This window comes from Roseburia hominis A2-183 (assembly GCF_000225345.1).
GTDB classification, from domain to species: Bacteria; Bacillota; Clostridia; order Lachnospirales; family Lachnospiraceae; genus Roseburia; species Roseburia hominis.
In genome coordinates, this window is record NC_015977.1 from 803,014 (window position 1) to 918,356 (window position 115,343).

At 50.1% G+C, this 115,343-nt stretch carries 106 protein-coding genes (2 of these 106 only partly in view); 92 read left to right on the forward strand and 14 right to left on the reverse strand.

Features of this window, described 5'->3' with window-relative positions:
• Positions 1 to 244 carry the final stretch of an MATE family efflux transporter gene (locus RHOM_RS03635; protein ID WP_014078906.1) on the forward strand. It extends 1,055 nt beyond the left edge of the window, so 244 of the gene's 1,299 nt are visible here — the last part of the coding sequence; the start codon falls outside the window, past its left edge; it ends in the stop codon at positions 242 to 244.
• On the opposite strand, the gene RHOM_RS03640 is transcribed toward RHOM_RS03635, so the two are convergent.
• Positions 241 to 1,035: an HAD-IIB family hydrolase gene (locus RHOM_RS03640; protein WP_014078907.1), complete on the reverse strand. Its 795-nt coding sequence runs from the start codon at positions 1,033 to 1,035 to the stop codon at positions 241 to 243. The genes RHOM_RS03635 and RHOM_RS03640 overlap by 4 nt on opposite strands.
• Positions 1,036 to 1,255: 220 nt before the next feature.
• Between RHOM_RS03640 and RHOM_RS17315 the strand changes: the two genes are divergently transcribed.
• From RHOM_RS17315 to RHOM_RS03690, 10 genes are all read left to right on the forward strand, one after another.
• Entirely contained in the window at positions 1,256 to 2,914 is a 1,659-nt protein-coding gene (locus RHOM_RS17315; RefSeq protein ID WP_158307316.1) for an HlyD family efflux transporter periplasmic adaptor subunit, read from the forward strand.
• Positions 2,911 to 4,365, forward strand: coding sequence for an efflux RND transporter periplasmic adaptor subunit (locus RHOM_RS03650; protein WP_014078909.1), 1,455 nt, complete (start codon positions 2,911 to 2,913; stop codon positions 4,363 to 4,365). Before RHOM_RS17315 ends, RHOM_RS03650 begins: the two co-directional genes overlap by 4 nt.
• Positions 4,362 to 5,795, forward strand: coding sequence for an ABC transporter permease (locus RHOM_RS03655; protein ID WP_014078910.1), 1,434 nt, complete (start codon positions 4,362 to 4,364; stop codon positions 5,793 to 5,795). The genes RHOM_RS03650 and RHOM_RS03655 overlap by 4 nt, the downstream gene beginning before the upstream one ends.
• Before the next feature lie 21 nt (positions 5,796 to 5,816).
• On the forward strand, positions 5,817 to 6,497 hold the full coding sequence (locus tag RHOM_RS03660) for a hypothetical protein (RefSeq protein WP_014078911.1): 681 nt from the start codon (positions 5,817 to 5,819) through the stop codon (positions 6,495 to 6,497).
• Positions 6,485 to 7,222, forward strand: coding sequence for an ABC transporter ATP-binding protein (locus RHOM_RS03665; RefSeq protein ID WP_014078912.1), 738 nt, complete (start codon positions 6,485 to 6,487; stop codon positions 7,220 to 7,222). The genes RHOM_RS03660 and RHOM_RS03665 overlap by 13 nt, the downstream gene beginning before the upstream one ends.
• Positions 7,223 to 8,134: 912 nt before the next feature.
• Positions 8,135 to 8,857: a DNA alkylation repair protein gene (locus tag RHOM_RS03670; RefSeq protein WP_014078913.1), complete on the forward strand. Its 723-nt coding sequence runs from the start codon at positions 8,135 to 8,137 to the stop codon at positions 8,855 to 8,857.
• A gap of 302 nt (positions 8,858 to 9,159) precedes the next feature.
• Positions 9,160 to 10,377 carry an iron-containing alcohol dehydrogenase gene (locus RHOM_RS03675; RefSeq protein WP_014078914.1) on the forward strand — a complete coding sequence of 406 codons (1,218 nt, stop codon included), beginning with the start codon at positions 9,160 to 9,162 and terminating at the stop codon, positions 10,375 to 10,377.
• Positions 10,378 to 10,862: 485 nt separating this feature from the next.
• Positions 10,863 to 11,876, forward strand: a complete 1,014-nt coding sequence (spoVAD, locus tag RHOM_RS03680; protein WP_014078915.1) for a stage V sporulation protein AD — start codon at positions 10,863 to 10,865, stop codon at positions 11,874 to 11,876.
• Positions 11,877 to 11,892: 16 nt separating this feature from the next.
• The gene (spoVAE, locus tag RHOM_RS03685; protein ID WP_014078916.1) at positions 11,893 to 12,249 is read left to right on the forward strand and encodes a stage V sporulation protein AE; all 357 of its coding nucleotides are present in this window, start codon (positions 11,893 to 11,895) and stop codon (positions 12,247 to 12,249) included.
• 68 nt (positions 12,250 to 12,317) lie between these two features.
• Positions 12,318 to 12,662: an Hpt domain-containing protein gene (locus RHOM_RS03690; RefSeq protein WP_014078917.1), complete on the forward strand. Its 345-nt coding sequence runs from the start codon at positions 12,318 to 12,320 to the stop codon at positions 12,660 to 12,662.
• A gap of 31 nt (positions 12,663 to 12,693) precedes the next feature.
• Here RHOM_RS03690 and RHOM_RS16465 read toward each other — a convergent pair whose 3' ends face one another.
• Positions 12,694 to 13,389 carry a GntR family transcriptional regulator gene (locus RHOM_RS16465; protein WP_014078918.1) on the reverse strand — a complete coding sequence of 232 codons (696 nt, stop codon included), beginning with the start codon at positions 13,387 to 13,389 and terminating at the stop codon, positions 12,694 to 12,696.
• A 550-nt stretch (positions 13,390 to 13,939) separates the two neighbouring features.
• On the opposite strand from RHOM_RS16465, the gene uxuA reads away from it, so the two are divergent.
• The 7 genes from uxuA to RHOM_RS03730 all read left to right on the forward strand — a co-directional run bounded on the left by uxuA (position 13,940) and on the right by RHOM_RS03730 (position 19,461).
• Positions 13,940 to 14,989 (forward strand): mannonate dehydratase, encoded by a 1,050-nt coding sequence (gene uxuA / locus RHOM_RS03700; protein ID WP_014078920.1) that lies wholly within the window; start codon positions 13,940 to 13,942, stop codon positions 14,987 to 14,989.
• A gap of 56 nt (positions 14,990 to 15,045) precedes the next feature.
• Complete coding sequence (locus tag RHOM_RS03705) at positions 15,046 to 15,891, forward strand: SDR family oxidoreductase (RefSeq protein WP_014078921.1); 846 nt, start codon at positions 15,046 to 15,048, stop codon at positions 15,889 to 15,891.
• Between the two features lie 47 nt (positions 15,892 to 15,938).
• Complete coding sequence (locus RHOM_RS03710; protein WP_014078922.1) at positions 15,939 to 16,793, forward strand: HAD family hydrolase; 855 nt, start codon at positions 15,939 to 15,941, stop codon at positions 16,791 to 16,793.
• Between the two features lie 21 nt (positions 16,794 to 16,814).
• The gene (locus RHOM_RS03715; protein WP_014078923.1) at positions 16,815 to 18,602 is read left to right on the forward strand and encodes a glycoside hydrolase family 3 protein; all 1,788 of its coding nucleotides are present in this window, start codon (positions 16,815 to 16,817) and stop codon (positions 18,600 to 18,602) included.
• A 162-nt stretch (positions 18,603 to 18,764) separates the two neighbouring features.
• On the forward strand, positions 18,765 to 19,004 hold the full coding sequence (locus RHOM_RS03720) for a DUF3791 domain-containing protein (RefSeq protein ID WP_014078924.1): 240 nt from the start codon (positions 18,765 to 18,767) through the stop codon (positions 19,002 to 19,004).
• Positions 19,001 to 19,231 carry a DUF3990 domain-containing protein gene (locus tag RHOM_RS03725; RefSeq protein WP_014078925.1) on the forward strand — a complete coding sequence of 77 codons (231 nt, stop codon included), beginning with the start codon at positions 19,001 to 19,003 and terminating at the stop codon, positions 19,229 to 19,231. Before RHOM_RS03720 ends, RHOM_RS03725 begins: the two co-directional genes overlap by 4 nt.
• Positions 19,228 to 19,461, forward strand: coding sequence for a DUF3791 domain-containing protein (locus RHOM_RS03730; protein WP_014078926.1), 234 nt, complete (start codon positions 19,228 to 19,230; stop codon positions 19,459 to 19,461). The genes RHOM_RS03725 and RHOM_RS03730 overlap by 4 nt, the downstream gene beginning before the upstream one ends.
• A gap of 114 nt (positions 19,462 to 19,575) precedes the next feature.
• Here the strand turns inward: RHOM_RS03730 and RHOM_RS03735 are convergent, their stop codons facing one another.
• Both RHOM_RS03735 and RHOM_RS03740 read right to left on the reverse strand, forming a co-directional pair.
• A complete protein-coding gene (locus RHOM_RS03735) occupies positions 19,576 to 19,995 on the reverse strand; it encodes an HIT family protein (protein WP_014078927.1) in 420 nt (139 codons plus the stop codon).
• A 10-nt stretch (positions 19,996 to 20,005) separates the two neighbouring features.
• Entirely contained in the window at positions 20,006 to 20,968 is a 963-nt protein-coding gene (locus RHOM_RS03740; protein WP_014078928.1) for a bifunctional 4-hydroxy-2-oxoglutarate aldolase/2-dehydro-3-deoxy-phosphogluconate aldolase, read from the reverse strand.
• Positions 20,969 to 21,237: 269 nt separating this feature from the next.
• Here RHOM_RS03740 and RHOM_RS03750 point away from each other — a divergent pair, with 269 nt between their 5' ends.
• The 9 genes from RHOM_RS03750 (at position 21,238) to RHOM_RS03790 (ending at position 31,114) form a co-directional block, all read left to right on the forward strand.
• Positions 21,238 to 22,020: an IclR family transcriptional regulator gene (locus tag RHOM_RS03750; protein WP_014078930.1), complete on the forward strand. Its 783-nt coding sequence runs from the start codon at positions 21,238 to 21,240 to the stop codon at positions 22,018 to 22,020.
• A gap of 121 nt (positions 22,021 to 22,141) precedes the next feature.
• Positions 22,142 to 22,579: a hypothetical protein gene (locus tag RHOM_RS03755; protein WP_242823159.1), complete on the forward strand. Its 438-nt coding sequence runs from the start codon at positions 22,142 to 22,144 to the stop codon at positions 22,577 to 22,579.
• 472 nt (positions 22,580 to 23,051) lie between these two features.
• Positions 23,052 to 24,476, forward strand: coding sequence for an ATP-dependent Clp protease ATP-binding subunit ClpX (gene clpX, locus RHOM_RS03760; protein ID WP_044024820.1), 1,425 nt, complete (start codon positions 23,052 to 23,054; stop codon positions 24,474 to 24,476).
• A 70-nt stretch (positions 24,477 to 24,546) separates the two neighbouring features.
• Positions 24,547 to 26,232 carry a S8 family peptidase gene (locus RHOM_RS03765; protein WP_143761666.1) on the forward strand — a complete coding sequence of 562 codons (1,686 nt, stop codon included), beginning with the start codon at positions 24,547 to 24,549 and terminating at the stop codon, positions 26,230 to 26,232.
• Positions 26,233 to 26,359: 127 nt separating this feature from the next.
• The gene (locus RHOM_RS03770; protein ID WP_081467950.1) at positions 26,360 to 27,727 is read left to right on the forward strand and encodes a serpin family protein; all 1,368 of its coding nucleotides are present in this window, start codon (positions 26,360 to 26,362) and stop codon (positions 27,725 to 27,727) included.
• A gap of 16 nt (positions 27,728 to 27,743) precedes the next feature.
• Positions 27,744 to 28,301 (forward strand): RNA polymerase sigma factor, encoded by a 558-nt coding sequence (locus RHOM_RS03775; protein ID WP_014078935.1) that lies wholly within the window; start codon positions 27,744 to 27,746, stop codon positions 28,299 to 28,301.
• A gap of 21 nt (positions 28,302 to 28,322) precedes the next feature.
• Positions 28,323 to 29,207: a hypothetical protein gene (locus RHOM_RS03780; RefSeq protein ID WP_014078936.1), complete on the forward strand. Its 885-nt coding sequence runs from the start codon at positions 28,323 to 28,325 to the stop codon at positions 29,205 to 29,207.
• 101 nt (positions 29,208 to 29,308) lie between these two features.
• A complete protein-coding gene (locus tag RHOM_RS03785) occupies positions 29,309 to 29,839 on the forward strand; it encodes an ECF transporter S component (RefSeq protein WP_044024822.1) in 531 nt (176 codons plus the stop codon).
• 210 nt (positions 29,840 to 30,049) lie between these two features.
• Complete coding sequence (locus RHOM_RS03790; RefSeq protein ID WP_014078938.1) at positions 30,050 to 31,114, forward strand: branched-chain amino acid aminotransferase; 1,065 nt, start codon at positions 30,050 to 30,052, stop codon at positions 31,112 to 31,114.
• Positions 31,115 to 31,117: 3 nt separating this feature from the next.
• Here RHOM_RS03790 and RHOM_RS03795 read toward each other — a convergent pair whose 3' ends face one another.
• Genes RHOM_RS03795 through RHOM_RS03805 form a run of 3 tightly spaced genes read right to left on the reverse strand, consistent with a single transcriptional unit; the run spans position 31,118 to position 34,112 of the window.
• Positions 31,118 to 32,515, reverse strand: coding sequence for a sensor histidine kinase (locus RHOM_RS03795; RefSeq protein WP_014078939.1), 1,398 nt, complete (start codon positions 32,513 to 32,515; stop codon positions 31,118 to 31,120).
• Between the two features lie 39 nt (positions 32,516 to 32,554).
• The gene (locus tag RHOM_RS03800; protein WP_014078940.1) at positions 32,555 to 33,217 is read right to left on the reverse strand and encodes a response regulator transcription factor; all 663 of its coding nucleotides are present in this window, start codon (positions 33,215 to 33,217) and stop codon (positions 32,555 to 32,557) included.
• 16 nt (positions 33,218 to 33,233) lie between these two features.
• The gene (locus tag RHOM_RS03805) at positions 33,234 to 34,112 is read right to left on the reverse strand and encodes a TraX family protein (RefSeq protein WP_014078941.1); all 879 of its coding nucleotides are present in this window, start codon (positions 34,110 to 34,112) and stop codon (positions 33,234 to 33,236) included.
• A gap of 115 nt (positions 34,113 to 34,227) precedes the next feature.
• On the opposite strand from RHOM_RS03805, the gene RHOM_RS03810 reads away from it, so the two are divergent.
• The 9 genes from RHOM_RS03810 (at position 34,228) to RHOM_RS03850 (ending at position 44,806) form a co-directional block, all read left to right on the forward strand.
• Positions 34,228 to 34,629 carry a C-GCAxxG-C-C family protein gene (locus RHOM_RS03810; RefSeq protein ID WP_014078942.1) on the forward strand — a complete coding sequence of 134 codons (402 nt, stop codon included), beginning with the start codon at positions 34,228 to 34,230 and terminating at the stop codon, positions 34,627 to 34,629.
• A 362-nt stretch (positions 34,630 to 34,991) separates the two neighbouring features.
• Entirely contained in the window at positions 34,992 to 36,110 is a 1,119-nt protein-coding gene (locus RHOM_RS03815) for a galactose ABC transporter substrate-binding protein (RefSeq protein ID WP_014078943.1), read from the forward strand.
• Between the two features lie 187 nt (positions 36,111 to 36,297).
• The gene (locus RHOM_RS03820; protein ID WP_014078944.1) at positions 36,298 to 37,806 is read left to right on the forward strand and encodes a sugar ABC transporter ATP-binding protein; all 1,509 of its coding nucleotides are present in this window, start codon (positions 36,298 to 36,300) and stop codon (positions 37,804 to 37,806) included.
• A gap of 20 nt (positions 37,807 to 37,826) precedes the next feature.
• Positions 37,827 to 38,816, forward strand: a complete 990-nt coding sequence (locus RHOM_RS03825) for a galactose/methyl galactoside ABC transporter permease MglC (protein ID WP_014078945.1) — start codon at positions 37,827 to 37,829, stop codon at positions 38,814 to 38,816.
• Between the two features lie 81 nt (positions 38,817 to 38,897).
• Positions 38,898 to 39,209, forward strand: a complete 312-nt coding sequence (locus tag RHOM_RS03830) for a hypothetical protein (protein ID WP_014078946.1) — start codon at positions 38,898 to 38,900, stop codon at positions 39,207 to 39,209.
• A 34-nt stretch (positions 39,210 to 39,243) separates the two neighbouring features.
• Positions 39,244 to 40,872 (forward strand): response regulator, encoded by a 1,629-nt coding sequence (locus RHOM_RS03835; protein ID WP_044024823.1) that lies wholly within the window; start codon positions 39,244 to 39,246, stop codon positions 40,870 to 40,872.
• A 21-nt stretch (positions 40,873 to 40,893) separates the two neighbouring features.
• A complete protein-coding gene (locus tag RHOM_RS03840) occupies positions 40,894 to 42,762 on the forward strand; it encodes a sensor histidine kinase (RefSeq protein WP_014078948.1) in 1,869 nt (622 codons plus the stop codon).
• Positions 42,749 to 43,729 (forward strand): substrate-binding domain-containing protein, encoded by a 981-nt coding sequence (locus tag RHOM_RS03845; protein WP_014078949.1) that lies wholly within the window; start codon positions 42,749 to 42,751, stop codon positions 43,727 to 43,729. The genes RHOM_RS03840 and RHOM_RS03845 overlap by 14 nt, the downstream gene beginning before the upstream one ends.
• 33 nt (positions 43,730 to 43,762) lie before the next feature.
• The gene (locus tag RHOM_RS03850; RefSeq protein ID WP_044024603.1) at positions 43,763 to 44,806 is read left to right on the forward strand and encodes a galactose ABC transporter substrate-binding protein; all 1,044 of its coding nucleotides are present in this window, start codon (positions 43,763 to 43,765) and stop codon (positions 44,804 to 44,806) included.
• A gap of 66 nt (positions 44,807 to 44,872) precedes the next feature.
• Here the strand turns inward: RHOM_RS03850 and RHOM_RS03855 are convergent, their stop codons facing one another.
• On the reverse strand, positions 44,873 to 45,490 hold the full coding sequence (locus RHOM_RS03855) for a DUF6553 family protein (RefSeq protein ID WP_014078951.1): 618 nt from the start codon (positions 45,488 to 45,490) through the stop codon (positions 44,873 to 44,875).
• A 413-nt stretch (positions 45,491 to 45,903) separates the two neighbouring features.
• Here RHOM_RS03855 and glmS point away from each other — a divergent pair, with 413 nt between their 5' ends.
• From glmS to RHOM_RS03915, 12 genes are all read left to right on the forward strand, one after another.
• Positions 45,904 to 47,724, forward strand: coding sequence for a glutamine--fructose-6-phosphate transaminase (isomerizing) (gene glmS, locus RHOM_RS03860; RefSeq protein ID WP_044024604.1), 1,821 nt, complete (start codon positions 45,904 to 45,906; stop codon positions 47,722 to 47,724).
• Between the two features lie 748 nt (positions 47,725 to 48,472).
• Entirely contained in the window at positions 48,473 to 49,735 is a 1,263-nt protein-coding gene (locus RHOM_RS03865) for a peptidoglycan-binding protein (RefSeq protein ID WP_044024824.1), read from the forward strand.
• 66 nt (positions 49,736 to 49,801) lie between these two features.
• Entirely contained in the window at positions 49,802 to 50,572 is a 771-nt protein-coding gene (gene truA / locus RHOM_RS03870) for a tRNA pseudouridine(38-40) synthase TruA (protein ID WP_014078955.1), read from the forward strand.
• A 6-nt stretch (positions 50,573 to 50,578) separates the two neighbouring features.
• On the forward strand, positions 50,579 to 52,333 hold the full coding sequence (recJ, locus tag RHOM_RS03875) for a single-stranded-DNA-specific exonuclease RecJ (RefSeq protein ID WP_044024825.1): 1,755 nt from the start codon (positions 50,579 to 50,581) through the stop codon (positions 52,331 to 52,333).
• 29 nt (positions 52,334 to 52,362) lie between these two features.
• On the forward strand, positions 52,363 to 53,319 hold the full coding sequence (locus tag RHOM_RS03880) for a hypothetical protein (protein WP_014078957.1): 957 nt from the start codon (positions 52,363 to 52,365) through the stop codon (positions 53,317 to 53,319).
• 80 nt (positions 53,320 to 53,399) lie between these two features.
• The gene (locus RHOM_RS03885; protein ID WP_014078958.1) at positions 53,400 to 54,344 is read left to right on the forward strand and encodes an alpha/beta fold hydrolase; all 945 of its coding nucleotides are present in this window, start codon (positions 53,400 to 53,402) and stop codon (positions 54,342 to 54,344) included.
• 117 nt (positions 54,345 to 54,461) lie between these two features.
• Positions 54,462 to 55,544 (forward strand): DUF1002 domain-containing protein, encoded by a 1,083-nt coding sequence (locus RHOM_RS03890; RefSeq protein WP_014078959.1) that lies wholly within the window; start codon positions 54,462 to 54,464, stop codon positions 55,542 to 55,544.
• A 21-nt stretch (positions 55,545 to 55,565) separates the two neighbouring features.
• Positions 55,566 to 57,245: an adenine deaminase gene (gene ade, locus RHOM_RS03895; protein WP_014078960.1), complete on the forward strand. Its 1,680-nt coding sequence runs from the start codon at positions 55,566 to 55,568 to the stop codon at positions 57,243 to 57,245.
• A gap of 23 nt (positions 57,246 to 57,268) precedes the next feature.
• Positions 57,269 to 58,174 carry a DegV family protein gene (locus RHOM_RS03900; RefSeq protein ID WP_014078961.1) on the forward strand — a complete coding sequence of 302 codons (906 nt, stop codon included), beginning with the start codon at positions 57,269 to 57,271 and terminating at the stop codon, positions 58,172 to 58,174.
• A 267-nt stretch (positions 58,175 to 58,441) separates the two neighbouring features.
• Positions 58,442 to 58,762, forward strand: a complete 321-nt coding sequence (locus tag RHOM_RS03905) for a PadR family transcriptional regulator (RefSeq protein ID WP_014078962.1) — start codon at positions 58,442 to 58,444, stop codon at positions 58,760 to 58,762.
• A gap of 2 nt (positions 58,763 to 58,764) precedes the next feature.
• Positions 58,765 to 59,535 (forward strand): DUF1700 domain-containing protein, encoded by a 771-nt coding sequence (locus RHOM_RS03910; RefSeq protein WP_014078963.1) that lies wholly within the window; start codon positions 58,765 to 58,767, stop codon positions 59,533 to 59,535.
• A complete protein-coding gene (locus RHOM_RS03915) occupies positions 59,532 to 60,467 on the forward strand; it encodes a DUF4097 family beta strand repeat-containing protein (protein WP_014078964.1) in 936 nt (311 codons plus the stop codon). The genes RHOM_RS03910 and RHOM_RS03915 overlap by 4 nt, the downstream gene beginning before the upstream one ends.
• Before the next feature lie 247 nt (positions 60,468 to 60,714).
• Here the strand turns inward: RHOM_RS03915 and RHOM_RS03920 are convergent, their stop codons facing one another.
• Positions 60,715 to 61,602, reverse strand: a complete 888-nt coding sequence (locus RHOM_RS03920; protein WP_014078965.1) for an AraC family transcriptional regulator — start codon at positions 61,600 to 61,602, stop codon at positions 60,715 to 60,717.
• 176 nt (positions 61,603 to 61,778) lie between these two features.
• Between RHOM_RS03920 and RHOM_RS03925 the strand changes: the two genes are divergently transcribed.
• From RHOM_RS03925 to RHOM_RS03990, 14 genes are all read left to right on the forward strand, one after another.
• Positions 61,779 to 64,031 (forward strand): glycogen/starch/alpha-glucan phosphorylase, encoded by a 2,253-nt coding sequence (locus RHOM_RS03925; protein WP_014078966.1) that lies wholly within the window; start codon positions 61,779 to 61,781, stop codon positions 64,029 to 64,031.
• 225 nt (positions 64,032 to 64,256) lie between these two features.
• Positions 64,257 to 65,258 carry a dipeptidase gene (locus RHOM_RS03930; protein ID WP_242823160.1) on the forward strand — a complete coding sequence of 334 codons (1,002 nt, stop codon included), beginning with the start codon at positions 64,257 to 64,259 and terminating at the stop codon, positions 65,256 to 65,258.
• A gap of 114 nt (positions 65,259 to 65,372) precedes the next feature.
• Positions 65,373 to 66,518: a tetratricopeptide repeat protein gene (locus RHOM_RS03935; RefSeq protein WP_143761668.1), complete on the forward strand. Its 1,146-nt coding sequence runs from the start codon at positions 65,373 to 65,375 to the stop codon at positions 66,516 to 66,518.
• Positions 66,519 to 66,530: 12 nt separating this feature from the next.
• Positions 66,531 to 67,775 (forward strand): GTPase HflX, encoded by a 1,245-nt coding sequence (gene hflX / locus RHOM_RS03940; RefSeq protein ID WP_014078970.1) that lies wholly within the window; start codon positions 66,531 to 66,533, stop codon positions 67,773 to 67,775.
• A gap of 42 nt (positions 67,776 to 67,817) precedes the next feature.
• Complete coding sequence (locus tag RHOM_RS03945; RefSeq protein ID WP_044024831.1) at positions 67,818 to 69,149, forward strand: dihydroorotase; 1,332 nt, start codon at positions 67,818 to 67,820, stop codon at positions 69,147 to 69,149.
• A gap of 6 nt (positions 69,150 to 69,155) precedes the next feature.
• Positions 69,156 to 69,932 carry a dihydroorotate dehydrogenase electron transfer subunit gene (locus RHOM_RS03950; RefSeq protein ID WP_014078972.1) on the forward strand — a complete coding sequence of 259 codons (777 nt, stop codon included), beginning with the start codon at positions 69,156 to 69,158 and terminating at the stop codon, positions 69,930 to 69,932.
• On the forward strand, positions 69,932 to 70,840 hold the full coding sequence (locus RHOM_RS03955) for a dihydroorotate dehydrogenase (protein ID WP_014078973.1): 909 nt from the start codon (positions 69,932 to 69,934) through the stop codon (positions 70,838 to 70,840). Before RHOM_RS03950 ends, RHOM_RS03955 begins: the two co-directional genes overlap by 1 nt.
• Positions 70,841 to 70,893: 53 nt before the next feature.
• A complete protein-coding gene (locus RHOM_RS03960; protein ID WP_014078974.1) occupies positions 70,894 to 71,838 on the forward strand; it encodes an ion transporter in 945 nt (314 codons plus the stop codon).
• Positions 71,839 to 71,851: 13 nt separating this feature from the next.
• Positions 71,852 to 72,715: an EamA family transporter gene (locus RHOM_RS03965; protein WP_014078975.1), complete on the forward strand. Its 864-nt coding sequence runs from the start codon at positions 71,852 to 71,854 to the stop codon at positions 72,713 to 72,715.
• Between the two features lie 153 nt (positions 72,716 to 72,868).
• On the forward strand, positions 72,869 to 74,176 hold the full coding sequence (locus tag RHOM_RS03970; RefSeq protein WP_014078976.1) for an ATP-binding protein: 1,308 nt from the start codon (positions 72,869 to 72,871) through the stop codon (positions 74,174 to 74,176).
• A gap of 58 nt (positions 74,177 to 74,234) precedes the next feature.
• Complete coding sequence (locus RHOM_RS03975) at positions 74,235 to 74,579, forward strand: SbcC/MukB-like Walker B domain-containing protein (RefSeq protein WP_242823161.1); 345 nt, start codon at positions 74,235 to 74,237, stop codon at positions 74,577 to 74,579.
• A gap of 256 nt (positions 74,580 to 74,835) precedes the next feature.
• A complete protein-coding gene (locus tag RHOM_RS03980) occupies positions 74,836 to 75,096 on the forward strand; it encodes a TetR/AcrR family transcriptional regulator (protein WP_014078978.1) in 261 nt (86 codons plus the stop codon).
• Positions 75,074 to 75,382 (forward strand): hypothetical protein, encoded by a 309-nt coding sequence (locus tag RHOM_RS03985; RefSeq protein WP_143761670.1) that lies wholly within the window; start codon positions 75,074 to 75,076, stop codon positions 75,380 to 75,382. The genes RHOM_RS03980 and RHOM_RS03985 overlap by 23 nt, the downstream gene beginning before the upstream one ends.
• On the forward strand, positions 75,363 to 76,193 hold the full coding sequence (locus RHOM_RS03990; RefSeq protein WP_014078980.1) for an alpha/beta fold hydrolase: 831 nt from the start codon (positions 75,363 to 75,365) through the stop codon (positions 76,191 to 76,193). Before RHOM_RS03985 ends, RHOM_RS03990 begins: the two co-directional genes overlap by 20 nt.
• Positions 76,194 to 76,197: 4 nt before the next feature.
• Here the strand turns inward: RHOM_RS03990 and RHOM_RS03995 are convergent, their stop codons facing one another.
• Positions 76,198 to 77,064 carry a helix-turn-helix transcriptional regulator gene (locus RHOM_RS03995; protein WP_044024606.1) on the reverse strand — a complete coding sequence of 289 codons (867 nt, stop codon included), beginning with the start codon at positions 77,062 to 77,064 and terminating at the stop codon, positions 76,198 to 76,200.
• Positions 77,065 to 77,391: 327 nt separating this feature from the next.
• Between RHOM_RS03995 and RHOM_RS04000 the strand changes: the two genes are divergently transcribed.
• From RHOM_RS04000 to uidA, 3 genes are all read left to right on the forward strand, one after another.
• Positions 77,392 to 78,186: a gluconate 5-dehydrogenase gene (locus tag RHOM_RS04000; protein ID WP_014078982.1), complete on the forward strand. Its 795-nt coding sequence runs from the start codon at positions 77,392 to 77,394 to the stop codon at positions 78,184 to 78,186.
• A 161-nt stretch (positions 78,187 to 78,347) separates the two neighbouring features.
• Complete coding sequence (locus RHOM_RS04005; RefSeq protein WP_014078983.1) at positions 78,348 to 80,582, forward strand: family 78 glycoside hydrolase catalytic domain; 2,235 nt, start codon at positions 78,348 to 78,350, stop codon at positions 80,580 to 80,582.
• 65 nt (positions 80,583 to 80,647) lie between these two features.
• Positions 80,648 to 82,450, forward strand: a complete 1,803-nt coding sequence (uidA, locus tag RHOM_RS04010) for a beta-glucuronidase (protein ID WP_044024833.1) — start codon at positions 80,648 to 80,650, stop codon at positions 82,448 to 82,450.
• A gap of 19 nt (positions 82,451 to 82,469) precedes the next feature.
• On the opposite strand, the gene RHOM_RS04015 is transcribed toward uidA, so the two are convergent.
• Positions 82,470 to 83,336, reverse strand: coding sequence for an AraC family transcriptional regulator (locus RHOM_RS04015; RefSeq protein WP_014078985.1), 867 nt, complete (start codon positions 83,334 to 83,336; stop codon positions 82,470 to 82,472).
• Positions 83,337 to 83,765: 429 nt separating this feature from the next.
• Here RHOM_RS04015 and RHOM_RS04020 point away from each other — a divergent pair, with 429 nt between their 5' ends.
• The 6 genes from RHOM_RS04020 (at position 83,766) to gnpA (ending at position 90,869) form a co-directional block, all read left to right on the forward strand.
• Entirely contained in the window at positions 83,766 to 85,130 is a 1,365-nt protein-coding gene (locus RHOM_RS04020) for an ABC transporter substrate-binding protein (RefSeq protein ID WP_014078986.1), read from the forward strand.
• A gap of 164 nt (positions 85,131 to 85,294) precedes the next feature.
• Positions 85,295 to 86,173, forward strand: a complete 879-nt coding sequence (locus RHOM_RS04025) for a carbohydrate ABC transporter permease (RefSeq protein ID WP_014078987.1) — start codon at positions 85,295 to 85,297, stop codon at positions 86,171 to 86,173.
• A complete protein-coding gene (locus tag RHOM_RS04030; RefSeq protein ID WP_014078988.1) occupies positions 86,166 to 86,972 on the forward strand; it encodes a carbohydrate ABC transporter permease in 807 nt (268 codons plus the stop codon). Before RHOM_RS04025 ends, RHOM_RS04030 begins: the two co-directional genes overlap by 8 nt.
• Positions 86,972 to 87,409 (forward strand): hypothetical protein, encoded by a 438-nt coding sequence (locus RHOM_RS04035; RefSeq protein ID WP_014078989.1) that lies wholly within the window; start codon positions 86,972 to 86,974, stop codon positions 87,407 to 87,409. Before RHOM_RS04030 ends, RHOM_RS04035 begins: the two co-directional genes overlap by 1 nt.
• Entirely contained in the window at positions 87,360 to 88,661 is a 1,302-nt protein-coding gene (locus tag RHOM_RS04040) for a right-handed parallel beta-helix repeat-containing protein (RefSeq protein ID WP_014078990.1), read from the forward strand. Before RHOM_RS04035 ends, RHOM_RS04040 begins: the two co-directional genes overlap by 50 nt.
• Positions 88,662 to 88,706: 45 nt before the next feature.
• On the forward strand, positions 88,707 to 90,869 hold the full coding sequence (gene gnpA, locus RHOM_RS04045; protein WP_014078991.1) for a 1,3-beta-galactosyl-N-acetylhexosamine phosphorylase: 2,163 nt from the start codon (positions 88,707 to 88,709) through the stop codon (positions 90,867 to 90,869).
• A gap of 23 nt (positions 90,870 to 90,892) precedes the next feature.
• On the opposite strand, the gene RHOM_RS04050 is transcribed toward gnpA, so the two are convergent.
• The gene (locus RHOM_RS04050) at positions 90,893 to 92,491 is read right to left on the reverse strand and encodes a response regulator transcription factor (RefSeq protein ID WP_014078992.1); all 1,599 of its coding nucleotides are present in this window, start codon (positions 92,489 to 92,491) and stop codon (positions 90,893 to 90,895) included.
• A 43-nt stretch (positions 92,492 to 92,534) separates the two neighbouring features.
• A complete protein-coding gene (locus RHOM_RS04055) occupies positions 92,535 to 94,310 on the reverse strand; it encodes a sensor histidine kinase (protein ID WP_044024607.1) in 1,776 nt (591 codons plus the stop codon).
• 255 nt (positions 94,311 to 94,565) lie between these two features.
• Between RHOM_RS04055 and RHOM_RS04060 the strand changes: the two genes are divergently transcribed.
• The 19 genes from RHOM_RS04060 (at position 94,566) to purD (ending at position 112,430) form a co-directional block, all read left to right on the forward strand.
• Positions 94,566 to 95,939, forward strand: coding sequence for an ABC transporter substrate-binding protein (locus tag RHOM_RS04060; RefSeq protein ID WP_014078994.1), 1,374 nt, complete (start codon positions 94,566 to 94,568; stop codon positions 95,937 to 95,939).
• Positions 95,940 to 96,059: 120 nt separating this feature from the next.
• Positions 96,060 to 97,109 (forward strand): carbohydrate ABC transporter permease, encoded by a 1,050-nt coding sequence (locus RHOM_RS04065; RefSeq protein ID WP_081468032.1) that lies wholly within the window; start codon positions 96,060 to 96,062, stop codon positions 97,107 to 97,109.
• Positions 97,110 to 97,126: 17 nt separating this feature from the next.
• Entirely contained in the window at positions 97,127 to 97,996 is an 870-nt protein-coding gene (locus RHOM_RS04070) for a carbohydrate ABC transporter permease (RefSeq protein WP_014078996.1), read from the forward strand.
• Between the two features lie 129 nt (positions 97,997 to 98,125).
• A complete protein-coding gene (locus tag RHOM_RS04075) occupies positions 98,126 to 99,289 on the forward strand; it encodes a glycoside hydrolase family 88 protein (RefSeq protein WP_014078997.1) in 1,164 nt (387 codons plus the stop codon).
• Between the two features lie 26 nt (positions 99,290 to 99,315).
• Positions 99,316 to 101,340: a heparinase II/III family protein gene (locus RHOM_RS04080; protein ID WP_014078998.1), complete on the forward strand. Its 2,025-nt coding sequence runs from the start codon at positions 99,316 to 99,318 to the stop codon at positions 101,338 to 101,340.
• Positions 101,341 to 101,366: 26 nt separating this feature from the next.
• Entirely contained in the window at positions 101,367 to 102,077 is a 711-nt protein-coding gene (locus RHOM_RS04085) for a hypothetical protein (protein ID WP_014078999.1), read from the forward strand.
• A complete protein-coding gene (locus tag RHOM_RS04090) occupies positions 102,061 to 102,696 on the forward strand; it encodes a YesL family protein (protein WP_014079000.1) in 636 nt (211 codons plus the stop codon). Before RHOM_RS04085 ends, RHOM_RS04090 begins: the two co-directional genes overlap by 17 nt.
• Positions 102,677 to 103,474 carry a DUF7402 domain-containing protein gene (locus RHOM_RS04095; protein ID WP_014079001.1) on the forward strand — a complete coding sequence of 266 codons (798 nt, stop codon included), beginning with the start codon at positions 102,677 to 102,679 and terminating at the stop codon, positions 103,472 to 103,474. Before RHOM_RS04090 ends, RHOM_RS04095 begins: the two co-directional genes overlap by 20 nt.
• Positions 103,475 to 103,811: 337 nt before the next feature.
• Complete coding sequence (locus RHOM_RS04100) at positions 103,812 to 104,060, forward strand: type II toxin-antitoxin system Phd/YefM family antitoxin (RefSeq protein WP_014079002.1); 249 nt, start codon at positions 103,812 to 103,814, stop codon at positions 104,058 to 104,060.
• A 4-nt stretch (positions 104,061 to 104,064) separates the two neighbouring features.
• Positions 104,065 to 104,361 (forward strand): Txe/YoeB family addiction module toxin, encoded by a 297-nt coding sequence (locus tag RHOM_RS04105; protein WP_014079003.1) that lies wholly within the window; start codon positions 104,065 to 104,067, stop codon positions 104,359 to 104,361.
• Positions 104,362 to 104,485: 124 nt separating this feature from the next.
• The gene (gene pyrE / locus RHOM_RS04110; RefSeq protein ID WP_014079004.1) at positions 104,486 to 105,166 is read left to right on the forward strand and encodes an orotate phosphoribosyltransferase; all 681 of its coding nucleotides are present in this window, start codon (positions 104,486 to 104,488) and stop codon (positions 105,164 to 105,166) included.
• The gene (locus RHOM_RS04115; protein ID WP_014079005.1) at positions 105,153 to 105,638 is read left to right on the forward strand and encodes a VanZ family protein; all 486 of its coding nucleotides are present in this window, start codon (positions 105,153 to 105,155) and stop codon (positions 105,636 to 105,638) included. Before pyrE ends, RHOM_RS04115 begins: the two co-directional genes overlap by 14 nt.
• Positions 105,622 to 105,948, forward strand: coding sequence for a DUF6142 family protein (locus RHOM_RS04120; RefSeq protein WP_278244829.1), 327 nt, complete (start codon positions 105,622 to 105,624; stop codon positions 105,946 to 105,948). The genes RHOM_RS04115 and RHOM_RS04120 overlap by 17 nt, the downstream gene beginning before the upstream one ends.
• Before the next feature lie 9 nt (positions 105,949 to 105,957).
• On the forward strand, positions 105,958 to 106,542 hold the full coding sequence (locus RHOM_RS04125) for an HD domain-containing protein (protein ID WP_014079007.1): 585 nt from the start codon (positions 105,958 to 105,960) through the stop codon (positions 106,540 to 106,542).
• A 97-nt stretch (positions 106,543 to 106,639) separates the two neighbouring features.
• A complete protein-coding gene (locus RHOM_RS04130; RefSeq protein ID WP_014079008.1) occupies positions 106,640 to 108,676 on the forward strand; it encodes an aminopeptidase in 2,037 nt (678 codons plus the stop codon).
• A 214-nt stretch (positions 108,677 to 108,890) separates the two neighbouring features.
• Positions 108,891 to 109,391, forward strand: a complete 501-nt coding sequence (purE, locus tag RHOM_RS04135) for a 5-(carboxyamino)imidazole ribonucleotide mutase (RefSeq protein ID WP_014079009.1) — start codon at positions 108,891 to 108,893, stop codon at positions 109,389 to 109,391.
• Between the two features lie 81 nt (positions 109,392 to 109,472).
• On the forward strand, positions 109,473 to 110,498 hold the full coding sequence (gene purM, locus RHOM_RS04140; RefSeq protein ID WP_014079010.1) for a phosphoribosylformylglycinamidine cyclo-ligase: 1,026 nt from the start codon (positions 109,473 to 109,475) through the stop codon (positions 110,496 to 110,498).
• Positions 110,492 to 111,118 carry a phosphoribosylglycinamide formyltransferase gene (gene purN / locus RHOM_RS04145; RefSeq protein WP_014079011.1) on the forward strand — a complete coding sequence of 209 codons (627 nt, stop codon included), beginning with the start codon at positions 110,492 to 110,494 and terminating at the stop codon, positions 111,116 to 111,118. The genes purM and purN overlap by 7 nt, the downstream gene beginning before the upstream one ends.
• A gap of 34 nt (positions 111,119 to 111,152) precedes the next feature.
• Entirely contained in the window at positions 111,153 to 112,430 is a 1,278-nt protein-coding gene (purD, locus tag RHOM_RS04150) for a phosphoribosylamine--glycine ligase (RefSeq protein ID WP_014079012.1), read from the forward strand.
• Between the two features lie 282 nt (positions 112,431 to 112,712).
• On the opposite strand, the gene RHOM_RS04155 is transcribed toward purD, so the two are convergent.
• On the reverse strand, positions 112,713 to 113,543 hold the full coding sequence (locus RHOM_RS04155) for an ornithine carbamoyltransferase (RefSeq protein ID WP_014079013.1): 831 nt from the start codon (positions 113,541 to 113,543) through the stop codon (positions 112,713 to 112,715).
• A gap of 812 nt (positions 113,544 to 114,355) precedes the next feature.
• Between RHOM_RS04155 and RHOM_RS18115 the strand changes: the two genes are divergently transcribed.
• Both RHOM_RS18115 and RHOM_RS04165 read left to right on the forward strand, forming a co-directional pair.
• The gene (locus tag RHOM_RS18115) at positions 114,356 to 114,484 is read left to right on the forward strand and encodes a hypothetical protein (protein ID WP_274270836.1); all 129 of its coding nucleotides are present in this window, start codon (positions 114,356 to 114,358) and stop codon (positions 114,482 to 114,484) included.
• Between the two features lie 91 nt (positions 114,485 to 114,575).
• On the forward strand, positions 114,576 to 115,343 hold the 5' portion of the coding sequence (locus tag RHOM_RS04165) for a gluzincin family metallopeptidase (RefSeq protein ID WP_014079015.1). The gene runs 744 nt beyond the window's last position; only the first 768 of its 1,512 coding nucleotides appear in the window; its start codon is at positions 114,576 to 114,578; the stop codon falls past the right edge of the window.

The window sequence follows — 115,343 nt, forward strand, 5'->3', positions numbered from 1 at the left end:
CTTTATCGGCTTTCTGTTTGCCGGAATCAATATTGTGGGAGCGGGATTTTTAAGCGCGACAGAACGTGCGAGGGAATCGTTTGTGACATCGATCATGAGGGGATTTGTCTGCATTATTGGCTGCTCAATGCTTTTTGCCGCAGCATTTGGCATCAATGGCGTGTGGCTGTCGTTCCCGGCATCCGAGCTTCTCACAGCCATTGTGATGGCTGTGGTGCTCGTGCGGGATAACCGCAGACTTTAGATAAAACCGAAATGTTCCAGCGCAAGGCGGATACCGTCTTCGCTGGCTTTTTCCGTTACATAGGACACCTTGTCAAAAAGCGTGGCAGGAGAGGCGTTGCCCATGGCGACACTGTTTGTCAAAGCAGTGAGCATGGGAAGGTCATTGTTGCTGTCGCCGAAGGCATAGGCGTCCTTTTTGTCTATCCGGTAATAATCAAGCACATAGTTAAGACCGGTGGCTTTGGAGTAGCCGAGCGGAACGAATTCGCGGAAATTGCCGCCCCGGTCAATGCACTCAAAATAGCGGTCACTTGTGGTACGGAAACCGGCAAGCTGCTCGGGGTGCTCAAACCATAGGACAAACTTATCACAGAAAAAATTAGGATTCTCAAGGTGCTCCGGCATCTCATAGCCGCGTTCTTCAAACGCCTCATACTGCCGTCTGGCATCCGGGTGCCGGAGCGGTCTTGCCAGATCAAAAGCAACCTCTTTCCTGGATTCAAACAGGATATCGATATCCCACTCCCTGGCTGCGAGAAGCAGCTTCATTACGGTCTCGTGCGTCTGTGCGACATGAAGGATTTCGGCACCGTCGCAGTAGATATCTGTGCCGCAGCCGCAGACAAAGCCGTCAAAACCCACATCACGGAAACGCTGTTCCACATTCTGAAAACAGCGCCCGGTATTGATGAACATCAGATTCCCGTTTGCCCGCGCCGCCCGTATAGCATAGACGGCACTTTCCGGAATCGAACCGTCAATCTCGGAAGTCAGTGTTCCGTCGATATCAAAAAAAGCAATTTTCTTCATGAATAATCTCCAATGTAACAGATCTATAGAAACGGAAGTATTGTAATACTTTTTACCTAATCTGTCAAAGGATGTGCGCTCTGTCCACCGTGAAACACAGATATTTAACGGTTCCGTCACATAACCGTCACATTACATTCAGCTACCCTTTAGAAAGCGATGCTATCCTTACCGTGAAACATGAGAGAGGATGAAATGCCGGAAGGGAAAGGATGAAACAATGAAAATAGCGTGGGTACACAAACTCCTGGGAAAACATTCCAAAAAATTTTACGGAATACTTGCCGGGATTCTGACTGCCGCAGTTGCGGGAAGCGGAGTTGGCTATCATGTGATAGCAGCTTCGGGCACAGCGGATCAGACGGAGGAGGACACACAGATAGATGAGACAGACGGACAGGAAGACGGCAGCTTTTCCGGGACAGGAACCACACAGGTGAAAACGGAGAGCCAGCTGCCTGATTTTTCTGTGAATGCGGTGACCATGACGGTGGAAGAAGTCTACGTGGAAGCGGGAAGCACCGTGGCGGAGGGCGACGCCTTATTCAAGATCGACGATGAGAGCATGGCGGATGCAAAGGCGTACTATGAGGATGCCATTTCAGATGCGGAAACGGCACTGCAATCTGCGCAGATCAATTTTGAGAACGGCGTGCTGGAGGCGGAGAGCGAGCTTTCCTCCACAAAACTTGCAGCGGACACCGCGCAGGATACTTATGATGCGGCAGTCAGCGAGCTGTCGGTAAAGACCAGCGAGGCGCAGGAAGCGTACGATGAGGCGGTGGAGGAGATCTCCGATTATCAGGATGCCATCGACAACGGCACCTACTACACACAGGTCGGGATCAATGAAAAACAGGCGGCAGTCGATACGGCGCAGGCGACGCTCACGGAAAAGCAGACGCAGCTTTCTGATGCACAGAGCAGCAGTCAGGTGGCAAAGGACGCATATGCAGCGGATATGGCGAACATGAAAACACAGATTGAAGCCGGAGCGTCCCACACGGATCTTGCGGCGCTGGCGGATCAGCTGGCTGCGGACTATACCGCCGTGCAGGAGGCAGCCGACGCCCTGTCGCAGAGCCAGACAGAGGCGGAGAGCGCAAACAGTGCACTGCAGCTTGCCAATCAGACATTCCAGAAGGCGGTCGAGGAATATAACACGAAGGTGACAGAGGCAAATGAGAAAATTGCGGAGCTGACAGACGAGCTGGAGGAGCTGAGTGACGCCTGCGACGAGGCAGAGCGCAATGAGATGACGGCGCAGCCGGCGCTTTTACAGCAGTATGAAGAGGCGGTTCTGGAGGGAAAAAATGCAGATACCGAGTATGAAGCTTCGCTGGAAAACTTGCAGAGTGCTGTGGACGAAGCGCAGGATACGCTGGATGAGCTGAAGGAACAGCAGAGCGCACTCTTAGCGATCGAGGATGGCGTTGTATGTGCGGACCGTGACGGAACGCTTGCATCGGTGACTTACGAGGCGGGGGATACCCTGATTAAAAATACCGCATTTGCAAGCTATTACGATCTGGATACGATTCTGATTTCTGTGGAGGTATCACAGAACAATATTGCAAAACTTGCGGTCGGCGACACCGTGCAGGTACAGATCAGTGGAAGCAGAATGGGAGCAATCGACGGAACCGTCTATTCCATCGCATCGGAAAAAACATCCGGCGGAAGCATGTCCAATGTGACGTATGCGGTCATTGTTGCCGTGGACAATACAGATGGCACACTTACTACTGGCGTACAGGCAACGGTGAAGTTTGAAACACAGGCGACTGGAGCCACAGAAATGGAAGAGACTAAGACCGCAGGAAAAACCGAGACGATCGGAGCGTCTGAGACAGAGGAAGCAGGAGGAAAGACAGAATGAAGAAGAAAAAGCTTTGGCTGGTGACCGGAGTGGCTGCGGCGGCAGTGCTTGCCGCAGGAACCGTCACCTTTGCAAATCAGTCGGGAAGTGACAGTGAAGAGCAGACCGTATATAAGGAAGTAACCGTGGAGAAAGGAAATCTGACGGCGGGCGTGACGGAGAGCGGCAGTGTAACGATCGGCACGCTGGATCAGACTCTTGATTTTTCAGAGGATTCTTCCTCTGCAAGCACGCAGAACAACTCGTCCGCGCAGAACAGTGCGGGAGGAAATGCGACTTCGTCCACCAGCACGGCATCGACCCTTGAGGTGGAAACGGTCTATGTTACCGCAGGGCAGTCGGTTGCGGAGGGCGATCCCATCTTAAAGCTTACAGAGGAGAGCGTGGCATCTTATAAAAAAGATCTTGAGGAAGCGGTGACGGAGGCGAAGACAGCCGTCAGCGAGGCGGGCTTAAGTGCAGAAAAGCAAAAAGTATCGGCAAGTTACTCCTACAATCTGAGCACGGCGGAGGGATCTGTTGCACAGGAGACCTACGAAGCTGCCATCAAGCAGCTGCAGGAGGCTGTGGATGACGCGCAGGAAGCGGTGGATACGTCGGCGTCCCTGATCAATTACTATCAGGAGCAGATCGATGCGGGCGTGGACTTAAGCGCATCGCTTACCGAGGAGCAGGAAAATTATGACAAACTGTACACAAAGCTTGTGGCAGCGAAAAACAACTATACCACGAAGTCCATTGAGGCGGAGAAAACGTTGAAAGAAGCAGAACTCTCGGCAAAAAATGCATCCAGTCAGTACAGTGTGGATGTCTCCGGGGCGGACAATGACATTACCGATGCAAAAGATACGCTGTCCGACGCGGAGGAGGCACTTGAGGAATTTGAGACAGCCATCGGGGATGACGGTACGATCTATGCGGAGTATACGGGAACCATTACCGATCTGGAGTACGAGGAAGGGGATACCATCTCTTCCGGCGCAACGGTTGCCACTTTTTCCAATACGGATGCGGTGACGATCACCGTCTCCGTGTCGGAGGAGGACATCACGAATATTGCAGTCGGAGATGTCGTGGAGATCGAGCTGTCTGCCTATGAGGATCAGACGTTTGCGGGGGAGGTGGAGAGCATTGACACTTCATCTTCCAGCGGTTCCTCCACGGTGTCTTACAATGTGACTGCCGCGTTTACCGGGGACATCACTGGAATATACACGGACATGACAGGAAACGTCACATTTATCAGCAGGCAGGTGACGGATGTGCTATATGTATCCAACAAGGCGGTCCAGTCGGACGGAACGACATCCTATGTCAAGGTGAAGGATGCGGACGGAACGATCCGCATGGTGGATGTGGAGACGGGATTTTCTGACGGGGTCAACGTGGAAATCACGTCCGGGCTCACGGAAGGTGAAACTGTGCTGATAGAAAGTCAGGTGACAGAATGAAGCCAAAAGAATTATTGAGACTGGTCTGGATCAATATCACACAGAACAAATTTAAGGTGATCATGACCTCGATCGGCATTATCGTTGGTGCGGCCACCATCGTGATGGTCATTGCCATTGGTAAAGGCGGTCAGGCGGACGTGGCAGACCAGTTTAAAAACTTAAATGCCGGTGCGGTGGACATTTCCTATGACGGCGGGACAGATTTTGGCGGCGGAGGAAGCAGCGATGATTCGGATTCCGACATGGCAATGATGGCGCCGGGTGGCGGCGGAGGCTTTGGCGGAGGTTTTGGCGGAGCACCCTCCGGCGATATGGGAGGCGGTTCCTCATCGGGAGGCGAGGCGCCGGGCGGATCACCGGGGGGAGAGATGCCTTCCGGTGACGGCGGCGGTATGCCGGATATGGGAAGTTTTTTCGGCGGACAGAGCGATATGGAAGACCGCATGAATCAGGAAAATATCACGCTGAGCGAGGATGATGTGGATGACATCGAAACATTTGCGTCCGGCATCTCGGCAGCGACCATTTCCTACACCACAAAATCCAGTGTGGATGGCGGAGATCTCGATGAAGCCGATACCTATACCATCGCAGGAGTGAAAAGTAACTACGAGACGATCAGCAACCTCTCCCTCGCGGTCGGAAGCTTTATCACCGACGATGATGATGAGAACAAAGAAAAAGTCTGCGTGCTCGGCGCAAGCGTTGCCGAAGAGATTTTCGGCAGTGCCATTGAGGCATACGGAAGCGTGATCTATATCGACGACCGGCTTTATGTGGTAAACGGTGTGCTGGAAAGCATGGGAACGGTCGCGTCCGGTATCAGCCCGGATGATTCCATTTTTATCCCTTATGCGACCGGTGTGAAATATCTGGTCGGATCATCGGTCAGCCCGACGATCACGGTGCTGGCGGCAGATGTGAATAATGTAGGAGGCGTGATCGAGGAAGTGACAGAAGTGCTTGCCACCAGTTACCCGAACGCTGAGTTCACATTTGAGGATGCAGGAAGCAAGATGGAGGCGGCGGAGGCTTCCAACCAGATTCTGACGATGCTTCTCATTGCGATGGCGGCGATCGTCTTCGTGGTCGGTGGAATCGGCATTATGAACGTATTGTTTGTATCTGTAAAAGAGCGGACCAATGAGATCGGTATCTTAAAAGCGATCGGCTGTTCCAAGCGGGACATTCTGCTGGAGTTCCTCGCGGAGGCGGCGGCAATCAGTCTCATCGGTGGTATGCTGGGGAATCTGGCATCGCTGGCTGTGGCGCCGATTGTACAGTACCTCGGCGTCCGTGTGGAACTGTCGGCGTTAGCATTTTTGATTGCGCTTATGTTTGCGGTGGGAACAGGAACGATCTTCGGATTTTATCCGGCTTATAAGGCGTCCAATCTGGTTCCAGTGGAGGCACTTGGCGCGGAATAAATAATTGAAAAGAGGTTTGGCATGATAAAGAAGAAAGCGGTGGCGGGCGGCATTGTGGCGCTTGCAGCAGTGCTCGGCGGCGGAGGCATTTTCGCATGGACCCGCAGGACGGCAGACACGGAGACACTGGCGGATAATCAGAAATATGTGTATGCCTATGTGACCAGCATCGAGGGAAATGAATTGACATATATGGAAGTCGATGAATCGGTGGTGGAGGCATATCTTGCAAGCAGCACGGAAGACACCGAGAATACAGAAAAAGGCGGAGATGGCTCAGGAGCGCCAGGAGGAAGTGATGGTTCAGGGGCGCCGGGAGGAAGTGATACCGCAGGAGCGCCAGGGGATAGCACGGAGGCGTCTGGAGATGGCTCGGGGGCGCCTGGCAGGATGTCGCAGGGAACTTCCGGAACGGATGCTAACACAGAGACGTCAGACGGACAGCCGCAGGAAGAAAATGGCGACATGCCGGGCGATGCAACATCGGACGGAACAGGAAGTAACGGTGGAGGAGCACCGGGCGGAAATGGCGGCATGAGTGGTAAAAGTGTGACAACATTGATTCCGGTCAGCACGGTGGTGCACACCACGGCAGGTACCGAGACGACGTTTCAGCGGCTGGCGGCTGGCGATCTGCTGAAGCTTCTGATAGAGACCAGCGAAGACGGTGAGGAGGTTATTATAGAGATATGGATGCAGTGATGGATATGGAGCCGGCGATCTGCGCGGTCACAAAAGCAGAAAGTATAGAAAATACAGACGTAATCACAATGAGAAATATCAACAAATCATACCGCATGGGAACGCAGTCCCTCCATGTGCTCAAAGATGTGTCGCTGACCGTAAAGCAGGGAGAATATCTTGCCATTTTGGGTCCTTCCGGTTCCGGAAAAAGTACGCTCATGAATATCATCGGGTGCATGGATGTGATGGACAGCGGAAACTATCTGCTGGATGGCGTGGCAATCGAACAGGCGAAAGAAAAGGAACTGGTAAAAATCCGTAATCAGAAAATAGGCTTCATTTTTCAGAAATATCATCTGATTCCGACCTACAACGTGCTGCAGAATATTGTTATGCCGCTTCTGATGCGTGGAATGGGGCTCGCGGAGGCTCAGGAGGCGAGTATGGACACGATTGACATGCTCGGGCTTTCACAGCGTATCGGACATAAGCCCAATGAACTTTCCGGCGGACAGCAGCAGCGTGTAGCCATTGCGCGTGCACTGGTCGGAAAACCTGCCATTCTGCTTGCAGATGAACCGACAGGCGCGCTCGATGTGAACAGCGGAAAAGAGGTATTGAAGCTTTTTGAAAATCTGAATCAGATGGGAAATACCATTGTGATGATTACCCATGATCTGAATGTGGCAAAACATGCGGGTCGTGTGGTAAGAATTGTGGACGGCGAGATCTATGAAAACTGATTCCAGAGCGGTTGCAGTAGGAAAATGAGGTTATAAAAAACTGATTTTGGGAGGATGCAGCAGAAAATGAGGTTATAAAAACTGCATTTTGGGTCGTGGCGGGTCTGGGAGATACATTTTGCCATCTGAGACCCGTTCTTGACTATTTCGCGGGTCTGAGAGCTGCTTTTTTGCGTCTGAGACCCGTTCTTGACTATTTCGCGGGTCTGAGAGCTGCTTTTTTGCGTCTGAGACCCGTTCTACTCTTTTATACTGTTGTTATGTCAACTATTCTGTCATTTTGCGGGTCTGAGAGCACGTTTTTGCGTGCATAGACCAGAATCCACGGTTAGTAACATAATGTTCGCGGAGACAAAAGTGAGCATGAAGCAAAGACGGATGCGCATGCTTACGTGCAGCGGACGGATATGTTCCATGCGAACGCGCTTGCATGGAATTGCCGCAATAAGCATATTGCGCCCTGCTTTGATAAGTAATATTATTAGAAATCCCCAAGTGTGTTTGTAATAATATTACACATCACCCAGAAGAGGTCTAGGCTTATTGCGATAATTCCTTTTGCCGGGGTATCGTTGATGTATGATATAATGAATCCTATCGGATTCATATTAGAAGTTCCTGCGGAACTTCGGATGCGCAGAAAGCAGCGCAAAAAGATGATATAATGAATCTTATCGGATTCATATTAGAAGTTCCTGCGGAACTTTGGATGCGCAGAAAGCAGCGCAAAAAGATGATATAATGAATCCTATCGGATTCATATTAGAAGTTCCTGCGGAACTTCGGATGCGCAGAAAGCAGCGCAAAAAGATGATATAATGAATCTTGACAGATTCATATTGTGCGCAGAAAACAGTGCAGACACAGAATCGCATTTACAGTAATTCATTGACAGTGCAAAGAGAGGAAAGAATGACAAACGAACAGATACGTGATTTTTTAGAGAAACATGCGGAAAAGCAGTTCAAAGATTTTGCCAGCAGCCTGATTCCGGGGACAGATTCGATTCTGGGAGTGCGGCTTCCGGTGCTGCGCTCGCTGGCGAAGCAGCTCGCAAAGGAAGACTGGAGAACTTATCTCAAGGAGGCACGTGATGACACCTACGAGGAGATTATGCTGCAGGGACTTGTGATTGGCTACGTGAAAGCGGAGATGGAGGAGCTTTTGGAATATGCCGCAGCATTTATTCCGAAAATCCACGACTGGTCAGTCAATGATGGGTTTTGTTCTACATTTAAGATTGTCCGAAAGCACCGGGCAGAGGTGTGGGATTTCCTGATGCAATACCGCGCGTCTGAGAGTGAATTTGAGCAGCGGGTGGTGGCAGTGATGCTGATGGATCATTTTCTGGTGCCTGAATATATCGACCGTGTGCTTGCCGTATATAACAGCCTAAAGCATGAGGGCTATTATTGCAAAATGGGAGTCGCATGGGGAATTGCGACTGCTTATGCAAAATTTCCGCAGGAGACCCAGGCATTTCTGCTGGAAAATGAACTGGATGATTATACCTATAATAAGGCAATTCAGAAAATGCTGGAGTCATATCGTGTAAGTGCGGAAGACAAAGAAATGTTGCGTGGTATGAAGCGGAAAGTGACCGGTAGAAAGAATGCCGCCAAGCCCGGGCGGTAAGAATCCTAAAAACCCTAAAAAACCTAAAAAACTAAAAAACCGAGTCATCTGCTTTAGATGTGAAGCCCCTGGAATCCACCCCAACCTGCCACGCCGGAACATGGGAACGGCATATCAGAACACGATGCGAAAATCTCTTGCAGAAAACCTGCAGAATGGAAACGGAAAGAATTGCAACGCCGGTTGTGCATATGTTATACTTAACGTATGCAGAAACGACGCCGGATTTGGGGTATGATAGTAACGGCGGGCAAAGGCTGCAAAAAATGGTTGCCACAGGAAGTGGCGGATTGGAGGAGCATATGGCAAGGTTTACGTTACCGCGCGATCTGTATCACGGAAAGGGAGCGCTGGAGGCTTTAAAGGACTTTGAGGGAAAGCGCGCGATGATCTGTGTCGGCGGAGGTTCCATGAAGCGTTTTGGATTTCTGGATCGCGCAAAGCAGTATCTGGAAGAAGCAGGAATGGAAGTCTGTCTGTTTGAGGGAATTGAGCCTGATCCATCGGTGGAGACAGTGATGAAAGGTGCCAAGGCAATGGAAGAATTTAAGCCGGACTGGATCGTGGCGATGGGCGGCGGCTCTCCGATTGATGCGGCAAAGGCAATGTGGATCAAGTATGAATATCCGGACATTACGTTTGAAGATATGTGCAAGGTATTCGGAATTCCGAAGCTCCGCAAAAAAGCACATTTCTGCGCGATCTCTTCCACATCCGGAACGGCGACGGAAGTGACGGCATTTTCCATCATTACGGATTATGAAAAAGGAATCAAATATCCGATTGCAGATTTTGAGATTACGCCAGATGTGGCGATCGTGGATCCTGAGCTTGCAGAGACAATGCCGCAGAAGCTGGTGGCACATACCGGTATGGATGCGATGACGCATGCCATCGAGGCGTATGTTTCCACGGCGAACTGTGATTTTACCGATCCGCTTGCCCTGCATGCGATCAAGATGATCCAGAGAGATCTTGTGGGCTCTTATAACGGAGATATGGAAAAACGTGATTCCATGCACAATGCACAGTGTCTGGCCGGTATGGCATTTTCCAATGCACTGCTTGGAATCGTTCATTCGATGGCTCACAAGACGGGTGCTGCATTTGCAGATTACGGCGCACATATCATTCATGGTGCAGCAAACGCCATGTATCTGCCGAAGGTCATCGCATTCAACGCCAAGGATGAGACTGCGAAAAAGCGCTACGGCGAGATCACAGATTTTATGGGACTGGGCGGAGATACGCTGGATGAGAAAGTGGCGCTCCTCATTACATATCTGCGCGGCATGAATGATGATCTTAAGATTCCGCACTGTATCAAGAATTACGGCGCGGACAGCTATCCGACCGAGCAGGGATTCGTGCCGGAGGAAGTATTCTTGGAGAGACTGCCGGAGATTGCAGCAAATGCAATTCTGGATGCCTGCACGGGATCGAATCCGCGTCAGCCGAGCCAGGAGGAGATGGAAAAACTGTTGAAGTGTTGCTACTACGATACAGAGGTAGATTTCTAGAAGAGCATATTTTTAAGACAGCTGAAACATCATCCATAATGTGATAAAATACAGCGCGATCGATGACAATAACAGTACGGTCAACGATCACAGAGGTCAGTGATAACACAACCAATGGTCATACGATAAAACAGAGGGTGCACATGCGTGCCGGAAATCCGGCACTCGCATGCACCCTCTGTTTTGTCTGCCGGCGAAATTTCGTTTTTGACTAGCAGTCCGATCATTTCAAGATCATGCGAAACATTTCTGAACAGTCAAACCAATTTCACGCCCAGCCGCCCCAATTTCCGGACAGTTAAACTATCATCCGGGCAACGAAACATTTTTCGCAATAACAAACCATATTCACAACAGAAAAAGTCGAACCACTACTGGAAAGTTTGTGAACAGAAGAAAACAAAAATCAAAATGGTATTTTACCGGTATAATACACGTTTGTGCGCCGCATACTAAGGAAAAGTCTTGCGAAAGGAAGCAGTGATATGGAGATACAGGTCGGGAAGCAGAGCCTCGCGTTTGCGGAGGCTCCTTACATCATAAGCAGTGCGAGTATTGTGGGGAAAAAAGAGGGCGAAGGACCGCTCGGGAACCGCTTCGACGTGGTGGGCGAGGACGACAAGTTCGGACAGAACACCTGGGAGGAGGCGGAGAGTACCCTGCAGAAGGAAGCATTTACGCTGGCGGTCGGAAAGGCAGGCTTGAAAACCGAGGACATCCGTTATCTGTTTTCGGGGGATCTGCTCGGGCAGAACATTGCGACATCCTTCGGGCTCATGGACTATCAGGTGCCGCTGTTCGGACTTTATGGAGCGTGCAGTACCTGTGGCGAAGCGCTCTCATTGGGCGCGATGTGCGTGGCGGCGGGGTATGCGGATTATGTTGTGGCGATGACGTCGAGCCATTTTGCCAGCGCGGAAAAGCAGTTCCGTTTTCCACTGGAATATGCCAACCAGCGCCCGAAATCGGCGACGTGGACGGTCACTGGAAGTGGCGCCTATGTGCTCGGGAAAAAAAGAAGCAAGGCGCGCATCACGGGGATCACGACCGGCAAGATCGTCGATTACGGCATCAAGGATTCGATGAATATGGGAGCGGCCATGGCACCTGCCGCCAGTGACGTGATCTGCCGCCATCTGTCGGATTTCGGAAGAAACGTGACGGATTACGATAAGATCATTACCGGCGATCTCGGAAAAGTCGGGCAGGAGATTCTCTGGGATCTGACGAGAGCCGGAGGGTATGACATCAGCAGCATCCACACCGACTGCGGGATTGAGATCTACGATGCAGACAAACAGGGAACGGGTGCCGGCGGTTCCGGCTGCGGGTGTGCGGCAGTGACGCTCTCGGCACATTTTATGCGGCAGATCGAGGAAGGAAAATGGAAAAGAATCCTGTTTGTCCCGACGGGAGCGCTGCTCTCGACCGTTTCCTTTAATGAGGGAATGACAGTGCCGGGAATTGCGCATGCGGTCGTCATTGAGCATGCAGGATAGAAAGGGGAAAAATGCTATGGATTATGTCAATGCATTCTGGGTTGGCGGGCTGATCTGCGCGCTGGTGCAAATTTTAATGGAAAAAACAAAAATGCTTCCGGGGCGCATCATGGTGCTTCTGGTGTGTCTTGGCACACTGCTTGGAGCGATACAGATCTATGAACCGTTTGTGGAATTTGCGGGGGCAGGTGCCAGCGTGCCGTTGCTCGGATTTGGAAATGTATTGTGGAAGGGCGTGAAAGAGGCGGTGGATCAATATGGCTTTCTTGGAATTTTCATGGGAGGCTTTCAGGCAAGCGCGGTGGGCATATCGGCGGCGTTGGTGTTTGGCTATCTGGCAAGCCTGATTTTCCAGCCGAAAATGAAGAAATAAGTGTTTGCGTATTGGTACATCTGGTAGTAGAATCTTAATCATAAAAAGCGTGATAGGGGGAGACTGCCATGGATGAGAACGCACTGCGCGCGGCCGGAATCGATTATGATGCCGCATTGGCACGGTTTATGGGAAAGCAGGCGATTTATGAAAAATATCTGCGAAAGCTGCCGGAGGATGCACATATGGATGCGGCGTGGGCGGCATTGGAGCAGCAGGATGAAGCGGAGCTGTTGGAGCAGGTGCATGCCATAAAAGGACTGACCGGAACGCTGGGGATTACGGGACTTTTTGAGCAGAGCGCGGCGATTGTTGCGCTCTTACGTGCAGGAACGCGCGAAGAGCTGCAAGAGAAAATGACGTCATTAAAACAGGAGTGGGACCGCGTCTGTGAGACAATCCGACAGGCGTAATCCGCCTGCGGATTGCCGGCTCTAAAAGATTCTAGTGAAACGGACAGAAATAGTCCGGATGCCTGGAGATGATCTCGGTGCTTGCATTGAAGCCGTCGTAGATGTGATGGGAAACTACATCCGAGAGCCCCTCATAATCCCGCGAGGAGATACACGACCAGATTTTGATATGGTCGTTGTACAGCCGCAGTAGATTGTCGCGGTCGCCCAGATTCAAAAAGGTGCGGAAGCGCTCGTACTGGGAGCTCACTCCGGTCAGAAAATCCATGACGGTACGTTTCCCGGCGAGCTCGTAGAGCGTTGTGTGGAACTCGTTGTCGTTAATGATGAAGGCCCGGCCGAGTTCCTCGGCGGGCAGATCCTGTTCCAGAAGTTCGCATTGGCGCTGCAACAGCAGGCGGATGCGGAATTCCTGGGATTTGTCGTACCCTGCGGTCAGATCTCTTAACACCGCCTGCTCTAAGGTCTCCCTCAGATAGAGAATGTCGGAGATCATGTTGAGGTCGATCAGGGAGACGAATGTACCGATGTGCGGGCGGACCTCCAGAAGCCCCTCGCGCTCAAGCATTTTAAAAGCATCCCGCACCGGGGTGCGCGATACATGGAATGCGGCGGCCGTGTCGATCTCGCTGATGGCAGATCCCGGCGGAAGCTCCAGATGAAGAATCTGTTCTTTTAAATCTTTATAAACGGCAACGGATGTGCCGGTATGTCTGGTTCCGTTCATAACATGCTCCTCTGTGGACAATTTGGTGTCCATTCTTACCATTCAAAATGTGAACATATTTCTAATATAAATCCCAATGGAACAAATTACAATCTATTTTTCCGGAGCCCGGGACATGCACCTTACATATGTATACATAGGATCGGGAAAAAACGGGAACGCTGTTTCTTGGGGCAGGATGAAAAACAGTGCAGGACAGTAGACGGAATTCTGGCGGATTTCGATAAAAAGTCCTTCCGGAACTTAAGACGCGCGGAACACGGCGCAAGAAGATGAAACAAGGAAAATCTGCCGGGGAATACCCACTTGTATACAACAGGAGAAAAAGCAGAACCTGCGGAAAAACCGGTGTAAATTGTGAATAATAGACAAAACAGATACAAAAAATTATACAAAACAGAAAAAAAGAAAGATGGATGTTGACGCTTGTATACAAGCATGATATAGTCAAGAAAAAGAAACAAAGAAACGTACATGGAGCAATATCATAGCATGTATACAAGTAAATATCACATGCGCGGAAACAAGCTTCCGCAGAATGGAGGAAACTATGAAATTATCATTTCGCTGGTATGGACCAGATGACAAGGTGACACTGGAGAACATCCGTCAGATCCCGGGAATGCACTCGATCGTAACGGCTGTGTATGACGTTCCGGTCGGAGAGGTGTGGAGCGAGGAGAGCATCGCAGCACTGAAAAAGCAGGTGGAGGATGCCGGACTTCATTTTGAGGTTATCGAGAGTATTCCGGTACATGAGGACATCAAGCTTGGCAAGCCGAGCCGCGACCGCTACATCGAGAACTACTGCGAGAACATCAGACGTGTGGCAAAAGCCGGAGTGAAGTGCATCTGCTACAATTTCATGCCGGTATTTGACTGGACGAGAACACAGCTTGACCACGTGCTGCCGGACGGTTCGACCTCCCTGGTATATTATCAGGAGCAGGTGGATGCTGTGAATCCGCTGCAGAGTGACAGCGATCTGACACTTCCGGGCTGGGATGCAAGCTACACCAGAGAAGAGTTAAAGCAGGTGGTTGCAGAGTACAACGCAATGTCTGAGGATGATCTTTGGAACAATCTGAAGTATTTCCTGGAGAGAGTGATTCCGGTTGCAGCGGAGTGCGACGTCAACATGGCAATCCACGAGGACGATCCGTGCTGGAGCATTTTCGGACTTCCGCGCATCATCACCTGCGAGAAAAACATTGATCGTTTCCTCGGTCTTGTGGATGATCCGCACAACGGCATCACACTGTGCACCGGCTCCCTCGGCTGCTCGAACAAGAACGATGTGGTGAAGATGGCGGCAAAATATGCGGCAATGGGAAGAATTCATTTTGCACATCTGCGCAACGTTGCAGTGCTTGAGAATGGTTTTGAGGAGCGTGCACATCTCTCCAGCTGTGGCTCTCTGGATATGTATGCGATTGTGAAAGCGCTGCATGACAATGGATTTACCGGATATGTGAGACCGGATCACGGAAGAATGATCTGGGGAGAGACCGGAAGACCGGGCTACGGACTCTATGACCGTGCGCTTGGAGCAACCTATATCAACGGATTATTTGAGGCTGTGGAGAAGGCTTCAAAGTAAAAATAAGAATCAGAAAAATAAATACCATAAAAATAAAAATCAGGAGGAAGACGAACATGAAGTTACCATTTCAGATTGATCTGACAGGCAAGGTGGTTGTTGTGACAGGTGCGGGCGGAGTCATCTGCTCCGTGCTTGCGGAGGCAATGGCAATGACCGGCGCAAAGGTAGCGCTGCTCGACTTAAATGAGGATGCGGCAAAAAAGCATGCGGATGACATTACGGCAAAGGGCTATATTGCAAAGGGATACAAGTGCAACGTGCTTGAGAAAGCGAGCGTACAGGCGGCGAGAGACCAGATCGCTGCGGACTTCGGAACCTGCGATATCTTAATCAACGGTGCCGGCGGCAACAACCCGAAAGCGACGACCGACGACGAGTATTTTGTGCCGGAGGATCTCGGACAGATGAAGACATTCTTTGACCTGGATGCGGACGGTGTCTCTTTTGTATTCAGCCTGAACTTCATGGGTACCCTGATTCCGACACAGGTATTTGCGCTTGATATGGTCAACAAAAAAGGTGCGAGCATCATCAACATTTCCTCGATGAACGCTTACACACCGTTGACGAAGATTCCGGCATACTCCGGTGCAAAAGCGGCAATTTCCAACTTTACCGAATGGCTTGCAGTGCATTTTTCCAAGGTGGGTATCCGCTGCAACGCGATCGCACCGGGATTTTTCTCCACACAGCAGAATGCAAAGCTTCTGTTCAATGAGGATGGGACACCGACAGCCAGAACCGGCAAGATTTTAAACAATACGCCGATGGATCGTTTTGGTGAGGTGGAGGAACTGATCGGTTCCGTCCTGTTCCTGGCATGTGAGGAGGCAAGCGGATTTGTCAATGGCGCATGTATTCCGATCGACGGAGCATTTGCGGCATACTCCGGCGTATAAAAGCTTGCAAAGGAGCCGGAAGAGGCGGCAATACATGAGGTGGAACAATGGGGTATTTTGATTTTCAGAAAAAAAGTGATTGTATCGTGTGCATTGACAGCGACGGCTGTGCGATGGACACGATGGAGGTAAAGCACAGAACCTGCTTCGGACCGCAGTGGATCAAAACATTCGGACTGACGGAGCATGAAGCGGAGTGCATGGAGCTTTGGCTTTCTATCAACCTCTACTCCATCACGCGCGGTATCAACCGGTTTAAGGGACTGGCGCTGGCGCTCGCGGAGGTGGAGAAGAGAGGTCTCGGTAACATCGAGGGACTTGCGGAGTATGAGGCATGGACAAAAGAGGCGAAGGAGCTCTCCAACCCGGCGCTGCTTGCGGTGACGCAGAAGAGTGATAACCCGTGTTTTGAAAAAGCGCTGCTCTGGAGCATCCGCACCAACCGCGCGATCCATGCGCTTCCGGCAGAGGACCGGCCGTTTCCGAATGTGAAGTCTGCGATGGATGCGATGGCAAAACAGGCGGATCTGGCGGCGGTGTCGTCCGCGAACCGGGAGGCGGTCGAGGCGGAATGGGGCAGACATCATCTTGCCGAAGACTGCAGTACGCTTCTGACGCAGGAGGCGGGAACCAAGGCTTTCTGCATCGGTGAATTGAGAAAAATGGGGTATGAGCCCGGGCGGATTCTGATGGTCGGCGATGCACCGGGAGACCGGGACGCGGCAGAGAAAAACGGCGTCCGGTTCTATCCGATTCTGGTCGGACATGAGGGGGAGAGCTGGAAACGTCTTTTAGAGGAAGCGTTTCCAAAACTTCTTGCGGGAAGCTTTGATGCGGAATATCAAAAGGAACTGAATCAGGCATTCGAGCAGAATCTCGGTGTTCATGCCGATTCGGAGTGAGAAAGAGAGGGATATTTTAATATGGTAGATATGAAGGCAAAACCGTTTTACCTGTCCGATGAGGACTGTAAATGGGTGGAAGAGACCATCGCGGGTATGACGACCGAGGAGAAGATCGGTCAGCTTTTTTTCAATATGGGATCCTCCAGAGACGAAGAGTATCTGAAGATGACAGTGGACAAGTACCACATCGGCGGTATCCGCTACAACCCGGCAACCGGTGCCGAGGTGCGTGAGCAGAACCGGATTCTTCAGGAGAACAGCAAGATTCCGCTTATCATTGCGTGCAACACGGAGAATGGCGGCAACGGCGCCTGCACTGACGGAACCATGATCGGCCAGCAGACCAAGATCGGTGCGACAAGAGACGCCAGATACGCGTACGAGCTCGGCCGTATGTCCAACAAAGAGGCGGCGGCGATCGGGTGTAATCTCTCCTTTGCCCCGGTCAGCGACATCCTCTACAACTGGGAGAACCCGGTCATCGGACTGCGCACCTATGGAAACGATGTGGACCGCGTGTGCGAGATGACGAAGGCATATATGGACGGCGCACACACCAATGAGGGATTCTGCTGTGCTGCGAAGCATTTTCCGGGCGACGGACTGGACTTCCGCGACCAGCACGTGGCAGACAGCGTCAATGACATGAGCTGTGAGGAGTGGGATGCAAGCTATGGAAAAGTATACCAGAACCTCATTGACAACGGTCTGGAAGCCATCATGGCAGGACACATTATGCAGCCTGCGTACACCAGACATTTTAACCCGGGAATCAGGGATGAGGACATCATGCCGGCAACCCTTTCGCCGGAGCTGATCGAGGGACTTCTGCGCGGAAAGCTTGGTTTTAATGGTATGGTGCTGACCGATGCTTCCCACATGGTCGGACTGACCTGCTGTATGAAGCGCAGCGAGATGCTTCCGCACACGATTGCAGCCGGTGTCGATATGTTCCTTTTTTTCAATGAGATGGATGAGGATTTTGCAAGCATGATGGCGGGCTATGAGAACGGCATCATCACCGAGGAGCGTTTAAATGACGCCCTGCACCGCATTCTTGCTCTGAAAGCACACATGGGACTGCACAAAAAAGCGAAAAATGAGATCGTTCCTCCGGTGGAGGTGATGGAGCAGGTCGTTGGCTGCGAAGAGCACAAGGCGATGGCAAGAGAAATCTCCGAGAAAGGAATCACTCTCGTAAAATACAAGGACGAGGATGTGCTTCCGATGATCCCGAGCCGTTACAAGCGCATCATGATCGTCTCCGTCAGCGGATTATCCGCGGGCGTGATGGGAACCATGATGGCAAAATATATGGGCGGCGGCAAGAAGAGCCCGGCAGAGCGTCTGCGTGACAAGCTGATCGAGAAGGGCTTTGAAGCATTTATCTACGAGAGCCCGCTCGACGCACTTGCAAAGCGTGCAGCAGCAGGAGAAAAGGTGGACATCAATATGTACTTTGCCGGAAAGACGCCGATCAAGGATTTCGTCGAAAATCAGGATCTGATCATCACACTGGTGGACATTGCAGGCGGTTTCCAGCCGGTGGCAAGACCGGGCTTCGGCATGAGCAAGGGCGGCGGAGAGATCCCGTGGTATGTTCATGAACTTCCGGTTATCGTGATCGGATGCGGACAGCCGTTCGTACTGGCAGACATTCCGCAGGCGAGAACGTATATCAACACTTACGACAGCGCGGATCAGACGTTTGATGCGCTCATCGAGAAGCTGATGAGCGGCAGCGACGCATTTATCGGGGAGGACCCGGTGGATGCCTACTGCGGACTGTGGGATACGCACCGGTAGGGGCTTACGCAAAAGGATCAGGATATACAGGCACTTGGGTCGTAATGACCCGGGTGCCTTTTTTAGAGGTAATCTGATTGAGCATATGGATATGAAGTGCTATACTAACAGTGATAAGAAGAGAAAGCTGTTTTTCATATTGTCATAAAGGAGAGCTTGCTTATGATGGCGGATGAAAAAATCAAAAATTACAGTGAACTCGAGTTTGTCGTATTTTGTATTGAAAATGTAGCGGCAAAACTGGGGATGGATGCAGAGCGTGTGTATCAGGCGTTTACCGAAAAAAGTGATATTCTGAGCGGTTATATTGTGCCGGAATATGAAGTGCTGCATACACAGAGCCGGGAATATATCGTAGATGATCTTATTAATGTGATGAAAGAAAGGGGCGTGGAAGTATGATTCTCTACCATGGTTCTTTTGGAAAAGACGCGACAGATTATGATCTCGTTGTTGGTGGTGTTGCCAATGATAAGGTATTTAATACGGTGGAATTGTTTTTTGATGGATTGATTGATAAGGCGGAGGCTATCAAACGTCTGCGTTATGAAAAACCGAATGTGCAAATTTGTTTCCGCACAGAGAGAGCATTGTCTCTCCTGCATTTTGAAGGGAGTGAAATTGTATGACAGCAAATCCGATTTTACTACAAAAAAAATATAGCCGTGTCATTGCGTGTTTTGCAAAACGGCAGGGAATTTCACTGGATGCGGCATTGGAATTCTTTTATCATTCCGAGGTATATCAACTGATTCGTGATGGCGTATCGGATATGCACTGTATGAGCGATGTGTATCTGGCAGAAGAACTGGAGCAGGAATACGCCGGTAAAATGCTGGATGCCAAGGGTGGAAAATGATTTGCCATTACCGTTTTCATGCGCTTTTCTCTTGCAAGTGCCAGCATAAGCAAAAAACGAGGCAAACCTTTGCGGTTTGCCTCGGTTTCATAAAATCCAACGGAAATACATATCCTACAGATACTTCTTGATCTCCTCGATCAGTGCGGTATACTCTGCATCCGAGAGGAACTTCTGCTGTGGATTCATAGCGAAGACGCCGCCCCACTCATACTCGTCTGTATACTTCGGAACGAGGTGGAAGTGCAGGTGATGACCGGTATCGCCATAAGCGCCGTAGTTCACTTTCTGCGGATGGAATGCCTGATGCAGTGCCTCGGCAACATGGTTGATGTCCTCGATGTAAGCGGCACGTTCCTCGGCGGTCAGCTCCGTGATCTCACTCACGTGCTTCTTGTGTGCAACGATGACACGTCCCTTGTGGCTCTGCTCCTTAAAAAGATATACCTTGGAGGAAGGAAGTTCACAGATCTTGATGCCGAATGCGGCTACCAGATCACCTTCCATGCAATATGCGCAATTCTGATCTGTCATGATGTTCTCCTTATTTCTGGTTGAAGTGTACAGCGAATCCGGCGATCTCATCCTTTAAGTAAGCAACGGTAAGCTCACCCTTGTCATTGTATTTGAAGGAAGACTCATCGAAAGCAAAGCCTCTCTTCTCCAGATGATAGATGGCACGATCCAGATAATTTGTCTGGATGCAGATGTGACCGTGTGTTCCGCGGCCCGGATTCTTCATCATCTCGATTAAGGAACCAACGAACATGGAACTGTTGCCAACCTTGACATCCTGTCCAAGTAAAGTTGCGAACTTTGCGGACTCGGTGGAAGCAACTTCCTCAGATGCATTGTTGACGCCGACATGCAGGAGCTTGAAGCCAAGCATGGTAGCAACTGCCTCTTTGGTGAGAGCGGTGATGCCTGCCCAGTCCTTTGCTGCGATCATGTCTTTGTTTACCATCCAGGAACCGCCGCATGCGATGATCTTCTTGAAATCAAGATAGTTCGTCAGGTTCTTAGCGTTGATACCGCCGGTCGGCATGAATTTCATCTTGGTGTACGGAGCAGCCATGGATTTAATCATGTTCAGTCCGCCAGCAGCCTCTGCCGGGAAGAATTTTACAACCTCAAGACCAAGCTCGATTGCAACTTCCACGTCGCTCGGGTTTGAGCAGCCAGGAGTTACCGGAATACCCTTGTCCACGCAGTATTTTACAACCTTCGGGTTTAAGCCCGGGCTGACGATGAACTTCGCACCTGCGTTTACCGCACGGTCAACCTGCTCGGTGGTAAGAACGGTACCTGCGCCGACTAACATCTCCGGGAACTGCTCGGACATGATGCGGATGGACTCCTCAGCAGCAGCGGTACGGAAGGTAACCTCAGCACACGGAAGACCGCCGTCACATAAAGCCTTTGCCAGAGGTGCGGCATCCTCTACATGGTCCAGTGCGATGACCGGGATAATACCAATCTTGGAAAACTCTTCTAATACTTTGTTCATGATTCTTCTCCTTTTACTTATCATTCATGTTCCACAATGCGGAACTATGTTTCATGTAATGGTACAAAATTATTATAACATGTGGAAAAACCTTGTCAACCGATTCAAGAAACAAAATCATGTATTTTCCATAAAACAAAACACCGGGACAGCGGAGATTCCGGAGTTGACTTTCGGGCGGCGGTCATGATATGATAACAAGGTCGTTCCGTAATACGGAACGGCAGATTGAATGATGAAACTGACTGAGATACAGCATGGGAGATACTATGGCAGAAGAGAGAGAAGCGAAAAATCCGGTACAGTCGGCAGAGCGTATTTTTCAGGTGATGGAGACGCTTGCGGACCACGGGGAGATGGGACTGATGGAACTTAGCACGGCGCTGGATCTGCACAAGAGCACTGTACACAGACTGTTAATGTCTCTTATTTATATGGGATACGCAAAGCAGGATGAGGCGACGCAGAAATATATGCTTTCCTATAAGGTGGTCAACATGGCGGGAAAGATCCTTGAGCGGATGGATATTCTGCAGGTGGCAAAGCCGTATATGGAACGTCTCTCGGACCTGTCCGGGGAAGCGGTGCATCTGGTGCAGCGCGAGGGCAACCATATCTTATATATATACAAGATCGAGGCGAAGGTCGGAACAATCCGCATGGTGTCCCATGTGGGAATGGTACATCCGATGTACTGCTCCGGTGTCGGCAAAGCGATCATGGCGACGCTTCCGGACGAGGAAGTCAAAAAGATCTGGAACGAGAGTATCATTGAGAAAAAGACGGACAAGACGATCACGGATTTCTCGCAGATGCAGGAAGTATTGGATGAAGTGCGGCAGAATGGCTACGCGCTGGACGATGAGGAGAACGAAAAGGGCGTCCGCTGCATCGCAGCCTGCCTGCACGGCTACCAGAAAGAGGTAAAATACGCGTTCAGTATTTCTGGACCGACCAGCCGCATGACGAGAGAGCGCGTCAGGGAACTTGCGGTGGATGTGAAAAAAGTACAGGAAGAACTGTCGAGAGAGCTTGGTTATTACAAATCTTAAGATTGAATTTTCAAAAATAAAATTCAAAAGAAAAACATCGGATGCGGGAATAAAAGGAAAGCGCCAGGGTCATACTATCCTTGAAAACAGAAGTGATTCTGAGAAAAAGGAGAATATGACTATGAGAAAGTGGAGAACACTGCTTGCAGGACTGGTACTTACTTTCGCGGTGAGCGCGATGGCTGCCTGCGGTACGAACAATGACAACGTCAATGATACGACGAACGGAACCGGCACGGAGAGCACCGTCAATGGAACCGGCACAAACGGAACAACCAACGGCACGACCAATGGCACAAACGGAACGACCAACGGCACAAACGGAACAACCAACGGCACAGTGAACGATACCAATGAAACTTTAAACGATAACGGTGCGATGGACAACAACGGCGCAGCTGATAATAACGGAAACGGCAATGTTGTGGACGACGTGGTAGACGGTGTCGGTGAGGCTGGAAAGGATGTCATCAACGGAGTGGAGAATGGTGTGGATGATCTGACCGGCAATGACAATAATAACAACGGAACCACAGATAATAACGGAAACGGCAGATAGAGCGCGTTTTACGGATGAGGGAAATAGAGAATGGCGAAAGCAAAAGAGGCTTTCGCCATTTTTGATGAATTCCTAAAATAACTATGAAATCTCCGTAATTTCCTTGTGATTAAACAATGTTTGCATTATAATGAACCTAAATTTCATGATAGAAAGCGAATAGGGGATATTAGTGTGAAAAATAAGATTTTTCACACGCAAGATTTGTGCTTCGCACAAACTTGAGATGCGCTTAGAAGCAGCGCAAGAATGGAGGATTAGTATGAATCACAATGATTTCAGAGAGATTATAGATGACGCGCCGGAGACGGGCGCAGATACAAATACAGGAACTGCAGGCAGCAGACAGCCGGGAAGCGCGGATAACGGTGTGCCGGCGGGAAACGCGGCTCACGGTGCGCAGACGGGAAGTGAGGCTCCCCGTGCAGAAGATGTGGCGGAGCATGAGAGCACATCAGGCACCGGAGAGGTAATGCAGAGTTCCGTTTCGGATGACACAGATCAGAATCAGGACACGGAGTATGAGGACATCTGCTATATCTGTAGACGCCCGGAACATATTGCGGGAAAGATGATCCGTATTCCGAACAATATCTGCATCTGCCAGGACTGTATGCAGAAGACGTTTGACAGCATGAACGGAAGCGGTTTTTCCATGGATGATATGATGAATATGAACATGGGAAGAATTCCGAACATCAGCATGATCAATCTGTCGGATCTGCAGGGCGGACTGCCGAACAATCAGAAGCTGAAGAAGAAAAAACCGAAGGCGCAGTCGGAGCCGGTTATCGACATTAAGAAGATCCCAGCACCGCACAAGATCAAGGCGTCGCTCGATGAATATGTGGTCGGACAGGAGCAGGCAAAAAAGGTGATGTCGGTTGCGGTCTATAATCACTACAAGCGGATTGCGGCGGATGAGAAGGACGGCGTGGAGATTGAGAAGTCCAACATGCTTATGATTGGACCGACCGGCTGCGGCAAGACGTATCTGGTCAAGACGCTTGCGCGGCTTTTGGATGTGCCGCTTGCGATCACGGACGCGACGTCACTCACGGAGGCAGGCTACATAGGCGACGACATTGAGAGCGTAGTCAGCAAGCTGCTTGCGGCTGCGGACAATGATGTGGAGCGTGCGGAGCACGGCATCATTTTTATCGACGAGATCGATAAGATTGCGAAGAAGCGCAATACGAACCAGCGGGATGTCAGCGGAGAATCCGTACAGCAGGGAATGTTAAAGCTTTTAGAGGGCGCCGAGGTCGAGGTGCCTGTGGGAGCCAGCAGCAAAAACGCGATGGTGCCGATGACGATGGTCAACACGAAGAATATTCTGTTCATCTGCGGCGGAGCATTTCCGGAGCTGGAGGAGATCATTAAGGAGCGTCTGAATCAGGAGGCTTCGATCGGATTCCGCGCGAAGTTAAAGGATGAGTATGACAAGGACGAGAACCTGCTCTCCAAGGTTACCGTGGAGGATGTGCGTAAGTTCGGTATGATCCCGGAGTTTTTGGGACGTCTGCCGATCCTGTTTACATTAGAGCCGCTCTCGGAAGATACGCTGGTGCGGATTTTGCAGGAGCCGAAGAACGCGATATTAAAGCAGTATGAGAAGCTTCTCGCCATGGACGAGGTCAAGCTGGCGTTCGATGAGGATGCGCTGCGCGCGATCGCACACAAGGCAAAAGAGAAGAAGGTGGGAGCGCGTGCGCTCCGTGCGGTGATTGAGGAGTTCATGCTGGATATCATGTATGAGATTCCCAAGGACGACAACATCGGTATGGTCACGATCACGAAAGACTATGTGGAGAAGAAGGGCAGTCCGGTCATCACGCTGCGCGGCTGCATCGGTATCGGGAGTACGGAGAATCCGCAGATCGCTGCCAGCAATTGATAAATATGGAATAAATTCATATACTCCGGCATCTATTGTTAAGAAAGCAATGGATGACCGGAGTTTTTTTATGTCAGATTGCAGGGAGCAGGTATATTCAGAGGAGTATTATGATTTTTTGATTCCGTACGGGGTGGAGGCAGAGGTTCCGTCCACGCCCGGATGCGTGCAGCGCATCGCGGAGGATTACGACATTTTTTTCTACCCGCGAGAGGGACTGCCGCCGCTTTCTATCGGGAATTATACCTACACGGCGATACCAAAATGCTACGCGCTGCTCGATACGACGGCGCTCGATGCATCGGGAATCACCCGGCTGCAGAATCAGCCGGTGCTTGCACTGAAAGGCGAGGGGGTTCTGGTGGGCGTCATTGATACCGGCGTCGATTACACGAACCCGCTGTTCCGGTATTCGGACGGCAGCAGCAGAATCTTAAGGATCTGGGATCAGACGATACAGGATGGAACGCCGCCGGAGGGAATCCTGTACGGTGCAGAGTACCGCAAAGAGGAGATTGATGAAGCATTGCAAAAAAAGCAGCCGTATGATGTGGTGCCGTCCCGCGATGAAAACGGGCACGGGACGTTCGTGACGGGAGTCGTGTGCGGGGGAGAGGATATCCCGAACGGCTTTATCGGGGCGGTGCCAAACGCCGGGATTGCCGTTGTAAAGCTAAAAGAGGCAAAGCGCTATCTGCGGGAATTTTTCTTCGTGCCGGAGGGAGTGCCTGCCTATCAGGAGACGGACCTGATGATGGCGGTATCCTATTTAAATGACGTTGCAAATGTGTTAAATATGCCGCTTGTGATCTGTCTTGCACTCGGCAACAGCATGGGGGGACACGGGACGGACGGCCCGCTGTCCAATTTCCTGAACTATATCAGCACCAGGCGGAGACGCTCGATTGTGACAGCAACGGGAAACGAGGCGAACACCAGGCACCATTTTCAGGGGGCGATCCGCCGTGAGATGGAATATGAGGATGTGGAGATCAGCGTGGAGCAGGATATGGCGGGCTTTTTCATAGAGCTGTGGGCGGGCGCGCCGGAACTGTACACGATATCTGTGATCTCGCCGACGGGCGAACGGCTTCCGAAAGTGCCGCTGCGTTCCGGTGTCTCCCAGACCTTCCGGTTTGTCTTTGAGGGGACGACCGTGTCGGTGGATTACCGCATTGAGACGAAGGAGACGGCAAACCAGTTGATCTATCTGCGCTTTTCGGATGTGCGCAAGGGGCTTTGGATTGTGCGGGTTTATCCGGAAAATCTTGTGAGCGGCAACTATAACATGTGGCTCCCGATGCAGAAGCTTACGGACGGAAATGTGATTTTTCTAAGATCCAATCCGGACACGACGCTCACTGCGCCGGGGACAGCGGCACAGGTCATCACGGTCGGCGGGTACCAGGTTTCCAACAACAGCATGTATGCGGATTCCGGGCGCGGCTACACGGTGGCGGGTGAGATCAAGCCGGACTTTGCGGCACCTGCGGTGAGTGTATATGGACCGGGGCTGCGCCAAAATTATGTGACCTACACGGGAACCAGCGCCGCGGCGGCGGTGACGGCAGGGGCGGTCGCGCAGATCATGCAGTGGGCGCTGGTGCAGCAGAACGATCCAGTGATGTCCAACGCCGCGATCAAAAATATGCTCATCCGCGGTGCAAAGCGCTCGGAGGACAGGGGGTACCCGAACCGGGAGTGGGGGTACGGTGCGCTGGATGTCTATCAGGCGTTTGAGTATTTAAGGCTGTAGAGAGAACAGAAGATGTGAGATAGAAAATTTTTACAAAAACCGGAAATGGGTGCAACCGTTTCCGGTTTTTTGCGTCTTATTATATGAAAGACAAAAACCGGATGATAGAAAAGAGAGGGAGAAGCTTATGAGGAGAAAAGGAATGGAACGGGTGACGGCAGGTGTGCTTGCGGCAGTGATGGCAGTGGGGATGACAGGCTGTGCGAACAGCGGAATGTCCGGTACAACCACTGATCTTACCGGACAATACGGGACCAAAGAGGAAGGTCAGACGGAAGGAACCGGAGCAAACGGACAGACAGGACAGGCAGAAGATACAGGAACGGAGGATACTGCAATGGAAGAAAAAGATCTCGGTGCTATCAGGGAAGCATTTGAGTATTCCTATACGCAGTTTTCCTTAAATCTGCTGCGGGAGAGCAGAAAGCAGGTGCAGAACGGCGAGGACGCGAAGAATACGATGGTGTGTCCTCTTTCCGTGATGATGGCGCTCGAGATGGCGCGGACCGGAGCGGACGGCGACACGAAGCAGCAGATGGGAGCGGTTTTGTACCCGGGAATGTCGGCGGAGGATGGCAGTATGGTGCTTGGCAGGATCTGCAAGAGCCTGCCGGATGCAGAGGGCGCCAGATTCCACATGTCTGATTCGGTGTGGGTGAAGACGGCGGACGATGTATTTGTGCCGGATGAGAATTTCCTTGACACCGTAAAAACGGCGTATGACGCAGAAGTCTTTGGCGCCCCGTTTGACGAGACGACCTGCCGGGACATCAACCGCCTGGTGGAGCAGGAGACAGACGGCATGATAACAGAGATTCTGGATCAGATTCCGGAGCTTGCGGTCATGTACCTGGTGAATGCGGTGGCGTTTGATGCGGAGTGGGAAACGCCCTATGATGAGAGCCAGATACAGGATGCCACATTTTATGCGGAGGACGGAAGCGGGCAGGAGGTTTCCATGATGTACGATACCACGTACCGCTATCTGACCATGGAACATGCAAAGGGCTTTTGCCGGGCTTACAAGGAGGGCTATGACTTTGTGGCGCTGCTTCCGGAGGAGGGACTGTCACTGAGCAAATGGCTGGAAGAACTGGACGGGGAAACGTTTCACGAGACAATCCGGCAGGAAAATGATACAATGATAGAGACGGGTCTGCCGCAATTTACAGGCGAGACCGATCTGGAACTAAAAGATACGCTCACGGCGCTTGGAATGCCGCTCGCGTTTGATGAGGAACAGGCGGATTTTTCCAAAATGGGGTACTGCCCGGACGGAAGAAATATCAGCATCAGCAGGGTGCTGCACAAGACCCACATCGATGTGGACGGGCTTGGAACGAAAGCCGGAGCGGCCACGGTTGTGGAGATGTGCAAGGAGACGGCAATGGTTGAACAGCCGGAGCGCATTATTTTAGACAGGCCGTTTTTATATGCGATCGTGGAGAAGGACACCGGTATTCCGGTGTTCATCGGAACGGTGGAGAGCTTTTAACTGAGAGGGAGAAGGCATGGAGGATGAAAAAATCATAGCGCTGTACTGGGACAGGGATCAGACGGCGATTGCAGAGACACAGCAGAAGTACGGACGTTACTGCGGGAGCATCGCGCACAACATTGTACATGATGCGCAGGATGCAGAGGAGTGCGTGAATGACACCTGGATGCGCGCGTGGAATTCCATGCCCAGGGAGCGCCCGCATCTTCTGGCGGCTTTTCTGGGTGCGATCACGCGCAATCTGTCGCTGGACTGCTACCGCAGAAAGCACTCCGAAAAGAGAGGCGGAGGCGTCATGCCGGATATATATGAAGAACTGCATGACTGCGCCGGGGGCGAGGAGCCGCTGACGCAGATAGAGCGAAAGGAACTGGCGGCGTCCATCAACCGGTTCCTGGAGGGGTTAGACCGTGAGAGCCGGATTATTTTCATGCGCAGATACTGGTATATGGATGGCATCGGAGCGATTGCCGGGAGGCTTGCGGTCAGCGAGAGTAAGGTAAAATCTTCGCTGTACCGGTCCCGGGGAAAACTGCGGAGACATCTGGAACGCGAAGGGCTGCTTTCATAGCGGCGGAAAGGAGCGGAAAATATGAAGACGGACGATTTACTGGATGCGCTCGGCGAAGCGGATCCTGCCTACATACAGGAAGCGGAGGACGTACGCTATCTCGGAGCACGCAGGAAGCATTTTATGCAGATGGCTGCCTGCGTGGCACTTCTTTTGATCGGAGGTTCCTACGGAATATGGCAGCAGTATGAGAGTACGGCGCGCACGGACATGGCAAAGACGGAGAGCGCGGAAACGGCAGAAGCTTATGATACTGCGGCATCCGACGGTATCATGACATCTGACGCGGCAACGCCGGACGGCACCGCGGAGAGTGCGAAGGAATATGAAGCGGCGGCACAAAGCGCAGCGGAGGATGGCGACGGTATACAAGAGGCTGCCCAGCCGGAGAGCGCTGCGGGAATTGACTGGTATTTTAACGAAGTGGAGGAACTTCAGACATCGATTGCCTGCGGGGCGGAAGCGGCGAAGACGGTTTCACTCACAGAGGAACAGCTTCAGAACTATTACGGAATCAAGGTGATTCCGGATGCAATTCCGGATGGCTATGTGCAGACGGATGAGGAGAAAACGTATCAGATTGGCTATGATGCAGATGGCAATGTGATCGATGACAACTGTGTCATGCGTTATGAGAACAGTGAGACAGCGGGATGGTTTACCATTCGCGCACGCTCAACGGACATGGGGGAGATGACGTCCTATGTATCCGGCGGATTAAAGCCGATGACGGTTTCCGGTGTGAAGGTGACAGCAGCACATTATCCGGCGGGCAGCAGTGGAGGAACGTTCACGGACGGGTATCTGGCGACCTATAAGAAAAACGGTGTGACCGTGAATGTGCAGTCGGAAGGACTGAGCCGGGACGAGTTCTGCGCACTTGTGGAGAATCTGCTGGCGGAGTGACGGCTTGATTTTATGAGAGAGAAGTATTATGCTTGCTTTGGTGCAGTGACGGGAGAGTGCATTACATCTGCGAAGGAGTGCTGCATCAGAAGGAGGAAGCGATGAAAATCACAACAAAACAAATCACAACGACAGCGGTTCTTCTGGCGATCTGTATCGTGAGCCAGTTTTTTAAGAACACGAGCGTCTATATTACCGGACCGGTCATCAATGCATGCCTGATCTTAGCGGTGTTAAGTGTGGGAATTCCCTGCGGCATTATTCTCTCTGTGATCACGCCGGTCACATCATTCTTTATTACGGGAAGCCCGATCATCGGTGCCATTCCGGCGATCATGCCGTGTATCATGGCGGGCAATGCCCTTCTGGTCCTGGGTGTGGGACTGGTCACGAAAAAATGCAAAGGAAACGGCGGACTGATTGCCGGCATGGCGGCAGGATCTGTCGTAAAGGCACTGTTCATGGGAATTGTGATCTCGCTGATTCTGATTCCGAACCTTCTGCCGGCACCGATGGAGGCAAAGATGGCAGTGTTCCAGACGACCTTTTCCGTGACGCAGCTTGTGACTTCCCTGATCGGAAGCGTGTATGCATTTATTCTCTGGATTCCGTTGAAAAAAGTGGTAAAATAGGGAAAAGAGACTCCGATGGCGGAGCGGGAGAAAAGATCCTGCTCCGCTTTTTTGCGGCGTTTTTCATTCCATATGGATATGGGAAGATGACTAATATATAACTTACAATCATGAGCGGCATAAGCGGTTGGAATAATCTTGACACTGAAAAAAGAAAGTATCATAATTGATTTCAAGAATTTTATATGTCGGGAAAGGAATGGTAGCATAATGGATATCAGATTTGTAAAAAGAGACGTATTAAAGGAGAAGCCGGATCAGAAACATCTCGGATTCGGCAAGTATATGACCGATTACATGTTCGTCATGGACTGGACGAAGGAAGACGGCTGGAAGGATGCGAGAATCGTGCCGGAAGGACCGATCAGTCTGGAGCCTGCCTGTGTGACGCTGCACTATGCGCAGGAGACATTTGAGGGTATGAAGGCATACCGCACGGCAGAGGGAAAGATTCAGCTGTTCCGTCCGGAGATGAATGCGAAGAGAATGATCAATTCCAACGCGAGACTCTGCATGCCGGAGTTCCCGGTGGATATGTTCGTAGAAGCGGTAAAAGCGCTGGTAAAGGTGGAGGCAGACTGGGTTCCGTCTGAGCCGGAGACCTCTCTTTATATCCGCCCGTTCATGTTCGCAACAGAGGCTGCGCTCGGCGTACATATGGCGTCCGCTTACAAATTCATGATTATCTGCTGCCCGGTAGGCGCTTACTATGCAGAGGGCATCAATCCGGTGAAGATTCTTGTCGAGGACGAGCTGGTGCGTGCAGTCAAGGGCGGTACCGGATTCACCAAGTGCGGCGGCAACTATGCAGGCTCCATCTTAGGACAGGTAAAGGCAGAAAAGCTTGGTTACTCCCAGGTACTCTGGCTGGACGGTGAGCACCGCAAATACGTCGAGGAAGTCGGTACAATGAACATCATGTTCAAGATCGCCGGTGAGATCTACACAGCACCGATCGAGGGTACGGTACTTCCGGGCGTTACCAGAGATTCCATGATTCATCTGTTGAGAGACTGGGGTTACAAGGTAAACGAGACCAGATTATCCGTCGATGACCTGATGAAGGCAGGACATGACGGAACCTTAGAGGAAGTATTCGGAACGGGTACCGCAGCCGTGATCTCTCCGGTTGGTGAACTCCGCTACAAGGATGATGTTGTCACGATCAACGATTTCAAGATCGGCGAGCTGACACAGAAGCTGTACGACACACTGACCGGTATCCAGTGGGGCAAGCTTCCGGATAAGTACGGCTGGACCGTTCCGGTAGAATAGGATTTATTCCGCATCGCGCTGTATCTGCCCGGTCAGAGGAAGTCTTACGATTACGACGGCTCCGCCTGCCGGGGCATTACACAGAGCGATCGATCCGCCAAGTCCGCGGGCGAGCTGGTCGGCGATGGAGAGCCCGAGACCGAAGTGGCTTTTGTCATTCCGGTCGGCGGATTCCCTGTAAAAGGCTTCCGTGCCGTAGAGCAGGGCGTCCTCGCAGAAGCCGGGTCCCTCATCGGATACAGTGAGAAAGAGCGTGCTTTCTTTCTCGGGTGCATCCCTATAATCGCGGATGGAGGCATCTAAAGTGACCGTTCCTTTGTGCGGTGAGTAGCACACGGCATTGTCGAGCAGATTGTTTAAAATACGCCGCAGCGGATGTTCCGGCAGTGGCAGAACGGCTGGAAGAGTCTCGGTGGAAAAAAGAACATGCAGTTCTTTTTTCTGACCGAGACTTTTTGTATTCCCGAGCAGATCGTCGAAAAACGATGCCGTGTGAAGCTGCGCCTGAAAACGGCACTCTGCGGAACATGCAGCGGGATCATCCGTCTTTGCGAGCTCGATAATTCTCGACAGATAGTCCTGGATCTGCGCGGCATTTTCCAGAATAAACCGATTACAGGTTTGCTGCGTCGGATCAAGCGCTGTCTCAGACAGAAGTTCTGCGTTCCCGCGGACGATCGTAAGCGGCGTCTTGATGTCATGGGCGAGCGCGGAAAATTGACGTCTGCGCTGTTGCTGCATGTGCCACTGCTCTTTTAAGGAGGCGGAAAGTTCGGATTTCAGCGCGTCCAGAGAAGCAGCAACCTGGTTGAATTCGCAGATGGCAGTCGGCCGGATGGTAAAGTCGAGATTCTGATTGCGGATTTCGTCGGCGGCTTCCTGCAGATGAATAAGCTCCCGCGACAGGTATTTTGCCTGCCGCGTGATGACGAGTACAAAAGCTGCAAGAAGCAGGAACAGCAGGAGAAACACTTCCAGCAGTTCAGCGCTCGGAAAGAGACGCCGGAGCGTGGGATTTGCAAAGGCAGACCGGAAATCGTAGGTGAGCACCACAATCCGGGTGTCGGTCTGGCGTTTAACATAGGTTCGCCCAAGCATATTTGCGGAGAGGGAATCCTGTCCGGAAAGCGCGAGAAGATCCGCGTTTCCGCGGAGGGAATCGGACATGTCCGTCTCAAGAAGCGCTCCGGATGTGTCATAGATGGCGTAGCTGCAGGCGGATGGAATCCCGGAAGACACGATGTCTGTATGTGCACCGATGGTGTGAAGGTAGGCAAGAGCCTCTTTTTCGGCGGCGTTCGCAGGCAGGATCAGACCCGTACCGACGGAGACGGTAATCTGGAGAAGCCACAGCAGGAACGCCAGAAGCACCGCGGCGACAAGCTTTAGTAAAAAGCGCACAAAAAATGTGCGCAGCCGGATTTCTTTTTTCTTTTTTTTTCATGCGTTCCATCGATAACCGATCCCCCATACTGTCTGAATTGGCGCCATATTTACTGCGGCGAATTTTTTCCGGATATTTTTAATATGCTCTGTAATAGCAGACTCATCGCCTGTCTTGTCGTATCCTAGGACCGCTTCGTAGATCTGCTCTCTGGAAAATGTCTGTCCGCGGTTTTTGGCGAGCAGAAGTGTGATCTCATACTCCGTTCTGGTGAAGGGGAGCGTGACGCCGCCTGCTGCGACTTCGCGGGAGGCGAGCAGAAAGCGGATGCCCTGTATGTAGAGGCAGTGATGTTTTTCACGCTGCTCCCGGCGCAGATGCGCTGCGACGCGCGCACGCAGTTCGACGATGGAGAAGGGCTTTTTGATATAGTCGTCCGCACCGACGGAAAAACCGTAGTCGACGTCCTCCTCCATGGTCTTTGCGGTCAGAAACAGAATCGGGCAGTCCGTGTCGTCGCGGATGGCGCTGCAGAGTTCGTAGCCGTCCGTCTGCGGCATCATGACGTCGAGAAGGATGAGATCATACTCTGCGAGGTGCGCCGCAAGATCCGCCGGTACATGCGGCATGCAGGTAATGGTATGCCCCTCCCGGCGGAGTGCATGTTCAATCAGCGCGAGGATGCCGGGATCATCGTCAATTGCGAGAATGTGAGCCATAAAAACCTCATTTCTATCAAGAACCCATTCCATAAAGGGTCAGGTACAAAAGGAACGAAAGTGCGTACAGCACGTAAATGTGCGTCGGATAAAACCAGTAGAACAGCTTTTTGGAGCCGTGTCCACGGGTTCCATTGTAACATAACATAGGGATAACGGCAAAAACTTCCAGCCACTCATAAGCATCGGTAAAAAAGAAAGAGGCAGAAGTTCCTGCGGGCATAAAAAGCAGCACGGGCAGGATGTCCCACGCAAGCACGAAAAGTGCAAAGGCACCTGCCTGCAATCGGCGGTGTCTGTGCGTCAGGTAGAGAATCACGCCGCCGAGCAGTGTGGCGGTGCCACCGTCGATGATCGCAGTGTGGCAGGGCAGGACACTGTACACCAGAAGGTTTAAGAGAAAATTGCCGTAGGGAATGCCAAAGGCTTCCGATACGGCGAACAGCCCGTACAGAAGAAAGGGCAGAAAGACCGGAATCAGGATGGCAGAAAGTCCCCGGATCCACTGTTTTTTCTGACACCGGTCGATGCCCCAAAGAACGACGAGCAGGACGGAAAAGGATGCAAGCATCTGATTCTGCGGGAAAAAGCCGTCCGGCCGGACGAGACCGGATGCAATATTATAGAAGGAAAACTGCACCAGTCCCATGAAAATGGCGATGGCGTAAATACGCAGAAAATATTTTTTCCGGTCGTGCGTGTGAAGAAAACCCTCCACGATACAGAAGAGGAACAGCGGGGCGGCAAGCCTGCCGATCCACGAAAAGAACAGTGGGATCTTCCCTGTAAATGAGAAAAAATAGTGAATGTGGTCGAGAATCATGCAGACCATGGCAAAATATTTGAGCGCAAAGTCTGAGAGTCCCCGTTGTTTTGTGATTGTTGTCTGATTCATACGTTCTGGAATCCTCCTTGTTTACTTCTTGTGATAAGTTGTGATAAGATGTTCACAGAAACAGCATACAGGCAAATTATAAGGATTTTATAAGGAACGGAAAGGAAGTTATAAAATGACAAAACAGGAAAAAGCAATCGAATTGCATGACAGGGGATGCAACTGTGCACAGGCGGTGGCGTGTGCGTTTGCGGAGGAGATCGGCGTGCCGGAAGAGACGCTGTTTGCCGCGGCGGAAGGATTCGGACTCGGCATGGGCGGCATGGAGGCAACCTGCGGAGCGGTCTCAGGAGCGGTGATGCTTGCGGGCTTCAAGAACAGCTGTGCCGATCCGAAGAACCCGAAGACCAAGGCGGCAACCTATCAGCTGACCAGAGAGATCACCAGACAGTTTGCCGAGAAGAACCATGCGCTTGTCTGTAAGGAATTGAAGGGTGTGGAAACCGGCGTGGTTTTGCGGAGCTGTCCGGACTGTATCCGCGATGCGGTTGCGATCGCGGAAAAGGTACTACAATGAACTATGACGAGTTCATCTTAGAAGTTCCTGTGGAACTTCCGGTACGCAAAAGGCGGAACACAACGATGATATAATAATAGGTATAAAGTCGAAGCAGAGCAGATGTCCCTGCGTGGAAGCGTTGTCTTTCACACAGGGACATTTGTATATTTGCACGAAACAGAACCGGTCAAAAACAGCCATCTGCAAAATATGCACAAGAAGAAAAAACGAAAAACCATAAAATTATACGAAACACACAAAAGAAACAGAAGTATTTTCAAGAAAAAGAGAAGAATATTGTATGTTCTTTACAGACCTCCATTGCTATAATGCATAATGTAACAAGGAGTTACGAATACAAAAAGGGAGGTTTTTCAGAGATGAAAAAGAAAGTAATCAGTTTAATCCTTGCAGCTACTATGGTTGCAACAATGGCAACAGGATGTGGAAGTTCTTCTGGCGAGACGACCACAACAGATAACGCAGCATCCACGACAACCGATGCAGCAGCACCGGCTACCGAGGCTTCCGATACGGCAGCAGCAGCAACAGAAGCAGCAGGCGGTGACTATGCAGACAAGAAAGTCGGCGTATGCATTTACCAGTTCTCCGATAACTTCATGACACTGTTCCGCACAGAGCTTGAGAATTATCTGGTAGAGCAGGGCTTCTCCAAAGACAATATCACAATCGTTGACGGAGCAAACGATCAGGCAACACAGACAGGTCAGATTGATAACTTCATTTCCGAGGGCGTAGATGTTCTCATTGTTAACCCGGTAAACTCTTCATCCGCAGCTACCATCACAGATAAGGTTGTAGCAGCAGATATCCCGCTCGTATACATCAACCGTGAGCCGGATGCAGAGGAAGAGCAGAGATGGGAAGACAACGGCTGGAATGTTACATACGTTGGATGTGACGCACGTCAGTCCGGTACTTTCCAGGGCGAGATGATCGTAGACCTTGGTCTTGACACAGTAGACTTAAACGGCGATGGAAAGATCCAGTACGTTATGGTAGAAGGTGATCCGGAGAACGTTGATGCTCAGTATCGTACCGAGTATTCCGTAAAGGCTCTTACCGATGCAGGTCTTGAGGTTGAATGCCTCTCCGATCAGGTTGGTAACTGGCAGCAGGATCAGGCACAGCAGATCGTAGCAAACGCTCTTGGACAGTACGGCGATAAAGTAGAAGTTGTATTCTGTAACAACGATGCAATGGCACTTGGCGCATTACAGGCAATCCAGTCTGCAGGACGTACCGTAGGTACCGATATCTTCTTAGTAGGTGTTGATGCATTATCCGAGGCTCTTGAGGATGTTGTAGCCGGAACCATGACAGGTACCGTATTCAACGATCACTTCTCACAGTCCCACGGTGCAGCTGATGCAGCAATCAACTTCATCAACGGTGAAACCAACGAGTATTACATTGGTTGTGACTATGTAAAGGTTACAAAAGACAATGCACAGGAAATCCTTGACATGGTAAAATAATTACCACGCAGGATGATTGATAGCAGGTAAGCAGAAGGTGCGGGTGTTTTCGGGCATCCGCACCTGTCTTAAAGATATGAAATAGTTGTGTGACAGACCAGATTAGAAAAATTAGAAAACATCGACAATAACATCGACAGTACACAGATAACAACAGAATCTGTATCAATATAGAAGGAGGAGAAACATGGCTGAGTACAAACTGGAGCTAAAGGGTATCTGCAAATCGTTCCCAGGTGTTAAGGCACTTGACAATGTACAGCTTTCCCTTCGTCCCGGAACCGTCCATGCACTGATGGGTGAGAACGGAGCCGGCAAGTCTACCTTGATGAAATGTCTTTTCGGTATTTACAAGATGGACGCGGGAGAGGTTTATCTGGACGGGCAGAAGATTGAGGTCAACAACCCGGATGAAGCAATGAAATACGGCATCGCCATGGTACATCAGGAATTACAGCCTGTTCCGGCGAGAAGCGTGGCTGAGAACCTGTATCTGGGAAGATTCCCGACAAAGAATTACGGACTGCTCAAGGTGATTGACCACAAGAAGATGTATGCGGAGACGGAGAAGTGGCTGAAAGAGGTAAAGATGGATTTTGATCCGAAGGCACAGCTCGGCACACTTTCCATCGGTCAGATGCAGTCCGTGGAGATCGCAAAAGCGGTATCCCAGCAGGCGAAGGTCGTGATCTTTGATGAGCCGACCTCCTCTCTTTCCGATAATGAGGTAGAAGCACTCTTCCGTATTATGAATGACCTTCGTGATAAGGGTGTTGCGATGGTATACATATCCCACAAGATGGATGAGATCAAGCGCATCGCGGACGACATCACGATCATGCGGGACGGTACCTATGTAGGAACCTGGCCGGCGTCAGAGCTGACGACCGATCAGATCATCGCAAAGATGGTAGGACGTGAGCTCACAAACGTATATCCGGCGAAGAAGAATACCCCAGGTGAGGTCATCATGGAGGTCAAGAACCTCTGCTCAATCCATGCAAATTCATTCCAAAATGTCAGCTTTACACTTCGCAAGGGCGAAATCCTAGGCTTTGGCGGACTGGTCGGAGCCCAGAGAACAGAGCTGATGGAAGGTATCTTCGGTATCCGCGGTATCGCATCTGGTGAGATCTACATGCATGGCAAGAAGTTAAAGATCAAGCATCCGATCGATGCGATGAATGCAGGAATCGGACTCATCACAGAGGACCGCCGCGGCAACGGTATCTTCGGCTGTTTGTCCATCAAGGACAACGTTGGCGTCTCCATTTATAACAAGTACCTGAAAGCAGGATTTGTGCTGGATCATAAGAAGATGAACAAAGTTGTGGATGACAGCATCAAGAAGCTGTCCATCAAGACACCGAGCATGAACGAGCACATTTCAAACTTATCCGGTGGTAATCAGCAGAAAGTTATTATTTCCAGATGGCTTGCCAATGATCCGGATGTGCTGATCATGGATGAGCCGACAAGAGGTATCGATGTCGGTGCAAAGCATGAGATCTACGAGATCATGAATGAACTGGCGGCACAGGGTAAGGCAATCATCATGATTTCATCAGAAATGTCTGAGCTGCTTGGTATGGCAGACCGCATCTGTGTTATGTGTAACGGTAAGATTACTGGCGAGATCGACCAGCCGGAAGAGATGACACAGGCAATGGTTATGAACTTTGCAACGAGATTCTGATGAGATAGGAGGAGACGAAAATGACAAAGACAAATCAACAGAAAGTAAAAGATTTCTTAATCAACAACGGAGTTATCATCGTCATGTTCATCCTGGTAATCTATACCGGATTCACATCCGATAACTTCTTCACAAAGAACAACTTCATGAATATTCTGATGAATATGAGTTCACGACTCGTCATTGCACTTGGTATCGCAGGCTGTGTTATCACAGCAGGATGTGATCTTTCCGCAGGACGTATGATCGGTTTCGGTGCATGTATCTCCGGTATGCTGTTACAGCGTATGGATTATTCCGGAAAATTCTTCCCGGATATGCAGCCGCTCAACGTATTCGTCGTAGCACTGATTGCCATGCTGGTATGTGCGGCATTCGGTACGGTTACCGGATTTTTCATTGCTTACTTAAACGTTCCGCCTTTCATCGCCACACTGGCAATGATGGAGATCGTCTATGGTATCGGACTTATCGTAACCAATGCAACACCGCTCGGCGGCTATGTAGAGCAGTACACGAACGTATCTAACGGTAAGTTCCTCGGCATCAACTACCTGATCTGGATCGCAATTATTGTGGCGGCGATCACATGGTTCATTTTCAACATGACCCGTCACGGCAAGTACATGTATGCAATCGGTGGTAACCCACAGGCAGCAGAGGTTGCCGGTGTTCCGGTAAAAGCAACTCTGATCTTAATCTACATGAAAGCAGCAGCTATGTATGGTCTTGCAGGTTTTATGCTCGGTGCAAAAGCCGGCGGTGCATCCGTCCAGACCGGATATGGTTACGAGATGGAAGCAATCGCAGCTTGTACGATTGGTGGTGTATCTGTAACAGGTGGTCGTGGTAAAGTATCATCCGCAATTATCGGTGTTGCCGTATTCGAGCTGTTAAAGGTAGCTCTCCAGTACCTGGGTATGAATGCAAACGCACAGTACATTGCAATCGGTGTTGTTATCTTCATCGCAATCTCTCTGGATATCAGAAAGTATATAGCAAGAAAGTAAAAAGTATATTATAATGAATAGCGGCTGGGACATTAGAACCAGCCGCTATTTTAGATTTGAGAGTACAGGAGGATTTTTAAGGTGACGGTTGATACGATTATTGAGCAGGCGGGGATTCCGCTGCTTTTACTTGTGATCTGTGTGTATTATGCAATCCGGCTGATCGTTTTGCACGACAGTCAGGCGATCCGCGGGAAAAATAAGCCGCCGGTGAAGGACGAGGAAGCGTACTGCAAGGCGGGAGGAAAGCTGCTACTGTTCTTCGGTGCGGCTACCTTTTTGATGGCGATTCTGGTGTTTGTGAATGTCTATGTGGCAGTGGCGGAGATCATAATCTGTACGGTGATTCTCGGCATTCTCTGGAAGCGGATGGAGGATCAGTACGGAGGTTGAATGAATGAGTGCGAGTGAAAAGGAGCGGGAGAATATGAGTTTGTATTCCGTTTTGCTGGTGGATGACGAGGAAGAGGTCTTCCAGGTCATCATGAAAAAGCTGGACTGGGAAGGCATGGGCTTTCGCATTGCGGGCTATGCAAGAAACGGTGTGGAAGCGCTTGAGATGGCGGAGGAGCTTTCCGTGGATGTCGTCATGACGGACATTAAGATGCCCTATATGGATGGTCTTACGCTCTGCCGGAAGCTAAAGGAGCAGTACCAGAAGATCAAGGTCATTATTTTCTCCGGTTTTGATGAATTTGAGTATGCCAGGGAAGCGATCAAGATCGAGGCGGAAGAATACATTTTAAAGCCGATTAATGCCAACGAACTGCGCGAGGTCTTTGAGCGGATCAAGAACAATCTGGACAAGGAACTGGACGAAAAGCGCAATATTGACAAGCTTCGGGAATATTATCTGGAGAGTCTTCCGATGCTGCAGGAAAATTTCCTGACGTCGCTCATCGACGGACGGATTCCGGAGGACTCCATCGAGGAATATGCAAAAAACTGCAGCCTCACGCTAAAGGGTCCCTATTTTGTGGTGACCGTGCTGCACATCAGCACGACCAACCCGATGGAGGGGGCGCTTCCGATCGATCCGTTTCTGCTGGCGGTCTCCGTGAAAAAGCTGGCGGAGGAGCAGCTGGCAGCTTCTGAATATGACAGCAAGATCGTGACATATCTGGGGGATGGCATTGTGATTACCCAGCTGCCCACGGAGGAGGCGATCACGCGTTTTACCGACTGCATGGATAAGATCTGTAAGATGGCAAAGCGTGTCTGCAAGGCGAAGATCACGGCGGGAATCGGGCATGTGTGCAGCGGTCCGGAAGAACTGCAGATGTCCTATCTCGGCGCGAAGAATGCCGTGTCCTACCGTGTGCTCTACGGCAATACCAGAGCCATCAATATTGCGGAGATCGACCCTCAGGAGAATGCCGATCTGCCGTGGGAGGAGCCCTTTATCCAGAAGATCATCAAAAAGGTCAAGGTGGGAGAGGAACAGCCGCTTCTGGATGCGATTGCGGAATTTACGGAGAAGCTTGCGGGTAGCAAGATGTCGCTGCAGCGGTACCGGATTCTCATTATGGAGCTGATCACGGAGCTGTCGCGTTTCGGGGCGAACAACCAGATCAACCTGGAAGATGTGTTCGGCGGCAACGGGGATGTGTATACACGCGCCATGCAGCTGGAGTCGACGGATGCACTCCGGGAATGGCTGTGTGAGAACTGTCTGAAATTACAAAAACAGGTGCAGAACGAGCGCCAGGATACGACGAAGTCCTTTGTGTCGAAGGCAATCGACTATGTGAAGGAGCATTATGCGGATACTGACCTTGGAATTGAGACGATCTGTGGATACCTTAATGTGAGCGCCGCCTATTTTTCCACGGTGTTCAAGAAAGAGACCGGGAAGACGTTCATCAACTATCTGACAGATTACCGGATGGAGGAGGCGGTGGAGCTGCTTCTGACACAGAATGAGAAGACTTACGTGATTGCGGAGAAAGTCGGATATACCGATCCGAACTATTTCAGCTATGTATTCAAAAAGCAGTTCGGCATGTCGCCGTCCAAGTATAAGACAAGCCGGATGGAAGCTGCGCAGGAGGCATAGGGCGCATAGGGTGCAAAGAGGATGAGAGAAAGAGTAAAACAGTGGCGGCAGAAGGTCACTTCCTTCCTGGAAAAACACATCAAGCCGCAGTCCATTCAGATGACGATTGCATTGTCTTTTACGATTGTATCGGTCATCAGTATGGGTATTCTGGGGATTTCCCTGTACAACCGTTTTGTCAATAAAATGGAAGATATGACGACGCAGAGCGCGGAGCAGCTGCTGAACCAGACGGCAATCAATCTGGAGAGTTATCTGCGCAACATGCGGCGTATTTCCGACGCCATGTACTACAGCGTTATTAAGGACAAGGATCTGGCGACGGACTCGCTTGATGAGGAGATGAACCTTCTCTATGAGGCGAACAAGGACAATCTGATCAGCATCGCCTGCTATACCAACGACGGAAGACTGGTTGCTGCAGCGCCGGTTGCCACGGAGAAGAACAACCTCGACATCGTGGATCAGGAATGGTTTACGGAGGCGACGGGACAGATGGAGAACGTGCATTTTTCCACGCCGCATGTACAGAATTTGTTTGACGATCCGAGTTACCGCTATTACTGGGTCGTATCGCTAAGCCAGGCGGTGGAGCTGACAAGCGGCGGCAATTCGACACTTGGTGTGCTGCTTGTGGATATGAATTACAGCAGTATCGAGCAGCTTTTGACCAAGGCAAATACGGACAATGCGTCGGAGTATGTCTATCTGATGGACGGCAGCGGGGAACTGATCTATCACCCGAAGCAGAAGCTGATCTACACGGATCTGTTTTCGGAGAACAATCTTGTGGCAGCATCCTACGAGGACGGCAGCCACAAGGAGGAATTTGACGGGGAAAAGCGCATTGTCACGGTCAAGACCATCAGTTACACTGGCTGGAAGATCGTGAGCGTAGTTCCGATGAGTTCATTTGATATGGGAATCTCCGGGATGCGGATGTTCGTGATTCTTCTGATGTCGCTGTCCATGCTGATGATTATTCTTTTAAACCAGTTTGTCTCTGCCAATATCGCAAAGCCGTTAAAACGCCTGAACGATTCGGTGAAGGACTGGGAAGCGGGGAATATGAACCCAGATATCTATGTGGGCGGCTCGCTTGAGGTGGAGCATCTCGGAAAGACGCTGCGCTCTACGGTAGCGCAGATCCGGGAGCTCATGCATGATATTCTGGTGGAGCAGGAAGAAAAGCGGAAGAGCGAGCTGGACGCCTTGCAGTCGCAGATCAACCCGCACTTTTTATATAATACGCTGGACTCCATCGTCTGGATGATCGAGGGTGAGCGGTATGAGGACGCGGTGTTTATGGTGACGCAGCTTGCCAGCCTGTTCCGCATTTCCTTAAGCCGTGGAAAGACGATCATCTCCATGGAGGACGAATTAAAACATGCCAGAAATTATATGAACATCCAGAAGATCCGCTATAAGAATAAATTCACTGTGGAATTTCAGGTGGAGGATGCTATTTTGAGCTGCTGTACGGTAAAACTCGTGATCCAGCCTTTACTTGAGAATGCAATCTATTACGGCATGGAGTCCATGGACGGCGACGGTGAGATTACGGTTGTGGGATACCGGAAGGGAGACGATGTCTATGTTGAAGTGCGCGACAACGGACTTGGTATGCCGGATGAGATGGTAGATGCGCTCCTGACAGAGAACAACAGAGTGCGCAAGCACGGCTCCGGTGTGGGACTCATCAATGTACATAACCGGATCAGACTCCGCTTCGGGGAGCCGTATGGTCTTGAGATTGATAGCTGTCTGGATGAGGGGACGACCGTGCGGATTCACCTTCCGTACATTGCGTACTCACCGGAAAATACGGAACTGCTGGAGGGAGGAAGACTAAAACAGCTGAAGGGGGAACGGCAGGATGAAGAAAAATAGACTTTATTTTGGTATGTTGATCCTGATGCTGGTGGCGGTGATTATCTGGGCGTTTTACAATATGCTAAACGTCGGTAAGCAGGAGACGTCCTACCGCGTCTCCGTGGTTGTCGAGAACAGCAACAGCGACCGCTGGACTTCTCTCAGACAGGGACTTGAGCAGGCAGCGCGGGATTACAACATCAGTTTGAGCTTTGTGTCGACGGGGAGCTTTTCCACCGCAATGGAAGAGATGGATGTGGTCAAAAAGCAGGTCACAAATGGAGCCAACGGCATTATTCTGCAGATGAATACGGATCACGCCGGACAGGAGCTGGAGGATCTCTCCGGTCAGACGGCGGTGCTTCTGCTGGAGACGGACGTTGATCCGGAAGGGGTCTACGCGTTGGTGGCGCCGGATAATGAGGAGATGGGAGCAGCGCTCGCACAGGCGGTGCAGTCCGATTTCGGGGATGACCTTGCCGGCAAGCGCGTGGGAATTCTTGCGTGCAGCCAGAGCCAGCGCTCCATGCAGCAGCGTTATACGGGGGTATCGCAGGGATTGCGCGAGAGCGGTGCAGTTGTCGAGTGGAGCCTGGAAGGAAAGGCGGAGAGCATCAAGGACGCGTTCTATACGTTAGAGCAGGACAAACCGGTGGACATTCTGATTGCACTCGGCAATGACGAGACGGAGATGATGGTGGATTTTTTTGCCGGGGATGAGCTGGGCTGGAGACTTGACCGGTGCTCGCTGTACGGCGTGGGCAGTTCCGAGAAAAATGTATACTATCTGGACAAGGGCTGGATACAGACGCTCGTGGTTCCCAATGAATTCAATATGGGGTATCAGAGCATGGAGGCAATCGCAAAGCAGCTGATTTATCACATGGATACCACGAGAAGCAGCAAGGTCAATTATCTGGTGGTCGACCGGGAACATCTGTATGATGCGGATATCCAGAAAGTGCTGTTCCCGATTGTGCAGTAGCAGAGAGAAACAGGAGAAGTGAGGAAGGGTGTTATGTCACAGAGGATGCTAAGAGGAATGGCGGCCGGGCTTGGTGCGCTGGTGTCACTGGGAAGCATGGCGGGCTGCGGGACAGACGGCCAGGTACAGAAAGCGACAAGCATTAAGATCGGCGTCACCGTATATGATCAGTATGACACATTTGTATCGCAGATGATGACGGATTTCAACGAATATGCGGCAGAGCAGGAAGAACAGACGGGCATTGCCATCAATGTGGAAGTCTACAATGCGGCCGGAAGCCAGTCGACGCAGAACAGTCAGGTCGAGGAAATGTTAGATGCCGGCTGCAATGTGATCTGTGTGAATCTGGTCGACCGGACAGAGCCGACAACGATCATCGATATGGCGGAAAAAAATAATGTGCCGGTCATTTTCTTCAACAGGGAACTGGTGGAGGAGGATCTGGAGCGCTGGGACAGGGTCTATTATGTCGGGGCGAAAGCATTCGAGTCCGGAATCATGCAGGGGGAGATTGCGGCGGATGCGTTCAAGGAGAATCCGGATGCTGATAAGAACGGTGACGGTGTCTTCCAGTATGTGGTGCTGGAGGGAGAAGCCGGGCATCAGGATGCGATCGTGCGCACCGAGTATGCGGTCTCAACGATTATAGACAACGGCGTGGAGGTGGAAAAGCTCGCGTACGGGATTGCGAACTGGAACCGGGCGCAGGCGCAGACCAAGATGACGCAGATGCTTGCGGAATATGACGGGGAGATCGAGCTTGTAATCGCCAACAATGATGATATGGCGCTCGGAGCCATCGATGCGTTGAAAACCTCGCATCTGAAGCGGGCGGACTGGCCGGTGGTGGTCGGAATTGATGGAACTGATGTGGGACTTGCCGCCGTGGCATCCGGCGAGATGGTGGGAACCGTCTACAACGACAAGGAAGGGCAGGCACAGGCAATGCTCGATCTTGCCTACGCGCTCTCCGTGGGGGATACGTTAGACGACCTCAATCTGGAGAACGGAAAATACATCAGACTTCCGTATTCTAAGGTAGGATCGAGAGACGTGAAGAATTATATGAAATAAAATACAGGAAAGTATAAGCAGAAAACAGCCGCACAGAGTGTGTAAAACATTCTGTGCGGCTGTTTTTTATGCTTGCAGATAGGTCTCGCCGTTCTCAATCATCTGGCAGAAGCTATCGGTCATGACTTTGCGGAACGGGGCAAACTCGTCCGCCAGATCAAAGAGAGCCGGGTAATCCCTGGTTACCAGAAGAATCTCTGCGGCGAGCTTTTCCGCCACCTTGGCATCCTTGATCGGCACAAAACCAAAGAGCGTCGAACAGTAGGCTTTGCTCCCAGTGCAGGAGGAGATGAGTCCCCGCGCAAAATCCTGCCACTCTTCGATGAGAACCGCATCCGCGGATTCGGGAAGCAGATCATCCGGGGAGAGACAAAGATCCTTCATGTAAGTGAGCAGTTCTTTTTTCTGACGCTTTTTCTGGAAAAAAGAGACGCCTGCGGCTGCGGAAGCCTTGATCATGGTCCAGGCGCGGAAAAAACCATCCACAGTGCCGTCTTTTTTTTCGGAAAAAAAGCGCCGCTCGCAGAGCATTTCCCGGTAGGAATCTGCAGGAACGGCAAAGCCTTCTGCTTTTGCACGCTTAAGGTGTTCGCGCCGCAGTGCGCCGGTAGGAATGTCGTAGTAGCGCGCGGGCCAGTCTTTGGTGTAGTCGGTGGTGTCTTCTTTTTGGTTTTTCAGGAGCATGAATGAGGTTCCTTCTTTCACTGTTGTATGAGCTAAGTATAGCATACCCGGCGGCAAAACAGAATCCCCTCTGGACTTTTTTCGCGTATCATAGTATAGTAAACACGTTGAACCTTGATAACTGCATAAGGGGAACGTTATATGTTCAGATACGCAATCTGATCTGTACCGTAATCCACAGAGATTCCCTAAGCGCCATGCACCTGCCCTGGCAGGTTAACGAGGAGAAAGGTGATCGAAAATTCGGCGGATGCCTTTCCGCACCGTTCCAGTGCGAGACACATCGGCAAATATGCGGGTGACTGCAAAACAAATACGATGTTTGATGGAACAGAATTTGATGGAATAGAAACAGAAGAGACCTGAATAAAAATATTGTTATATACAGATTGTAATAGAAATGGGGAAATCATATGTGTGGAATTATAGGTTATACAGGAAGTGAGGACGTAAGAGAAGTCCTTTTGGATGCGCTGGAGCTGTTGGAGTACAGAGGGTACGACAGCGCCGGCATCGCCCTGCGCGACGAGGAGAGCGGGAAGACAGAAGTCCGCAAATGTGCCGGAAGAGTCAGTGATCTGCGGGCGATCTGTATGTCGGAAAAAGTAGTGTCACAGTGCGGAATCGGTCATACGAGATGGGCGACGCATGGCGGTGTAAACGACTGCAATGCACACCCGCATCAAGTGGGAAAAGTCACACTCGTACACAACGGCATCATTGAGAATTACAGGGAACTGATTGCGGATTACGATCTGGCAGATACACTGAAGTCCGAGACGGACAGCGAGGTGGTGGCAGCGCTTTTGAACCGGTTCTACGAAGGGAATCCGGGGGAAGCGATCAAGAAGACCGTCTCCAAGCTGAAAGGAACATTTGCGCTTGTTATTTTATTTGAAGATCAGAAGGATGTGATCTATTCAACGCGCAATGTCAGCCCGATCGTGGCGACGATCTGTAAGGAAGGCGCGATGCTTGCCAGTGATCTGACGGCGCTCTGCCGTTTTACAAACCGTTATTTTGTCGTGCCGGAGTATCATATCTTAAAGCTCTCCGCGGACAAACTGACACTGACGGATTTTGACGGCAATGAGGTGCTGCCGAAGTATCTGACCGTGGACTGGGAATTAAACAGCGCCGGGAAGAACGGCTATCCGTTCTATATGGAAAAAGAGATTATGGAGCAGCCGGAAGCCATCGAGAATACCATCAAGAACCGTATCGTCGGAGGTATGCCGGATTTTACAGCAGACGGCGTGCCGGACACTCTTTTTACGGAGTGTGAGCATATCTGCATCGTAGCGTGCGGAACCGCAATGCACGCGGGACTGGTGGCACAGGCGCTCGTCAAGTCCATTCTTCACATGCACATTGAGGTGCAGATGGCTTCCGAATTCATGTATTCGGATCCGGTCATCGACGAGAAGACGCTTGTGATTGCAGTGTCGCAGTCCGGTGAGACGATCGATACGTTAGAGGCGGTGAAGTACGCGAAGAACCGCGGGGCAAAGTGTCTTGCGATCATCAACGTCAAGGGTTCCTCCATTGCAAGAGAGAGCGACTATGTGCTCTACACCAATGCGGGACCGGAGATCGCGGTGGCAAGTACCAAGGCGTACACGACACAGCTTGCGGTATTTTATCTGATCGTGGCGCGTATGGCGCATAGCAGAGGTGTCTTCGACGACGCGCAGACCCAGAGCTTTGTGCGGGAGCTGCAGCGGACACCGGAGGTCATGAAGAAGGTGCTGGAGCGCCGCAGGGATATCCATGTGGTTGCCAAAAAGGTGCTCGGCGCTAAGGATTTGTTCATGATTGGAAGAGGACTGGATTACTCGATTCTTCTGGAGGGATCGCTGAAGTTAAAGGAGGTATCCTACATCCACTCGGAGGCGTACGCATCCGGAGAATTAAAGCACGGCCCGATCGCGCTGATCACGCAGGATACGCCGGTGGTGGCAACGGTGACGCAGGAAAAACTGATGTCCAAGGAACTTTCCAACATTAAGGAGGTAAAGTCCAGAGGAGCGGACGTTGTCGTTTTTATCAAGGAAAGCATTGTGGGAGATTTAGCGAAGGAGTACGAGATTTTCACGCTGCCGGATATGCAGGATGAGTTCATGGTGCTGCCGGCATCGGTGGCATTGCAGCTTCTCGCTTACTATGTGTCCTCCGATAAGGGGTTCGATGTAGATAAGCCAAGAAATCTGGCAAAGGTTGTTACCGTAGAATAAAGCAGAAGATCTGTGGAAGGTGTGGATGAGACGCGCGTGTCTTAGCATATAACGGAAGGAAAAGGGATTGCCGCTTTGAGCAGACAATCCCTTTTTGGCGTACGAAGGAATATGATAAGAAGTACATCCTGCCGATTTCTGAGGGAAATGCAGATGGAATATTCGTTGGAGAAAAATGTGAGCATTTCTTCCGGTTGAATGTTTGCATCGAATTCCGTGTCTCTTCCATGTTTGGACAATCCGACGGGGCATGTCCGACACACCGGAGACAATGGGCGGACTTTCTGGTGTCCCTAATGGCACCTCTTCACAGACAATATAAAACCGCGCGAACCGAACTCGCTGGCATCTGCTATTGAAAATAGGGCAGATGCCGCCTCAGACAGCGGCTTCGCGCGGTTATGTTTTGTTCAGAGGTGCCAATAAGGGACATACACAAAAGTCCTACAAATTGTCTTCCGGGATGCGGACATGACCCGCGGAGTGCTCCAAACTTGGAAAAACACGGATCATCGAAGATGCAAACATTCGGCTGGTTAGAAATGCCACATTTTTTGAACCGAATTTCCAGATGCATTCCCTCAGAAATCGATAGGCATGATCTTCCCATTCTATTCCTCGTCGTGCAAAAGGGGTTGGCTGCTCAAAGTGACAATCCGTTTTTTTGCGGCAGGATTCGGCAGGGCGGATGCGCACATTTCATCTGGCACCGGCATATGATAATACGAAAAGAATCGATGAGGTTTTTATGCCAGATATCAGATATGCACAGAACGAGAATGTGGATCGCGGGGATCTCAGGATGCAGGTCATCGAGCGGGGAACCAGCACGCCGATCGACGATGCAAAAATATCGATCTCCTATTCTGGAGATCCCGACAGCACGGTCGAGGAGGTGAACACGGATGCTTCCGGAATGTCCGAAACACTTACGCTTGATACGCCTCCGCTTGAACTGTCAATGCAGCCGAGCGAGGTGCAGCCTTACGCGGAGTATACCATTCAGGTCACTGCAAAAGGATATCGTCCGATCAATATCTCCGGCATTGAGGTCTTTTCGGGTCAGCTGTCGCTGCAGGAAATCCGGATGGACGCCGAGGAAACCACCGAAAGCATGACCGATAACATCGTCATTCCGGCACATACCCTTTTTGCGGAATATCCGCCCAAGATCGCGGAAGCCGAGATCAAACCCGTCACGGAAACCGGAGAGATCGTTTTAAGCCGTGTGGTGATCCCGGAATATGTGATTGTACATGACGGCGCTCCGAGTGACCCGACAGCCAGAGACTACTATGTCCGTTATCGGGATTACATCAAAAACGTTGCCTCCAGCGAGATCTATTCGACCTGGCCGGACGCGACGATCCGGGCGAATGTTCTTGCCATCATGTCGTTTACGCTCAATCGTGTATACACGGAGTGGTACCGCAACAAAGGCTACAGCTTTACGATCACGTCCTCCACGGCATATGACCAGAAATTCATGTACGGGCGCAACATTTACCAGAGCATCTCGGATGTGGTGGATGAGATGTTCCAGAACTATCTCTCCAGACCGAATGTCAGACAGCCGATCTTAACGCAGTATTGCGACGGGCAGCGCGTGACCTGCAGCAACTGGCTGAGCCAGTGGGGAAGCAAGTATCTCGGCGATCAGAATTATGAGACGATTGAGATTCTGCGCTACTATTACGGCAATAACATGTTTATCAACACGGCGGAGGAGGTCTCGGGCATCCCGGCGTCCTGGCCGAGAGTCGATCTGTCGGTCGGATCGACGGGAGAAAAGGTTCGGCAGATTCAGGAACAGCTGGCGCGCATCTCGCGTTCCTACCCGGCCATTCCGACGATTACGCCGGACGGAATCTACGGGCCGGCAACCAGGGAGGCGGTGGAGCGTTTCCAGAGTATCTTCGGACTTCCGGTCACGGGAGTGATCGACTTTCGAACCTGGTACCGTATTTCCGAGATTTATGTCGCGGTTACGCGCATTGCGGAGCTGGTTTAGAGGTTGGTTTTTTCCCCGGTTTGTGATAGAATAAGTTACAAACTGGGGACTTTTTTGGAGAATTTTATGGCGAATTACAGGATGACAATACAGTATGACGGCACGCGCTACAGCGGATGGCAGAGCCAGCATGCGACGGACGCGACGATCCAGGGCAAGCTTGAGACTGTTCTGACACGGATGACGGGACAGCAGGTGGATGTCATAGGTTCCGGGAGAACCGATGCGGGAGTACATGCCATCGGGCAGGTTGCCAATTTTCATCTTAAGCAGCCGCGCAATACGGGGGAGCTGCTGGATGGATTGAACCGTTACCTTCCGGAGGATATTGCCGTAAGCAGCCTGACAGAGGTGGACGAGCGGTTTCACAGCCGCTATCAGGCAGTGTGCAAAACCTACCGCTACCGGATTCATACGGGAGAGGTTCCGGACGTCTTTGCGCGCAGGTATGTGTATGATTACAGGATTCCGCTTGATGTGGAAAGGATGCGGGAGGCGGCGGGACTTCTTCTGGGGGAGCATGATTTTAAGTCGTTCTGCGGCAATACAAGAATGAAAAAGTCCACAGTGCGGACGCTTTATGAAATTCGTGTGGAGGAACACGAATCGGAGATAGATCTTTTTTTCACGGGGAACGGTTTTTTACAGAATATGGTGCGGATTCTGACGGGGACACTGATTGAGGTGGGAGACGGCAGAAGAGAGCCGGGGAGTATGACGGACGTGCTTGCCAGGAGGGACAGACAGGCGGCGGGCTACACGGCACCGGCACTGGGGCTGGCGCTTCTCTCCGTGGAATACGAAGGCGACGGGCAGAATACGATGGAACAGGCATAAGTGAAGATGGAAAAGTGGTATGAAATAAAAAAAGGCGCCGATTTTCAGGCGATTGCAGAACGGTTTGGCATCAGTCCCGTGACAGCGCGGCTGATCCGCAACCGCGGGGTGATCGGTGATGCGGCGATTGATAAATATCTGAACGGCACATGCAGGGATCTGTATGATCCGCATCTGCTTTATGAGTCAGAGAAGCTGGTTTGTATCCTGTCAGAAAAGATAAGGCAGGGAAGACCGATCCGGATCATTGGAGATTACGACATCGACGGCGTGATGTCTACCTATATTCTGTATCAGGGGATCACACGATGCGGCGGCAGTGTGTCCTGCGCGATTCCCGACCGCATGCGTGACGGCTACGGCATCAACGAGCATCTGATCGATGCGGCGTATGAGGAGGGGATGGACACGATCATCACCTGCGACAACGGCATTGCAGCCATCAATGAGATTGCGCATGCGAAAGAGCTGGGGATGACGGTTCTGGTGACGGATCACCATGAGATTCCCTATGTGGAGGAGCAGGGAGTGCGGCGGTATCTGCGGAGCGCGGCGGATGCCATTGTGAATCCGAAGCAGCAGGAGTGTTCCTATCCGTACAAAGGGCTCTGCGGGGCGACGGTGGCGTGGAAGATTATACAGCTGCTTTACGAGAAGTTTTGTATTGACGCGGAGGAGGCATTCGCGTTTCTGGAATTTGTGGCGTTTGCGACAGTGGGCGATGTCATGGAACTGACGGATGAGAACCGGATTCTGGTGCGGGAGGGATTAAAGCGGCTGCACCGGACAGCGAACCTTGGCATGCGCGCCTTGATTTTACAGAATCAGCTGACGCCGGAGCAGATCACATCGTACCATATCGGATTTGTGCTTGGTCCCTGCGTCAACGCCAGCGGTCGGCTGGAGACAGCCAAAATTGCGCTGAATCTTTTCTTGCAAAAAAACGAGATTAATGCAGGGAAAATTGCAAAAGAACTTGTGGAACTGAACGCACAGCGCAAAAGCATGACGGCAGACGGCGTGGAACTGGCAAAACAGATCGTCGACGAGGGAACAGCGGGCGAGAAGGTGCTGGTGATCTATTTGCCTGGGGTGCATGAAAGCCTGGCGGGGATCATTGCGGGGAGAATCCGGGAGTCCTACCACAAGCCGGTATTTGTTCTGACGGACGGCGAGGAAGGGGTGAAGGGGTCCGGCAGATCCACGGAAGCGTACTCGATGTATGACGAGATGTGCAAGTGCCGGGAATGTTTTTCAAAATTCGGCGGACATCCGATGGCGGCAGGGCTGTCGCTGCGCGAAGATGTGGCGGTATTCCGCGGCAAAATAAATGCCTGCTGTGAATTGACAGAAGAAGATTTTATACCTAAGATAAGGATAGATATGGCAATGCCTGCCGCGTATCCGACGATCGGGCTGATCCGGGAGCTGGCGCGCTTAGAGCCGTTTGGAAATGGCAACAGTAAGCCACAGTTCGCGGACAGGGAGCTTGCGCTTCTGCGGGCGTCTGTGGTGGGCAGGAACCAGAATGTGTTGAAGCTGTCCCTTATGACGGCGGCGGGAGAACATGTCTCTGCGGTCTATTTTGGGGATGTGGAGGCATGGAAGCAGTATTACAGCGAAAAATACGGGCAGACGGAGGTGGACGCTGCGCTTCGCGGCAGGGCGAATGCCATCCGGATGTCGGTGATTTACTATCCGGAAATCAATGTATATCAGGGAATGGAGAGTGTCCAGCTCATCATTCGCAACTATAAATAGAACGTGGCGGGTGGACAGAAGGAGTAGCTATGTTTAGTGGAAAGAGAGAAAAGGCTTTATTAGAAGAGGAACTTGCGGCATTAAGGGAGACGGAGAAGCGCGAGAGGGAGCTGCTCCATAAGATCGCAGGACAGAAGGATACCGCGGAGGAACAGTTTGCACGCATGACAGCCTCGCGTGCACAGATGGAAAAAGAGATCGAAGAGATCGAACAGCAGATGCAGCAGAACGGGGAGTTGTCGGAGAACGGCGCGCAGGCGGCGGGAGAACTTCACAATACGTTGATCACAATGAATAACGGAATCGCGACGTTCGACGCCAACCACAGCGTTTTTATGGAGCAGGTGAAGGGGCAGAATGAAAAGGTCGTCGAGATCGTGGAGAACAACAAGCACTTTACGACGCCGATGAAGCATATCTCGGAGGCTCCGCAGGCGCTTCGCGAGATGCGCCAGGCACTTGGTGAGAGGGCAGAGCGCATGGAGGAACTGTCGAAAACGATGGGGGTGCTGGCGCTCAATTCTGCGATCGAAGCAGGAAGAATGGGGGAGAGCGGAACCCGGTTTGTGACGGCGGCAGAGCAGGTGCGTGCATATGCGGACGATTATGAGCAGGAGGCGCTGGCGTTAAAAGACCAGCTTGGGGAGGCGGAAGAACGGATCGCGTCTCTGGAGGAGCAGGTACACCACTTAAACGAGCTGCTCAAGGAGAATAATATTTCCATGGGAAAGCTTTACCGCGACTGTGCGCAGAATATGGCGGCTTATGAGACCGGACAGATTGGGCTGAGGGGGCTGATCCAGGATACGGCGGTCGCGAGAGCAGATGTGCTGCAGCAGTCGGCGGACGAAAATGTGCGCGCCAGGGAGGCATTCCTGAAATATGTATCCGGCATGCAGGAGGAACTGGCAGAGCAGAAGAGCAGCGCGGATGAACTGGAGAATGTCTGCAAGAGCATCCTGCAGTCGGCAGGGGAAGCCGGATGATGCCGGTTTTGCTGCAAAGGATACAGAGCAGAGAGTAGGAATCAGAGAGTATAAATAATAAAAAGTGAGGGAACAATGCTATGACAAAAGAAAAACAGTTCAGTTTTTTATCAAAGGACGGAAAGACGAAGATTCATGCGGTAAAGTGGATGCCGGAGAGCGGAGAGTACCGGGCGGTCTTGCAGATCACGCACGGCATGGTGGAGTATATTGAACGCTATAAGCCGTTCGCGGAATTTTTAAATGACCAGGGGGTCCTTGTGGTCGGACATGATCATCTGGGACATGGTGCGTCGGTTGCATCCGAGGAGGAATTGGGATATTTTGCAGAGCCGGATCCGAGTGACACGCTCGTCGAGGATATGCACACGCTGCGCACGACGATCCAGACAGAGAACCCCGGCGTGCCGTATTTTATGATGGGACACAGCATGGGATCTTACATGCTGCGCAAATACCTGTGTATTCACCCGGAGGGAGTGGCTGGCGCCGTCATCATGGGAACCGGGGCAATGCCGGATAGCACGATGAAGTTTGGACTGTTTTTATGCCGTACGATCGCACTATTCCGTGGATGGCATTACAGAAGCCGCCTGATGCAGAGCCTTTCCTACAGCAAGCCGTACAAGCGCTACGATTTATATGGAAAGGATTATGCCAACAGCTGGCTTTCCAAGAACGTGGAGAATGTCAAGGCATACTATGCTGATCCGCGCTGTACATTCCTGTTTACCGTAAATGGTTACAAGGGTCTGATGGAGGCGGTATTGTTTGACGATCAGATGGAGAATATAAAAAAGGTCCCGAAAAATCTGCCGCTGTTTTTTGTATCCGGTGCGGACGATCCGGTCGGAGATCTGGGCGAGGGCGTTAAGAAGGTGTACGGTATGTACAAAGATGCGGGGCTTTCGGATATTACCTACCGCCTGTACGAGAATGACCGTCATGAGATTTTAAACGAGACAGACCGCGATCAGGTTATGGCGGATATTGTATCGTGGCTGAACGTGCATGTGGAACTGTAATCTTGCCGGACAGGTTTCTTAAATTTATATAAATAAATCGGCTGGAGGGAAAACGTCGGTTGTTTTTATGGAAAGTTCGTAGTAAAATAGAGACTTGTTTTGGAAGGAGGATTTCACATGAAAAAGAATGGAATGAGAGTTACCAGTTTATTTCTGGCTGCGGTGATGCTTGCATCGGCGCCTGTGACGGCATCCGCGGCGGATACATCAGCGAATGTAGAGGGAGAGGTTGTCGTAGACCAGACAAGTCAGGATCAGACTTCAGCAGAGTCGCAGAATCAGGCAGGGCAGGATCAGACTTCGGCAGAGGCGCAGGATCAGTCAAAGGCTTCGGCAGCGGAGAACGCTGCCACGGGAGCAAACAGTGATAACGTGACAATCCAGGCGGATGATAAGCCATATCTTGCGCTGGGAGCGGATCTGACGGATGCCCAGAAGAATACGGTGCTTTCCCTGATGGGGATTGATCCGGCGAACCTTGGCAATTATGATGTGGTCTATACAACGAATGCAGAGGAGCATCAGTATCTGGATTCCTATATCAGTTCCTCACAGATCGGAAGCAAGTCATGGTCTTCCGTTGTGATCGTAAAACGCGATAAGGGAAACGGATTAAATATTTCAACCAGGAATATCAATTACTGTACAGTCGGCATGTACAAAAATGCGTTGACAACGGCGGGTATTACCGATGCGGATATCATCGTTGCAGGACCGCAGGAGATCTCCGGCACGGCGGCGCTTGTCGGCGTATTCAAGGCATACCAGGAGATGACAGGTGAGACGATCAATGCGGATATCATCGACGCATCCTTAAATGAGCTCGTGGTTACCGGGCAGTTAGAACAGTCGATTGCCGGACTTTCCGATGAGGAAGTGGAAGAGTTTATCGCTTACATCAAGTCGGTCATTGCACAGAATGATCTGAAAGATGAGGCGAGCATCAACCAGGCGATTGATGATGCCTGCAGCAAATATAATGTGACACTGTCAGATTCCGAGCGCCAGCAGATCGTGGATCTGCTCTTAAAGATTACATCTCTGGGGATCAATCTTGACAGCCTTGTGGATTATGCGGAGTCACTGTACCATTCCTTTAAGGACGGCGGAGGAGACAGCAGCGTGCTCTCGAGTGTAGGCACATTTTTCTCAAATGTATTCAGCTCGATCGCGGACTTCTTTAAGGGATTGTTTTCGTAAACGGAGGAGAGGAAGGAATCTATGGTAGACAGAAAGAGACGGCTGGATTGCGCGAACGGAATCCGGAAAGCAGACATTGTATTAAAGCACGGCAAAGTGTTGAACGTATTCACGGAGGAGATCCTGGAAGCGGATGTTGCAATCTGCGGCGACACGATCGTGGGAGTCGGTTCCTACGAGGGGGAGCAGGAGATCGACTGTACCGGAAAATATCTGGTGCCGGGATTTTTGGATGCCCATATGCATATCGAATCCAGTATGGTATCCCCGGGCGAATTGTCCAAGGTGCTGGTGCAGGCGGGAACGACGACCATTGTTGCGGATCCGCATGAGATTGTCAATGTGTGCGGCGTGAAGGGAATGGATTATTTTCTGAAATGTGCGGGCAAGGCGCTGGTACATATTTTCTTCATGATTCCGTCCTCTGTTCCGGCAACCGATGTGGAGACAAACGGATGCGGGGAGTTTCTGGCGTCCGATATGATGAAGTATGTGGATGATGCAAGAGTACTGGGACTCGGGGAGACCATGCGTTTTGTGGAGTGCTACAAGGGCGAGCGCCGGATGTCGGATAAGCTGGAACTTTTTGCAAAGAAGCACATCGACGGACATGCGCCGGGCATTACAGGAAAGGCGGTACAGGCGTACCGTCTGGCCGGCGTGGAGAACGATCATGAGTGTGCGAGCCCTGAGGAAGTGCTCGACAAGCTGCGCGCCGGTTTTCACATCTATATCCGTGAGGGAAGCGGCGCTAAGAATCTTGACACGTTAATCCGCACGCTTTTAGACGCCAATGTGGCGCTCGACCAGTGCGCATTCTGCACCGACGATAAGCATATCGAGGAGATCCGCAAGGAAGGGCATATCAGCACCTGTATCCGCAAGGCGATTGCACTTGGGGTTCCGGTGGCAAAGGCATACAAGATGGGAAGCTACCAGCCGGCAATGTTTTACGGGCTTAAGGGATACGGTGCCATCGGAGCCGGATATCACGCCGACATTGTGTTCCTCGATAATCTGGAGGAGGTGCGTCCGACCGATGTGATGAAGGACGGCAGGATCCTGGGAGAGGAAGACTATAAGAAAGATTATTGGGTTCCAGTGCCGGAGGAACTGCTTCACACGGTTCATGTCGGGGAGCTTTCCAGAGAGCGGATTCAGCTTGCATGCAACGGAAAGACCGATGTGATACAGATGAATGCGCATCAGATCGTGACGACGCATCTGGTGGAAGAAGTGCCGACAGAAAACGGATATTTTGTCCCGAATGAAGTATACAATAAGATCTGTGTGGTGGAACGCCACGGCAAGACCGGAGAGATCGGTGTGGCACCGCTCAAGGGCTTTGGCGTAAAAGGCGGTGCCGTAGCGACGTCCGTTGCGCACGATTCCCACAATATGATTGTGGCGGGAGACAATGACGATGACATTCTGCTTGCCATCCGGACTGTGGAGGAGCAGCAGGGCGGCTATGCGATCGTGTCCGGCGGAAAGGTAATCGATGTACTGCCGCTGCCGATCGCGGGTCTTATGAGCGACAGACGGTATGAGGAAGTCACGGAAAAGCTCTCTGCCATGCAGAAGGAGACGAGAGAACTTGGTATCTCAGAGAATGTAGATCCGTTTGTTACCCTTTCTTTTATGGCGCTTACGGTAATTCCGGAGATCCGTGTCACGGAGCGCGGTGTTTATTTATTCTGACAGAACAGATGTGAAGGAGATTTATGCAGGAAAAGATTCAAATTATCAGCGACGGGTCGTTAGACCTTTCAAGAGAGCTCACAAAAGAGCGCGATATTCTGGTGGTGCCTTTCTATGTATCTTTTGATGGAGAGACTTATCTGAAAGAAGGGGTGGAACTGGATATCCGCGAGTTCTATCAGAGAATGGTGGATCACCCGGATGTATTTCCGAAGACGTCGATGCCGTCGGTGGATGATTATTATCAGGTGTTTCTCCCGCTTGCAAAGCAGGATGTCCCGATGATCTGTATCTGTATCACGACGAAGTTCAGCGGCTCCATGCAGTCGGCGACGACCGCCAGAGATATGATTTTAGAGGAATATCCCAAGGCGCGCATCACAGTCATCGACGCGGAGATCAACACGGTGCTGCAGGGCTTGTATGTGCTTGAGGCATGCCGGCTGCGTGACCTCGGCTGGGAGTATGACCGCATGGTGGAGCGGCTTCTTACCATCCGGGAGAGCGGAAGAATCTTCTTTACGATCGGCAACATTGATTACTTAAAGCATGGCGGAAGAATCGGAAAAGTGATGGGGATTGCGGGAAGTGCATTAAAAATCAAGCCGCTTATTACTCTGAAGGAGGGCGAGATTTTTGCCTCCGGCATTGCGCGAAGCCGGGAAAAATCCATGCAGAAAGTAATCGAGATGCTCAAAGCTTATCTGGACGAACGCGCCGCAAAGCCGGGCGAATACAGTTTTGCCATCGGTTATGGCTATGATTATGAGGAGGCCTGCCATTTTCGTGAGATGTTAAAAGATCTCGTGAGGGAGCGCATGGGGATCGATGAGATTGAGATTTACCAGATCGGCGCAACGATTGGCGTTCACACCGGACCGTATCCGATCGGCGTGGGGATTATCAAACGCGCGGACTGGGAAGCGTAGGGTGGACAGAAGCCGGAGAAAAAGATAAAGCGAATGGAAAATATAAATCGTACATGTTGTGTAAGCGTTACACATGCATGTACGATTTTTTGATTTATAGGAGAATCCTGTTTGCGGGATTCTTTTTTTCTCTTTTAGAAAATGAATGTATCATTTTTTGAATAATAATATTGACAATACTATATTATATGATATACAGTATTAATAACAAAATAATATTATAAACATATAAGTAATATCAGACAGAACAGGAAAGGAGCCGGTAATATGGTGTTCAATACAGGTGCAGCCCTGCTGGATGCGATTGTTCTGGCGGTCGTCTCCAAGGAGGAGGAAGGCACATATGGATATAAGATCACGCAGGATGTGAGAGTGGCGATTGAGGTTTCGGAATCCACACTTTATCCGGTATTGCGTAGACTTCAGAAAGATGGATGCCTTATGGTGTATGACAGAGAATGTGGAGGCCGCAACAGGCGCTACTACAGGATTACGGATGAGGGAAGAAAGAAGCTGGACGATTATCGCAGAGAATGGGATGACTATTCTTCGAAAATATCAGAGTTATTTTCCGAGGAGGGAGTTTGAAGATGAACAAAGATGAATTTTTAAGGCAGCTGGAAGCGCTGCTGTCCGGGATTTCACAGGAGGAAAGAACGGAGGCACTTGCATTTTACCGCAGTTATTTCGAGGACGCCGGAGAGGCAAATGAGGCAAAGATATTAGAAGAACTGGAATCGCCGCAGAAAGTGGCGGACAGCATTATCAAAGATCTGGGTGTGCAGCCCGGGGAAGCGTGTTCTTCCGGCGCGCAGGGAGCAGCGGCAGGAGCAGAGTGGAATCCGGCAGTGCAGAGCGCACTGGAGGGAGCAGCAACAGGAGCAGAGTGGAATCCGGCAGTGCAGGGAGCAGCGCAGAACGCATCGAAGGGAGTACCACAGGGAGCAGCGCAGAATGCAGCGTATTCTACGCAGGAGAAGGATGGAATGCCGGGATGGGCGATCGTTCTTCTGGTCATCACTTCGCCGGTATGGCTGGTGATGATTCTGGTCATACTGTCAGCATTGCTCGGCATTGTGGCGGCGCTGTTTGGAATTGCAATAGCGGTTGTGGCAGTCATGGGCGCACTGTTAATCTGCGGTGTGGTGCTCTTTGGTGCAGGAATCGGAACCGCATTTGCAGGAAATCCTGCAATCGGAATCGGGCTTATGGGAGGAGGTCTCATCGTCCTTGCGTTCGGTGTCCTTGCGGTGGTTCTTGTGGTCTGGATTTTCGGAGGATTTCTTCCCTGGGCATTGAAAGGAATCTGGAAGCTTTGCAAAAAGCCATTTAATAAGAGAAAGGAGCGTGCGGCAGCATGAAAAAATTTTCAAAAATCTGCCTGATCATTGTGGCAGTTCTCGGGGGAATGGGATTATTGCTCGGCGGCATCTCCGCTCTGCTTGGCGGAGGCTTTGGGGCAATCAGACGCATGGCGGAAAGAGGAGAACTGGATGCGGGCAACTGGCATATCCGGCCATATGAACTTTACTATTCTTCGGATGAAGAAGACACAGAGGATGACTGGGGAGCAGACGACGATGCAAAAGTTTATACCTATGAGGCAGCCGGCATAAAAAATCTGGATATTGATATTGATGCTGCGGAAATCTATGTCAAGCAGGGGACGGATGATAAAAACCTTGTGGTGAGAACCTACGGCTGCAAAGAAAAATATTATAAAGGGGATATGAATAAAGATACGCTTCAGATTCAGTATGAGATTCATAAGCAGTTTCCGGACAATTATGATGCGCAGATTGTGATTGAGATTCCGGAGAAAATGACCTTTGATACCATGGACTTTGACATCGGGGCGGCAGATGCAGATTTTGCATCGGGCAGTGTGAACTGCAGAACGATGGAGCTGAATGTGGGAGCAGGGGAACTGACGGGAGCAGATTTTGCTGTGACAGGAACCCTGGACATCAAGCTTGGAGCCGGTGATATTGATCTGGAAGGAGGCACCTATAAAGATATTAAGCTGGATTGCGGTATGGGATCATTTGCGCTGGACGGCATTGTGGCAGAGAATGTGAAAGCGCATTGCGGCATGGGGGATGGCAGCATCACCCTGCGCGGCAGGGAAGAGGACTATAATTATAAGATGTCCTGCGGCATGGGGGATCTCACGGTAAACGGAGAAAGCTATTCCGATCTCAGCGGAAGCTACAAAGTCACGAATGCCGGGGCTGTGGGAACGATTGATCTGGACTGCGGTATGGGAAGCATTGACTTTGATATAGAATCGTAAGAAAAAAGAAAGAGAAAGCACGAGAAAAAGAAAAACTGTCCAGATGGTATGTTCAGACGTGTGAAAAAGAGGTATCCGGGTCCACAGGAGAAAAAAATGACTGTGGGACCCGGATTTTTGCAAAAAACGGGTCTGGCAGAGGAAAAAATCTGCTCTGGACCCGTTTTACATAGAAAAAGCACCATTTTGACTGGAAAAATGAAGAAAAACGGGTCTAAAACAAGGAAAATCCTCTGTGGGACCCGTTTTACAACTGCTTCGTGGATTGTTTTCGGTAATCCCGGGGCGTCATGCCGAATCTTTTTTTGAAAGTGCGGTTAAAGTACGACAGATTCTCGTAGCCGACTTCCTCTGCGATGGCAAGAATCGAGGATTCGGAGGAGATCAACAGGCGGGAAGCCATGGTCAGGCGGTATTCATTGAGATATTCGATGAAGGAAGTGCCCATCGTATTCTTGAAATACTTCATGAAATGCGACTGGCTCAGCCCGACCTCCGCCGAGACATCTGCAATCGTAATGCGCTCCATATAATGGTTCTCCAGATACTTTAAGATCAGCTTCATCTTCTCCAGCGACTTGTGATCGCGTTTCGCCGGCTCTTTTAAGAGGCATTTGCTGAATAAAATGTAAAAAAGCATAAAGAGCTGACTCTTGATAAAGAACTGATAGCCGGGCGGGTTCGTCCGGCTGATTTCATCGTTGGCGTCAATGCAGGCGGCAATCTCCGCATAGCAGGGAGATCCCGGCTGATATAAGAGCGGAACGGACAGGACGCCCGACAACAGCGGCGCAAGAAATTCGGTATTGCTGGTGTCCGTTTTTTTGGAAATGAGGATGCCCGGATGGAAAATGATATTTTCGTATTCCATGCTTTCCTGCATGTACTGTTCAATGCTGTGTAGCCTGCCCGGCAGAATCAGCGCGATGGTTCCCCCGGTTACCACGTAGGATTTGAAATCGACCGTGATTGCTCCGGTTCCTTTTTTGATATAGATGATTTCCATCTCATCGTGCCAGTGCAGAGGCACGCGTGAAAAGTCAAGCGGAATCGAGCAAGGGTAGGTGATATAAGGAAACAGCGGGTTACCATGTGGAATTTTTTCCTGATAGTTTTCATACTCTAAAATGTTCATGATAGGATTGTACCACTTTTGGGGATAATATGACAAGAAAAAAAGTGGACTTCTGCATATAATGTTCTCATACAGCAGGGAAATACAAAAAGTAATTGGGGATGCAAAACAAGGAGTAAAATCCTCTGCTCCTGCAAGAGCAGTCGCATTTTGCTTCGCAAAACAAGGAGGATATCATGAACGTACAGGAAATCGTAAACAACAGATACGGTAAGGGCATTGCACAGTGCTCCAACGAAGAGATTTATTACGCGCTGCTTGAGATGACAAAGAGCATGGCGAAGGAAAAGGAGAGCAACGAGGGAAAGCGCAAGCTTTATTATATCTCCGCCGAGTTTTTGATTGGTAAGCTGTTATCCAACAACCTGATCAACCTCGGTATTTATGAGGAAGTAAAGCAGGTTCTGGCGGAGAACGGCAAGAACCTGGCAGAGATCGAGGAGGTTGAGCCGGAGCCGTCTCTCGGAAACGGCGGTCTGGGTCGTCTGGCAGCATGCTTCCTGGATTCCATTGCAACGCTCGGATTAAACGGCGACGGCGTGGGTCTCAATTATCACTACGGTCTGTTCAAACAGGTATTTGAGCACAATTTACAGCACGAGGAGCCGAACCCGTGGATCGAGAAGGAGAGCTGGCTGACAAAAACGAACGTGACCTACCCGGTACAGTTCGGCGGTTTTACCTTACAGTCCAGACTGTATGATATCGATGTGATTGGTTACGAGAACCGCACCACAAAGCTTCATCTGTTTGATGTGGAGACCGTGGACGAGAGCCTTGTAGGGGACGGCATCAATTTTGACAAAGAGGATATTGCAAAGAACCTGACGCTGTTCTTATACCCGGACGATTCGGATGACAAGGGACGCATCCTGCGTGTATACCAGCAGTATTTTATGGTCAGCAATGCGGCACAGCTCATCATCGATGAGACGCTGGCAAGAGGCGGTGATCTGCACAAGTTGAATGAGTACGCGGCAATCCAGATCAACGATACACACCCGAGCATGGTGATTCCGGAGCTGATCCGTCTTCTGATGCAGCGTGGAATTCTGATGGATGAGGCGATTGAGATCGTATCGAAGACCTGCGCATACACCAACCACACGATTCTTGCGGAGGCACTGGAAAAATGGCCGATTCATTTTTTAGAAAAGGCAGTTCCGCAGCTTCTTCCGATTATCTACGAACTGAACAGCCGCGTGGTACGCAAATACGATGACAAGTCGGTTGCGATCATTGATGACGAGAAACGCGTGCATATGGCACATATGGATATTCATTATGGCTACAGTGTCAACGGCGTTGCCTACCTGCACACGGAAATTTTGAAAAATACGGAGCTCAACAACTTCTACAAGATCTATCCGGAGAAGTTCAACAATAAGACAAACGGCATTACCTTCCGCCGCTGGCTGCTGCACTGCAACCACGAGCTGGCAGATCTGATTGAATCCCTGATCGGACCGGGCTTTAAGAAGGATGCGATGGAGCTGGAGAAGCTCGGCGCGCTTGTCGATGACGCTTCCGTTCTGCAGCGCCTGCTTGATGTCAAGAACAGCAGAAAGACCGAGCTGAAAGATTATCTTGCAAAAACACAGGGAATCGTGCTGGATGACAATTCCATTTACGATATCCAGATCAAGCGTCTGCACGAGTACAAGAGACAGCAGATGAATGCGCTGTACGTCATCCACAAATATTTCGAGATCAAGGCAGGCAAGAAGCCGACCCGTCCGATCACCGTGATTTTCGGTGCCAAGGCAGCCCCGGCTTACGTGATTGCAAAAGATATCATTCACCTGATCCTCTGCCTGTCCGAGTTGATTGCAAATGATCCGGAGGTATCTCCGTACTTAAAGGTTGTGATGGTGGAAAACTACAATGTCACGCTGGCTGAAAAGCTGATCCCGGCGGCAGATATCCACGAGCAGATTTCCCTTGCTTCCAAGGAGGCGTCCGGAACATCCAACATGAAGTTCATGTTAAACGGTGCAGTGGCAATCGGAACCATGGACGGTGCAAACGTGGAGATGCATCAGTTTGTCGGCGACGACAACATTTACATCTTCGGTGAGTCCTCCGAGGAAGTCATCAAGCACTACGAGAAGGCAGATTATGTGTCCAGAAGCTACTATGAGAATGATGCGAACATCAAGCGCGCGGTAGACTTTATCGTGAGCGACGAGATGATGGCAGTCGGATGCAGAGAGAATTTAGAGCGTCTTTACAACGAACTTCTGAACAAAGACTGGTTCATGACGCTTCCGGATTTCGAGGATTATGTGGCAACAAAGGAGCGCATCTATGCGGATTATGAAGACCGCATGGCATGGGCGAAGAAAATGCTCATCAACATCAGCAAAGCCGGCTTCTTCTCCTCTGACCGTACGATCGCACAGTACAATGAGGACATCTGGCATCTGTAAAACCGGGGAAAACCGCCCGGAAGAAAAAGCTTGCTTCAAAATTTATATATTTCTTTCACAGAGAGGAGTGCCGCAAGGCGCTCCTTTTTGTATGAAAACAGTGGAAACAGAGAAAATGCTGTACAAAATCCGGCGGCCGGCATATTGTATAAAGTCCGCGGGTTCTTTATAATAAGAAAAAGACAGGGCAGCAGTCCGGAAAATAAGAAGGAACTCTGCCCGGAAATGGAGAAAATGATGCGTTATATTGACATGCATTGTGATACATTGGGAAGCGCGTTAGCGCAGAAAACAGAGACGTTTCTGGAACTTGACCGCACGATGGTGGATGGACTGCGCCTGCAGCAGGCAGAGGCAGGAGCGCAGTTTTTTGCGATGTTTCTGCCGCAGAGAAATGATCCGGACTGGTTCGGCTTAGAAGAGATGCCGTCGGCGGAAGTACTCATGAGGAAAATGTATGACATTTTCTGCCATACCATGGAGCAGTACGGTGACCGCTTTGCTGCAGCGCACAATGCAGAGGAATTAAAGCAGAATCAGAATGAAGGGAAAATATCGGCGTTTCTCACGATTGAGAACGGTTCTCTGATTGATGGGAAAATGGACAAAATCCGGGAAATTTACGATCTCGGCGTAAGACTTGTGACACTGACCTGGAATGACGACAACTGTCTGGGACACTGCCATTCCCAAAAGCCGGAGGAGATGAGCCGTGGGCTGACCGGATTTGGAAAAGAGGCAGTGCGCTATATGCAGGAACTGGGAATCTTAGTCGACGTCTCCCATTTATCCGACGGAGGTTTCCGGGATGTCGCAGAAGCGTCCCGGCGAAGCGGCGTGCCATTCGTGGCATCACATTCCAACTGCCGGGCACTGGCGCCGGCAACGCGCAATCTTACTGACGCAATGATCCGCGAACTGGCAGAGTGTGGCGGAGTGGCGGGACTGAATCTGGAACCGACCTTTCTGAATGAGGACGAGACGGATAAGGTCAGCCGTATCGAGCGCATCTGCGACCACGCAATGCATCTGATTGACAGGGGCGGTATCGAATGTGTGGGACTCGGCACGGACTTTGACGGAATCTCAGGCGAATTTGAGATCAGTGACTGCACGAAGCTGCCGCTGCTTTTCGATGCGCTGCGAAAGAGAGGACTCTCCGAAGACGCCGTGGAGCAGATTGCCTATCAGAACACGGCGCGCGTGATTCGGGACGGCATGAGATAGAAAAGTCATGTACATGGAAGATATCGCCTGTTGCAGCGGGAAATCACCTTGCGGGGAAGGAAAATATCGTTTATACTTTTTGGTGGCTTCATTATAGTAAAAAGAGGAATTAAGATGAGAAGACGAATGGAAATCAATCACCATAGAACATACAGGGGAAAAGCGGCGGTGTTTTTGCTTGTGACAGCCGCGCTTCTTGCCGGATGTGCGAATGAGCGCACGGAGGATGAGCTTTCCTACCGCAAGATTGGCATAGAGAGCATGCAGAGCGGGGATTATGAGGGGGCACTGGCGGCATTTGACGGAGCGCTTGCGTGCTGCACCGGAAAAATTACCGATCTGGAGATCGACATCTGCTATTACAAGGCGGCAGCCCAGTATGCCGCACAGGACACTGAGGGAGCACTTGAGACGTACAACGCCATGATTGATTATGACGGGAAGAACGCCAATGCTTACTATCTGCGCGGATGTTTAAAGCTTGGCACCGGGGATACGGACGGGGCGAAGCAGGATTTTGCGGACGCGGTCAAGTATAACCATTCGGATTATGAACTTTATATCAATATTTACAAGAATCTTGCCGCCTATGATCTGGCGGAGGACGGCACGGCGTACTTAAACGACGCGTTTTCCATCAAGGGAAATGATGCGGAAAGTCTTGCATACAGAGGGGAGATTTACTACCTGCTGGGGCAGTATGACAACGCAATCAAAGAATTGACGTCCGCGATCGATGCAGGCAGTGCAGCGGCGAACCTGACGCTTGCGCAGGTATATGAGGCACAGCAGGACACGGCGAACGCGCAGACGTATTATCAGGCTTATGTGGATGCGGGTGTCGCGGATTCGGAAGCGATGAATGCATTGGCACAGATTGAGATGGGCAAGCTGAATTATAGCGGTGCGCTTTCCTACATCGAGCAGGGGCTTTCGATGGAGAGTGTTCCGAACAGGCGCGCGCTGCTGCAGAATCAGATTATCTGCATGGAGTATACCGGAGATTTTGCGGGAGCTTATGAGGTGATGACCGCTTATACAGCCGCGTACCCTGATGATGCGGAGGCACTGCGCGAATACACATTCTTAAAAAGCCGGGTGGATACGCCGGCGGGCACAGAAGTGCAGGGCGAGGTAGTCGTGACGGAGGATATCGGAACAGCAGAAGCAGACAGCGGAACGGACGGAACAGACGGTGCAGATGGAACCGACAGCGGAGCCGATGCCGGAACAGACGGAAGCGGAGACAGCGGACAGTAGAAAAGGAGCAGCATGGCAGAAATTATTGAATTGGAAGATCAGATCGAAAAGGTGATTCTGGTCGGCGTGAGCGAGCAGGATGGGGATGATGCCGAGGACTCTGTGGCAGAGCTGGCGGAGCTTGTCAGGACAGCGGGAGCTGTCGTGGTCGGCACACTGATCCAGAAGAGGGAACTGATGCACCCGGGCACCTATGTGGGCACCGGAAAAGTGGCGGAGATCGCGGCGATGATCGCAGAGCGGGGCGCGACCGGCATCGTCTGTGACGATGAACTTTCACCGGCACAGCTTAAGAACTTAGAGCAGATGTTAGACACCAAGGTGATGGACCGCACGCTGATTATCCTGGATATCTTTGCGGCACGCGCCACGACGAGCGAGGGAAAAATACAGGTGGAACTGGCGCAGTTAAAATACCGCCTCAGCCGTCTGACCGGCCTCGGGCGTTCCATGTCCAGACTCGGCGGCGGAATCGGAACGAGAGGGCCGGGTGAGAAAAAGCTGGAGATGGACAGACGTCTCATCAAAGACCGCATCGCACAGCTGAACCGGGAATTAAAGGAGGTGCGCCAGCACCGCGAGATCACACGCGCGAAGCGCACGAGAAACGGGATGCCTGTGGCGGCGATCGTCGGCTACACGAATGCCGGAAAGTCCACACTGTTGAACCGGCTTACCGACGCCGGGGTGTTAGAGGAGGACAAGCTGTTTGCCACACTTGACCCGACAACGCGCGTCTTAGAACTTCCGGGCAGACAGGAGATTCTTCTGACCGATACGGTCGGTTTTATAAGGAAGCTGCCGCACCATCTGATCGAGGCGTTTAAGAGTACGCTCGAGGAGGCAAAATATGCGGACTACATTCTGCATGTGGTGGATGCTTCCAACCCGCAGCACGAGAAGCAGATGCACATTGTCTATGACACGCTCTATCAGCTGGATATCCGGGAAAAGATGGTCATCACGCTTTTTAACAAGCAGGACGCGGTGACGGAGCGGGAGCCGCTGCATGATCTGAGGGCAGATCATACCCTGGCAGTCTCGGCAAGAGAGGGAACGGGGCTCGACGAGTTAAAAGAACTGCTTGCGGAACTTCTGCGCGAGAACAAAGTTCTGATTGAGCGAACCATCGCCTATGCGGATGCCGGAATCCTGCAGCAGATCAGAAAGCAGGGAGAGCTTTTAGAGGAGGATTACCGCCCGGAGGGGATCTATGTGAAGGCGTATGTGCCGCTGGAATTGTATGGAAAACTGTAGGCGGATATGATAAGATGAACTCATACAATGGAGGAAAAAAAGATGACCATATTGATCAAAAATGGACGCGTAATCAATCCTGCCACCGGAACGGATGAGACACTGGATGTGCTGGTGGAGAACGGGGTTGTGGCCAGAACCGAGAAGAGTATCAAGGAAAAATGCGACCGCGTGATCGATGCGAAGGGCTGCTTTGTCATGCCGGGGTTTATCGACATGCATGTGCATTTAAGAGATCCGGGATTTGAACAGAAGGAGACGATCGAGACAGGCGCAAGGGCAGCAGTGCACGGCGGATTTACGACGATTCTTGCCATGCCGAACACCAAGCCGGTCGTGGATAATCCGGATGTTGTGAACTATGTGCACAACAAAGCAAAGACCGTCGGCGCTGCCAACGTGCTGCAGGTCGGTGCGGTGACGAAGGGACAGCAGGGAAAGGAGCTTTCCGACATCGAGGGCATGGTGAAAGCCGGAATTCCTGCCATCAGTGAGGACGGCAAATCCGTCATGAATGCACAGCTTTACAGAGAGGCGATGGAACTTGCTGCGAAGTACAACATTGCGGTGCTCGCTCACTGCGAGGACATCAATCTTGTCAACGGCGGTGTCATGAATGCGGATGTCAATGCCAGAGAACTTGGACTTGGCGGCATCACGAATTCCGTGGAGGACATCATCATTGCCAGGGACATCATGTTAAGCCGGGATACCGGGGCGAGACTGCACTTGTGCCACTGCTCCACGAAGGATTCTGTCAGCATGGTCAAGCATGCTAAGATGGAGGGAATCCATGTGACGGCAGAGGTGTGCCCGCATCATTTTACACTGACTTCCGATGACATCAGGAAGATCGAGCCGACCGTGGATACGGAGAAAAAAGTGGCGATCGAGGCGGATGCGGACACGAATTACAAGATGAATCCGCCGCTGCGCACGAAGGAGGATGTACAGGCGTTAAAAGAGGGACTGCGGGATGACGTGATGGATGTGATCGCAACCGACCATGCGCCGCACACGTTTGAGGACAAGAATACCTCCATGAAATCCGCACCGTTCGGTATTGTGGGTCTTGAGACCGCCGCATGCTTAACGTACACGGAGCTTGTACTCGGCGGGTATCTGACGCCGATGCAGATGGCGGAGAAGATGAGTTACAATCCGGCGAAGATTATCGGAATCGACAAGGGAGATATTGAGCCTGGAAAGGTCGCAGACATCGTTATTTTTGACCCGGACGAGACGTACGTGATTGACAAGAACACGTTTTTCAGCAAGGGCAGGAATACCCCGTTTGACGGCAGAAAAGTCACCGGTAAAGTGCGAATGACACTTGTGAACGGACAAGTGGTATATGAAGATAAGGAAAAATAAAAGATCATGCATACAACACAACAGAAATTTGAAGAGACGGCAATCATAATCAAACAGGAAGAGATTGCGGACGATATTTACAGCATGTGGCTGCACACCGAGCAGATCGCGGCGCATGCAAAGGCAGGGCAGTTTGTATCGGTCTACTGTAAGGAAGGCAGCAGGCTGCTCCCGAGACCGATCAGTATCTGTGAGATCGACAGAAAGGACGGCGCGCTCCGTCTGGTATACCGCGTGGCGGGAAAGGGAACCGAAGAGTTTTCTTCCATGCACACCGGTATGCAGCTTAAGGTGATAGGACCACTCGGCAACGGCTTCCCGAAGCAGGAGAAAAAGGCGTTTTTAATCGGCGGCGGCATTGGGATTCCGCCGATGTTAGAGCTCGCAAAAGAGTTAAACTGCGAGAAACAGATTGTGCTTGGATACCGGGATGAGCTGTTTCTGCTGGATGAGTTCCGCAAACAGGGAGAGGTCTATATCGCAACGGAGGACGGCAGTGTGGGAACGGAGGGCAATGTGCTCGACGCCATCCGCGAGAACGGGCTGACCGCGGATGTGATCTACGCCTGCGGACCGCTTCCGATGCTCCGCGCCTTAAAGGAGTATGCCGCAAAGGAAGGCATCGAATGTTGGATCTCCATGGAGGAGCGCATGGCGTGCGGCATCGGCGCCTGCCTTGCCTGCGTCTGCAAGTCCACAGAGAAGGATGCGCATTCCAATGTGAAGAACAAGAGAGTCTGTAAGGAAGGACCGGTATTTCGGGCAGAGGAGGTGGATTTCTGATGAATCTTGGCATTGATCTGTGCGGTGTCGCACTGAAAAATCCGGTTATGACGGCATCCGGCACGTTCGGTTCCGGGGAGGAGTATTCGGAGTTTGTCGATTTGAATAAGCTGGGAGCAGTTGTGACCAAGGGCGTTGCGAATGTGCCGTGGGAAGGAAATCCGACGCCGCGTGTGGCGGAGGTCTACGGCGGCATGCTCAATGCGATCGGTTTACAGAATCCGGGCATTGATCTGTTCGTTGACAGAGACATTCCGTTCCTCAAAAAATATGACACGAAGATCATCGTCAATGTCTGCGGACATACGACGGAGGAATACATTGATGTGGTGGAACGCCTCTCCGACCAGCCGGTAGATCTGCTCGAGATCAATATTTCCTGCCCGAATGTAAAGGAGGGCGGTATTGCGTTCGGACAGAATCCGAAGATGGTCGAAGAAGTCACAAAAGAGATGAAACGCCATGCAAAGCAGCCGGTCATCATGAAGCTTTCCCCGAATGTCACCGACATCACGGAGATGGCGCGTGCAGCGGAAGCGGGCGGTGCGGATGCACTCTCCATGATCAATACGATCACAGGAATGAAGATTGATATTCACAGAAGATGCTTTGCGCTGGCAAACCGCACGGGTGGTATGTCTGGTCCGGCAGTGCATCCGGTCGCGGTGCGCATGGTCTACCAGAGTGCGCAGGCGGTAAAGATTCCGATTATCGGAATGGGCGGAATCCAGACGGCGGAGGATGCCATCGAGATGATTCTTGCCGGTGCGACCGCAGTCTCGGTCGGTACGGCGAACTTCTATCATCCGCATGCGACGGAGGAGATCGTTGACGGAATCCGCGCCTACATGGAGCGCTATCAGGTGGAGGATATCCGGGAACTGATCGGAGCCGTCCATGACCGGTAGGATCCGTCGGACACCGAAAATATCAGAGTTACGCTGGGAGATGGATTCATAAGGTGAGAGAAAAAATATTTAACATTATCCAGATTGGAGATAAGAGTAACCGGATCAGCCGTGCGTTCGATATTTTTATCACAATTACGATTGTCTCAAATATTCTGGTTACATTTTTACAGACGTTTGAGGAACTGGACTTTCTGTCCGGTTTCTTTTTCGTGGTGGAGGTCATCACGCTCTTTATTTTTTGTGTGGAGTATGTGCTCCGCATCTGGACGGCGGATCTTTTATATCCGGGAATGCGCAAATGCCGCGCCAGACTGCGCTTTATGGTGTCTTTTGACGGCGTGGTGGACATTCTGACCATTGTTCCGGTGTTCTTTTTGTCCGGATTTGTGATCTTTCGGATGCTCCGGGTGGCAAGAATCTTTCATCTCTTCCGCTTGAATGCAAGATATGATTCATTTAATGTCATCACGACGGTACTGTACGAGAAGCGGAATCAGATCATTTCCTCGGTGTTTATCGTGGTGATCCTGATGCTTGCGAGCAGTCTGTGCATGTACAGTGTGGAGCATGACGCGCAGCCGGAAGTGTTCCGCAATGCATTCAGCGGCGTCTGGTGGAGCATGTCAACGCTTCTTACGGTCGGATACGGCGATATTTATCCGATCACGACGCTGGGGCGTCTGATGGCGATCTGTATTGCGTATCTCGGCGTCGGCGTGGTAGCGATCCCGACCGGTATCATCAGCGCCGGATTCGTGGAGCAGTATCAGAGAAAGAGCAGCATCTCAAATATCCAGGATGCGGACATCAAGGAGATTGCGGAGATTTTTGTGGACAGAAGATATGCGGGAAAGACCGTGGGAGAAGTGCAGGATGAGCAGCAGCTGACGGTGTTTTTAATTCTGCGCGACGATTTATCCATCCTGCCGCAGAAGGACACACTCTTAAAGTTAAATGACATTATTGTGATACGCGGGAGAAAAGGTGTATCGTAGAGGAGGCATTCGTATGTGGATTTTCTATGCGTTTGGTTCTGCGCTGTTTGCGGGACTTACGTCGATTCTGGCAAAATGCGGTATCCGCCATACAGACTCGGATGTGGCGACGGCGATCCGCACGATCGTGGTTCTTGTTTTTTCATGGATTATGGTGTTCGTCGTGGGGGCACAGGACGGCATTGCGGCTGTATCCGGCAAGACATGGCTGTTTCTGATTCTCTCAGGGGTTGCGACGGGAGCATCCTGGCTGTGCTACTTTCATGCCTTGCAGGCAGGTGACGTGAATAAGGTGGTTCCGATTGATAAGTCCAGTACAATTCTGACCATTGTGCTGGCGTTTCTTTTTTTGGGAGAGGAAGTCAGCGCACTTAAGATTGTGTGTGTCATCTTAATCGGCGCCGGTACCTTCCTTATGATCCAGAAGAAGGAGACGGAAAAGAGCGTGGGGCAGGAGAAAAAGAGCTGGCTTTTGTACGCCTGCCTATCCGCCGGTTTTGCAAGTCTCACTTCGATTCTCGGCAAGATCGGCATCGAGGGACTCAATTCCAATCTCGGAACAGCAATTCGGACGGCGGTGGTACTTTTGATGGCATGGATCATGGTATTTGCGAAGGGCAAGCAGAAGGAGATTGGCAGGATTGACAGGAAGGAACTCGGATTTATCTGTCTGTCGGGACTTGCAACCGGCGGTTCCTGGCTCTGCTATTACAAAGCGCTGCAGGACGGACTTGCGAGCGTGGTAGTGCCAATTGATAAATTGAGTATCCTTGTCACCATCGCTTTTTCTTATCTGGTATTTCATGAGAAGCTGACGAAAAGGGCGGCGCTTGGTCTTGTACTGATTGTGGCGGGAACGCTTCTCATGATTCTGTAACGGTTGTCAATAATATATGCCCATTAGCAGCTTGCCTGAACATTAAAAAAATGATATAATTTTCTGAAATGTTGACAGAAATTACATTTTGATATTCTAAAATGTTGATTAAAAACAATAACAGGAATGAAATTCATTGATTTGAGGTGCTTTATGCTGAAAAGAAAAGCGACGGCTTACATTAAAAACTGGATGGATACAAAGGATAAAAAGTGCTTGGTTGTTCAGGGTGCCAGACAAACAGGGAAAACATATATCATCGAACGATTTGCGGAGGAAAACTTTGAGGAACTGCTTGAAATTAATTTTAAGCAGATGCCTTCGGCAATGGATATTTTTGCCGGAGATCTTACAGTAGACAATATGATTATGGCTATGCGTTTTCGCTTTCCGGAAAGGAAAATTGTTCCCGGAAAAACTTTGATTTTTCTGGATGAAATTCAGGAATGCCAGGAGGCAATTACATCGCTCAAGTTCTGGGCGATAGATAACAGATATGATGTGGTTGCCTCAGGATCACTTCTGGGAATTGATTATAAACGTGCGTCTTCCTATCCTGTCGGCTATGTTGATTATCTGAGAATGTATGGCATGGATTTTGAAGAATTTCTTTGGGGAATGGGAGTTTCCGAAGATATGATAGAGAATCTTTGTGGATATTTACATTCAAAGACAGTGATACCTGAGGCGATTCATTCGCAGATGATGAATTATTACAGACAGTATGTTGCAACAGGCGGTATGCCGGAAGTAGTACAGAAATATATAGATATAAAGGATTTCAGAGAAGTTGACAGGGTTCAAAGAAATCTCTTACAGGGATACCAGTATGATATAGCACATTATGCAACTGCTGAAGAAAAGGTAAAGGCAGAAAAATGTTATCTCTCGCTTGCAAAGCAGCTATTAGATAAGGAAAACCATAAATTTCAGTATAAAGAAATTGAGCATGGCGGAAGGGCACAAAAGTATTATTCAAGTGTTGAATGGCTGCTTCGAGCAGATATGGTGCAATTATGCAAACGGGTGACGGATGTCAGATTTGATTTGGATGATTATGCAAGAGACGACTTTTTCCGGGCATATACAACTGATTTATCACTGCTGATGGCGATGAAGGATTTTTCTTTAAAACAGCATATTGTAGAAAATACATTAGCTGGAAACTCAAAAGGCGGTATCTATGAATGTGCAATAGCAGATGCTCTTTATAAGAAGGGATATCAGATATACTTCTATAAAAATGACACAACGAAAAGAGAAATCGATGTTATCATCCAGAAAGACGGGAGCGTGGTTCCTATCGAAGTCAAGAGCAGAAATACCCGGGCAAATTCATTAAAATGGCTTATGAAGAATAACAAAGATATATCTTACGGATACAAATTTGCGGATGGCAATATAGGTGTGAGCGAGGAGGGAATCATTACGTTGCCGCTGTATATGATTGCGTTTATTTAAAAAGTTAATTAAGTACGGGAAGCCGTGTAAAGCGGATAATGACCGGGAACTGGATACGGTGGATCTGGAGCAGATTCTTCTTCGTGATCGGGAACTGCTTACGGTGGAAGATATTGAACGGGTTGCAGGGCACTTCCGGAGTAAGATTCATACAGAAAAAGCCAAACTTGAGGAAGAGACAAAGAAGCCACTGACCAATGTTGCGTTTAATCGGTTCGGCGGAGGCGAAAAAGCAATGGCCATGGATGTGCCGCTGTTTGGAGCGGTAAATGCACAATACAAGAAGGCAGACAATAAAGACCATCCCAGGATTATTGCACTGGATAAAGAATATGCACGGCTTGCTGGTTTTGGGTACAGAATGCTGGTCATAATTCCAATACTGACCAGCCGGATGAAGTAAACAGACTTATAGAAAAATTTATCAGCGAGATAGATAGGAAAGCAATCTGGTAATATGTCAAGCTAATTTTTGAAATGATTTTGATATGTATTTCAGAAAAAAGGGTAACTTTAACAGAGATGGCTTTGATGCCTTTTTTCAATGAATGGAAATACAAAATCAAAAGTTGCAGGGATAGATGATCAAATGGGGTCTTCCGTTAATCGGTCAACGGGTATATACTCGCATTAACCGAATTGGTCAACGGAGGCAGCTTATGAATGAAAAATTTTATGCATTGCCGGAAGAAAAACAATCGCAAATATTAAATGCTGCATATAAAGTATTTGCAACGAATCAATATAAAAAGGCACCAACCTCAGAAATTGCGGCAGAAGCAGGAATATCCAAGTCACTTTTGTTTCATTATTTTCATAACAAGCAGGAGCTATATCTTTTTCTATGGAAGCATGCAGCGGATTTAACAAAAAAGTACATGCGTCAATATAAGGTATATGAAACAGATGATTTTTTTTGAAACCGAGCCCGATATTCAATCCATCATCCAACCGGATGTACAGGATGCTGCAAAAAAGACATTGGAAATGCTTCTGTCAATTTTGAATCTTGATTTCATCCGTAAGGATATAGAGTTTACCAGTATATATAAAGAAATTCTGTATGCTTCAGATGGGATGCTTAAATATTGGTACAGAACAGGAAATTATGATGTAACAGCTTTTGAGCAGGAATATCTGGAAATGATAAATCATTGGGAAATAGTTTATGGAAAAGGGATGGAAAATGACCGAAAACAGTTATAAGACACCCTGTGGCTGCATCCATTATTTTGTAAATATAATAGACAAGCAGAAAATTACGTTAGTGTTTTTGCCGGGACTTACAGCAGATCACAGGCTTTTTGAAAAGCAGACAGAATATTTTGAGAAGAAACAGAATGTGTTTGTATGGGATGCACCATCACATGCATTATCCAGACCATTTATGAATAATTACAGTCTGTCTGACATGGCAGAATGGCTTGATGAAATATTAACAAAAGAAGAAATTTATAATCCCATCATTATCGGTCAGTCTATGGGGGGATATCTGGCTCAAATGTATATGGAATTATATCCGGATAAGATAAAAGGCTTTATCTCCATTGATTCTGCACCGCTTCAAAAGTCTTATATGACAGCAATGGAAATATGGCTTCTTGAAAGAGCAGAGCCATTATATAAGATCTATCCATGGAAAGCACTTCTTAGGGCTGGTTCAAGAGGATGTGCAGAGACGGATTATGGTCAGAATCTTATGCGGAAGATGATGATGTCCTATGATCCAGATTCTGAAGAATATGCAAGGCTTGCCGGTTTTGGTTACAGAATGCTTGCTGAGGCGATCAAAGCAGATCTGCCATATCATATCAGTTGTCCGGCATTACTTATCTGTGGCGAAAAGGATAAAGCGGGCTCAGCCAAAAGCTATAATAAGAAATGGCATCAGAGAGAAGGGTTGCCGCTTAAATGGATAAAGAATGCTGGTCATAATTCCAATACGGACCAGCCGGATGAAGTAAACAGGCTGATAGAAAAATTTATAAGCGAGGTAGAGCAGAAGGAACAGATATAACCGGTCAGGAGTGAAACTGCGCGTACTTTTTCGGAGAGATGCCGACTGCTTTTGTGAAGGCACGCAGATAATTGCTGTAGTCGTTGAAGCCGCAGACCTCGCAGGCTTCCGAGACGGAGTAGCCCTGATCGAGCAGCGATTTGGACAGGGTGATGCGCTTTGCGGTGATGTATTTGTTGATGGTGGTGCCGGTGGCCTCCTTGAAAATACGGCACAGATAGGACGTGCTCATAAAAAAATGCGCGGACAGACCGGCGAGCGTCAGCGGCTCGCCGATATGGGAGTTGATGTAGGATAAAATGGCGTCCACCTGGGCGTGGTAATTGGAAGATGGAGCCGGGGCGGGGGCTGCGGCGTCTGTGCAGCGGGCGGCGAAGGCTCTGTTTAAAAAGACCATCAATTCCAGAAAGATTGCCTGATCCAAGAGGTCTTCCCCCATGCCGCCATCGTCATGCAGCTCGTGAATAAAGTACATAAAGCGGTTCTGCTCCTTGGGGGAGAGGTGGATCTGGTGCGGCATTCTGGTGTCACGGAAAGAAAAACAATGGCCAAGATTCGTCACGCCGGTGGAGAGCTTCGATAAGTATTCCGGGTCGATGGAGAGGATGATCCGCTCGTGTGTCTGCTGATCGATCTGTGTCAGGTGGTGGCTTTCAAATTGGTTGATTAAGAAAAGATCGCCGGGGCGGATGTCGTACAGGCAGTGGTCGATCAGAAACTGTTTTCCGCCGGAAATCGAGTAATAGACTTCGCAGCAGTTGTGAATGTGCATGTCCATGATTTTCTCATCGCCGTAGAGATGGGCGAACGCGAATGTGTGGGTGCTCATGCAGTGTTCGATGGCTTCTTTGCAGGTTATACAGCTATTCATAGGTTCTCCGTTCTTACGATTCCAGGCGGTAGTGCCGCCGTTTTTTAATGCGCCAGTGGCGCTATGTGCCTTGTGGTGTTATGTGTTCTGTAGCGCATGTCTCTTTACACAGCATAGGACAAAAGTTCAATATTTGCAAGATTTATAATACAATATTGCAGGAAATGGAATAACATACATGATATAATGAGCGCAAGTGAGTCAACATGCTTGCATGATTGACGAACGGCGAATGTTGATCATGTGCTGGTTTTGCACATGATATACTAGGTGTAAGCAATGAGCAGTACCAGATCAATAAGAGGGAAAAAGAAAGGACGGAAAACTATGGTTAATTTTTCATTAGAGGGAAAAGTAGCGCTGGTAACAGGCGCATCCTACGGCATCGGATTCGCAATCGCATCTGCATATGCACAGGCGGGCGCAACGATCGTATTCAACGACATCAAGCAGGAGCTTGTCGACAAGGGACTTGCCGCTTATGAGGAGCTGGGCATCAAAGCGCACGGATATGTCTGCGATGTCACAGATGAGGAGCAGGTAAACGCACTGGTTGCAAAGATCGAAAAAGAGGTCGGCGTGATCGACATTCTGGTAAACAATGCTGGCATCATCAAGCGTATTCCGATGTGCGAGATGTCCGCAGCAGAGTTCAGACAGGTCATCGATGTGGATCTGAACGCACCGTTTATCGTTTCCAAGGCGGTGATTCCGTCTATGATCAAAAAAGGACACGGCAAGATCATCAACATCTGCTCCATGATGTCCGAGCTTGGCCGTGAGACTGTATCCGCTTATGCAGCGGCAAAGGGCGGCTTAAAGATGCTGACCAGAAACATTGCATCGGAGTATGGCGAGTACAATATCCAGTGCAACGGCATCGGACCGGGTTATATTGCAACTCCGCAGACCGCACCGCTCCGCGAGATCCAGCCGGACGGAAGCAGACATCCGTTTGACCAGTTCATCATCGCAAAGACCCCGGCAGCAAGATGGGGAAGCGCCGAGGATTTACAGGGACCGGCAGTATTCTTAGCTTCGGACGCATCTGATTTTGTCAACGGCCACGTACTGTATGTGGACGGCGGTATCCTTGCTTACATCGGAAAACAGCCGCAGTAAGTAATTTCAGGCAGCATAAAAATGACATAGAAATAGTGTATTTTTTCATAAGAAAGTCTATGGAAAAATGCACTATTTTTTTATACCATAATAAAAAATCAGGAAGCTGTCTGTAAGGGAATCTGTGCAGTACGACTGCCCGGAAGAAGGAAGCAGGAAAATTGCAGACAGAAGAGCAAACGCCCGGAAAGGATGGCGGGATGACGGAAGAGATGAGCAGAGAAAAAGCAGAATGGAGTCCACAGTGGCTTACGATCCGCGAATTTTCACATATCACACCGGTTAATCTGTTTCACAAGGAGCAGGAGGAAGGGGAAAAACAACCGGAGGCAGAGCAACAGCTGACAGCGGAATTCCGGCGGAATCTGCATGTTCTGGTGCGTGCGCGTTTTACGCTTGAGACGGCGCAGGAGAACCTGACGTTAAGACTGACGGCGGACGATCACTACAAGCTGTACGTGGAGTCCGGATTTGTGGCGGAGGGACCTGCGCCCGGTTATCCGGATCACTACTATTACAACGAGATTCCACTGGGGAAGATGGAGGCCGGAGAGCACTGCTTCGGACTGCATTTATATTATCAGGGGTTAATCAACCGTGTATACAACAGCGGCGACCTGCGCTTTGCGTTTGCCACAGAGTTGATGGATGCGCAGGACTGTCGGATACCGCTTCGTTTTTGCTATGAGAGGACGGATGCGTACAGCGGCGGAACAATCGGATATGATACGCAGTTTCTGGAAAACTTTGACAGCAGAAAATTCCCGGAAGGATGGAGCAGTGCGGAATTTGATGATGCCGGATGGAAGACGCCGGCTGCGGCAGAGTGGGCGGATTACCGGTTGTATTTACAGCCGACGCGGATGCTTTGCGGGGAGCGCATCAAGCCGGAAAAAGTCGAGATCTATGAGGATGGCAGCATCCGGATCGATGTGGGAGAGGAAGTCGCCGGAAGCCTGTGCCTGACGGCGGAGGGAAGCGCGGGGGATACCGTGGAAATCTTCTGCGGAGAGGAACTGGATGAGAGCGGCAGCGTCCGCTACGAGATGCGCTGCAACTGCTCCTACCACGAGATCTGGACGCTCTCAGACGGCTGCTGCAGTCTGGAACCGTATGATTACAAGGGATTCCGCTACGCAAAGCTGCTTCCGGGGAAGGGCGTGAACATTTGTGGGATTTTTGTGCAGACACGCCACTATCCGATGGAGGAGGGCGCAGAGGTGACGTCCTCCGAAAAGCGGCTGGAGCAGATTTTTTCCATCTGTAAGAACGCGGTAAAATACGGAACGCAGGAGGGCTATGTGGATTGCCCGACCAGAGAAAAAGGACAATATCTCGGGGATGCCGTTGTGACGGCGCATGCGCAGGTACTGCTGACCGGGGAGACGCAGATGCTTTTGAAATGCATTGATCAGTTTGCGCAGACAAGGGCAGTCTGCCCGGGGCTTCTGGCGGTTGCACCGGGAGGACTGATGCAGGAGATCGCCGATTATTCCCTGATGTATCCGCAGCTGCTGGCACTATACTACCGTTACACCGGCAACGCGGCTGCGCTGCTTCCATACTATAAGACGGCGCTTGGCATGATCCGGCATTTTGCGCAGTACGAGCGCGCGGACGGGCTGCTTGTGCAGGTGGCAGACAAGTGGAATCTGGTCGACTGGCCCGAAAATCTGCGGGATGAGTATGATTTTGCGCTGACAAGACCCGTTGTGGGGGCGGGGTGCCATAATGTCATCAATGCCCTGTATCTCGGTGCGAAAAAAACGCTCAACGGGCTCGCCCGTGTGCTGGGCAGAGAGGAGCCGTATGAGCTGGAGAAGCCGGTTTTCGCGTATCGCAGGGCGTTTTACCGGAAGGAGACGGGGCTTCTTGCAGACAGTGAAACAAGCAGCCACACATCGCTTCACTCCAACGTGTATGCCCTGTATTTCGGGCTTCTGGAGGAGGCAGAGGAAGCACCTGTCATTGAGTTTCTGGAAAAACGGGGATTTTCCTGCGGCGTGATGTTAAGTTATTACCTGCTGCTTGCACTGGCACGGCGGGGGCGGTATGAAAGTGTGTACAGGCTGCTGCTAAACGACAGCGATCACGGGTGGTGTAACATGCTGCGGGAGGGAGCGACGACCTGCTTTGAGGCGTGGGGGAAAGATCAGAAGTGGAACACGAGCCTGTGTCATCCGTGGGCGAGTGCGCCCGTGCCTGTGATCTTAGAGGAGATCGCCGGAATCCATCTGTCGCCGGAAGGCGGCTGCGATTTTGCACCGCATATTCCAAAGGAAGTGGATTACTTCCATGCGTCCGTGCGGGTGCGTGGAAAAATGTATACTGTCACGAAACAGGATGGGGAAATCCATGCTGCGATAGACGGCATAGAGCAGTCAAAAGAAATGTAAAATAAAAGAAATCCCAGACAAAAGCTATCGGGAAGAAATCAGTAGAAAGAATGGAGGAAGAAAAGATGTTGTATCCAAGAGAGAACAGAGTACGCGGGGTGATAGATCTCGGCGGAGTATGGAATTTTAAACTGGGAGATGAGAAGGAGCCGGGAGATTCCTTAGTGATGGGGGAGGACACAGAGCTGATGGCGGTGCCGGCATCGTACAACGATCAGAAGGACGACCCGAAATACCGGAACCATTACGGCTGGGCGTATTACGAGCGCAAGATCACGGTTCCGTCCTATCTGAAGGGACAGCGTCTCGTGCTCCGCTTTGACGCGGTTACACATGCTGCAAAGGTGTACTTAAATGGCAGATTTCTGACTGCGCATAAAGGCGGCTTTCTTCCGTTTGAGGTGGATGTGACAGATCAGCTTGTGCCGGGAGAGACGGCGGAGCTCGTCGTTGCGGCGGACAACCGGGTAAATCACAGCACGCTTCCGGTCGGAAATGAGGGCAGCACGGCATTTTTCGGATCGGACAATCCGGGCGTGCCGAGTGTTGAAGCGGCGAAGGTATGGAGAAAACCGCAGAATCTGCCGAATTTTGATTTCTTTAATTATGCGGGAATCAACCGTCCGGTCCGCATCTATACGACGCCGGCGGCTTATATTGAGGACATTACGCTGGTGCCGGATATTGACGGCGATACCGGAGTGGTAAATTATGAGATTAAGACGGCGGGCAGCGTATGTGAGGATGAGGTGCGCATCCGTATTCTGGACGCGGACGGCAATGAGGTGGCAGCGGCGGATGGAGCGGGCGGAACAGTCAGAATCCCGGATGCCAGACTGTGGTGGCCGTGGCCGGGGGAGCCGTACCTCTATACGGCGAGTGTCACTTACGGGGAGGATCTCTACGAGGAGACATTCGGCATCCGCACGGTGGCGGTAGAGGGAACGCAGTTTTTGATCAATGGAAAACCGTTCTATTTTAAGGGTTTTGGAAAACACGAAGACGCGGCTTTCCGCGGAAGAGGACTCGATGTGTGCCTGGATGTCAAGGATATCAATCTGATCCACTGGCTGAATGCCAATTCTTTCCGCACCAGCCACTATCCGTATGCGGAGGAGATGTATCAGCTGTGCGACAGGGAAGGTATCGTTGTGATCGATGAGACGCCTGCGGTTGGAATCGGCGCGGGAGATAAGATCGACCCGTACAAGACTTTCCACATCAGAGAGCACCACGAGCAGGTGCTGCGCGAGATGATTGCAAGGGACAAGAATCATCCGTGCGTAGTCATGTGGTCGATGGGAAATGAACCGGACACCGAGCATTTTCCGGAGTCGGCGTACGATTACTGGCACTCGCTCTATGAGCTGACGCACAGCCTTGATCCGGCAGATCGTCCGGTAACCTTCGTGTGCTGCCAGAACAACTACGAGAGAGATCTCGTGACGAGGACGATGGACGTGGTGTGCGTGAACCGTTACTATGGCTGGTACAATCTGTCTGGCGATCTTGACGCGGCATGCTACGCATTAAATATGGAACTGGATTTCTGGGAAAAACAGAACAAACCGGTGATGATTACAGAATACGGCGCGGATGCGGTTGCGGGGATTCACGAGAGCGTGCCGGAAATGTTCTCCGAGGAGTTCCAGATGGAATATTACCGCAGACAGAATGTGGAATTTGACAAGCGCAGCTTCTTCATCGGCGAGCAGGTCTGGAATTTTGCGGATTTCGCCACAATCCAGGGATGCATGCGCGCCGACGGAAATAAAAAGGGTCTCTTTACCAGAGACCGGCGGCCGAAGATGGCGGCACACTATTTTAAGGAGCGCTGGGGACAGATCCCGAATTTTGAGTATAAATAAAGGACCTCCTGCCTGTATGTTAGCGGGAAAGGTCTTCCATTTCTCCATGGTCAGATTTGACCGTCTTGCGGTAGCTGCTGGGAGAAACTCCTGCTACTTTTTTAAAGGTCTGGGAAAAATAGCTGGAGGAGGAAAAACCACAGGTATGGCTGATGACAGAAAGAGAGTAATCTGTGGTTGCCAGCAGCTTTTCAGCTTTTTTTACGCGGGCATGCATGAGATAGTTGATGGGAGAAATCCCATACTCATCAGTAAAGGCATGTACCAGATAATATTTGTTTACATGGGAAAATTTTGCCAGATGCTCCAAGGAGAGTTCATCCCCGCAGTTCTGATCAATATAGCGCCGAACGGAATCGCAGAGGTGGGACGCTCTTTTGTTTGCGGGACTGAGAATCGTAGAAAAATTGGTCTGGCGTCCGAAAAGAACGATAAGGATTTCCATCAAATCCTGACAGACTGTTTCATAGCCGGCAGAGCGGGTTTCGATTTCACGGAGCATTACTTTTAAATAGAAGTTAACGGTATCTTTGATTTCCCTGAAATTTACAATGCAGAAGTTGGCGTTGTTATTTTCAACGGAAAGTTCCAGTCCTTCAATGCCCAAAACGATATATTTTAATGGATTGGCATTGAAACCAAGTTCCGTGTGGGACACATTGGGATTGATGACCACCAGATCATTGGCAGAAACCGGGAAGATATTGTCTTCTACCTGGAATTGTCCCACACCGTCAATTACATAGAAAAGCTCAGAACAGTAATGGGTGTGGGGCGTACTGATCCAGTCACCACCGTAGGTTGCAGAGGAAACATATAAAAGTCTTGCTTTATCTCTTGTTAAATATTCTTTTGGAATGGAGATGTCGAAACGTTCATTTCCCATAAAAACCTCCCCAAAAACTTATTTTCATGAATATCATTTTTGCGTTGTTTCTGCGCTGCCTTCTGCGCATCTGAAGTTACGTAGGAACTTCTAAATATGAATCCGTCAGGATTCATTATATCACGAAAAGACAGCGGTGTATTGTGTTAAATTGTTGCTGAATATCAATATCTTGCTGAACAATATAATATAACATAAAAGTAGTGAATCGTCATTTTGCATATTAAAATCGGTGTAATAAAAAATACTACGTTAAAATGACGGAAAATAATAATGCTGAAAATGAAAAGGTTGTCAAAATACTCATATTTTTAGTAAAAACAGCAAGATATTGATAGAATAGGACAACATAGAAATTGAATAGTAGGATATGGAAAGCTATAATGAAACCATCAACAAATGATGTATTGTTTCAAAGGAGGATTTAATATGAGAAAGAAATTAGTAGGCACACTGCTTATAGCAGCGATGACCGCTTCCACACTTGCAGGCTGCGGAAGCAGTAACAGCACAGCAGGCACTTCTGCATCCGGCGGTGCAGCTGAAACCAGCCCGGCAGAGTCTGCAACAGAAGCTGAAGGCACAGATGCAGCAGATGGCGAAGAAGTTCTTACTGTATGGTGCTGGGATCCAACCTTCAATGTATATGCAATGAAACAGGCTGAGGCAATTTACCAGAAAGATCATCCCAATTTTAAACTGGACATTCAGGAGAAGGTTTACACCGATATTGAGCAGAACATCATTACCGCTGCTGAGGCCGATAATTATGACACACTGCCGGACATTTTCCTGATGCAGGATAATTCTTTCCAGAAAAATATTGCAAATTATCCCGAGGTTTTCACAGAATTATCAGATTCCGGTATTAATTTTGACGATTTCTCCGGTGGTAAATTAGGAGATTCTACCGCAGAAGGAAAACACTACGGTATTCCTTTTGATAATGGAGCATCTATTATGGCAATCCGTTCCGATATGGTAGAGGCTGCCGGTCTTACCGTTGAAGATTTCAAGGACACAACCTGGTCTGAGTTCATGGAGCTGGCGAAAAAAGTTGTCGATGCAAACGGTGTTCCCATGCTGACAAGTTCCGGCGGTTCTGAAATTGTTATCGAGATGCTGCAGTCTGCAGGCGCATCTCCTATCGTTAATGGTGAAGTTCATCTGGCGGACAACGCAGCTTTGAAAAAAGCAATCGAGGTTTACAAGCAGTTAATCGATGAGGGGATTATGGTTGACTACACCGACTGGGATCAGTACATTGCATCCATGAACAAGGGTGAGGCTGCTGGTGTTATCCAGGGCTGCTGGATTATGTCATCCATTCAGTCGGCAGAAGACCAGTCTGGTAAGTGGGCTATTGTAAACATGCCTGCTTTAGACGGCATTGATGGTGCCACCAATTACGCAAACTGTGGTGGTGCAAGCTGGGCAGTATCTTCTAATTGCAAGAACACTGAACTGGCATTTGATTTCCTAAAGACAACCTTTGGTGGCAGCGTTGAATTATACGATGATTTACTCCCTAACGCCGGCGCAATTTCCAGCTATCTGCCTGCAGCACAGTCGGATGTTTACAATCAGACTTCTGATTTCTATGGTGGACAGGCGGTATACAAAGACATTGTTGAGTTTGCAGGCAAAGTTCCCGCAATTAACTATGGTGCATATTATAATGATATTAGAAGTGCACTGACCGATGCAATCACTAACGTAGTACAGAATGGTGCTGATATTGATGAAGAAATTCAGAATGCACAGGATGCTGTTGAATTTAACATTAGTGAATAAGTAAGTGAAAAATGAGCCAGTACCGGGATCAGCGTATTGCGTTCCCGGTATTTTTTCACAGGCGAGGATGCACAGGTTTTTACAGAAATATATGTCGCCCAAAGCGGCGTAAAAGCGGCGCAGAATATCGCGAAACGATATTCTTTTTAATCAGGAGAATTTATATGAAACAGAAGAAAGCAAAAATGAGTTTGGAAAAAAAACATAACCTGACCGGATGGGCATTTTTAATTCCGGCTGCACTTCTTATCTTTATCTTTTGCTTTTATCCTATGATACAGGCAATTATCCTGTCCTTTACCAAAAAAGGATCAGGATTTGCAGGGCTGGCAAATTACCAGAGAATATTAAAGGATAAGACGTTCCAGCAGTGTCTGTTTAACACTGTATTTTACTTTATAATCCAGGTGCCTGTCATGTTACTTCTGGCACTGGGGCTGGCACAGCTTTTGAACAGTCCGAAGATTAAAGGAAAGAGTATTTTCCGTACTCTTATCTTTCTTCCATGTGCGACATCACTGGTATCCTATTCCATGATTTTCAAATCCTTATTTGCCCAGGACGGTCTGGTAAATAATATTATTACGACCCTTGGCTTTGACAGAGTGGACTGGTTCCAGAATGCATGGGCAGCCCGTTTTGTCATCATCATTGCACTGATCTGGAGATGGACCGGATACAATATGGTTTTCTATCTTGCGGGCTTACAGAATATTGATGATTCCGTATACGAAGCAAGTTATATTGATGGAGCGACCCCTTTTCAGCAGTTTATGAAGATTACCATTCCCTTATTGAGGCCTACCATCCTGTTGACGGCTATTATGTCAACTTCAGGTACGCTACAGTTGTTTGATGAGTCTGTTAACCTGACTTCCGGAGGTCCTGGTAAGTCCACCATGACACTGGCGCATTATGTTTATAATATCTCCTTTGTGGAAACACCCAAATTTAACTATGCGGCAGCAATTTCCGTATTTATCCTTGTGAGTGTGGCAGTTCTTTCTGCAATCCAGATGAAAGTAGGTGACAAACGTGACTAAAGTAAAGACAACTATCGCTTATATTATTTTAATCATTGCCAGTTTCCTGTCAGCGTTTCCCCTGTACTATATGATTTGTGGAGCAACCAACTCCAGCATTGATATTGTCCGTGGAAAACTGTTCCCAGGTGTTTATCTGATGGAAAATTACCAGAGTCTCATTGCAAACCAGAATCTGGGACGAGCCATGTTTAACTCTTTCCGCAATGCAATTGTGATTACTGTGATTGCACTGTTAATCTGCTCCATCGCAGGCTATGGCTTTGAGATTTATCATGACAAGGGCAAAGACCTTCTGATGAACATTCTGCTTCTTGCCATGATGCTTCCCTTTGTTGCTATTATGATTCCTTTGTTTAAAATGTTTTCTTCATGGAAGCTGGTTAATACCTGGATTGCACTGGCACTGCCTTCTCTTTCTACACCATTTCTCATTATGATGTTCCGGCAGGCAGCCCGTTCTTTCCCTCATGATATTATCCAGGCAGCCCGTCTGGAAGGACTTAGTGAGATCAGGATTTTTTTTACCATGTTCCTGCCAATTATGAAGTCTACCTACGGCGCAGCCATGACAGTAACTTTCATGAATGCCTGGAATAACTATCTCTGGCCAACGATTATTTTACAGGACAGCAACCAGATTACCATGCCCATGTTGGTTGCAAACTTAAAAAGTGGTTACAGCGTAGACTATGGTATGTTAATGCTGGGGGTATTGATTTGTACCCTTCCTACCGCAATTATCTTTCTGTGCTTACAAAAGAGTTTTGCCAATGGAATTGCAGGAGCAGTGAAATAATGAATCGGAAATATTGTCTGGATAAAAAAGAATGGGAGGAGGCGCAGGCAGCCCTTCTTCTTGCAAAACAGTTCGGGCTCATTGAAGATGCCGGTATCGAGGCTTTGGAAAAAAGGCGGGCAAAGAAAAATAAGGAAAATTCTCTTTATGGTGTCCGTTTTTATTCTCCAGCCATGTATCTTCAGTACGAACTCACACGATTTAAGCTGGATTTCGTTCAGCCCTCGGAGCAGATAAAAAAGCTGGGTGTCTGTCCCGGTTTTACGGAGGAAGAAAAGCGGGCATTTTATGAAAATAACCAGGATTTGTTCGGGCGTTACCATGGAGATTTGTTTGACTATGAGGATGTCCGGCAGATTATCGAAAAAAGACTGAGGGAGGATGCCTATGACAGGCTCATACAGGACATATTATGTCAATCAGAAAACCGGGCGTGATAGTAACGACGGACTGACCATGGATTCCCCGTTTGCCAGCCTTTTTCAGGTAAACAGATTGAGACTGTACCCTGGCGATAAGGTGCTGCTGGCCCGGGATTCCGTTTTTACAGATCAGTTTCTGCAGATAAAAGACAGTGGAACCAGGGAGCATCCCATTGAAATTGGCTCTTATTCACCGGAAGAAGAGGAGGAGGGAAAAAAGCCCCTGATTGCAGCCGGGGGACAGGGCATCTGGTATCAGGATTACGGTACAACATTGGATTCACCTGCGCATGTTTATCAAGGTTATGTATCCTCTGCCGTACTTTTATATGATGTAGAGCATGTGGTCATCCATGATATTGAGATTAGCAATCAGGCAGTGGAAATCCTGGGGGAAGATTACAGTGCTCCTCATAAAATGAACCGCACTGGCGTGGCTGTGGTGGCAAAGGATAAGGGAGTGCGCAGCGGCATTACCCTGCGCAACCTTTCTATCCATGATGTGAATGGCAATGTCTATGACAAACATATGAACAACGGCGGCATTTATATGACAGCTTTAAAGCCTGCCGATGAAAAAGCTACCGGTGTGGCGCGCTTTAAAGATATCACTGTGGAAGGCTGCTTTGTATACAAGACAAGCCGTTGGGGAATCGCTGTTGGATACACCTATGCACATGACAAATTCCAGGGGGCGGAACTGCCCGAGGATACCTTTTTGAAATACGGACATGAAAATATGGTCATCCGGGACAATTATGTAAAAGCCGCTGGGGGCGATGGCATCACTGCGATGTATGCTTTGCGCCCATTAGTAGAACACAATACAGCAGATTCCGTTGCATGCGAAATCAATGACAGGATTTACTGCCGGCCGGAGAACCGTGCCGGAAAAGTGGCAGCAGGCATCTGGCCATGGAAGTGCAAGGATGCCCTGTTCCGCTGCAATGAAGTGGCAGATACAAGATTAAATCAGGACGGGATGGCTTACGATGCGGATTCTGGTGATGGAACCATTTACGAATACAATTACAGCAGACAAAACGAGGGCGGATGCATTATGTTCTGCCAGTCAGAAGCAATTCACAACAGTTTTTGCCATAATGTGAGCTATGACGATCTGGGGGGCACGGTAAGCCCGTCGGAGAACCCGGATGCTTTGCTCGCCCATAACACTTTTTATGTGAGGGAGGGTGTGCCTTTTGTCCGTAACAAGATGGGCGGTGGAACTTATACCGAGGAGGATAATACGATTATTCCGTTGTAAACCGCTGTTACAACGACTTAACTTTTGCAGGAGGAAAAGAGACCAATGACTTTAAAAGAGGGACGTGTAACCATTCCTACCAACCTGGATGTGGTGCCGGAAACCATAGAATTGATGAAACGCTGGGGTGCTGATGCCATTCGTGACTGCGACGGTACAGAGTTCCCAGAGGAACTGGTCAGAACCGGGGCAAAAATTTATGCCACCTATTATACTACCCGGAAGGACAACGAGTGGGCAAAGGCAAACCCGGATGAAGTACAGCAGTGCTATGTGATGACATCCTTTTACACTGCTGTGGATACTGACTTGGAGATTCCCCTTATGAAAGGTATATCCCAGGAACTGATGATGGTCAATACCAGAGACGACAAAGAACGGTGGTGGGAGGTTGTCGACCGTTCTACCGGTAATGTTGTGTCCGCAGATCATTGGGAATATGAGGAGGAAAAGGGCTGCGTGGTCATTCATGATGCCATTCCTTTCCATGAATACACGGTCAGCTTTCTGGCTTACATTATCTGGGATCCAGTACATATGTACAATGCGGTTACCAACGACTGGAAAAACTTTGAACATCAGATTACATTTGATGTGAGACAGCCTAAGACCCACAAATATTCCCTGGAGCGTCTTCGCAAATACTGCGCGGATCATCCCTACGTGAATGTGATTCGCTACACAACCTTTTTCCATCAGTTTACCTTGATGTTTGATGAGTTAAAGAGAGAAAAATATGTGGACTGGTATGGCTATTCTGCCTCTGTCAGCCCTTATATCTTAGAGCAGTTTGAAAAGGAGGCCGGTTACAGGTTCCGGCCTGAGTACATCATTGACCAGGGTTATTACAACAACCAGTACCGTGTGCCTAGCAGGGAGTTCAAAGATTTCCAGGCATTCCAGCGCAGGGAGGTTGCCAAAATTGCCAAAGAGATGGTAGACATTACCCATGAGTACGGCAAAGAGGCAATGATGTTTCTTGGGGATCACTGGATTGGAACCGAGCCGTTTATGGAGGAATTTGCCACCATTGGACTTGATGCGGTGGTAGGCAGTGTAGGAAACGGTAGTACCCTTCGTCTCATCTCCGATATTGAAGGTGTAAAATACACGGAGGGAAGATTTTTACCGTACTTTTTCCCCGATACTTTTTGTGACGGCGGAGACCCGGTGAAGGAGGCAAAGGAGAACTGGATTACCGCAAGACGTGCCATTCTGAGAAAACCTATTGACCGGATCGGCTATGGTGGATATCTGAAGCTGACCCTGGATTTTCCGGAATTTCTGGATTATGTAGAGAATGTGTGCAACGAGTTCCGCGAGCTGTATGAGAACGCAAAGGGAACGATTCCTTATTGCGTGAGGAAAGTAGCTGTGTTGAACAGCTGGGGTAAAATTAGAAGCTGGGGATGCCATATGGTACACCATGCCCTATACCAGAAACAGAATTACAGCTATGCGGGAATTATTGAAGCATTAAGTGGTGCCCCTTTCGATGTGCGATTTATTTCCTTTGATGATATTCTGGCAAATCCGGAAATTCTTAAAGATCTGGATGTGATTATCAATGTGGGAGATGGGGATACTGCTCATACCGGTGGCGGCATCTGGGAGAATCCTGCCATTTCCGCAGCTATCCGTGAGTTTGTATATAACGGCGGAGGTTTTATCGGTGTCGGTGAGCCGTCTGGTCATCAGTTTCAGGGGCATTACCTGCAGCTTGCAGATATGCTCGGCGTGGAAAAAGAAACCGGATTTACTTTAAACTACGATAAATATAACTGGGAGGAGCATCCCGATCACTTCATTCTGGCAGATACCACGAAGCCAGTGGACTTTGGTGAGGGTAAAAAGAACATCTTCGCTTACGAGGACACGGAAATTCTGGTACAGCGGGAGAAGGAAGTGCAGATGGCTGTCCATGAGTTTGGAAAGGGGCGCTGTGTTTATATCAGCGGTCTGCCTTACAGCTTTGAGAACAGCCGTATTCTGTACCGCAGTATTCTGTGGAGTACCCACGGAGAGAAGGATCTGCATCAGTGGTTCAGTTCCAACTTCAATGTGGAAGTACATGCCTATGTGAAAAATGGCAGGTTCTGCGTGGTCAACAATACATATGCCCACCAGAAAACTGTGGTTTATCGTGGTGATGGCAGCAGTTTTCCTCTGGAGATGGAGGCAAACGAGATTAAATGGTATAACATTTAACACGGGCAAAAGAAAGAAGTGCCTCAAGTCCGGTTGATATAGTCGCGCGGCGACACGCCCTCCACCTTTTTGAATACCCGGCTGAAATAGAACGCGCTCTCGTACCCCAGTTTGTCGGAGATCTCATAGATCTTGAGCGTTCCCTCATCCAGCATTTCCTTGGCACATTCAATCTTTGCGTGGTTTACGTAATCTATAAATCCCATATCGTTGTACTTGGAAAACAGGATCGACAGATAATTCGGGCTGATGTTGAAGACATCGGAGAGCTGATTCAACGTAATCTTCTCGTCAACGTGTTCATTGATATATTTTTTGACCGCGGAGATGGTGCGGTTCTTGTAATCCTTGTTGTGCTCGGAAAACAGGCGGCACAGACCGTCGCACAGCACGGTCATCCAGGAGAGCACCTGCGGCACCGTTTCCGCCTCGTAGAGGCAGTTGTACCCGTTGGCGGATTCACCAAAGATCTGGTTTAACTGTTCTTCCCCGTTGCTCAGGCAGGAGAGGGTTAAGTGCAGCACGTTGCTCGCGGCGGATAAGGCCTGGGAGTAATGTCTCTTATCATTGGAAAACAGGTCAATGATGTCGTGGAAGACTGCGGAGAGTGCTTCCGGATCGTATTCGTTGAACGCTTTCTGCAGCTCATCCTTAAAGATGGCAATGTTGAAGACGTTGTGCTCCTCGCGGGCGGGATTGCCCTCGTCGGCAAAGATAACGGCAGAATCACTCTGGCGGACGTCCGGGAAAATCTGTCTGGCGTCCGAATAGGAGGCGGACAGATCTCTCGGATTTTCGACGAGAGAGCCGACCGATGCAAGAATCCTTATGCTGTAATAATTGTAGAGCATGTCGCCTGTCTGTGTGAGTGCATCGGTCAGAAGCTGATGATAGCTGCCCGTCTGTTCTTTGGTCAGGGAAAAAATAATCGCAAGGTGTGTCGTGTCAAGGAACAGAATCCGGCATGGCACATATTTGACGATCAGATTCCGGATCATCTGGTAGCTGCTGCGGTAGAGTGTGATGTCCGACGATGCGACAGCGGACGCACTCTGCCTGGTATTCTGCATTTCCAGATACGCCACCGTGTAGCCGGCGGCAGTGAAGCGGACGGACAGAAGATCGCACTGTGTCGCAAATTGTTCCTCTGTCTCGAATAGATTTAGAAGCAGCCGGATATAAAAATTATCCTGCAATAAGGAGAGATCGGAACCGGTTTCCGGGATGGCTGCCTGTTTTCTCTCTTTTTCCAGAATGCCGAGAGCCTTCTGGATGGCAGCGTTTAACACATCTTCCGTCAGCTCGAGCTTTACCAGATAATCCAGCACCTGGTAGGAGATCGCCTGTTTTACCAGAGCAAATTCCTCATAGCTGGTTAAGAGAATAAAAAGAGGCGGATGCTCTTGGGACTGACATTTCTCGATCAGCTGCATGCCGTCCATAATCGGCATTTTGATGTCTGTAATTACAATTTCCGGATGCTTTTCCAGAATGATATCATATGCCTGCCTGCCGTTTGTGGCAGTGCCTGCAATTTCAATTCCCATGCTCTCCCAGTTTAACATGGAGCGGATGCCGATCTGAACCAGCGGTTCGTCATCCACGATAAGAAGCTGTACCATAACTGTAACCCCATTTCTTTGTTGTAAAAATATCTGTCTGCATTTAGCCGATGTCTTCCTGCGGCGCAAACGGAAGCAGGACGGACACAGTGGTAAATTCGGAAAGCCGGCTTTCCACACGCAGGCCGTAATCTTCGCCGAATTCATACTGCAGCCGCTTGTGCACGTTGCTGACGCCGATTTCCCTGAAAAATTCAGTCTTTTCGTTCTTGTTCTCGGACAAAAGCTGTCTTGCCTGTTCTTCCGTCATGCCGACGCCGTCGTCGGTAATGTCGATCTGAAGAATCGCGTCATTTTTCCGGAAAATGTGAATAGTGATCGTTCCGGGTGTTCCCTTTGGCTCAATGCCATGAAAGATAGAATTTTCCACGACCGGCTGTAAGGTGAAGCGCGGAATCAGACAGCTTAATGCCGCCTCGTCATCGATCCTGTATTCTAAGGAGATGGTTCCTCCATAACGGTATTTCTGAATCGTAAAATAATCATCCAGAAGGGAGAGTTCTGCAGAGAGCGGAACCGCCTTCTCTGTTCCCTTTGCGATGTTTTTTAAAAGTCTGGAGAGTGCCGTCGTCATCTCCGCGATGCCAGGCGCATTCTGGATCGTTGCCATCCATTTGATGGAATTGAGCGTGTTGTAGAGAAAATGCGGATTGATCTGGCTCTGCAGCATTTTGTACTCGTACTCACGCTTCTCATTTTCATCGCGGATCCGTTGATCCATCAGTGTTTTCACATCTTCGGCGAGATCGTTGATGCTTCTGCCGATGTCGCCGAGCTCATGCTGCCACTCGATCGAGGAGTCGCGCTCGAAATTTCCCTCGGAAATGTGCTTCATTCGGACCTGCAGTTCCTGTACCGGATGATTGATCATATGATTAAAAATCGTGTGAAGAATGATACCGGTAATGACGGCGCACGCCACGATGACGAAAATGATGGATGCAAGCTGTCCGTAAAACGTATTGACCGTGATCAGCTGCGTGATATAGCAGTGTTCCGCGGCGAGCGGAACCGAGATGGAGACGAACTTTCCGTTGGCATTTGAAATCTCCTTTACGATCGTATCGGAGAAAGATGCAATGGAGGAGAGATCTCCCGTAATCTCATAGGAAGGGTTGGCGTCCGTCAGGGTGTAATTGCTGTACACATAGCTGTGATCTTCCAACGTCAGGTAAAAGTCGTTGTTCTGGTAGGTTCCGGCGGTCTTAAGCGGTATGGTGACGACGTTCGGCGACATTTCGATGTAGATAAAACCGAGCTCGTCGGAATTATACTGGCTGTAAAGCGGCCGGATGATCGGAAGATACTGTGAACCGCCGTCGGTTGTCAGGATACCTTCGCTATAAGAATAGGAAGGGCTGCTGTAGTAGCTGTCAAAAAAATAGAGATCCCGGATATCATCTGCCGAGTGGAAGGGCTGGTTGTTGGTGGAAGCAAGAGCCTGGATAAAATCCCGGTTCTTGTAGGAGGCAATAAAAATGCGCTTGATATAGTAGCGGCCATCGTAACTGTTGTAGCTTCCCTTCAGATAAGTAGAGGCGGTGATACGCGCACTCTGGGAACCCTGTGACGACAGATAATTCAGGATAAAAGAGTTCGCCTGACAGTTGCGGACGAAAGAATAAGCATCCTGGATGTTGCTGTCAATGGAGGAGCCGAGCAGTGTCAGAGAGGACTCCGCGGTGCGGATCATATTTTGTTTTACACTTTTATAATAGAAAGAATAGCTGATATAGGACACAGCGATACTTAAGAAAATACAGAGTGTAATCGTAGTCAGTGTAATTCGGGATCGAATCGTCGTAAATTTTTTCTTCATACCTTATATTATAGACACAAAAAGAAAATTCGGAAAGAAAAAAATCCATTTTGGGAGAGCGAAAAGCAAAGTGAAGAAAAAAAGACAGGTTTTGAGAAAAAAGACAGGTTTGGGAAGAAAAAATGCAGACGAAAACAGAAAGAGGAAAAAAATGTGAATTTAAACGTAAAAAAATCTATGTCCATTGTATGGCAAAGCCAATATAATAAAATCATCTTATCGGAGAACGATAGAGATACGAAAAGGAGGATTCAGATGAAAAAAAGAGTATTGAGCATGCTTCTTGTAGCAAGCATGACAGGGGCGTTACTTGCAGGTTGTGGCTCTGGGGAAACAGCTTCAACGGATGCATCAGCAGATGCGGCAGCAGACACAAACACCGCTGCGGCAGGCACTGAGACAGCAGCAGATGCGGCTGCGACAGATGGAGAGGCAGTCACTCTCAAATGGGCAATCTGGGATCAGGAGACCACTCCTTACTGGAACGCACTCAAGGAGGCATATGAGGCTGCAAATCCAAACGTCACCATTGAGATGGTAGACCTTGGATCAACCGATTACATGACTGTCCTTGCAACGGAGTTATCCGGAAGCGGATCGGACTTCGATGTGGTTACGATCAAGGATGTACCGGGTTACGCAACGCTGGTTCAGAAGAACACGCTGGAGTCCCTGGATGATTACATCACAGATGCAGGAATTAACCTCGCAGACTTCAACGGAATCACAGATCAGGTAACAGTAGATGGAAGCTTATATGAACTTCCGTTCAGAAGCGATTACTGGCTGATCTACTACAACAAAGATGTATTTGATGCAGCAGGCATTGCTTATCCGTCCAACGATATGACGATGGAAGATTACGATGCACTGGCAAGACAGCTGACAGATACCACCTACGGTTCCCAGGTATACGGATGCCATTATCACACATGGAGATCCGCAGTCGAACTGTTCGGAATCCTGGATGGAAAACACTCTATCCTGGACGGCAATTACGACTGGATGATTCCGTACTATGACATGATCTTAAGTGAAGAGGATGACGGTGTATGCCAGACCTACACAGACTTAAGCACAGAAGGTCTTCACTACTCCGCAGCATTCTCCAACGGAAATGTTGCTATGATGAACATGGGTTCCTGGTTCATCTCCACATTGATCTCCAATCTTGACAGCGGTGAGTACGACAGCTCTCTCTGCGGCAACTGGGGTATCGCAAGCTATCCGCATCCGGACGGAGCAGAGGCAGGCAGCACGATCGCTACGATCACAGGTCTTGCAGTGACAAGCGCTTCCGCAAACAAGGACGCAGCATTTGATTTCGTAAACTGGGTATCCGGTACAGAGGGCGCAAAGGTAATGGCTTCCACCGGTAACTTCCCGGCAATTATGACGGACGATGTCATCAACACAATCGCCGGCATGGCAGGATTCCCGACAGACGAGGGCAGCAAGGAAGCATTAAATATCACAAATGCATACCTTGAGGTACCGTATGCTGAGAACGTATCAGAGATCAACAGTATCCTCGACACCTACCACACTTCCATCATGAACCGTGAAGTGACCGTAGAAGAGGGTGTAGCATCCATGAATGAGCAGGTTGGAAAGATTCTGAACCAGTAATGGAACGGAAGCATAACCACGACTGCTGATAAAAGGGCTGGCTGAAAACAGCCGGCCCTTAAAAATGAAACAGCTTAAAGGAGAAAGGAAATAAGCCGTATCTGGCTTTTGGGCATGGTTATGGATAAGAAGAAAGCAGCAAAATTAGAGCAGATGGAAGCCGAAATGGCAAGACTGTGGGAACAAAGTCAGAACGAAACTGATAACAAGAAAAAACAGAAACTGATTCAAAACAGAAACAAACTGCAGTGGAAGGCTGCTGCAATGCGAAGCGGCCGCAAACTGTCAAAGCAGACCAGAGACGATCTGGTTGCCTATTCTTTCATTGCGCCGAACTTCATCGGATTCGCCGTATTTACATTGATCCCGATCATATTTGCCTTTATTCTGGCATTTACGGAATGGGATGGAAACAACCCGATTCAGTTTGTCGGACTTTCCAATTTCTTGAAACTGCCGTCGGATACTTTTTTCACGGCATCCTTAAAAAACACGATTATCTACTGTGTCGGCACGGTACCGCTTACCATGGTTGTGTCGCTGGCACTGGCAATTGTCTTAAACCAGAAGGTGAAGGGAAGAGGTTTTTTTAGAACGGTATCGTTCTTCCCGTATGTAGCATCCCTCGTTGCCATCACAACGGTATGGTCCATGATTTTTCATCCGACCAAGGGACCGGTGAATTATCTTTTGATGACAATCTGCGGGATCGAGCAGAAGAATCTGCCGAACTGGTTTAGCGGAAATCTGATTATGCTGACACTTATTTTATTCAGTGTCTGGAAATATATGGGTTACTACATGGTAATCTACCTTGCGGGACTGCAGGGAATCTCGTCGGAATTATACGAGGCGGGAAGCCTCGACGGGGCGACGACCTGGCAGAAATTTAAATATATCACCTGGCCGCAGCTGCGATCCACCACCTTTTTCGTTGTCGTGATGCTGACGATCAACTGCTTTAAGGTGTACGACATCGCCATCATGCTGGCAGGCGGAAGCCAGGGCAAGTTAAGCAACTCCGCATCCGTACTTGTTTACTACATTTACGAAAATGCATTCGACTACTGGAAACTCGGTTATGCGAGTGCGGTCGCAATGGTACTGTTTGTACTGGTACTTGCTGTAACGATTATACAGTTTGCATATGAGAAGAAGTTAGAGGACTAGAAAGGGGGAGAACAGAGATGAGAGAGATAATGACAAAGCAGAAAAAAGAAACATCGATGAAACGAAACAATCTGATCAAGAAGTTCTTCCTGTATCTGATTTTACTGATTATCACGGCGGCAATGTTGATCCCGTTTATCTGGATGCTGTCCGCTTCCATTAAGACAGACCGTGAAGTATTCCAGATGACGCCGTTTGTTCTGATTCCGGAGACACCGCGCTGGAGCAATTACGTGGATATCTGGACGAAGATTCCGTTTGGCACGTTCGTGAAGAACACCGTGTTCCTCACAATCGTGGTGACCGCCTTACAGCTTTTGACAAGCAGCTTTGCAGCATACTCTTTTGCAAAACTGGAGTTCAAGCATAAGAATGTACTGTTCATGGCATACATTGCGACCATCGCTATGCCGTGGCAGGTATACATGGTTCCGCAGTTTATCATGATGCGTAAGATGGGATTGAACGATAAGCTGCTCGCAATGATCTGTCTGCAGGCATTTTCCGCATTCGGCGTGTTCATGATGAGACAGTTCTATGACGGTATTCCGAACGAACTGTGTGAGGCGGCGAGAGTCGACGGCATGAGTGAATACAAAATTTATTCGCACATCATGCTTCCGCTGTCAAAACCGGCGCTGTCCACGCTGACAATCTTCACTTTCGTGGCAACGTGGAATGACTACCTCGGACCATTGATTTACTTAAAATCCCAGGAGAAGAAGACCATTCAGTTAGGTCTCAAAATGTTCATCGGTCAGTATTCCTCCCAGTACGGACTGATTATGGCAGGCTCGGTACTTTCCCTGATTCCGGTACTCATCGTATTTATCTGTCTGCAGAGATACTTTGTAGAGGGAATTGCATCTACCGGTTTAAAGGGCTAAGACCGAAGGTATGTAACAAAGCTGTCACACAAAAAGAGATCGTTTGTGTGACGGCTTTGTTTTACTCTACAGGAATAACGTGTTGGATAAACATAACATGATTTGAAAACGGAAAAGGAGAAGAAGGGTATGCGATACGAAGAAAAACCGCAGATCACAGAGCAGGAGATCAGAGAGGCGATGGATTTCTCCACGGCGCAGGTAAAGCGCAATCTGCCGGAGTTCACGACGAAGTTCCAGAAGGCTTACAGCGAGAACGGGTTTTACGCGCCGACGGACAATGTGGACTGGACGACGGGATTCTGGACGGGCGAGATCTGGCTGTCCTACGAGGATACCGGGAAAGACATCTATAAAAAAGCCGGTGAAATCCAGATTGACAGCTTTTTGAACCGCATTGAAAACAAGATCGAAGTCGATCACCACGATATGGGATTTTTGTATTCGCCGTCCTGCGTGGCGGGCTATAAACTGACCGGGAATGAGACGGGAAGAAAGGCAGCCATACTGGCAGCCGATCAGCTCATCCGCAGATTTCACCCGGTGGGCAATTTTATACAGGCGTGGGGTGCGATGGATGCACCGGAAAACTACCGGCTGATCATCGACTGTCTTTTAAATCTGCCGCTGCTCTACTGGGCGTCGGAGGAGACCGGCGATCCGAAGTATCGGGACATTGCGGAGAAGCATATTCACACGGCGGTCGCCAATGTGATCCGTGAGGATCATTCCACCTGGCACACCTTTTTCTTCGATATGAAGACGGGGGCACCGGATCACGGAGCCACCTGTCAGGGATACCGCGACGGTTCGGCGTGGGCGAGAGGCCAGGCATGGGGCATCTACGGGATGGCGCTCGCCTACAAGTACACGGAAAGGGAAGAATACATTCAGAAGTTCCGGGATGTCACGGACTTTTTCCTGGCGCATCTGCCCAAGGATATGGTGCCGTTCTGGGATCTGGAGTTCACGGACGGGGACGATCAGCCGAGAGATTCCTCCTCGGCGTCGATCGCAGCATGCGGAATGCTTGAGATGGCAAAATATCTAAAGCCGGACGAGGCAGAAGCTTACCGTGCAACGGCAAAACGGTTGATGAAGGCGTTGTACGACGGATACGCGGTGAAAGATCCAAAAGAGTCGAACGGGTTGGTGTTACACAGCACCTATTCCAACCACTCTCCGTATAATACCTGCAATCATTACGGGGTGGACGAGTGCAATATCTGGGGAGACTATTTTTACATGGAAGCGCTCATGCGGCTGAAAAAAGACTGGAATCCGTATTGGTAACAAGGGAAAAAGGAAGGTATGGCAGGATGAAAAGAGAAGCATTTTTTGACAGGGATGCATCACACTATTACTGTGAGGATGGAAAAGCGGTCGGGGCGTACTGCAGGGAGCAATTTCCAGAAGATGTCGCGCAGACGCTTGCGGTGGCGGACGGTGTGTGCCGGAAATATTTTCTGTTCAACTCCAAGTGGGATCTGGAGCAGACCGACGAGCCGGTACAGTTTGACGGAGCGATCGACTGGACGTATATGCCGGCAGACGATCCGGAATTTGTCTGGCAGTTCAACAGACACCGCTTTTTCATGACGCTCGGTCAGGCGTATCAGATGACCGGGGATGAGAAATATGCGAGAGCGTTTATGGAGATTGCGGAGGACTGGATCGATCATGTCCCGCTGAACGAGAAGTATGCGGCGGGACCGTGGAGAAGTCTAGACACCGGCTTTCGCGGGGAATACTGGAGCAAGGCGATCTGGCTGTTTCATGACAGCCCGACGCTCACGGAAGCGTTTTTACAGAAATATTATGACAGCATGATCCTGCAGGCGGAACACATCATGGAATGTCATTCCGCTTACCGCTATATGAGTAACTGGGGCGTCATTGAGAATCACGGGCTGTTTGAGATCGGCGTGTGTCTCCCGCAGAGCGAGAAGACAAAGCAGTTTATCGCGTTTGCCGTGAAGAATCTTGAGGTGCAGGTGCGGATGCAGATCATGCCGGACGGCGTGCACTGGGAGCAGTCGCCGATGTATCACAACGAGGTGCTGCACTGCCTGTTAGACGTGATCCTTCTGGCAAAGCGGAACGGCATTGCACTGCCGGACGTGATCCTGCGCCAGACGGAGAAGATGGCAATGGCGGATGTCGCGTGGTTAAAGCCGGATCACCACATCGTGATGATGGGGGACAGCGACGACGTGGATGTGCGGGACCGCATCAGCGTGGCGGCGTATCTGTTTTTAAATCCGGTGCTGCGGTTTGGCGGATTCGACCGTCTTGATTATGAAAGTATCTGGGATCTCGGCATGAAAGCCGGGGAAGAATATGCGGTGATGGAGCGCAGAAAACCGGACTTTACATCGCTGTTTCTGGAACACAGCGGGAACACTTATTTCCGGTCGGACTGGTCAGAACGCGCCAATTTCCTGCATCTGCATTCCGGGACGATGGGAGCGGGGCACGGACATTCCGATAAGCTGCACATCGACCTGGTTGTAAACGGCGAGGATGTGCTGATGGACGGTGGTAGATATACCTACGTTTCAGGACCAAAGCGTTTTTCGTACAAGGATCCGTCAGGACACAATACGATCACGGTGGATGATCTGCCGTTTACCGTCTGCAAGGATTCCTGGGAGTGCTCGAAGCTTTCCCAGCCGGTCAAAGAGAATTTCCGGTGCACAAAGCTGGCGGAATTTGCACAGGCGGGGCAGCTCGGCTACATGGATCTTCCGGGCGGCGTCTATGTGAACCGGAAGGTGGTTTACATAAAGCCTGACCTGTATATTCTGGTGGATGAGATGTACACCGGGGACTGTCACACCTACCAGCAGTATTTTCATTTTAACAATCATGGTGCGGTGACGTTGACTGCGCCGGGAGAAAAGAAGTTCCCATGCGTGGCCTATCGTGGTAAAATGGCAGAAGCGGATTTTTATTTTGTGTCGGCGCAGGTGAAAGCAGAGCTTAAGCGCGGCCACATTGCAAGACATTACAATGTGGAAGAGGAAAATACGGTGTGTAAGGTGACAAAGCCGGGGGACGGTTTTACCAGCCTTATCACGGTCATCGATGCACATCCGGGACGCCCGCTTTCGATTGAGAAGCTTCCGGTGCGCTCGGCATTAAAGCAGACAGACTATCCGGAGACGATGGCGGAGGCATTAAAGATCACCACAGGCGAAAAGGAATATGTGGTGATCCTCTGCCATCAGGAGGTCAATTCGCCGACCGACCTCGTGGAGGCAGACGGCTGTATGGGCTACGGAAATGTGATTGTCTTTGACAAGGCCGAGGATGTGCTGGTGGGCGACGTTCTGAACTGGTAGGAGAGAAGCAAAAAGGAGGATGCGCGGTGCGAAAGAAACTGGAGCATTGGTGGACTTATTATAAAGGTGTCGTAATTTTTGCAGTGGTTCTCGCGGCAGCGGTCCTCTATGTTGCGGACACCATGGGGAAAAAAGAAAAGACACAGATTCTCATGGGAGAAGTGGTCAACAATGTGCAGGACGATGCGGTGACAACCCAGATGGAGGAGGCGATCCTCGCCGGGATCGGGGGCGATCCTAACGGGGAGGAGGTCGTCGTGGACACAGCGCTTACCATGGATGCAGCCGCGCTGGGGCAGACGCCGATCGCCGATGCCAATACGCAGGATTCCCTCGCAACGATCACGACGTACGTGTATGCGCACGAGCTCGACTTCATGATTCTGGAAAAAGATGTGTTTGACTATTACTGTAACCTGAATGCGTTTGCTGATCTTGGGGAACTGCTGGGCGCTGGGGCATGTGAAGCGCTGGGGGCGCGCATCTATGAAAAAAACGGTGTGGCATGCGGCATCACACTGACAGATACCGCGTTTGTGAAGCAGTACGGGATTACGCTCTTAGACCCGGTGATCGGGATTGTGAGCGGATCAGAGAGGAAGGAGCAGGCGGTCGGGATGCTCCGGTGGATCTTTGAGGAGAACACCGGGGTGGCAGCCGCGTTTTCGGCAGAGGAATACAAAGCGATGATTTCGCAGGAAGAGACAGGGAGGAAAGACGATGGGAAAAATGTTTGATATGGACAATCCGGTCTGGCGTTTTATGGGAAAGGTGACGGATATGTTTTTTCTGACATGTCTGTGGCTGCTTTTTTCACTGCCGGTCGTAACAATCGGGGCGTCGACGTGCGCACTCTGCTATTGTTCCATGACGTTAGCGTCCAACAAGGAGGGCTACATCCGGGAAGATTTTGTGCGGGCGTTTAAGGAGAATTTTAAATCTGCGACGATCGCCTGGATCGGAATGCTGGCGCTCGGAATCTTTTTCGGAGCGGATTTATATTTTTATTATCACCTCGCAGGCGGCGTCGGAACGGTGTTTTTCTGGATTTTTCTGGTGCTGTCGGTGATTTTTGTCTTCGTTGCCCTGTATGTGTTTCCACTGCTGGCATGGACGGACGCGGATTTAAAGAAGACGCTTGCGCTTGCGTTTGTGATGTCGTTTAAGAACTTCGGCTGGACATTTCTGATGCTGACATCCGCGGCACTGTTTATCACGGCGGCGTTGTTTGTGTTCTGGCCGCTGCTTTTTGTGTCGGCCGGCGGAATCGCATATGTACACGCGAAGATCCTGACGTTTGTTTTTTCACAGTATGAATGGAGAGATGAGGGGAAAGATGGCAGTGATAACGATTAAGATACAGAATAAGGACGGCATGACCCTAAGTGTTGCCAGAGGAGAGGATGAGGCGGCACTGGTCTACACGAAAGAATACGAGGAGGGGGATGAGATTATCTTTGAGATCTCCCCGAAAAATGCCTTCTACGAACTGATGGCGGACGATGCGCTCGGGGCGGCAACCGTCTATGTGACCGGGGACGTCCACTACAGGATTCCGTTCGGGGAGAGAAAGATTTCCTACTCGCCCAAGACATTTTCCGGGAACCGGCATTTAATCACCGCAAAGCTTGCGGATATGACATGCTTCGGCTCCTGCAGGAATCTTGCAAAAAATGTGATGGACCAGCATGGGGAGACCAACTGTTATCCGCATGCATCGGCGAATGTGGAGACGCGCGGGGAGGCGGTGTTCGCCGCCAGAAACGCGATCGACGGCGTCACGGTGAATGATGCGCACGGAGAATGGCCGTATGAATCGTGGGGAATCAACCGACGCGAGGATGCGAATATGAGGCTGGAATTCGGCAGAAAGGTGGTGGTCAGCCGCATCCGTCTGTACACAAGGGCGGATTTCCCGCACGATAACTGGTGGAAGCAGGTGACGATCCGGTTCTCGGATGGAAGCGAGGTCGTGGCAGAGCTGGAAAAAAGCGAAAAGCCGCACGAGATCGTATTCGAGGAGCGGGTTATCACAGAACTGACCTTGGAAAAGCTGAAAAAAGCGGACGACCCGTCGCCGTTCCCTGCGCTGACGCAGATTGAAGTATACGGAAGAGAAGCGGAGAAGTTATAAGCGTATATCGGAGGAACAGAAGATATCCAGAAACCGGAGTTGGAAAAGACAAGTCTGACTTTGGGATTCTGGATATTTTATTTGCTTATGGGAAAAATTTGTGTGACTTGTGCATAGAATAAAATAGCAACTTGACGTACGCAATGACGTACGCTATAATAACTATGACATAAAAATCTCGACATTCATAAGCATAAAAGAACATAAGGCAACTACATCGGATTTGATGTAACTAAAATGAAGAACAAGAATGTACGAGAATGGAACAAGAGATTTTCAAATGACAAAATAACAAAAAAATATAGAAATTACACTACAAGCAAAAGGGAGATTTATTATGTCGGCAATCAATATAACAAATGCAAGAAAGGAACTCTACAGTCTGGTAGAAGACGTTAATCGCTACAGCGAACCGGCTTTAATTGTAAGCAAAAAAGGAAATGCGGTTCTTGTTTCCGAGAATGATTGGAATGCAATTCAGGAAACGATATATTTGAACGCAATTCCAGGTATGGTTGAATCCATAAGAAGCGGGATGGATACGCGGTTAGAAGATTGTGTGCCAGAGGAAGATGTAGAATGGTAGATCTATGTACAGAATTGTATATGATAAGCAGGCAGTAAAAGATATTAAGAATTTGAAGAGTGCCAGACTTGATGATAAGGCGAAAAAGCTGATAGAGGTCATCCGGGAAACCCCTTTTCAAAATCCACCACCCTATGAAGCGCTGGTTGGAAATTTGCAGGGAGTTTATTCGCGAAGAATCAATATTCAGCACAGGCTGGTTTATCAGGTGTATAGTGAGCCAGTGGAATGGAAAGGGATGAGGTATGATGGAACCGTGAAAATAATTAGAATGTGGACACATTATGATGGAGTCTGCTAATATTTTTACGCCAACAGGAAGGCCGAAAGCTACCGGGACGCATTGCGGTTCTCCTTTTTTTATGGTAGAGTAGAATAGAACGAAAACAAAAGACGGCTTAGGATAACAGGAGGATATAGATAGAATGGAGCAGTACAAGCAGGAGTTTATTGAATTTATGGTGGAGAGCGATGTGCTCAAGTTCGGGGAGTTTACCTTAAAAAGCGGCAGGAAATCCCCGTTTTTTATGAATGCGGGGGCTTATGTGACCGGATCCCAGCTGATGCGTCTGGGCGAGTATTATGCCAGAGCGATTCATGAGACCTATGGGGATGATTTTGATGTGCTGTTTGGACCGGCATACAAGGGAATTCCGATCAGCGTTGTGACTGCGGTGGCGTTTCACAATCTGTATGGCAAGGAGGTGCGCTACTGCTCTGACCGCAAGGAGGAGAAGGATCACGGGGCAGATAAGGGAAGCTTCCTCGGCAGTAAGTTAAAAGACGGTGACCGTGTGGTCATGATTGAGGACGTCACGACTTCAGGCAAATCCATGGAGGAGACGGTTCCGAAGGTGAGAGGAGCGGCAGATGTCACGATCGTGGGGCTGATGGTATCCTTAAACCGCATGGAAAAGGGGCTTGGCGGCGAGAAGAGCGCATTGGAGGAGATCCGCGAAAAGTATGGATTTGAGACGAATGCGATCGTTACCATGGAAGAGGTGGTAGAGCATCTGTACAACCGCACATGCCAGGGACGTGTTGTGATTGACGATACCATCAAGGCTGCCATTGACGACTACTATAAGCAGTATGGCTGCAACTAGAAGAAAACATCGTCTTGCAGCAGGAATTTTATTTCTGATTTATTTTGTGGTGCTGTTTTATTTTCTGTTCTTTTCGGAGAAGATGGGGCGCACCTACAGCGAGCGGGCATATCATTACAATCTGGTTCCGTTAAAGGAGATCGCGCGTTTTGTAAAATACTGGAGAGTCCTCGGCATGAAAGCCGTACTGCTCAATATTTTGGGAAATGTGGCGGCGTTTCTGCCGTTTGGATTTTTTCTGCCCGTTTTTTCAGGCAGGTGTAAAAAATTCTGGCGGACGGCATTTTACAGTTTTGAACTGAGTCTTCTGGTAGAACTGCTGCAGCTTGTCTTTCGAGTCGGAAGCTTTGATGTGGACGATCTCCTGTTAAATACGCTGGGCGGTATGGCGGGTTACGGCCTATATCGCCTGTTTGTGCGTTATTATCATCAGAGAAATCAGAGAGGAAAAGAAAGTGGCGAGACGACATAGAAACGGATACAGATTTACAGAGAAGACACACTCAAAGAGGGGTGTGGCAGCACTTTTTTTGTCGATTATTTCCATCGGGATACTGGTTGCGGCGGTGGTCAGTTCTTTTGACAGCCGCGGCAACGGGAGCATGTATCTGGGAAGTGCGGGAGTGACATCGATGCTGATCGGCATCTGTGCGCTCGTTCTGGCGGTGAAGAGCCTTGGGGAGGAGAACTCTTTTAAGCTGTTCCCGTATCTTTCGACGCTCTGCTCGCTTCTGATTACCGGAATCTGGGTGGCGCTGTACGTGATCGGCTTTTTGGCATAGGAGAAGAATATGACGGATTTTGAGAAACAGATGGCTTTTATCATGGAGCTGGATAAGATAAAAAAGATAACAAGACAGACCTATCTGTCGGATGGAAGCCGCAAGGAAAATGATGCGGAACATTCCTGGCATCTGGCGTTGATGGCGTTTGTGTTTGCAGATTATGCGAACGAGAAGATTGATGTGCTAAAGACGATGAAGATGGTGCTGCTTCACGATGTGATTGAGATCGACGCCGGGGACACCTACGCATACGATACCGAAGGCAATAAGACCAAGCGGGAGCGCGAGTTGAAGGCGGCGGACCGTATTTTCGGGCTGCTTCCGGATGCACAGCGCATGGAATATCGCGGTCTGTGGGATGAGTTTGAGGCGATGGAGACGGTGGAGGCGAAGTTCGCCAATATGCTGGACAAGGTACAGCCGCTTCTTCTGAACAATGCTTCGAACGGCAAATCCTGGGTGGAGCACGGCGTCAGGGAGTCTCAGGTGCTTGCGCGCAACAGCAGAACACATGAGGGATCCGAGGAACTGTGGGCGTATGCAAAGTCGCTCATTGAGGAAAATGTAAAAAAAGGACGTCTTCAGCCGTAATCCGGATGGATTTGTGTTCAGGCATGGCTGACGTTTTCATAAGGTAATACAAATCCCGCAATGGCGCGGGATTTATTGTTTGTGAGGAGGAATTGATTTGGGATATCAGGAATGTTACAAGGAGACAAATGAACTGGCGGCGGAGCGCTATGAACTGGTAGCGGAACGGATTGCAGAGATTGCAGAGGCGGCGCAGGCGCCGGAGCCGTTTGCGGAGTATTTCCGGACAAATGCCGGATATTTACAGAGCCTTCGTGCACTGTATGAAAAAGGAAAAAGCGGCAGTCTTGCGGCGCGGAGCATGGAGGAATGTGAGGCGGACAATGAGGCGCTCTACGGGGAGATCCTGCCGGAAGCCTACGGGCACAGCTATGCGAATCCGGCCTACGCCGCTGCACGTCTGGGAGAGACGTTCGGCGGAGCGCTCTCGCTTCTTGCGGCACATCTTCGGACGGCATGCGGGGAGGTTTTCCGCGGAAATCTGATGCAGCTTACGATCGCGATGGAGCTGTTTGTGGAGGTCTACAACTGCTTTGAAGGCGCAGCAGCAGATGCCCTGCCGCAGGAAAAAGAAGTGCAGCAGATTTTGTACTGGTATTTTCATGATTATCGGGAGATTTTTGACGAGCGGTCGGTGCGGCGTCTTGTGAATCCTGCGGAGGATTTTGAAAAGGAGATCGTGATGCAGGCGGATCTGTCGGATCTGCGTTATCTTTACCGCTACGGCGCTTATATCGGGGAGAATGAGAGACAGATTGCCGCTTACTTAAATACACTGCCGGAGGCGGATATCCAGGCGATGGCGGACACATACACGGAAGGCTACCGGATCGGTTTTGAGACGACGGGCAAGGATCTGTCCAAAAAGACGGCGGCGCAGGTACGGTATCCGATTGGCTTCGAGCGTATGGTGCGTGCAGCAGTGTGCAATTTTGAAAAAATGGGACTCGAAGTGACCATGCTGGCTTCGGGAACGGCAGCCAACAAGCAGTATGACTACGATCACAGGGAGGATCGCGCGTACTATCTTGACAAGGCGTACGTGGAGCGCGGACTCGAGACGTGGAAAAACGCATTTGAGGAAGAAAAAGTACATGCGAACGGCATGGCGGGGCCGGCGGTGATTGAGGTGTTCGGAGAAGAACCTTTTTCTCCGGAGACAAAAAAAGAGGCATTCCGTTACGGTGAAAAACAGCAGCAGCTCTGTGTGTATGAGATGAGCCAGCGCGGACAGATCACGAACCAGTACATCAAGGGGGAGGAGCGCAGTTTTACGATCATTGCCTACCCGCTTCCGTCGATCGGCGCCCGCTTTGAGGAGATTTTCGCGGAGACGGTGAAGATCAATACGCTGGATTACATGCTCTACCGCAACATGCAGCAGAAGATGATCGACGTGCTCGATCAGGCGGACCGTGTGCACATCACCGGAAAAGGAGCCAATAAGACCGACTTATATGTCAACATCTGGAAGCTTCGGAATCCCGAAGGGGAGACCGCATTTGAGAACTGTGTGGCGGACGTGAATATTCCGGTGGGCGAGGTGTTTACATCGCCGGTGCTTGAGGGAACGAACGGAAAGCTGCATGTCGGACAGGTATATCTGAACGGTCTGAATTACAAGAATCTGGAGATCGATTTTAAGGACGGCATGGTGGAAAAATACACCTGCACCAATTTCGAGGATGAGGCGGAGAACAAAAACTATATCCGCGACAATGTGCTGATGCACCATGAGACGCTGCCGATGGGAGAATTTGCAATCGGCACGAACACGACGGCATACCGGATGGCGCGCGACTATGACATTGCGGACAAACTGCCGATTCTGATTGCGGAGAAGACCGGCCCGCACTTTGCGGTGGGGGACACCTGCTACAGCCATGAGGAGGACAACCTCTCTTACAATCCGGATGGAAAAGCGATTGTAGCGCGGGAGAATACGGTATCGGCGCAGCGCCGCGAGAATCCGGAAAAGGCATATTTAAACTGCCACACCGATATTACGATTCCGTACGACGAGCTGGATAAGATCACTGTGATCCGGAAGGACGGTACGACAGAGGATATCATCGCGGACGGACGTTTTGTGCTTGCCGGAACGGAGGCGTTGAACGGACCGCTGGACAGGTAGGAAGGTGAGCCGGGCGGGATAGATACTTATATTAGCTGTATTTATAAATCACATAAAAAGTGTTAATTGGACTTCTAAATGCGTGGACGCTATACTAAGAGCAGATTGAGAAACTGGCGCATGGGAAGGATTCGGTTCCGCGCGCAGGATTCGTGCCCCGGCGCACCCGGCACGAACCCGGTATGGCAGAATGTGCGCAGAAATGAGGAGCAATATGGCAAAAGTAGGTATTGTGATGGGCAGTGATTCCGATATGCCGGTAATGGCAAAGGCTGCCGACATTTTAGAGAAGCTTGGAATTGACTATGAGATGACGATTATCTCGGCACACCGTGAGCCGGATGTATTTTTCGAGTATGCAAAGAGCGCAGAGGTGAAGGGCTTTAAGGTCATTATCGCAGGCGCGGGCATGGCGGCGCATCTTCCGGGAATGTGCGCGGCGATCTTCCCGATGCCGGTCATCGGTATCCCGATGCACACCACGTCCCTCGGCGGACGCGACTCCCTGTACTCCATCGTACAGATGCCGTCCGGCATTCCGGTTGCCACAGTGGCGATCAACGGTGGTGCAAATGCAGGATTACTTGCAGCAAAGATTCTGGCAACATCAGATGATGCAATTTTGCAAAAATTAAAAGAATATTCCAAAGAATTAAAAGAGCAGGTGCAGGCGAAGGATGCCAGACTGCAGGAAGTGGGATATCAGAATTACTAGGAACAGGAACGGATGATTTTGCAAAAAGTCGCCCGTGTTGCGTTGGATAGACAACAGACAAGCATATAGGAGGAAAATAGGATGGATTACAAGAATTCCGGTGTGGATATCGAGGCAGGATACAAGTCTGTAGAACTCATGAAAAAGTATGTGAAGGGAACCATGCGCCCGGAGGTGCTTGGCGGACTTGGCGGATTTTCCGGTGCGTTCTCCATGGAGAGCTTTAAGAATATGGAGAAGCCTACGTTAGTATCCGGCACAGACGGCTGCGGAACGAAGGTAAAACTGGCATTTTTACTGGACAAGCATGACACGATCGGTATTGACTGTGTTGCCATGTGTGTAAACGATATCGCATGTGCCGGCGGCGAGCCGCTGTTTTTCCTTGACTATATTGCCTGTGGCAAGAACTATCCGGAGAAGATTGCGACGATCGTGTCCGGTGTGGCGGAGGGCTGCAAGCAGGCAGGCTGTGCGTTGATCGGCGGTGAGACGGCAGAACATCCGGGGCTGATGCCGGAGAATGAGTACGATCTGGCCGGTTTTTCCGTTGGTATCGTGGATGAAAAGGACATTATTACGGGAGCTGATCTTGCGGCGGGCGATGTTTTGATCGGTATGGCAAGCTCCGGCGTTCATTCCAACGGATTCTCTCTGGTGAGAAAGATTTTCTCCATGGATGCGGATACGTTAAATACCTATCATGAGGAGCTTGGCAAAACACTTGGCGAGGCGCTTTTAGCTCCGACCAGAATTTACGTGAAGGCACTCCGTGAGGTGAAGGAAGCGGGCGTCCGCGTAAAAGCATGCAGCCATATCACAGGCGGTGGTTTCTATGAGAATATCCCGCGTATGCTTCCGGAAGGAAAGCATGCGGTTATCCGGAAGGACAGCTATGAAGTTCCGGCGATCTTTCAGATGATGGCGCGCGAGGGCAAAGTCGAGGAGCAGATGATGTACAATACCTACAATATGGGTATCGGCATGATCGTGGCAGTGGATCCGGCGGACGTGGACAAGACGATCGCGGCAATGAAGGCAGCAGGAGACACACCGTATATTGTCGGCGAGATCAAGGATGGTGAAAAAGGAGTAACCTTATGCTAAAAGTAGCGGTACTGGTGTCCGGAGGCGGCACGAATCTGCAGGCAATCTTAGACGCCATCGATGAGGGCAGAATCACGAACGCCCGGGTAGACGTTGTGATCAGCAACAATCCAGGGGCGTATGCGTTGGAGCGTGCGAAAGGGCACGGCATTGAGGCGCTTTGCATTTCACCGAAGGATTATGAGAGCCGTGAGGCATTCAATGAAGCGTTTCTGGCGATGCTTGACAGCTATCAGGTGGATCTGGTGGTGTTGGCAGGATTTCTCGTTGTAATTCCGGAGCAGATGATCGCGCAGTACCGCAACCGGATCATCAATATTCATCCGTCACTGATCCCGTCTTTCTGCGGCAAAGGCTTTTACGGCTTGAAAGTACATGAGGGAGCGCTTGCGCGCGGCGTGAAAGTTACGGGTGCAACGGTTCATTTTGTGGATGAGGGAACGGATACAGGACCGATCATTTTGCAGAAGCCGGTGGCGGTCGAAGAGGGAGATACCCCGGAGATTTTACAGCGCCGTGTGATGGAGCAGGCAGAGTGGATCATTCTTCCGCAGGCGATCGATCTGATTGCAAACGGCAGAGTGTCTGTTGCAAACGGACATGTGACAGTTGAGAAATAAGCGTATGAGTTACAGAGTGCAGGAGGAAGCGGATATGAAGGTATTGGTAGTTGGAAGCGGCGGACGTGAGCATGCGATCGTGACGAGTGTGGCAAAGAGCCCGCGCGTGGATAAGATCTACTGTGCGCCGGGAAACGCAGGAATTGCATCGCTTGCAGAGTGTGTTGCGATCGGAGCGATGGAGTTCGACAAACTGGTGGCGTTCGCGAAGGAGCATGCAGTTGATTTTACAATTGTCGGCATGGATGATCCGCTCGTTGGCGGAATTGTGGATGTGTTTGAGGCGGAGGGCTTAAAGGTATTCGGACCGCGGAAGAATGCGGCGATCCTTGAAGGCTCCAAGGCATTTTCCAAGGATCTGATGAAAAAATATCACATTCCGACGGCTGCCTACGAGAATTTCACATCTGCAGAGGATGCGCTTACTTATCTGGAGACGGTGAAGATGCCGATCGTATTGAAGGCGGACGGACTGGCGCTCGGAAAGGGTGTTTTGATCTGCAATACGCTCGAGGAGGCAAAGGCGGGTGTTAAGGAGATCATGGAGGACAAGAAGTTCGGCTCCGCGGGAAACACGATGGTTGTGGAGGAGTTCATGACCGGACGCGAGGTATCGGTGCTTTCCTACGTGGACGGAAAGACGATCAAGATTATGTCCTCTGCGCAGGATCACAAGCGTGCAAAGGACGGCGATCAGGGTCTCAACACCGGCGGCATGGGCAATTTTTCCCCGAGCCCGTTCTACACAAAGGAAGTGGACGAGTTCTGCCAAAAGCACATCTATCAGGCGACTGTGGATGCGATGGCGGCGGAGGGAAGACCGTTTACCGGCGTTATTTTCTTCGGTCTGATGCTGACGGAGGACGGACCGAAGGTGCTTGAGTACAATGCGCGTTTTGGTGATCCGGAGGCACAGGTGGTGCTCCCACGCATGAAGAATGACATCATTGATGTGATGGAGGCATGCGTCGATGGAAAGCTGGATACGATCGACCTTCAGTTTGAAGACAATGCGGCGGTATGTGTGGTGCTTGCATCCGACGGTTATCCGGTGTCCTATGAGAAGGGATTTCCGATCACAGGACTTGAAAAGTTCGACGGAAAGGACGATTATTTCTGCTTCCATGCCGGAACGAAGTTCGATGAGAACGGCACGATCGTCACGAACGGCGGGCGTGTGCTCGGCATTACGGCGACCGGAAAAGATTTAAAGGAGGCGCGCGCAAAAGCATACGAGGCGACAGAGTGGGTTGATTTTGCGAATAAGTACATGCGCCATGACATCGGACGTGCGATCGACGAGGTAAAGTAGAATAGAAAGAAACAGGAAGCTTCCGTTCGTGGGATGCCGGTATTTTCTACAGAGTGCTGTGGAAAAGAGAGGTATCACGCGCACGGGAGTTTTTTTGATTCATAGGAAATTACGTCCTATGAATGAAAAAGTTCTCCGGGCAGGATTGCACTGCGTTGGAGTGGAATTATGTCGCTAGAGCAACCCGCCGCAGGCGGAGAATCCTGCAAAACAGGATTCTTTCTTGCAGGAAATATTGTGTTATGTCAAAAAATGAAAAGCTTAATGCATTATATGAAAAGTTTAGTGTGTTAAGCAGTACACCATGATTGCCTGCTGGACGGTGAGCAGGTGCTTTTTAAATTCATATCCGACAAAATAGTCGGAGTCGATGACGTCGTTTGAGACTTCCTCGCCGCGGTAAAAAGGCGGGCAGGGATTTAAGATGGCACCCTCGTTTGCCAGCTTCATGGCAGCAAGATCGACGGTGCAGCCGCGGGAGGCGGAAAGAAGGTCGGCCGGCAGTGAGTCGGTGCAGATGATGTCTTTTCCACGGATGGCGTCGCGGATGCAGTGATGTGAGGGCACGCCATTCATCTCATATCCCGGAATACAGCACTGCTCCAGCGAAAAGCCCATCACTTCGGAGGCTTCCTTCCAAGCCAGCCCGATATTTCCTGTGACACCGCAGAACAGAAAGTGGTCCATGGTAAAATCATTCCGTATTTTTGAGAGCGCATACAGATCTGCAGCCATTTCGCAGGGATGATTTGCGTCGGTCAGCGCATTGATGACAGGTACGGATGCAGATGCAGCGATTTTTTCCAAAGCGGCCATATCCCGGTGGCGGACGACAAGCAGATTGGCCCAGTTGTTGAGGTAGCCGATGACGTCTTGCAAATCTTCCTTTTTGTCGAGAGCGGAACTTGGAAACAAAATCGGCTGACCGCCCAAAAGCGCGATGCCCTTCTCAAACGTGACCCTTGTGCGGATGCTGGATTCCGGGAAAAATAAAACGACGCTTTTGCCCTGCAGCAGATTCTGATAGTGCCCCTCCAGGATCTCATCGGTGATATGGAAGATTTCGTAAATGTCAGCTTTGGTATAGTCGGTCAATCGGAGAAAATGTTTCAATGGAACCGCCTTTCTGGCTGCCGGTGCGGTAGTGCGGCAGACCTGTGCTAAATGTCAGAAAAATCAATGGGTTGCGCTCTTATCGTATCATTTTTGCGGGTTAGAAGGAAGCTATAATATTAGAAGAAAGCTATATTTTTGTGGGATATGCTTTAGAAACAGTGCTAAAGATGTTTTGCGGGTCTGGAGTGGAGAAAAGGTGCGCTCAGACCCATGAGTTGGAATTATGTTAACTTATTTGAAATGTTTTTGTGCGACACCGGGTCTGTAGATGTGAAAATAAGCAGCTAGACCCGGGAAATGGAAATTATGTCAACCATTTTGGATAGTCAAGCCCGGAAACAGGGTCTGGGGAGAGAAAAATACGCTTCCAGACCCGCCCAAGGAAGAAAACCAGGTCTAGGGAATGTGAAAACAAGCAATTAGACCCGGGGATTGAAATTATGTCAATCATTTTGAACAGTCAAGTCCGGAAAACGGGTCTAGGGAAAGAAAAATACGCGCCCAGACCCGCTTAAGGAAGAAAAACGGGTCTGGAGAGAAAAAAATATACTCCCAGACCTGTGAGGCTCAGGATTCTATCAGATTTCCATCCCCGCCAGTCTCATCTCCCCTGGCTTTTCGTCACCCGACATAATTCGTGACAGTCTATGTAAGATATGATAAAATGAATGCTGACAGATGCCTCCCGGAAGTTCCACGGAACATTGGATGCACAGAAAGCAGTGCAGAAACAAGGGAAAATGAATCCTAGCGGATGCCTCCCGGAAGTTCCACGGAATATCGGATGTGCAGAAGAGCATCGTCGAGATATGGATGTGCAGAAAGCAGCTGTTTATGGACTTTTGCCGGAACTCAAAATCAGCGTGACAAAACGAGTGCTGGCAGGTTCGCAGGGTAAGACCCGCAGACATGGAAAGTATGCGTCAAAGAGCGGCTGAAGGTGTATGGGAAAGCAACGGTCAGGAGAAGGAATCCGCGATAAATCATTGACGGTATGCCGGCGGAATAAAGAAAAAATCAGGAGATAAGATGAGTAGATTATTAGAAGAATTTAAAGAATATTTAAAAGAAATGAATCAGTATGATCATGTGACAGGATTATTGCAGTGGGATATGCAGACGACAGTGCCGAAGCTTGGGCAGGCGGCGCATGTGGATGCGCTGACCTATTTTTCCACGAAGAGCTTTGAGATGGGGACATCGGAGAAACTGGGAGAATTTCTGGAGAAACTGGCGCAGCCTGCGGAATATGATGCGTTAGATGACACATGGAGATTCATTGTAAAACGCATGAAGCGCGATTACGACCGCAATAAAAGAATACCGGCGGATTTATATGAGGCGTTTGTGCGGGCAGCGGCGGAATCCGGAAATGCATGGGAAGAAGCAAAAAATGCATCGGACTTTTCCATTTATGCACCGCACCTCCGGAATATGATTGAGATGACGAAGCAGGTAATCGGCTATACAGATCCGGGAAAGGATGTGTATGACGCACTTCTGGAACAGTGTGAGGAGGGCATGGATCAGGCAACGATCGACCGGCTGTTTGAGGAAGTGAAGACGGAACTGATACCGTTAGTAGAGCAGATTACTGCAAAGAAAATGCCGGAAAATCCGACATTTCATGCCTATGCTGATCCGGACGCACAGCGCAGGGTACAGTGGCTGCTGCTTGATTACATCGGATTCCGCAGGGATGCGGGAGCGGTCGGGGAGACGGAGCATCCGTTTACGACGAATTTTTCTTCAAAGGATGTGCGTGTGACGAACCACTACTATGAGACGGAGCCGCTC

Excerpts from the sequence above, each read along its gene's own strand:
- RHOM_RS03640 (WP_014078907.1), bottom strand. The coding sequence starts at position 1,035 with ATGAAGAAAATTGCTTTTTTTGATATCGACGGAACACTGACTTCCGAG.
- RHOM_RS17315 (WP_158307316.1), top strand. The coding sequence starts at position 1,256 with ATGAAAATAGCGTGGGTACACAAACTCCTGGGAAAACATTCCAAAAAA.
- RHOM_RS03650 (WP_014078909.1), top strand. The coding sequence starts at position 2,911 with ATGAAGAAGAAAAAGCTTTGGCTGGTGACCGGAGTGGCTGCGGCGGCA.
- RHOM_RS03655 (WP_014078910.1), top strand. The coding sequence starts at position 4,362 with ATGAAGCCAAAAGAATTATTGAGACTGGTCTGGATCAATATCACACAG.
- RHOM_RS03660 (WP_014078911.1), top strand. The coding sequence starts at position 5,817 with ATGATAAAGAAGAAAGCGGTGGCGGGCGGCATTGTGGCGCTTGCAGCA.
- RHOM_RS03665 (WP_014078912.1), top strand. The coding sequence starts at position 6,485 with ATGGATGCAGTGATGGATATGGAGCCGGCGATCTGCGCGGTCACAAAA.
- RHOM_RS03670 (WP_014078913.1), top strand. The coding sequence starts at position 8,135 with ATGACAAACGAACAGATACGTGATTTTTTAGAGAAACATGCGGAAAAG.
- RHOM_RS03675 (WP_014078914.1), top strand. The coding sequence starts at position 9,160 with ATGGCAAGGTTTACGTTACCGCGCGATCTGTATCACGGAAAGGGAGCG.
- spoVAD (WP_014078915.1), top strand. The coding sequence starts at position 10,863 with ATGGAGATACAGGTCGGGAAGCAGAGCCTCGCGTTTGCGGAGGCTCCT.
- spoVAE (WP_014078916.1), top strand. The coding sequence starts at position 11,893 with ATGGATTATGTCAATGCATTCTGGGTTGGCGGGCTGATCTGCGCGCTG.
- RHOM_RS03690 (WP_014078917.1), top strand. The coding sequence starts at position 12,318 with ATGGATGAGAACGCACTGCGCGCGGCCGGAATCGATTATGATGCCGCA.
- RHOM_RS16465 (WP_014078918.1), bottom strand. The coding sequence starts at position 13,389 with ATGAACGGAACCAGACATACCGGCACATCCGTTGCCGTTTATAAAGAT.
- uxuA (WP_014078920.1), top strand. The coding sequence starts at position 13,940 with ATGAAATTATCATTTCGCTGGTATGGACCAGATGACAAGGTGACACTG.
- RHOM_RS03705 (WP_014078921.1), top strand. The coding sequence starts at position 15,046 with ATGAAGTTACCATTTCAGATTGATCTGACAGGCAAGGTGGTTGTTGTG.
- RHOM_RS03710 (WP_014078922.1), top strand. The coding sequence starts at position 15,939 with ATGGGGTATTTTGATTTTCAGAAAAAAAGTGATTGTATCGTGTGCATT.
- RHOM_RS03715 (WP_014078923.1), top strand. The coding sequence starts at position 16,815 with ATGGTAGATATGAAGGCAAAACCGTTTTACCTGTCCGATGAGGACTGT.
- RHOM_RS03720 (WP_014078924.1), top strand. The coding sequence starts at position 18,765 with ATGATGGCGGATGAAAAAATCAAAAATTACAGTGAACTCGAGTTTGTC.
- RHOM_RS03725 (WP_014078925.1), top strand. The coding sequence starts at position 19,001 with ATGATTCTCTACCATGGTTCTTTTGGAAAAGACGCGACAGATTATGAT.
- RHOM_RS03730 (WP_014078926.1), top strand. The coding sequence starts at position 19,228 with ATGACAGCAAATCCGATTTTACTACAAAAAAAATATAGCCGTGTCATT.
- RHOM_RS03735 (WP_014078927.1), bottom strand. The coding sequence starts at position 19,995 with ATGACAGATCAGAATTGCGCATATTGCATGGAAGGTGATCTGGTAGCC.
- RHOM_RS03740 (WP_014078928.1), bottom strand. The coding sequence starts at position 20,968 with ATGAACAAAGTATTAGAAGAGTTTTCCAAGATTGGTATTATCCCGGTC.
- RHOM_RS03750 (WP_014078930.1), top strand. The coding sequence starts at position 21,238 with ATGGCAGAAGAGAGAGAAGCGAAAAATCCGGTACAGTCGGCAGAGCGT.
- RHOM_RS03755 (WP_242823159.1), top strand. The coding sequence starts at position 22,142 with ATGAGAAAGTGGAGAACACTGCTTGCAGGACTGGTACTTACTTTCGCG.
- clpX (WP_044024820.1), top strand. The coding sequence starts at position 23,052 with ATGCAGAGTTCCGTTTCGGATGACACAGATCAGAATCAGGACACGGAG.
- RHOM_RS03765 (WP_143761666.1), top strand. The coding sequence starts at position 24,547 with ATGTCAGATTGCAGGGAGCAGGTATATTCAGAGGAGTATTATGATTTT.
- RHOM_RS03770 (WP_081467950.1), top strand. The coding sequence starts at position 26,360 with ATGAGGAGAAAAGGAATGGAACGGGTGACGGCAGGTGTGCTTGCGGCA.
- RHOM_RS03775 (WP_014078935.1), top strand. The coding sequence starts at position 27,744 with ATGGAGGATGAAAAAATCATAGCGCTGTACTGGGACAGGGATCAGACG.
- RHOM_RS03780 (WP_014078936.1), top strand. The coding sequence starts at position 28,323 with ATGAAGACGGACGATTTACTGGATGCGCTCGGCGAAGCGGATCCTGCC.
- RHOM_RS03785 (WP_044024822.1), top strand. The coding sequence starts at position 29,309 with ATGAAAATCACAACAAAACAAATCACAACGACAGCGGTTCTTCTGGCG.
- RHOM_RS03790 (WP_014078938.1), top strand. The coding sequence starts at position 30,050 with ATGGATATCAGATTTGTAAAAAGAGACGTATTAAAGGAGAAGCCGGAT.
- RHOM_RS03800 (WP_014078940.1), bottom strand. The coding sequence starts at position 33,217 with ATGGCTCACATTCTCGCAATTGACGATGATCCCGGCATCCTCGCGCTG.
- RHOM_RS03805 (WP_014078941.1), bottom strand. The coding sequence starts at position 34,112 with ATGAATCAGACAACAATCACAAAACAACGGGGACTCTCAGACTTTGCG.
- RHOM_RS03810 (WP_014078942.1), top strand. The coding sequence starts at position 34,228 with ATGACAAAACAGGAAAAAGCAATCGAATTGCATGACAGGGGATGCAAC.
- RHOM_RS03815 (WP_014078943.1), top strand. The coding sequence starts at position 34,992 with ATGAAAAAGAAAGTAATCAGTTTAATCCTTGCAGCTACTATGGTTGCA.
- RHOM_RS03820 (WP_014078944.1), top strand. The coding sequence starts at position 36,298 with ATGGCTGAGTACAAACTGGAGCTAAAGGGTATCTGCAAATCGTTCCCA.
- RHOM_RS03825 (WP_014078945.1), top strand. The coding sequence starts at position 37,827 with ATGACAAAGACAAATCAACAGAAAGTAAAAGATTTCTTAATCAACAAC.
- RHOM_RS03835 (WP_044024823.1), top strand. The coding sequence starts at position 39,244 with ATGAGTTTGTATTCCGTTTTGCTGGTGGATGACGAGGAAGAGGTCTTC.
- RHOM_RS03840 (WP_014078948.1), top strand. The coding sequence starts at position 40,894 with ATGAGAGAAAGAGTAAAACAGTGGCGGCAGAAGGTCACTTCCTTCCTG.
- RHOM_RS03845 (WP_014078949.1), top strand. The coding sequence starts at position 42,749 with ATGAAGAAAAATAGACTTTATTTTGGTATGTTGATCCTGATGCTGGTG.
- RHOM_RS03850 (WP_044024603.1), top strand. The coding sequence starts at position 43,763 with ATGTCACAGAGGATGCTAAGAGGAATGGCGGCCGGGCTTGGTGCGCTG.
- RHOM_RS03855 (WP_014078951.1), bottom strand. The coding sequence starts at position 45,490 with ATGCTCCTGAAAAACCAAAAAGAAGACACCACCGACTACACCAAAGAC.
- glmS (WP_044024604.1), top strand. The coding sequence starts at position 45,904 with ATGTGTGGAATTATAGGTTATACAGGAAGTGAGGACGTAAGAGAAGTC.
- RHOM_RS03865 (WP_044024824.1), top strand. The coding sequence starts at position 48,473 with ATGCCAGATATCAGATATGCACAGAACGAGAATGTGGATCGCGGGGAT.
- truA (WP_014078955.1), top strand. The coding sequence starts at position 49,802 with ATGGCGAATTACAGGATGACAATACAGTATGACGGCACGCGCTACAGC.
- recJ (WP_044024825.1), top strand. The coding sequence starts at position 50,579 with ATGGAAAAGTGGTATGAAATAAAAAAAGGCGCCGATTTTCAGGCGATT.
- RHOM_RS03880 (WP_014078957.1), top strand. The coding sequence starts at position 52,363 with ATGTTTAGTGGAAAGAGAGAAAAGGCTTTATTAGAAGAGGAACTTGCG.
- RHOM_RS03885 (WP_014078958.1), top strand. The coding sequence starts at position 53,400 with ATGACAAAAGAAAAACAGTTCAGTTTTTTATCAAAGGACGGAAAGACG.
- RHOM_RS03890 (WP_014078959.1), top strand. The coding sequence starts at position 54,462 with ATGAAAAAGAATGGAATGAGAGTTACCAGTTTATTTCTGGCTGCGGTG.
- ade (WP_014078960.1), top strand. The coding sequence starts at position 55,566 with ATGGTAGACAGAAAGAGACGGCTGGATTGCGCGAACGGAATCCGGAAA.
- RHOM_RS03900 (WP_014078961.1), top strand. The coding sequence starts at position 57,269 with ATGCAGGAAAAGATTCAAATTATCAGCGACGGGTCGTTAGACCTTTCA.
- RHOM_RS03905 (WP_014078962.1), top strand. The coding sequence starts at position 58,442 with ATGGTGTTCAATACAGGTGCAGCCCTGCTGGATGCGATTGTTCTGGCG.
- RHOM_RS03910 (WP_014078963.1), top strand. The coding sequence starts at position 58,765 with ATGAACAAAGATGAATTTTTAAGGCAGCTGGAAGCGCTGCTGTCCGGG.
- RHOM_RS03915 (WP_014078964.1), top strand. The coding sequence starts at position 59,532 with ATGAAAAAATTTTCAAAAATCTGCCTGATCATTGTGGCAGTTCTCGGG.
- RHOM_RS03920 (WP_014078965.1), bottom strand. The coding sequence starts at position 61,602 with ATGAACATTTTAGAGTATGAAAACTATCAGGAAAAAATTCCACATGGT.
- RHOM_RS03925 (WP_014078966.1), top strand. The coding sequence starts at position 61,779 with ATGAACGTACAGGAAATCGTAAACAACAGATACGGTAAGGGCATTGCA.
- RHOM_RS03930 (WP_242823160.1), top strand. The coding sequence starts at position 64,257 with ATGGAGAAAATGATGCGTTATATTGACATGCATTGTGATACATTGGGA.
- RHOM_RS03935 (WP_143761668.1), top strand. The coding sequence starts at position 65,373 with ATGAGAAGACGAATGGAAATCAATCACCATAGAACATACAGGGGAAAA.
- hflX (WP_014078970.1), top strand. The coding sequence starts at position 66,531 with ATGGCAGAAATTATTGAATTGGAAGATCAGATCGAAAAGGTGATTCTG.
- RHOM_RS03945 (WP_044024831.1), top strand. The coding sequence starts at position 67,818 with ATGACCATATTGATCAAAAATGGACGCGTAATCAATCCTGCCACCGGA.
- RHOM_RS03950 (WP_014078972.1), top strand. The coding sequence starts at position 69,156 with ATGCATACAACACAACAGAAATTTGAAGAGACGGCAATCATAATCAAA.
- RHOM_RS03955 (WP_014078973.1), top strand. The coding sequence starts at position 69,932 with ATGAATCTTGGCATTGATCTGTGCGGTGTCGCACTGAAAAATCCGGTT.
- RHOM_RS03965 (WP_014078975.1), top strand. The coding sequence starts at position 71,852 with ATGTGGATTTTCTATGCGTTTGGTTCTGCGCTGTTTGCGGGACTTACG.
- RHOM_RS03970 (WP_014078976.1), top strand. The coding sequence starts at position 72,869 with ATGCTGAAAAGAAAAGCGACGGCTTACATTAAAAACTGGATGGATACA.
- RHOM_RS03980 (WP_014078978.1), top strand. The coding sequence starts at position 74,836 with ATGAATGAAAAATTTTATGCATTGCCGGAAGAAAAACAATCGCAAATA.
- RHOM_RS03985 (WP_143761670.1), top strand. The coding sequence starts at position 75,074 with ATGAAACAGATGATTTTTTTTGAAACCGAGCCCGATATTCAATCCATC.
- RHOM_RS03990 (WP_014078980.1), top strand. The coding sequence starts at position 75,363 with ATGACCGAAAACAGTTATAAGACACCCTGTGGCTGCATCCATTATTTT.
- RHOM_RS03995 (WP_044024606.1), bottom strand. The coding sequence starts at position 77,064 with ATGAATAGCTGTATAACCTGCAAAGAAGCCATCGAACACTGCATGAGC.
- RHOM_RS04000 (WP_014078982.1), top strand. The coding sequence starts at position 77,392 with ATGGTTAATTTTTCATTAGAGGGAAAAGTAGCGCTGGTAACAGGCGCA.
- uidA (WP_044024833.1), top strand. The coding sequence starts at position 80,648 with ATGTTGTATCCAAGAGAGAACAGAGTACGCGGGGTGATAGATCTCGGC.
- RHOM_RS04015 (WP_014078985.1), bottom strand. The coding sequence starts at position 83,336 with ATGGGAAATGAACGTTTCGACATCTCCATTCCAAAAGAATATTTAACA.
- RHOM_RS04020 (WP_014078986.1), top strand. The coding sequence starts at position 83,766 with ATGAGAAAGAAATTAGTAGGCACACTGCTTATAGCAGCGATGACCGCT.
- RHOM_RS04025 (WP_014078987.1), top strand. The coding sequence starts at position 85,295 with ATGAAACAGAAGAAAGCAAAAATGAGTTTGGAAAAAAAACATAACCTG.
- RHOM_RS04035 (WP_014078989.1), top strand. The coding sequence starts at position 86,972 with ATGAATCGGAAATATTGTCTGGATAAAAAAGAATGGGAGGAGGCGCAG.
- RHOM_RS04040 (WP_014078990.1), top strand. The coding sequence starts at position 87,360 with ATGACAGGCTCATACAGGACATATTATGTCAATCAGAAAACCGGGCGT.
- gnpA (WP_014078991.1), top strand. The coding sequence starts at position 88,707 with ATGACTTTAAAAGAGGGACGTGTAACCATTCCTACCAACCTGGATGTG.
- RHOM_RS04050 (WP_014078992.1), bottom strand. The coding sequence starts at position 92,491 with ATGGTACAGCTTCTTATCGTGGATGACGAACCGCTGGTTCAGATCGGC.
- RHOM_RS04055 (WP_044024607.1), bottom strand. The coding sequence starts at position 94,310 with ATGAAGAAAAAATTTACGACGATTCGATCCCGAATTACACTGACTACG.
- RHOM_RS04060 (WP_014078994.1), top strand. The coding sequence starts at position 94,566 with ATGAAAAAAAGAGTATTGAGCATGCTTCTTGTAGCAAGCATGACAGGG.
- RHOM_RS04065 (WP_081468032.1), top strand. The coding sequence starts at position 96,060 with ATGGATAAGAAGAAAGCAGCAAAATTAGAGCAGATGGAAGCCGAAATG.
- RHOM_RS04070 (WP_014078996.1), top strand. The coding sequence starts at position 97,127 with ATGAGAGAGATAATGACAAAGCAGAAAAAAGAAACATCGATGAAACGA.
- RHOM_RS04075 (WP_014078997.1), top strand. The coding sequence starts at position 98,126 with ATGCGATACGAAGAAAAACCGCAGATCACAGAGCAGGAGATCAGAGAG.
- RHOM_RS04080 (WP_014078998.1), top strand. The coding sequence starts at position 99,316 with ATGAAAAGAGAAGCATTTTTTGACAGGGATGCATCACACTATTACTGT.
- RHOM_RS04090 (WP_014079000.1), top strand. The coding sequence starts at position 102,061 with ATGGGAAAAATGTTTGATATGGACAATCCGGTCTGGCGTTTTATGGGA.
- RHOM_RS04095 (WP_014079001.1), top strand. The coding sequence starts at position 102,677 with ATGGCAGTGATAACGATTAAGATACAGAATAAGGACGGCATGACCCTA.
- RHOM_RS04100 (WP_014079002.1), top strand. The coding sequence starts at position 103,812 with ATGTCGGCAATCAATATAACAAATGCAAGAAAGGAACTCTACAGTCTG.
- RHOM_RS04105 (WP_014079003.1), top strand. The coding sequence starts at position 104,065 with ATGTACAGAATTGTATATGATAAGCAGGCAGTAAAAGATATTAAGAAT.
- pyrE (WP_014079004.1), top strand. The coding sequence starts at position 104,486 with ATGGAGCAGTACAAGCAGGAGTTTATTGAATTTATGGTGGAGAGCGAT.
- RHOM_RS04115 (WP_014079005.1), top strand. The coding sequence starts at position 105,153 with ATGGCTGCAACTAGAAGAAAACATCGTCTTGCAGCAGGAATTTTATTT.
- RHOM_RS04125 (WP_014079007.1), top strand. The coding sequence starts at position 105,958 with ATGACGGATTTTGAGAAACAGATGGCTTTTATCATGGAGCTGGATAAG.
- purE (WP_014079009.1), top strand. The coding sequence starts at position 108,891 with ATGGCAAAAGTAGGTATTGTGATGGGCAGTGATTCCGATATGCCGGTA.
- purM (WP_014079010.1), top strand. The coding sequence starts at position 109,473 with ATGGATTACAAGAATTCCGGTGTGGATATCGAGGCAGGATACAAGTCT.
- purN (WP_014079011.1), top strand. The coding sequence starts at position 110,492 with ATGCTAAAAGTAGCGGTACTGGTGTCCGGAGGCGGCACGAATCTGCAG.
- purD (WP_014079012.1), top strand. The coding sequence starts at position 111,153 with ATGAAGGTATTGGTAGTTGGAAGCGGCGGACGTGAGCATGCGATCGTG.
- RHOM_RS18115 (WP_274270836.1), top strand. The coding sequence starts at position 114,356 with ATGGATGTGCAGAAAGCAGCTGTTTATGGACTTTTGCCGGAACTCAAA.